The 115,343-nt window shown below is 70.1% G+C and carries 102 protein-coding genes (2 of these 102 cut by a window edge); 58 read left to right on the top strand and 44 right to left on the bottom strand.

All coding sequences use genetic code 11. The features are described 5' to 3' along the window. A protein-coding gene (locus OG205_RS13105) for a response regulator transcription factor (RefSeq protein ID WP_330276497.1) crosses the window boundary here: on the bottom strand, positions 1–48 show its 5' end (the start). It extends 618 nt beyond the left edge of the window; the window shows 48 of its 666 coding nt (coding positions 1–48); the start codon lies at positions 46–48; its stop codon lies beyond the left edge, outside the window. Next, positions 45–830: a sensor histidine kinase gene (locus OG205_RS13100; protein WP_330276496.1), complete on the bottom strand. Its 786-nt coding sequence runs from the start codon at positions 828–830 to the stop codon at positions 45–47. The genes OG205_RS13105 and OG205_RS13100 overlap by 4 nt, the downstream gene beginning before the upstream one ends. A 138-nt stretch (positions 831–968) precedes the next feature. Here OG205_RS13100 and OG205_RS13095 point away from each other — a divergent pair, with 138 nt between their 5' ends. The 3 genes from OG205_RS13095 to OG205_RS13085 are packed head-to-tail and all read left to right on the top strand — an operon-like array spanning position 969 to position 6,168. Beyond that, positions 969–1,661, top strand: coding sequence for an ABC transporter ATP-binding protein (locus OG205_RS13095; RefSeq protein WP_330276495.1), 693 nt, complete (start codon positions 969–971; stop codon positions 1,659–1,661). Then, positions 1,658–3,979, top strand: coding sequence for an ABC transporter permease (locus OG205_RS13090; RefSeq protein WP_330276494.1), 2,322 nt, complete (start codon positions 1,658–1,660; stop codon positions 3,977–3,979). Before OG205_RS13095 ends, OG205_RS13090 begins: the two co-directional genes overlap by 4 nt. Before the next feature lie 11 nt (positions 3,980–3,990). Beyond that, on the top strand, positions 3,991–6,168 hold the full coding sequence (locus tag OG205_RS13085; protein WP_330276493.1) for a penicillin acylase family protein: 2,178 nt from the start codon (positions 3,991–3,993) through the stop codon (positions 6,166–6,168). Here the strand turns inward: OG205_RS13085 and OG205_RS13080 are convergent. Then, positions 6,146–6,931, bottom strand: a complete 786-nt coding sequence (locus OG205_RS13080) for a crotonase/enoyl-CoA hydratase family protein (protein ID WP_330276492.1) — start codon at positions 6,929–6,931, stop codon at positions 6,146–6,148. The two genes, OG205_RS13085 and OG205_RS13080, sit on opposite strands and share 23 nt — an antisense overlap. A gap of 55 nt (positions 6,932–6,986) precedes the next feature. Between OG205_RS13080 and OG205_RS13075 the strand changes: the two genes are divergently transcribed. From OG205_RS13075 to OG205_RS13065, 3 genes are read left to right on the top strand one after another with little or no spacing between them, the layout of a single operon-like run. Next, entirely contained in the window at positions 6,987–7,586 is a 600-nt protein-coding gene (locus tag OG205_RS13075; RefSeq protein ID WP_319979547.1) for a sulfite oxidase-like oxidoreductase, read from the top strand. Next, positions 7,556–8,296: a ferredoxin reductase gene (locus OG205_RS13070; protein WP_330276491.1), complete on the top strand. Its 741-nt coding sequence runs from the start codon at positions 7,556–7,558 to the stop codon at positions 8,294–8,296. The genes OG205_RS13075 and OG205_RS13070 overlap by 31 nt, the downstream gene beginning before the upstream one ends. 13 nt (positions 8,297–8,309) lie before the next feature. Further along, on the top strand, positions 8,310–8,579 hold the full coding sequence (locus OG205_RS13065; protein WP_093601719.1) for a DUF6510 family protein: 270 nt from the start codon (positions 8,310–8,312) through the stop codon (positions 8,577–8,579). Positions 8,580–8,609: 30 nt separating this feature from the next. Here OG205_RS13065 and OG205_RS13060 read toward each other — a convergent pair whose 3' ends face one another. From OG205_RS13060 to OG205_RS13040, 5 genes are read right to left on the bottom strand one after another with little or no spacing between them, the layout of a single operon-like run. After that, entirely contained in the window at positions 8,610–11,444 is a 2,835-nt protein-coding gene (locus OG205_RS13060; RefSeq protein WP_330276490.1) for a carbohydrate-binding protein, read from the bottom strand. 35 nt (positions 11,445–11,479) lie between these two features. Continuing rightward, positions 11,480–12,343: a carbohydrate ABC transporter permease gene (locus tag OG205_RS13055; RefSeq protein WP_330276489.1), complete on the bottom strand. Its 864-nt coding sequence runs from the start codon at positions 12,341–12,343 to the stop codon at positions 11,480–11,482. Beyond that, positions 12,340–13,290, bottom strand: a complete 951-nt coding sequence (locus tag OG205_RS13050) for a carbohydrate ABC transporter permease (RefSeq protein ID WP_330276488.1) — start codon at positions 13,288–13,290, stop codon at positions 12,340–12,342. Before OG205_RS13050 ends, OG205_RS13055 begins: the two co-directional genes overlap by 4 nt. Then, entirely contained in the window at positions 13,287–14,642 is a 1,356-nt protein-coding gene (locus OG205_RS13045; protein WP_330276487.1) for an ABC transporter substrate-binding protein, read from the bottom strand. The genes OG205_RS13050 and OG205_RS13045 overlap by 4 nt, the downstream gene beginning before the upstream one ends. 19 nt (positions 14,643–14,661) lie before the next feature. After that, positions 14,662–16,272 (bottom strand): glycoside hydrolase family 13 protein, encoded by a 1,611-nt coding sequence (locus OG205_RS13040; protein ID WP_330276486.1) that lies wholly within the window; start codon positions 16,270–16,272, stop codon positions 14,662–14,664. A gap of 107 nt (positions 16,273–16,379) precedes the next feature. Here OG205_RS13040 and OG205_RS13035 point away from each other — a divergent pair, with 107 nt between their 5' ends. The 9 genes from OG205_RS13035 (at position 16,380) to OG205_RS12995 (ending at position 29,333) form a co-directional block, all read left to right on the top strand. Further along, positions 16,380–17,429, top strand: coding sequence for a LacI family DNA-binding transcriptional regulator (locus tag OG205_RS13035; protein WP_330276485.1), 1,050 nt, complete (start codon positions 16,380–16,382; stop codon positions 17,427–17,429). Positions 17,430–17,520: 91 nt separating this feature from the next. Next, a complete protein-coding gene (locus OG205_RS13030; protein WP_330276484.1) occupies positions 17,521–18,060 on the top strand; it encodes a (2Fe-2S)-binding protein in 540 nt (179 codons plus the stop codon). Beyond that, positions 18,057–19,037 carry an FAD binding domain-containing protein gene (locus OG205_RS13025; RefSeq protein ID WP_330276483.1) on the top strand — a complete coding sequence of 327 codons (981 nt, stop codon included), beginning with the start codon at positions 18,057–18,059 and terminating at the stop codon, positions 19,035–19,037. Before OG205_RS13030 ends, OG205_RS13025 begins: the two co-directional genes overlap by 4 nt. 4 nt (positions 19,038–19,041) lie before the next feature. After that, positions 19,042–21,129 (top strand): xanthine dehydrogenase family protein molybdopterin-binding subunit, encoded by a 2,088-nt coding sequence (locus OG205_RS13020; RefSeq protein ID WP_330276482.1) that lies wholly within the window; start codon positions 19,042–19,044, stop codon positions 21,127–21,129. Between the two features lie 2 nt (positions 21,130–21,131). Then, positions 21,132–22,082, top strand: coding sequence for an XdhC family protein (locus tag OG205_RS13015; protein WP_330276481.1), 951 nt, complete (start codon positions 21,132–21,134; stop codon positions 22,080–22,082). 8 nt (positions 22,083–22,090) lie between these two features. Beyond that, a complete protein-coding gene (locus OG205_RS13010; RefSeq protein ID WP_330276480.1) occupies positions 22,091–22,738 on the top strand; it encodes an HAD-IA family hydrolase in 648 nt (215 codons plus the stop codon). Between the two features lie 156 nt (positions 22,739–22,894). After that, positions 22,895–25,987 carry a PA14 domain-containing protein gene (locus tag OG205_RS13005; RefSeq protein ID WP_330276479.1) on the top strand — a complete coding sequence of 1,031 codons (3,093 nt, stop codon included), beginning with the start codon at positions 22,895–22,897 and terminating at the stop codon, positions 25,985–25,987. 39 nt (positions 25,988–26,026) lie between these two features. Then, a complete protein-coding gene (locus OG205_RS13000) occupies positions 26,027–27,040 on the top strand; it encodes a LacI family DNA-binding transcriptional regulator (RefSeq protein ID WP_330276478.1) in 1,014 nt (337 codons plus the stop codon). Positions 27,041–27,134: 94 nt separating this feature from the next. Next, positions 27,135–29,333, top strand: coding sequence for a discoidin domain-containing protein (locus OG205_RS12995; protein ID WP_330276477.1), 2,199 nt, complete (start codon positions 27,135–27,137; stop codon positions 29,331–29,333). On the opposite strand, the gene OG205_RS12990 is transcribed toward OG205_RS12995, so the two are convergent. Together OG205_RS12990 and OG205_RS12985 are read right to left on the bottom strand one after the other, a co-directional pair. After that, positions 29,324–29,809 carry a DUF305 domain-containing protein gene (locus OG205_RS12990; RefSeq protein ID WP_330276476.1) on the bottom strand — a complete coding sequence of 162 codons (486 nt, stop codon included), beginning with the start codon at positions 29,807–29,809 and terminating at the stop codon, positions 29,324–29,326. The genes OG205_RS12995 and OG205_RS12990 overlap by 10 nt on opposite strands. Positions 29,810–29,841: 32 nt before the next feature. Next, on the bottom strand, positions 29,842–30,744 hold the full coding sequence (locus OG205_RS12985; protein ID WP_330276475.1) for a DUF1996 domain-containing protein: 903 nt from the start codon (positions 30,742–30,744) through the stop codon (positions 29,842–29,844). A gap of 183 nt (positions 30,745–30,927) precedes the next feature. Here OG205_RS12985 and OG205_RS12980 point away from each other — a divergent pair, with 183 nt between their 5' ends. Further along, positions 30,928–33,036: a discoidin domain-containing protein gene (locus tag OG205_RS12980; protein WP_330276474.1), complete on the top strand. Its 2,109-nt coding sequence runs from the start codon at positions 30,928–30,930 to the stop codon at positions 33,034–33,036. 1 nt (position 33,037) lies between these two features. On the opposite strand, the gene OG205_RS12975 is transcribed toward OG205_RS12980, so the two are convergent. Together OG205_RS12975 and OG205_RS12970 are read right to left on the bottom strand one after the other, a co-directional pair. Next, positions 33,038–33,346 (bottom strand): hypothetical protein, encoded by a 309-nt coding sequence (locus OG205_RS12975; RefSeq protein WP_330276473.1) that lies wholly within the window; start codon positions 33,344–33,346, stop codon positions 33,038–33,040. Between the two features lie 4 nt (positions 33,347–33,350). Next, positions 33,351–34,367 carry a M12 family metallopeptidase gene (locus tag OG205_RS12970; RefSeq protein WP_330276472.1) on the bottom strand — a complete coding sequence of 339 codons (1,017 nt, stop codon included), beginning with the start codon at positions 34,365–34,367 and terminating at the stop codon, positions 33,351–33,353. Positions 34,368–34,536: 169 nt separating this feature from the next. Here OG205_RS12970 and OG205_RS12965 point away from each other — a divergent pair, with 169 nt between their 5' ends. Further along, positions 34,537–35,124, top strand: coding sequence for a GrpB family protein (locus tag OG205_RS12965; RefSeq protein WP_330276471.1), 588 nt, complete (start codon positions 34,537–34,539; stop codon positions 35,122–35,124). Here OG205_RS12965 and OG205_RS12960 read toward each other — a convergent pair. From OG205_RS12960 to OG205_RS12950, 3 genes are read right to left on the bottom strand one after another with little or no spacing between them, the layout of a single operon-like run. Next, a complete protein-coding gene (locus tag OG205_RS12960) occupies positions 35,078–36,175 on the bottom strand; it encodes a sensor histidine kinase (RefSeq protein WP_330276470.1) in 1,098 nt (365 codons plus the stop codon). The two genes, OG205_RS12965 and OG205_RS12960, sit on opposite strands and share 47 nt — an antisense overlap. Further along, on the bottom strand, positions 36,168–36,833 hold the full coding sequence (locus OG205_RS12955) for a response regulator transcription factor (protein WP_330276469.1): 666 nt from the start codon (positions 36,831–36,833) through the stop codon (positions 36,168–36,170). The genes OG205_RS12960 and OG205_RS12955 overlap by 8 nt, the downstream gene beginning before the upstream one ends. 38 nt (positions 36,834–36,871) lie before the next feature. Then, entirely contained in the window at positions 36,872–37,438 is a 567-nt protein-coding gene (locus OG205_RS12950) for a VanZ family protein (protein WP_330276468.1), read from the bottom strand. Between the two features lie 132 nt (positions 37,439–37,570). Between OG205_RS12950 and OG205_RS12945 the strand changes: the two genes are divergently transcribed. From OG205_RS12945 to OG205_RS12930, 4 genes are all read left to right on the top strand, one after another. Continuing rightward, the gene (locus OG205_RS12945; protein ID WP_330276467.1) at positions 37,571–38,593 is read left to right on the top strand and encodes a sensor histidine kinase; all 1,023 of its coding nucleotides are present in this window, start codon (positions 37,571–37,573) and stop codon (positions 38,591–38,593) included. Then, positions 38,586–39,641, top strand: a complete 1,056-nt coding sequence (locus tag OG205_RS12940; RefSeq protein WP_330276466.1) for a hypothetical protein — start codon at positions 38,586–38,588, stop codon at positions 39,639–39,641. Before OG205_RS12945 ends, OG205_RS12940 begins: the two co-directional genes overlap by 8 nt. Then, positions 39,626–40,270, top strand: coding sequence for a response regulator transcription factor (locus tag OG205_RS12935; protein WP_330276465.1), 645 nt, complete (start codon positions 39,626–39,628; stop codon positions 40,268–40,270). Before OG205_RS12940 ends, OG205_RS12935 begins: the two co-directional genes overlap by 16 nt. Positions 40,271–40,362: 92 nt before the next feature. Further along, a complete protein-coding gene (locus OG205_RS12930; RefSeq protein WP_330276464.1) occupies positions 40,363–40,992 on the top strand; it encodes a hypothetical protein in 630 nt (209 codons plus the stop codon). Between the two features lie 39 nt (positions 40,993–41,031). Here OG205_RS12930 and OG205_RS12925 read toward each other — a convergent pair whose 3' ends face one another. Both OG205_RS12925 and OG205_RS12920 read right to left on the bottom strand, forming a co-directional pair. Further along, complete coding sequence (locus OG205_RS12925) at positions 41,032–41,691, bottom strand: response regulator transcription factor (protein ID WP_330276463.1); 660 nt, start codon at positions 41,689–41,691, stop codon at positions 41,032–41,034. After that, positions 41,688–42,821, bottom strand: a complete 1,134-nt coding sequence (locus tag OG205_RS12920; protein ID WP_330276462.1) for a sensor histidine kinase — start codon at positions 42,819–42,821, stop codon at positions 41,688–41,690. The genes OG205_RS12925 and OG205_RS12920 overlap by 4 nt, the downstream gene beginning before the upstream one ends. Before the next feature lie 135 nt (positions 42,822–42,956). Between OG205_RS12920 and OG205_RS12915 the strand changes: the two genes are divergently transcribed. From OG205_RS12915 to OG205_RS12890, 6 genes are all read left to right on the top strand, one after another. Next, on the top strand, positions 42,957–44,291 hold the full coding sequence (locus OG205_RS12915; RefSeq protein WP_330276461.1) for a hypothetical protein: 1,335 nt from the start codon (positions 42,957–42,959) through the stop codon (positions 44,289–44,291). Continuing rightward, on the top strand, positions 44,288–44,674 hold the full coding sequence (locus tag OG205_RS12910) for a FixH family protein (protein ID WP_330276460.1): 387 nt from the start codon (positions 44,288–44,290) through the stop codon (positions 44,672–44,674). Before OG205_RS12915 ends, OG205_RS12910 begins: the two co-directional genes overlap by 4 nt. 11 nt (positions 44,675–44,685) lie before the next feature. Continuing rightward, positions 44,686–45,786 (top strand): hypothetical protein, encoded by a 1,101-nt coding sequence (locus OG205_RS12905; protein ID WP_330276459.1) that lies wholly within the window; start codon positions 44,686–44,688, stop codon positions 45,784–45,786. Beyond that, the gene (locus OG205_RS12900) at positions 45,779–46,297 is read left to right on the top strand and encodes a hypothetical protein (RefSeq protein ID WP_330276458.1); all 519 of its coding nucleotides are present in this window, start codon (positions 45,779–45,781) and stop codon (positions 46,295–46,297) included. The genes OG205_RS12905 and OG205_RS12900 overlap by 8 nt, the downstream gene beginning before the upstream one ends. A 111-nt stretch (positions 46,298–46,408) precedes the next feature. Continuing rightward, positions 46,409–47,374 (top strand): hypothetical protein, encoded by a 966-nt coding sequence (locus OG205_RS12895; protein WP_330276457.1) that lies wholly within the window; start codon positions 46,409–46,411, stop codon positions 47,372–47,374. Between the two features lie 9 nt (positions 47,375–47,383). Beyond that, positions 47,384–47,743 (top strand): sunset domain-containing protein, encoded by a 360-nt coding sequence (locus tag OG205_RS12890; RefSeq protein ID WP_330276456.1) that lies wholly within the window; start codon positions 47,384–47,386, stop codon positions 47,741–47,743. A 197-nt stretch (positions 47,744–47,940) separates the two neighbouring features. Here the strand turns inward: OG205_RS12890 and OG205_RS12885 are convergent, their stop codons facing one another. After that, a complete protein-coding gene (locus OG205_RS12885) occupies positions 47,941–48,804 on the bottom strand; it encodes an alpha/beta fold hydrolase (RefSeq protein ID WP_330276455.1) in 864 nt (287 codons plus the stop codon). Between the two features lie 53 nt (positions 48,805–48,857). On the opposite strand from OG205_RS12885, the gene OG205_RS12880 reads away from it, so the two are divergent. Then, the gene (locus OG205_RS12880; protein WP_330276454.1) at positions 48,858–51,680 is read left to right on the top strand and encodes a BTAD domain-containing putative transcriptional regulator; all 2,823 of its coding nucleotides are present in this window, start codon (positions 48,858–48,860) and stop codon (positions 51,678–51,680) included. Here OG205_RS12880 and OG205_RS12875 read toward each other — a convergent pair. Next, positions 51,669–52,439, bottom strand: coding sequence for an SDR family NAD(P)-dependent oxidoreductase (locus OG205_RS12875; RefSeq protein ID WP_330276453.1), 771 nt, complete (start codon positions 52,437–52,439; stop codon positions 51,669–51,671). The genes OG205_RS12880 and OG205_RS12875 overlap by 12 nt on opposite strands. A gap of 96 nt (positions 52,440–52,535) precedes the next feature. Between OG205_RS12875 and OG205_RS12870 the strand changes: the two genes are divergently transcribed. Next, positions 52,536–53,168 (top strand): TetR/AcrR family transcriptional regulator, encoded by a 633-nt coding sequence (locus tag OG205_RS12870; RefSeq protein ID WP_330276452.1) that lies wholly within the window; start codon positions 52,536–52,538, stop codon positions 53,166–53,168. On the opposite strand, the gene OG205_RS12865 is transcribed toward OG205_RS12870, so the two are convergent. The 5 genes from OG205_RS12865 to OG205_RS12845 are packed head-to-tail and all read right to left on the bottom strand — an operon-like array spanning position 53,137 to position 58,043. After that, positions 53,137–54,573 carry an acyl-CoA synthetase gene (locus tag OG205_RS12865; RefSeq protein WP_330276451.1) on the bottom strand — a complete coding sequence of 479 codons (1,437 nt, stop codon included), beginning with the start codon at positions 54,571–54,573 and terminating at the stop codon, positions 53,137–53,139. The two genes, OG205_RS12870 and OG205_RS12865, sit on opposite strands and share 32 nt — an antisense overlap. Beyond that, complete coding sequence (locus tag OG205_RS12860; RefSeq protein WP_330276450.1) at positions 54,512–55,828, bottom strand: MFS transporter; 1,317 nt, start codon at positions 55,826–55,828, stop codon at positions 54,512–54,514. Before OG205_RS12860 ends, OG205_RS12865 begins: the two co-directional genes overlap by 62 nt. A gap of 9 nt (positions 55,829–55,837) precedes the next feature. Beyond that, entirely contained in the window at positions 55,838–56,296 is a 459-nt protein-coding gene (locus OG205_RS12855; protein WP_330276449.1) for a MaoC family dehydratase, read from the bottom strand. Next, positions 56,293–57,168, bottom strand: a complete 876-nt coding sequence (locus OG205_RS12850) for an amidohydrolase family protein (protein WP_330276448.1) — start codon at positions 57,166–57,168, stop codon at positions 56,293–56,295. Before OG205_RS12850 ends, OG205_RS12855 begins: the two co-directional genes overlap by 4 nt. After that, positions 57,165–58,043, bottom strand: coding sequence for an SDR family NAD(P)-dependent oxidoreductase (locus tag OG205_RS12845; RefSeq protein ID WP_330276447.1), 879 nt, complete (start codon positions 58,041–58,043; stop codon positions 57,165–57,167). The genes OG205_RS12850 and OG205_RS12845 overlap by 4 nt, the downstream gene beginning before the upstream one ends. A gap of 91 nt (positions 58,044–58,134) precedes the next feature. On the opposite strand from OG205_RS12845, the gene OG205_RS12840 reads away from it, so the two are divergent. From OG205_RS12840 to OG205_RS12815, 6 genes are all read left to right on the top strand, one after another. Then, complete coding sequence (locus tag OG205_RS12840; RefSeq protein ID WP_330276446.1) at positions 58,135–58,926, top strand: PaaX family transcriptional regulator; 792 nt, start codon at positions 58,135–58,137, stop codon at positions 58,924–58,926. Between the two features lie 421 nt (positions 58,927–59,347). After that, positions 59,348–62,287: a M48 family metalloprotease gene (locus OG205_RS12835; RefSeq protein ID WP_330276445.1), complete on the top strand. Its 2,940-nt coding sequence runs from the start codon at positions 59,348–59,350 to the stop codon at positions 62,285–62,287. A 300-nt stretch (positions 62,288–62,587) separates the two neighbouring features. Continuing rightward, positions 62,588–63,286, top strand: coding sequence for a glycoside hydrolase family 11 protein (locus OG205_RS12830; protein WP_330276444.1), 699 nt, complete (start codon positions 62,588–62,590; stop codon positions 63,284–63,286). A 186-nt stretch (positions 63,287–63,472) separates the two neighbouring features. Continuing rightward, positions 63,473–64,027 carry an RNA polymerase sigma factor gene (locus OG205_RS12825; protein WP_330276443.1) on the top strand — a complete coding sequence of 185 codons (555 nt, stop codon included), beginning with the start codon at positions 63,473–63,475 and terminating at the stop codon, positions 64,025–64,027. Between the two features lie 29 nt (positions 64,028–64,056). Continuing rightward, positions 64,057–65,085 carry a hypothetical protein gene (locus tag OG205_RS12820; protein ID WP_330276442.1) on the top strand — a complete coding sequence of 343 codons (1,029 nt, stop codon included), beginning with the start codon at positions 64,057–64,059 and terminating at the stop codon, positions 65,083–65,085. Positions 65,086–65,333: 248 nt separating this feature from the next. Continuing rightward, entirely contained in the window at positions 65,334–67,262 is a 1,929-nt protein-coding gene (locus OG205_RS12815; protein WP_330276441.1) for a glycoside hydrolase family 44 protein, read from the top strand. A gap of 39 nt (positions 67,263–67,301) precedes the next feature. On the opposite strand, the gene OG205_RS12810 is transcribed toward OG205_RS12815, so the two are convergent. From OG205_RS12810 to OG205_RS12800, 3 genes are read right to left on the bottom strand one after another with little or no spacing between them, the layout of a single operon-like run. Continuing rightward, positions 67,302–68,153 carry a DUF1963 domain-containing protein gene (locus OG205_RS12810; RefSeq protein ID WP_330276440.1) on the bottom strand — a complete coding sequence of 284 codons (852 nt, stop codon included), beginning with the start codon at positions 68,151–68,153 and terminating at the stop codon, positions 67,302–67,304. Between the two features lie 33 nt (positions 68,154–68,186). Then, the gene (locus OG205_RS12805) at positions 68,187–69,641 is read right to left on the bottom strand and encodes a phytoene desaturase family protein (RefSeq protein WP_330276439.1); all 1,455 of its coding nucleotides are present in this window, start codon (positions 69,639–69,641) and stop codon (positions 68,187–68,189) included. Further along, a complete protein-coding gene (locus OG205_RS12800; protein ID WP_330276438.1) occupies positions 69,626–70,072 on the bottom strand; it encodes a hypothetical protein in 447 nt (148 codons plus the stop codon). The genes OG205_RS12805 and OG205_RS12800 overlap by 16 nt, the downstream gene beginning before the upstream one ends. A 161-nt stretch (positions 70,073–70,233) precedes the next feature. On the opposite strand from OG205_RS12800, the gene OG205_RS12795 reads away from it, so the two are divergent. From OG205_RS12795 to OG205_RS12785, 3 genes are read left to right on the top strand one after another with little or no spacing between them, the layout of a single operon-like run. Continuing rightward, complete coding sequence (locus OG205_RS12795; RefSeq protein ID WP_330276437.1) at positions 70,234–71,385, top strand: sensor histidine kinase; 1,152 nt, start codon at positions 70,234–70,236, stop codon at positions 71,383–71,385. Next, positions 71,382–72,023 carry a response regulator transcription factor gene (locus OG205_RS12790; RefSeq protein ID WP_330276436.1) on the top strand — a complete coding sequence of 214 codons (642 nt, stop codon included), beginning with the start codon at positions 71,382–71,384 and terminating at the stop codon, positions 72,021–72,023. Before OG205_RS12795 ends, OG205_RS12790 begins: the two co-directional genes overlap by 4 nt. 51 nt (positions 72,024–72,074) lie before the next feature. Continuing rightward, the gene (locus OG205_RS12785; RefSeq protein WP_330276435.1) at positions 72,075–73,097 is read left to right on the top strand and encodes an ADP-ribosylglycohydrolase family protein; all 1,023 of its coding nucleotides are present in this window, start codon (positions 72,075–72,077) and stop codon (positions 73,095–73,097) included. A gap of 279 nt (positions 73,098–73,376) precedes the next feature. Here OG205_RS12785 and OG205_RS12780 read toward each other — a convergent pair whose 3' ends face one another. Both OG205_RS12780 and OG205_RS12775 read right to left on the bottom strand, forming a co-directional pair. Continuing rightward, positions 73,377–74,198, bottom strand: a complete 822-nt coding sequence (locus OG205_RS12780; protein WP_330276434.1) for an SGNH/GDSL hydrolase family protein — start codon at positions 74,196–74,198, stop codon at positions 73,377–73,379. Then, complete coding sequence (locus tag OG205_RS12775; RefSeq protein WP_330276433.1) at positions 74,195–74,335, bottom strand: hypothetical protein; 141 nt, start codon at positions 74,333–74,335, stop codon at positions 74,195–74,197. The genes OG205_RS12780 and OG205_RS12775 overlap by 4 nt, the downstream gene beginning before the upstream one ends. An 85-nt stretch (positions 74,336–74,420) precedes the next feature. On the opposite strand from OG205_RS12775, the gene OG205_RS12770 reads away from it, so the two are divergent. Beyond that, entirely contained in the window at positions 74,421–75,014 is a 594-nt protein-coding gene (locus tag OG205_RS12770) for a PadR family transcriptional regulator (RefSeq protein ID WP_330276432.1), read from the top strand. A 144-nt stretch (positions 75,015–75,158) separates the two neighbouring features. On the opposite strand, the gene OG205_RS12765 is transcribed toward OG205_RS12770, so the two are convergent. The 3 genes from OG205_RS12765 to OG205_RS12755 form a co-directional block, all read right to left on the bottom strand. Next, a complete protein-coding gene (locus OG205_RS12765; protein ID WP_330276431.1) occupies positions 75,159–75,926 on the bottom strand; it encodes a hypothetical protein in 768 nt (255 codons plus the stop codon). Beyond that, positions 75,923–76,540 (bottom strand): RNA polymerase sigma factor, encoded by a 618-nt coding sequence (locus OG205_RS12760; RefSeq protein WP_330276430.1) that lies wholly within the window; start codon positions 76,538–76,540, stop codon positions 75,923–75,925. Before OG205_RS12760 ends, OG205_RS12765 begins: the two co-directional genes overlap by 4 nt. Before the next feature lie 132 nt (positions 76,541–76,672). Then, positions 76,673–77,068, bottom strand: a complete 396-nt coding sequence (locus OG205_RS12755; RefSeq protein WP_330278157.1) for a RidA family protein — start codon at positions 77,066–77,068, stop codon at positions 76,673–76,675. Positions 77,069–77,165: 97 nt separating this feature from the next. Between OG205_RS12755 and OG205_RS12750 the strand changes: the two genes are divergently transcribed. Together OG205_RS12750 and OG205_RS12745 are read left to right on the top strand one after the other, a co-directional pair. Next, entirely contained in the window at positions 77,166–78,149 is a 984-nt protein-coding gene (locus OG205_RS12750; protein WP_330276429.1) for a helix-turn-helix transcriptional regulator, read from the top strand. Beyond that, entirely contained in the window at positions 78,146–79,354 is a 1,209-nt protein-coding gene (locus OG205_RS12745) for an MFS transporter (protein WP_330276428.1), read from the top strand. Before OG205_RS12750 ends, OG205_RS12745 begins: the two co-directional genes overlap by 4 nt. Here OG205_RS12745 and OG205_RS12740 read toward each other — a convergent pair. The 3 genes from OG205_RS12740 to OG205_RS12730 form a co-directional block, all read right to left on the bottom strand. Then, entirely contained in the window at positions 79,351–80,634 is a 1,284-nt protein-coding gene (locus OG205_RS12740) for an ArsB/NhaD family transporter (protein ID WP_330276427.1), read from the bottom strand. The two genes, OG205_RS12745 and OG205_RS12740, sit on opposite strands and share 4 nt — an antisense overlap. Before the next feature lie 77 nt (positions 80,635–80,711). Further along, positions 80,712–81,218: a CBS domain-containing protein gene (locus tag OG205_RS12735; protein WP_330276426.1), complete on the bottom strand. Its 507-nt coding sequence runs from the start codon at positions 81,216–81,218 to the stop codon at positions 80,712–80,714. A 41-nt stretch (positions 81,219–81,259) separates the two neighbouring features. Further along, positions 81,260–81,424, bottom strand: coding sequence for a hypothetical protein (locus OG205_RS12730; RefSeq protein WP_330276425.1), 165 nt, complete (start codon positions 81,422–81,424; stop codon positions 81,260–81,262). A 171-nt stretch (positions 81,425–81,595) separates the two neighbouring features. Between OG205_RS12730 and OG205_RS12725 the strand changes: the two genes are divergently transcribed. The 4 genes from OG205_RS12725 to OG205_RS12710 all read left to right on the top strand — a co-directional run bounded on the left by OG205_RS12725 (position 81,596) and on the right by OG205_RS12710 (position 89,101). Next, positions 81,596–83,467, top strand: a complete 1,872-nt coding sequence (locus OG205_RS12725; protein WP_330276424.1) for an acyltransferase family protein — start codon at positions 81,596–81,598, stop codon at positions 83,465–83,467. A gap of 104 nt (positions 83,468–83,571) precedes the next feature. Continuing rightward, positions 83,572–87,144 (top strand): S8 family peptidase, encoded by a 3,573-nt coding sequence (locus tag OG205_RS12720; RefSeq protein WP_330276423.1) that lies wholly within the window; start codon positions 83,572–83,574, stop codon positions 87,142–87,144. 136 nt (positions 87,145–87,280) lie between these two features. Beyond that, entirely contained in the window at positions 87,281–88,240 is a 960-nt protein-coding gene (locus OG205_RS12715; protein ID WP_330276422.1) for an aldo/keto reductase, read from the top strand. 12 nt (positions 88,241–88,252) lie between these two features. Further along, a complete protein-coding gene (locus OG205_RS12710) occupies positions 88,253–89,101 on the top strand; it encodes a helix-turn-helix domain-containing protein (RefSeq protein ID WP_330276421.1) in 849 nt (282 codons plus the stop codon). Here OG205_RS12710 and OG205_RS12705 read toward each other — a convergent pair. Continuing rightward, positions 89,030–89,599 (bottom strand): TetR/AcrR family transcriptional regulator C-terminal domain-containing protein, encoded by a 570-nt coding sequence (locus tag OG205_RS12705; protein WP_330276420.1) that lies wholly within the window; start codon positions 89,597–89,599, stop codon positions 89,030–89,032. The two genes, OG205_RS12710 and OG205_RS12705, sit on opposite strands and share 72 nt — an antisense overlap. Before the next feature lie 55 nt (positions 89,600–89,654). On the opposite strand from OG205_RS12705, the gene OG205_RS12700 reads away from it, so the two are divergent. The 4 genes from OG205_RS12700 (at position 89,655) to OG205_RS12685 (ending at position 93,646) form a co-directional block, all read left to right on the top strand. Continuing rightward, a complete protein-coding gene (locus OG205_RS12700) occupies positions 89,655–90,905 on the top strand; it encodes an FAD-dependent monooxygenase (protein ID WP_330276419.1) in 1,251 nt (416 codons plus the stop codon). Between the two features lie 86 nt (positions 90,906–90,991). After that, the gene (locus OG205_RS12695; RefSeq protein WP_330276418.1) at positions 90,992–91,702 is read left to right on the top strand and encodes a hypothetical protein; all 711 of its coding nucleotides are present in this window, start codon (positions 90,992–90,994) and stop codon (positions 91,700–91,702) included. Further along, entirely contained in the window at positions 91,699–92,370 is a 672-nt protein-coding gene (locus OG205_RS12690; protein WP_330276417.1) for a DUF4166 domain-containing protein, read from the top strand. Before OG205_RS12695 ends, OG205_RS12690 begins: the two co-directional genes overlap by 4 nt. Before the next feature lie 112 nt (positions 92,371–92,482). Continuing rightward, positions 92,483–93,646, top strand: a complete 1,164-nt coding sequence (locus OG205_RS12685) for an LLM class flavin-dependent oxidoreductase (RefSeq protein ID WP_330276416.1) — start codon at positions 92,483–92,485, stop codon at positions 93,644–93,646. Between the two features lie 189 nt (positions 93,647–93,835). Here the strand turns inward: OG205_RS12685 and OG205_RS12680 are convergent, their stop codons facing one another. Both OG205_RS12680 and OG205_RS12675 read right to left on the bottom strand, forming a co-directional pair. Beyond that, positions 93,836–95,251, bottom strand: a complete 1,416-nt coding sequence (locus tag OG205_RS12680; RefSeq protein ID WP_330278156.1) for an ATP-binding protein — start codon at positions 95,249–95,251, stop codon at positions 93,836–93,838. Then, the gene (locus OG205_RS12675) at positions 95,251–96,918 is read right to left on the bottom strand and encodes an FAD-dependent oxidoreductase (RefSeq protein ID WP_330276415.1); all 1,668 of its coding nucleotides are present in this window, start codon (positions 96,916–96,918) and stop codon (positions 95,251–95,253) included. The genes OG205_RS12680 and OG205_RS12675 overlap by 1 nt, the downstream gene beginning before the upstream one ends. A 56-nt stretch (positions 96,919–96,974) precedes the next feature. Here OG205_RS12675 and OG205_RS12670 point away from each other — a divergent pair, with 56 nt between their 5' ends. Together OG205_RS12670 and OG205_RS12665 are read left to right on the top strand one after the other, a co-directional pair. Next, positions 96,975–97,238 carry a UBP-type zinc finger domain-containing protein gene (locus OG205_RS12670; protein WP_330276414.1) on the top strand — a complete coding sequence of 88 codons (264 nt, stop codon included), beginning with the start codon at positions 96,975–96,977 and terminating at the stop codon, positions 97,236–97,238. Between the two features lie 70 nt (positions 97,239–97,308). Beyond that, positions 97,309–98,856: a substrate-binding and VWA domain-containing protein gene (locus OG205_RS12665; protein ID WP_330276413.1), complete on the top strand. Its 1,548-nt coding sequence runs from the start codon at positions 97,309–97,311 to the stop codon at positions 98,854–98,856. A 19-nt stretch (positions 98,857–98,875) separates the two neighbouring features. Here OG205_RS12665 and OG205_RS12660 read toward each other — a convergent pair whose 3' ends face one another. Further along, positions 98,876–99,586 carry a class I SAM-dependent methyltransferase gene (locus OG205_RS12660; RefSeq protein WP_330276412.1) on the bottom strand — a complete coding sequence of 237 codons (711 nt, stop codon included), beginning with the start codon at positions 99,584–99,586 and terminating at the stop codon, positions 98,876–98,878. A gap of 75 nt (positions 99,587–99,661) precedes the next feature. Between OG205_RS12660 and OG205_RS12655 the strand changes: the two genes are divergently transcribed. Then, positions 99,662–103,714 carry an alpha-(1->3)-arabinofuranosyltransferase gene (locus OG205_RS12655; protein ID WP_330276411.1) on the top strand — a complete coding sequence of 1,351 codons (4,053 nt, stop codon included), beginning with the start codon at positions 99,662–99,664 and terminating at the stop codon, positions 103,712–103,714. Here OG205_RS12655 and OG205_RS12650 read toward each other — a convergent pair whose 3' ends face one another. Continuing rightward, on the bottom strand, positions 103,715–104,890 hold the full coding sequence (locus OG205_RS12650; RefSeq protein ID WP_330276410.1) for a polysaccharide biosynthesis protein: 1,176 nt from the start codon (positions 104,888–104,890) through the stop codon (positions 103,715–103,717). 103 nt (positions 104,891–104,993) lie between these two features. Between OG205_RS12650 and OG205_RS12645 the strand changes: the two genes are divergently transcribed. From OG205_RS12645 to OG205_RS12635, 3 genes are read left to right on the top strand one after another with little or no spacing between them, the layout of a single operon-like run. Beyond that, positions 104,994–106,598: a hypothetical protein gene (locus OG205_RS12645; protein ID WP_330276409.1), complete on the top strand. Its 1,605-nt coding sequence runs from the start codon at positions 104,994–104,996 to the stop codon at positions 106,596–106,598. 3 nt (positions 106,599–106,601) lie between these two features. Next, a complete protein-coding gene (locus OG205_RS12640; RefSeq protein ID WP_330276408.1) occupies positions 106,602–106,769 on the top strand; it encodes a hypothetical protein in 168 nt (55 codons plus the stop codon). Between the two features lie 4 nt (positions 106,770–106,773). Next, the gene (locus tag OG205_RS12635) at positions 106,774–107,796 is read left to right on the top strand and encodes a hypothetical protein (protein ID WP_330276407.1); all 1,023 of its coding nucleotides are present in this window, start codon (positions 106,774–106,776) and stop codon (positions 107,794–107,796) included. Here the strand turns inward: OG205_RS12635 and OG205_RS12630 are convergent. Continuing rightward, entirely contained in the window at positions 107,743–108,864 is a 1,122-nt protein-coding gene (locus tag OG205_RS12630; RefSeq protein WP_330276406.1) for a glycosyltransferase family 4 protein, read from the bottom strand. The two genes, OG205_RS12635 and OG205_RS12630, sit on opposite strands and share 54 nt — an antisense overlap. 138 nt (positions 108,865–109,002) lie before the next feature. On the opposite strand from OG205_RS12630, the gene OG205_RS12625 reads away from it, so the two are divergent. After that, the gene (locus tag OG205_RS12625; RefSeq protein ID WP_330276405.1) at positions 109,003–109,728 is read left to right on the top strand and encodes a class I SAM-dependent methyltransferase; all 726 of its coding nucleotides are present in this window, start codon (positions 109,003–109,005) and stop codon (positions 109,726–109,728) included. Here OG205_RS12625 and OG205_RS12620 read toward each other — a convergent pair. Continuing rightward, a complete protein-coding gene (locus tag OG205_RS12620) occupies positions 109,725–110,681 on the bottom strand; it encodes a DUF3068 domain-containing protein (protein WP_330276404.1) in 957 nt (318 codons plus the stop codon). The two genes, OG205_RS12625 and OG205_RS12620, sit on opposite strands and share 4 nt — an antisense overlap. 249 nt (positions 110,682–110,930) lie before the next feature. On the opposite strand from OG205_RS12620, the gene OG205_RS12615 reads away from it, so the two are divergent. Next, positions 110,931–112,058 (top strand): hypothetical protein, encoded by a 1,128-nt coding sequence (locus OG205_RS12615; RefSeq protein WP_330276403.1) that lies wholly within the window; start codon positions 110,931–110,933, stop codon positions 112,056–112,058. Here the strand turns inward: OG205_RS12615 and OG205_RS12610 are convergent. After that, entirely contained in the window at positions 112,043–113,158 is a 1,116-nt protein-coding gene (locus OG205_RS12610) for a DUF3068 domain-containing protein (protein WP_330276402.1), read from the bottom strand. The genes OG205_RS12615 and OG205_RS12610 overlap by 16 nt on opposite strands. 260 nt (positions 113,159–113,418) lie before the next feature. Here OG205_RS12610 and OG205_RS12605 point away from each other — a divergent pair, with 260 nt between their 5' ends. Next, positions 113,419–114,564, top strand: a complete 1,146-nt coding sequence (locus OG205_RS12605) for a hypothetical protein (RefSeq protein WP_330276401.1) — start codon at positions 113,419–113,421, stop codon at positions 114,562–114,564. A 69-nt stretch (positions 114,565–114,633) separates the two neighbouring features. On the opposite strand, the gene OG205_RS12600 is transcribed toward OG205_RS12605, so the two are convergent. Then, positions 114,634–115,343: the 3' portion of an ABC transporter ATP-binding protein gene (locus OG205_RS12600; RefSeq protein ID WP_330278155.1), read on the bottom strand. The gene runs 1,237 nt beyond the window's last position; only the last 710 of its 1,947 coding nucleotides appear in the window; the start codon falls outside the window, past its right edge — the gene reads right to left on this strand; it ends in the stop codon at positions 114,634–114,636.

Raw genomic sequence — 115,343 nt, 5'->3', positions numbered from 1 at the left:
GCGCACGAACGCCTGGTCGTCCGCGATCACCACGCGAGGCCCGGTCACGGCCGCTCGATCGGGATCTTGGCGCGGACGCGGAACCCGCCGCCGAGCCGCCTGCGCGCGTCCAGATCGCCGCCCAGCACCGCCACACGTTCCCGCAACCCGAGCAGCCCCCGTCCCTGACCGTCCTCAAAGGACATCGAATCGCCGGACAGCGTGCTGGGCCCGGAGTTGAGCACCTCGACCCGCAGGTGGTGCTCCGCGTACCGCACCGTCACCTCCGCCTTCCTGCCGTCGCCGTGCTTCAACGCGTTGGTCAGCGCCTCCTGCACGATCCGGTACGCCGTCAGGTCGACACCGGACGGCAACGGCCGCGGCTCGCCGGAGATGCGCACCTCCACCGGCAGCCCGGCGAAGCACATCCGGTCGACCAGCGAGCTCAACCGGCTCAGACCGGGTTGCGGCGCCAGCAGATCATCGTTGTCGGCGGACGGCGCGAGCAGCCCTAGCATGTGCCGCAGCTCGGTCATCGTGTCGCGGCCCGCGTTCTCCACGGCCAGCAACGCGTCGGTCGCCTCGGACGTCCCGGCGGTGAGCACCCGCCGCGCCGCCCCGGCCTGCACCACCATCACGCTCACGTTGTGGCTCACGATGTCGTGCAGTTCCCGTGCGATGCGGGCCCGTTCGGCGTCGACGGCGGTGCGGGCGGCGGTCTCCCGTTCCCGCTCCAGCAACCAGCCGCGTTCCTCCATCGCACGGGTGTACGCGCGCCTGGCCGCCACCAGCCGCACCGCGAAGTACGCGGCGGCCAGGCAGGCGACGACGGCCACCACCAGCTCCCACACCCCGTCACTGTCCCAGAGCGCCGATCACCCGCGCATCAAACCCCGGATGCAGTCACTACATCCCCAGGATGACCCCGCCCGCCGAGTTACCTCCCCGGACTGACGTCTCCGAACGCGCGGCTCAGCAAGATGGCCGCCATGCAGAACGCAGACGCCGTCGTCGAACTGACGAACGTGCGCAAGGAGTACAGCGACTCGACCGCCCTGGACGGGGTGTCCCTCGTCGTCCGCGCAGGGGAGGCCGTCGCGGTGATGGGGCCGTCCGGCAGCGGGAAGTCCACGCTGCTCAACATGATCGCCGGCCTCGACCGCCCGACGTCGGGCGGCGTGATCGTGCACGGTTCCGACCTCGGCGTGCTCAGCGAGACCGGCCTCGCCCTGTTCCGCCGGCGTGGCATCGGCATGATCTTCCAGTTCTTCAACCTGCTGGACGACCTGTCGGCGCTCGACAACGTCGCCCTCGCCGCCCAGCTCACCGGCATGAAAGCGAACCAGGCCCGCGCACGCGCCCTGGAGTTGTTCGGCGAGCTCGGCATCTCCAGCCGCAAGAACATCTACCCGGCGCAGCTCAGCGGCGGCGAACGGCAGCGCGTCGCGGTGGCGCGGGCGTTGATGAACCGCCCCGCCCTGCTGCTCGCCGACGAACCGACCGGCGCCCTCGACAGCAGGTCCGGCGAGCAGGTCATGGACCTGCTGCTCGACCTCAACCAGATCGGCCAGACCCTGCTGCTCGTCACCCACGACGAACGCCTCGCCACCCGCTGCGCCACCAGGGTGATCGAGGTCGTCGACGGCCGGATCGCCCGCGAGCACAGCATGGATCGGGCATGAGCGCGGTGTGGTCGGCGTCCTGGGCCGCGGTCCGGCGACGCAAGCTGCAGACGATCGTGATCGGTGTCGTGGTCTGCGCGGCGAGTGCGACGCTCGTGATGGCGCTCGGCCTGCTGGACGCGTCCGCCGCGCCGTTCGACCGGGCCTTCGCCACCCAGCAGGGCGCGCACCTGGCCGCGGCGTTCGACCCGGCGAAGGTGACCGAGGCCCAGCTGAGGCAGGCAGCGGGACAGACCGTGTCGGCGGGCCCGTTCCAGCAGGCCACTGTGGACACTTCGACCGGGGAGGTCTTCCTCGGCGCGCTCACCGTGGTGGGACGGGCCGAGCCCGGTGGCCAAGTCGATCGCGTTTCGGTGTGGCAGGGCAGGTGGGCCACCAACGCCGGTGAGATCGTCCTGAACCGCACGCCGGGATCCGTCGGCCGGATGGACGTCGGTTTCGAGCTGCGGCTGCCAGGACGTCCGGTGCTGAAGGTCGTCGGGTTCGCCCACTCGGTGACCGGATCCGCCGACGCGTGGGTGACTCCCGGGCAGATCGGGGCACTGCGACCGAACGCGCTGCAGATGCTCTACCGGTTCACGCAGGCCGGCACCGCCGCCCAGGTCGAGGCAGGACAGGCGGCGGTCACAGCGGGGCTACCGCAGGGCGCGCTGCTCGGCACGCTGTCGCACCTCACCGTCAAGGACAAGGCGACGTCCGAGCTCGGCGTGTTCATCCCGTTCCTGATGATCTTCGGGATTCTCGGGCTCGCCGTGGCGGTGCTGATCGTCGCCAACGTCGTGAGCGGCGCCGTCGTCGCGGGCCTGCGGCACATCGGGATGCTCAAGGCGATCGGCTTCACCCCGAACCAGGTCATGGCCGTGTACCTGGTGATGGTCTCGATCCCGGCGTTCGCGGGCTGCGCGCTCGGCACGGTCGCGGGCAACCTCGTCGCCAAACCGATCGTGCAGGACGCGGTCGAGGGCTTCGGCGTCGACGAACTGAGCTTCGCGCCGTGGGTGAACATCATCGCGGCGGTCGGCATGCCGTTGCTGGTGGCGTCGGCAGCCCTCGTTCCGGCACTGCGAGCGCGAAGGCTTCCGGCGGCGCGGGCGATCAGCGCGGGCATCACCGCGCACACCGGAAGGGCGTTGCGCGTTCAACGCTGGCTGGGCGGAACGCGGCTGCCGCGGTCGATCAGCCTCGGCCTCGGGATGCCGTTCGCCCGCACCGGCCGCAGCGCGCTGACGCTGGCCTCGGTCGTGCTCGGCGTCATGACCGTGACCCTCGCGGCCGGCGTGACGATGTCGATGACGGCCTACAACGACGCCGTCCGGCCCCACTTCACCGACCGCGTCGAGCTGATGGCCGGATCACCTCCGGGCATGCCCGGCGTTCGTCCGGAAGGTGTGGAGGCGCCGGCCGCGATGCTGGGTGACGCCGAGGACGAGTCGATGCTGCGCTCCTTGCCCGGCACGACAGCGGTTCTCGCCTCCACCCAGCTCGACGCCGAGGTCGCGGGCGGCACCCAGAAGGCCACGATCCTGTTCTACCGCGGGGACACCGCGACGCTCGGCCCGCGCGTGCTCACCGGGCACTGGCCCGACGGGCCGGGACAGGTCGTGGTGCCGTCGAGGTTCCTCAACCAGCGCGGGCTCGCCGTCGGCGACACGATCACCGTGCAGGCGCGGGGAAACCGGACGCAGGTGAAGATCGTCGGCGTCGTGCTGACGAACAACGCCGACGAGATCTTCGCCGACTGGTCCACTGTGGACCTCCTCGAACCCGATGCCCGTGCCGACACGTACCTGGTGCAGATGGCCGCCGGTACCGACCGCGCCACCTACACCGCCGCCGTGAAGGCCGGGGATTCGGGACTGCGCGTCCTTCCGCCGCGCGACGGCACGTCGTCGACCGCGGTGATCATCATCAGCGCCGCTCTGGTGCTGACGCTGGTGCTGGGCGCCGTCGCCGCACTCGGGGTGTTCAACACCGTGGTCCTCAACGCCCGTGAACGGCGCCGCGACCTCGGCATGCTCAAGTCGATCGGCATGACCCCGCGCCAGGTCACCGTGCTGCTCGTGACGTCCATGGGCGCGTTGGGCGTGCTGGGCGGACTGATCGGCGTGCCCGTCGGCATCGGCGTGCACCAGCTGGTCGTGCCCGCCATGGCCCACGCGGGCCAGGCCGACGCCGTCGACATCCTCATGAACGTCTACCACGCGCCGTTGCTCGCGCTGCTGGCCCTCACCGGCGTCGTCATCGCCGTGCTGGGCGCGGTCGTGCCGGCCAGGGGAGCGGCGCGTCTCTCGATCGCCACCGTCCTGCACAACGAATAGGGGGATCACGAATGCGCAGGTTCATCGCGTTATCGCTTGTGGCAGCAGGGGTTCTGGCCACGAGCCCACCCGCCGTCGCCGACAGCGGCACGGTGATCAGACGAACTTCCTACGGCATCCCGCACGTGCTCGCACACGACTACCGCGGCGTGGGCCAGGGACTCGGCTACGCGTTCGCCGAGGACAACGCCTGCGTCATGGCGGAGATCGTCGTGACGTTGTCCGCCGAACGCTCGCGCTGGTTCGGGCCTGACAACCTCGCCAGCGACCTCTACTACCAGCGCCTCAACCAGTCCGCGGTGGTCGAACGGCAGCTCGACCGTCCCTCGAAGCAGGCCAAGGACCTGGTGCGGGGGTACGTGGCCGGGTTCAACCGCTACCTGACCCAGAACGGCGCGCCCGAGGCGTGCAGGAACTGGGCACGGCCGATCACCGAGATCGACGTGTGGCGGCGCGTCCACCAGGTCGCCGGTCTCACCGGCAGCGAGGGCTTCCAGGAGCAACTCGTGTCGGCCCAGCCGCCCGGCACGGCGCTCGCGGCACCCGCGCGGGTGGAGAAGGAAAGACCCGCCAGCAACGGCATCGCGCTCGGCAAGCAGGCCACGGCAGCCGGAACCGGCATGGTGCTGGGCAACCCGCACTTCGACTGGGCCGACACCTGGCGCTTCTACCAGCACCACCTCACGATCCCCGGCGAGCTGAACGTCAGCGGCGCGGGCCTGTTCGGCGTGCCGGTGGTCAACATCGGCCACAACGACAGGCTCGGCTGGACCCACACGGCGTCCGAAGCGCAGACGATCACGCTCTCGAAGCTGACCCTCGTCCCCGGCGACCCGACCAGTTACCTCGTCGACGGCAAGGCACACCGCATGATCGCCGACCAGGTCACCGCCGACGGCACCACGAGAACCCTCTACCGCACCCCGGACGGCCCGGTGGTCGAGGACGACCGCGCGCTGCAGTGGACGGACACCACCGCGTTCGTGCTGCGCGACGCGAACCTGGGCAACCTGCAGATCATCGACCAGTGGCTGGCCATCGCCCGCGCCCGCAGTGTGCCCGACCTGCACCAGGCGCTCGTCCGCCACCAGGCGCTCCCGTGGGTCAACACACTCGCCTCGGACGCTACCGGCACCGCGTACTTCGGCGACGTCCAGGTCGTCCCGCACGTCACCGACGAGCAGCGCGCCCGGTGCGCCGCCGACGTGCCCATCGGCCTGGTGGTCCTCGACGGCAGCCGGTCGGACTGCGGCTGGGGCACCGATCCCGATGCCGTGACGCCGGGCAGGTTCGGCCCTCGTCAGCTGCCCACGCTGATCCGGCGTGACCACGTCAGCAACATGAACGACAGCGCGTGGCTGGCGAACCCCGCCGCACCGCTGACCGGCTACCCGTCCATCGTCGGCGACGTCGGCACCGAACGGTCCGCGCGCACCCGCGTGGGCCTGGACATGATCGGCACCAACACCTTCACACTGTCCACTCTGGAACAGGCGATGTTCGGCAACCGCAACCTCACCGCCGAGCAGGGCCGTGCCGCGGTCGTCGCGATGTGTCAGGCCAACCCGACCCTGCCCGCGAACGACGGCCGGCCCGTGGACGTCCGCGCGGCCTGCTCGGCCCTGGCCGGCTGGTCCGGCACCGGAGACACCGGCTCGGAAAGCCGGGGTGCCTACTTCTGGCGTTCGTTCGTCGCGCTGACCGGCCGTCCTGGGACGAACCTGTGGCAGGTGCCGTTCGACCCGGCCGACCCCGTCCACACCCCGCGCGGCATCAACGCGAGCGATCCCGGCGTCCAGCGGGCTTTCGCCGACACGGTCCGGCTGTTCGGAGACGCGGGTGTCGCGGTGGACGTGCCGCTCGACGCCGTCCAGCAGTACGAGGGCGTTCCGATCCACGGCTGCCGCGGCCCGGAAGGCTGCTTCAACGTCATCTCGGTGCCCGGCCCGCCCCGGCCGGGACTCACTCCGGAGATCTCGCACGGTTCCAGCTTCGTCATGGCGGTCGAGCTGACGAAGAACGGCCCGCGGATGAGCTCGATGCTGATCTACGGCCAGTCCGCTGATCCGGCTTCTCCGCACCACACCGACCAGGCGCGCCTCTACGCGAAGAAGCAGTGGGTGAAGGGCGAGTTCACCGAACGGGAGATCGCCCGCAACGCCGACCTCACCGTTCGTCACCTCCGCTGAACTTCCCGTGCCGTCCGGCGCCGCCCGCGAACCGGGCGGCGCCGGCCACTCCTTCCCGAGCCACGATCGGCACTCCGGCCGCCCCCTCCGCCCGCAATGCCTCGGCCAGCGGCAGATCGAGCCCGCCGTAGGTCGAGGCCCGATCGGCCAGCACGCACTCGAACGGGAACCCGGCGATCTGCTCGGCCAGCTCCAGCGCGGCAGCCACCGCCTGACCGGGCTCGACCACCCGGTTGGCCAGCCCGATCGCCAACGCCTCCTCGGCGTGCACCGGACGTCCGGTGAGGATCAGGTCCAACGCCCGCCCCAGCCCCACGATCCGTGGCGGCCGCACGGTGCCACCGTCGATCAACGGCACACCCCACCGCCGGCAGAACACCCCGAACACCGCGTCGCTCTCGACCACCCGCAGGTCGGCCAGCAGCGCGAGCTCCAGCCCGCCCGCCACGGCGTATCCGCTGACCGCCGCGATCACCGGCTTGCTCAGCTCCAGCCGGGTCGGCCCCATCGGGCCCGCGCCGCCACCGGAGGGGTCGAGCTCGTTGCGCCGGGCGGGATCGCCGACGACGCTCAGGTCCGCCCCCGCGCAGAACGTCCCGCCCTCGCCCGCGAGCACCGCGACCCGTTGCGAGGAATCTGCCTCGAACGCGAGGAACGCGTCCCGCAGCTCAGCGGCCATCGGGCCGTCGACCGCGTTGCGCCGCTCCGGGCGGTTCATCCGGATCAGCGTCGTGGTGCCGGTGATCTCCACCCTGACGTCCATGTGACCTCCGTGATCAGCAGTGGCGTTCGGCGCGCCGCTAGCGTCTACTGACACGATGCCAATCGTCTCTCCCGGTTTCACCGGGCGACGCCAGTCACCGGACGTGCAGCTGCCGCCCGGTCAGTACCTGGCAGAGGACTTCCCCGTTCTCACGGCGGGCCCGACGCCGCGAGTGACCACCGACCGCTGGCAGTTCACGATCAACACCGAGGCCGGTCAGCGCTACGACTGGTCGTGGCAGCAGCTGATGGACCTGCCCGCGGAGAAGATCACCAAGGACATCCACTGCGTCACCAAGTGGTCGAAGCTCGGCACCCGCTGGAAGGGCGTCTCGCTGGACGTCCTGCTGGAGGACGTCGAGACGGCGGCGGACTTCGCGCTCGTCCAGTCCTACGGCGGCTACACGACGAACCTGCCGCTGGAAGACCTGATCGACGGCCAGGCGTGGATCGCGTACCGCTACGACGACGACGAGCTCACGCCCGAGCACGGCGGCCCGGCGCGGCTGCTGGTGCCGCACCTGTACTTCTGGAAGTCGGCGAAGTGGGTCCGCGGGATCCAGTTGCTGCTCGAGGACGAACCCGGCTTCTGGGAAAGCGCGGGCTACCACGACTACGGAGACCCATGGCGCGAGCAGCGGTACCAGGGCGACTGACCTGGCGGGTGGCCTCGGTCGCCGAATCCACCGACATCACCAAGAGCGCGCGCAGCCTCGTGTTCGACGTGCCCGGCTGGCCCGGTCACCTGCCGGGGCAGCACGTCGACGTCCGGCTGACCGCCGAGGACGGCTACTCGGTGCAGCGCAGCTACTCGATCTCCTCCGCACCGGACGGGGAGCGGTTCGAGCTGAGCGTCCAGCGGGTCGCCGACGGCGAGGTGTCGCCGTACCTGTGCGACGTGCTCTCGCCCGGCGACCAGATCGAGCTGCGCGGTCCAGTCGGCGGCTGGTTCGTGTGGCGCGCCGCTGACCAGGCGCCGGTGACGCTCGTGGCGGGCGGATCGGGCATCGCGCCGTTGATGGCGATGATCCGCACGCGGGCCGCGGAAGGCAGCCGAGTGCCGTTCCGGCTGATCTACTCGGTGCGCACGCCCGAGGACGTCTACTACGCCGACGAACTGCGCCGGCGTGCCCGCGAGGACGCCGGCCTCGACGTGCACCTCGTGTACACCCGCCAAGCCCCGGAAGGCTCACCCGAGCCACCGAAACGCCTCGGACTGGCCACCTTGAACACCCACGCCTGGCCGGCCGACTTCACCCCGAACGTCTTCGTGTGCGGGCCGACCGGGTTCGTCGAGACGGTGTCCGACATCCTCGTGGCACTCGGCCACGACCCCCGCCGCGTCCGCACCGAACGCTTCGGCTGACAGGAGAGCACCGATGAGCGACGACCACGTCGACGGCAACGCGCTGGCGGGCGACCTGCGAGAGATCTTCGCGGTGGACCTGACGGTGGCGACCGGCCAGTGCTCCGGCTGCGGCTACCGCGGCTCGGTGGCGACCCTGCGCGTCTACCAGAACGCGCCGGGCATCGTCGCGCGCTGCCCGCACTGCGAGGAGGTCGTGCTGCGGCTGGTCCGGGGACGCGACCGCGCGTGGCTCGACCTGCGCGGCACGGTGAGCCTGGAGATCCCGCTGCCGTCCCCGTGAAGCGGGTTCGGGGACGGCAGCGGGATCGCGTCAGATACCGGAGTTGCCTCCCCCCAGCGTCAGCGCGAAGCCCTGGGCGTTGAGCAGCCCGCCGGAGGACGCACGGGTGACCTTGGTGCCGGAGATCGTGCCGCTACCGGCGGCCTGGATCTCGAAGCCCCACGTGGCACCGTCGATGGTGAGCCTGTCGAAGGTGATCGGGGTCATCGTCTTCTGCCAGCTCATCAGCACGCCCTGGTAGCTGCTGTCGGTGATGGTCAGATCGCTGATCACCACCGGCGTGCGGATCTCGTGGTCCGCCGTGTAGATCCACAGCGCGCCGATCGCCGAGTTCCAGTTCGGCTCGAAGCTGCCCGCGCGGAGCAGGGTGTTGCGGCGCACCGTCGTCGTGCCGCTGAACGGAACCGGCTGGTGCCAGGTGCTCACCGCGATGCCCGATCCCGAGGTGACGATGTCCGAGACGTGGTTGTCCTCGATGCGGTTGTCCGCGCCGCCGTAGACCGCGATGCCGTTCGCGCCCGCCGGTAACTGCACCGTGTTGTAGGTGAACGCGGTCCGGGTCACCGGTGCGCCCTCGGACCACATCGCGAGGCCGTCGTCACCGTTGTTGCGCGTGGTGGACTGGTCGATCCTGGTGTCGACGACATCGCCGTTCAGGTTCACGCCGTCCGCGAACGTGTTGCGCACGCGCAGGCCGACCGCGTACAGGCCGTTGGTGCCGTTGTCGCCCCAGAGCCCGACCTTGGTGTGCTCGATCCAGAGGTTCTGCAGCAGCGAGCCCGAGCCGAAGTTGCCTTCCAGCGCGGGATCGGAGCCGTTGTCCTCGCGCACCCGGACGTCGCCGAAGATCGCCAGGTCCGCGATCGTCACCTTGCCGGTGGCGAGGAAACCGCCCTTGGCGCCGGTCCCCTGGACGACCGAGTGCCACGGCCCGGCGCCGATGATCCGCACGTTGCCCGCGTTGATGCGCGACGAGATGCGGAACGTGCCCGCCGGAACCCACACCGGCCTGTTCTGGGCGGCGCCCTCCGCGATGGCCGCAGCGATGGCGGAGGTGGCGTCCGAGCCGTTGTTCGGGACGGCACCGTGCGAGGTGATCGACACGGCGTTCGCCGGTGCGGTCGCCGCCACGGGTACTGCCTCGGCCTCCACGAAGTCGAGCACGTAGGCCAGGCCGTTCGCGGTGTCCACCTGGAACTTCAGCTCGGTGCCCGCCGCCCAGTCGCCCAGGATCCTGGTCTCGTCGAAGAACCGGTGACCGCCGCCCAGCGCCGGGTTGTTGAAATACGGGTAGTCGCCGTACACCCAGCTGTACTCGGACGTCAGCGTGACGTCGCGCTGCTTGGTCCCGTTGGCGTACAACGAGATCGGTGCGCGCTGGCCGGTGCCGGCCGCGTTGTCCGGGATCGAGTAGCGCAGCACCAGGCCGTTCGCCGGTGCGGTGAGCTTCACGGTGAGGTGCTCGCCCGCGGCGTCGAGAACCACCGCCCTGCGGCCGCTGGCCTCGGACTGGATCTGCCGGTACGTGCGGCTCGCCGCGAGCACCGTGCCGTTCGTGGTGGCGGCTTCGGCCTCGTAGGTCGTGTACGGGACCGTGGCGCCGCGTGCGGCGAGTGAGCCTTCGCCGCTGGCCGAGATGCTGTCGATCGCGACGTCAGTGGCGGCAGTGCTGGTCAGGCCGACGGTGTTGACTCCCGCGCGCAGTGGCACCGTCGCCGTCGTGGTGCGCCACCCGCTGCCTGCGGTGAACGAGAGGGCGCCCGCGTCCCGGCCGTTGGCCGTCAACGCCAGCGTCGCGTTCGAGGTGCTCTGGAACCGCACGGTGATGGTCGCGTTCCCGGCGGTATCGGCTTTGATGGTCCGCACGACGCGCGCGCCGACCGTGCCGAATCCGGCGACGTAACCGGAACCCGCGTAGCCCGCGAGTCCTGTTTGGACGGAAGCACCGCCGGAGCGGAAGGCCGACTCGGCCTCACCCGGACCGGCCTGGACCGCGGTGCTGACGGTGAGGCTGTCGAGGTTCAGGTTGCCGGAGTCACCAGAGTCGAACGCCAGCGCGACGTCGTGCTGCCCCGCCGTCAGCGTGACCTGTTCGGTCGTGGTCGCCCAGGTGTCCCAGTTCGCCGTCGCAGGCAGGCTGATCTGCCGTTGTTTCGCGCCGTCGACGTACAGGGACAGGGTGCGGGCGGAGCCGGTGCCGTTCGCCAGCCGGATCGCGAGGTCGTGCTGACCCGCGGTCGCGGCGGTGACCCGGAACGTGGTGCGCGCGGTGCCGCGGTTCGCGTCGGTGTACCCGCCGACGAATCCGCCACCGGTGTGGCCGGGGTGGTCGGACTGGACGACCGCGCCGCCGCTGAGCGTCGCGTTCTCCGCCTCGTACGCGGGACCGGACTCGGTCACGGTGTTCGAGACTGCGAGGTGGTCGAGGTTCACGTTGCCGTTGTCCGCCGAGCTGAAGCTGTACGCGAAGGTGTGCGCACCCGCCGGTAGCTGGACCGCGGTTGAGGCCGAACTCCACGTGTCCCAGTTCGCCGTGGCGGGCAGGGTGATCTGGCGTGGACCGGCGCCGTCGACCCGCAGCGTCAGGGTGCGCGGCGAGCCGGTGCCGTTGGCGTACTTCACCGCGAGCGAGTAGGTGCCGGCGGCCGGTGCGGACCACGCGAACGACGTGGTGGCGGTGCCGCGGTTCGCATCGGTGAAGCCACCGGCGAATCCGGTGCCGCTGAAGCCGGTGTGATCGGTCTGGACGACCGCACCACCGCTCAGCGCGGCGTTCTCGGCCTCGAGACGGGTGGTGGCCGCGGTGGCCGTTGTGGGGAGAACTGTGGCTGACAGGGTGATCAGGGCGGTTGCGAGCGCGCGCAACCATGGCGACGTTGCCATGTGGGGGTTCCGTTCGTTCAGCCCTTCACCGCTCCGCTGAGCGCGCTGCCGTTGAGGAACAGGCGCTGGAAGACGAGGAAGAGCGCGACAGGGATGAGGGTCGAGATGGCGAGCGCGGCGAGGAACACGTCGAGCTCGACGAACCGCTGCAGTGCGGGCAGACGCACGGACAACGGCTGCACTGCCGGATCAGGCAGCACCAGCATCGGCCAGAGGAAGTCCTTCCACGACGCGATGACGGCGAACACCGACACCACTCCGAGGATCGGACGGGACATCGGCAGCACGATCGAGACGAACAGCCGCAACGGACCGGCCCCGTCCACGGTCGCGGCCTCGAACACCTCGCGGGGCAGACCGTCGAGGAACCGTTGCACCAGCAGGACGTTGAACGCGTTCGCGCCCGCCGGCAGCCACACCGCCCAGAAGCTGTTGATCAGCGACAGGTCGGTGATCGTGAGGTAGAGCGGCACGAGCAGCACCACCGACGGCACGAACAACGTCGCCAGCACCACCCCCGTGACGACCTTCCGATAGCGCGGCCGCAACACGGACAAGGCGAACCCTGCTGTCATCGCGACCAGCAACTGCACCGCCCACGCGCCGAACGCGAGCAGCACCGTGTTCAGAAAGTACTTGTCGATCTCCACCCGCGTCCACGCCGTGACGAGGTTCGCGAAGTCGAACCCGTTGGGCCACAACGCGAGCGGTGCTCGCAGGGTGTCCTGGGTCGGGGTGATCGCCGCCTTCGCGAGCCAGAGGACCGGGCCGAGGCCGATCAGCAGGAGGCCACCGAGCAGGAGGGTCTGCACGGTCCGGATGGTTCGCCGGACGGCCGGGATCTTGCGGTCGTGGGTGGAGAGGACTCCGCGGTCGGTCATGACGTGCTCCACGAACGCGTGAGGCGGAAGTACAGGGCGGACAGCAGGGCCAGCACGACGGCGAGCATCAGGCTGAGGGCGGTGGCGGCGCCGTAGTCGCCGCCCAGGCTGGAGGCGAAGGCGTAGTTGTAGATCAGCAGCAGGATGGTGGTGGTCTTGTTCGCCGGGCCGCCGCCGGTGAACAGGAACGGTTCCAGGAACACCTGGGCCGTGCCGACGATCTGCAGGATGAACGTGATCAGCAGGACTCCCCGCAACTGCGGCAGCGTCACGTGCCAGACCTTGTGCCACACCGAGGCGCCGTCGATCTCGGCGGCCTCGTAGAGCTCCGGCGGCACGCGGGTGAGGGCGGCCAGGTAGATGATGACCGTGCCGCCCATCGCCGCCCAGGTGGACTCCACGACGAGCGACACCATCGCGGTGCCGCCGTCCTGCAGCCACGCGACCGGCGCGATGCCCACCCAGCCGAGCACCGTGTTGAACAGGCCGTGCGGGCCCGCGTCGTAGAAGAACTTCCACAGCAGCACCGCCACCACCGGCGGGACCACCACGGGCAGGTAGGCGAGCGCGCTGTAGAGGCCGCGCAGCCTGCGCACCTCGTTCATCAGCACCGCCAGCACCAACGGCGCGGGGTAGCCGATGAGCAGCGCGAGGAACGCGAACCACAGGGTGTTGCGGACCGCCGTCCACAGCAGCGGGTCGTTCAGGACCGTCACGAAGTTGTCCAGGCCGACGAACTCCGGGGTGTCGACCAGGTTCGTCTGCTGCACCGACATCACGGCGGTCTGCAGGATCGGGATCCAGGAGAACACGCCGAACACCGCGAACATCGGCAGCAGGAACAGCAGGGCCGCGAGGCCACTGCGGCGACGTCGGCGACGGGGGTGCGCGGCAGGCCGTGCCGGGCGGGGTGGCGCGGCCTGCCGGGGAGAGACGGTGGTGGTCACTTGCGGTCCAGCAGCGCCTGCGCCTGGGACTCGGCCTGAGCGAGCAGTGCGGTCGCGTCGGCGTTCCGGTCGGTCAGCACGGCCTGCACCACCGGGTCGAGCAGCGCGTAGACCTGCTGGGTCGACCTCGTGGGCTCGGGAACCAGTGGCTGCGCGAACATCTTGTCGGTGTAGGGCTTCATCTGCTGCACCGGCACGTTGACGTACTGCGCGATCCACTGCTGGCGCTGGTCGTGCAGAGCGCGGTCGAACACCGGCAGCTCGGGCGAGCCTACCGCCTGCGCCGTCTCGGCCGTCGTCTTCGCGTCGGCCACGGCCTGGTCCTGCGCGGTGAGCTTCGACAGGTAGTAGAAGTCGATCCACTTCACGCCCGCGGACACCACCGCGGCGGACGACTTCGCGCGCACCACGGCGAGTGAGCCGCCGCCGAGCACGCCGGCGGTGCCCTTGTCCGCCAACGGAACCGTGGTGATGCCGTAGTCCTCGGCCTTCAAGGCGTTCTGCGCCTTGAGTGAGCCGTAGTTGCCGCCGCCCGAGACGTACATGCCGATGCGGCCCGCGGCGAAGTCCTGGTTGATCGTCGCCCAGTCGTACAGGAAGTTCGCGCCCATGCTGTTGTCCGTCCACCGCATGTCCTGCAGCTGCTTCAGCACGGCCCGCATCTCGTCCGTGTTCAGCGTGGACTTCGCGCTGTCACCCGAGAGCTGCTCGACCCGGCCGCCGAACGCGTAGTCGAGCGTGGCGAGGATCCAGCCGCCGGTGTTGCCCGCCGTCATCTGGGCGTAGCCGGCCTGGCCGGTGCGCTCGGCGATCTGCTTCGCGGCCGAGCGCACCTCCGCCCACGTGGTCGGCGGCTTGTCCGGGTCGAGCCCCGCCTGCGTGAACAGCGTGCGGTTGTAGTGCAGGGCCTGGCCATACGCGGCGATCGGCACGGCCTGCATGGCGCCGTCGGCCGCCTGGCCCGCCTTCGCCACCGACGCGTTGAACCCCTTGGCGTACGGCAGCTTCGCGACCTCGCCGCTGATGTCCGCGATCTGCCTGCGTTCGATGAGCCCGCGGCCGTCGGTGAACGGCGCGGTGAACACGGCGGGCAGCGTGCCGCCCGCGAGCTGGGCGGTGAACGTCGTCGCGTCCCACTTGTACTCCTGGGGCTGCACGTCCACGTCCGGATGCGCCTTCTCGAACTCGGCGACACGGGCGTTGAACGCGTCGACCGCGCCCTTCTCCAGACCGGGGTCGATCGCCACGGTCAGGGCGAGCCGGCCGCCCGACCCCTCCGGCTCACCACCGGCGCACCCGGTGACGGCGAGCGCCGTGGCCAGTACGGCGGCGCTGATTCTCGAGGACTTCATCGTCACTCCTTGCGGGCGGCTACCCGCGCAGCCAGGCGGCGGCGTCGGGGGAGAGGTGGCCGTCGCGCACTTCGGAGCTGGCGAGCAGCACGTCGGTGTGCGGCGGAAGGGGAACAGGGGTGGAGCCGAGATTCACGACGCAGACGAAGTCCGCGCCACGGCGGAACGCGAGCACGTCCTGGCCCGCGTCGAGCCAGGAGAACTCCGGATCGCGCGGCCGCAGCGACAGCAGGGCGCGGTACAGGCTCAGCATCGAGCCGGGATCGGTCTCCTGCCGCTGCACCGAGTAGGCGCCCCAGCCGGTGGGCTGGGGGAGCCACGGCGCCGGGACCGTCCCCTGTGGACTGAACCCGAACGCGCTGCCGGCCGCGGTCCACGGCAGCGGGACGCGGCACCCGTCCCTGCCGGGGTCGACCCCGTCGGAACGGAAGAACATCGGATCCTGCAGCACGTCCAGCGGCAGGTCCTCCACCTCGGGCAGACCGAGCTCGTCGCCCTGGTAGACGTACAGGGAGCCGGGCAACGCACCCGTCAGCAAGGCCGCCGCGCGTGCCCTGCGCGTGCCCCGGGACAGATCCGTCGCGATGCCGAACCTCCGCGCCTCGAACCCGAACGAGCTGTCCTGACGGCCGTAGCGGGTGGCGGGCCTGGTGACGTCGTGGTTCGCCAGCACCCACGTGGCGGGCGCGCCGACCGGCCGATGAGCGTCCAGTGTGGACTCGATCGAGGCACGCAGCTCGGCGGCGTCCCACGGGCGGGTCATGAAGTCGAAGTTGAACGCCGTGTGCATCTCGTCGGGACGCAGGTAGCGGGCGAACCGCTGCTGGTCCGCGAGCCAGACCTCGCCGATCAGCACCCTCGGCTCGGCGTAGGAGTCGGCGACCGCGCGCCACCGCCGGTAGATCTCGTGCACCTCGTCGCGGTCGACGAACGGATGGCCGGCCGCCTCGGCGACCTCGGGGAACCCGGGATCCTTGACCGGCATGGTCGCCGAGTCGATCCGGATGCCCGCCACCCCGCGGTCGAACCAGAAGCGCAGCACCGCCTCGTGCTCACGCCACACGTCCGGGTGGGTCCAGTTGAGGTCGGGCTGCTGCGGCGCGAACAGGTGCAGGTACCACTCGCCGGGCGTGCCGTCCGGGTTCACCGTGCGGGTCCACGTGCCGCCGGAGAAGCTCGACACCCAGTCGGTGGGCGGGAGTTCGCCGTGCTCGCCGCGGCCCGGCCGGAACCAGAAGCGCTCCCGCTCGGGTGAACCCGGCCCCGCCGCCAGCGCCGCCTGGAACCACGCGTGCTGGTCGGACACGTGGTTGGGCACCACGTCGACGATCGTGCGGATGCCGAGTCCGGCGGCCTCGGCGATGAGCCGCTCGGCCTCGGCGAGGTCGCCGAACGCCGGGTCGATCGCCCGGTAGTCCGCGACGTCGTAGCCGCCGTCCGCGAGCGGGGAGGCGTACCAGGGCGTGAACCAGAGCGCGTCCACACCGAGCGAGGCGAGATACGGCAAACGCGATCGCACGCCCGCGAGATCACCCACGCCGTCGCCGTCGCCGTCCGCGAAACTGCGCGGGTAAATCTGGTAGATCACCGCGTCCCGCCACCAGTCCGCGCTGTTCACGGGCCTGGTCACGGATGGTGCGACGGAAATGCCACTGCTCACGTCGACCCCGTTCTCGCTGGGAAGGTTGAAAGCAGGTTTAGCGCTCAACCTGAAATGACGGTAATGTGACCCGTGCCATGCTGTCAACCGAGCGGCAGCCGAGCGGGGAAGGCGGGAACGCGAGCGTGCGGGTCACGTTGAAGGACATCGCCCAGAAGGCGGGCGTCAGCATGATGACGGTCTCGAACGTCATCAACGGCAACAGCGCGAGGGTCTCACCGGCGACGATCGAGCGGATCCAGCGGATCGTCGTGGAGCTGGGGTACGTGCCGAGCCACTCCGCGCGCAGCCTCGCCGCGAAGTCGTCGCGGATGGTCGGCGTGCTGGTGCCGGCGGCCGACGAGGAGAGCCTCACGATCAGCCCGCACAACGTCGCGATCATCGGTCAGCTGGAACGAGAGCTGCGCAAGCGCGCCTACGACGTGCTGCTGCGCGGCATCGCCCGCCCCGGCGAGGTCGCGGAGGCGTTGCGGGCCTGGAACCTAGACGGGGCGCTGCTTCTGGGCTTCCTCGACGAGGAGATCGCCACGTTCACCGCGAGCTCGGCGGGCCGCACCCGGATCGTCGCGGTGGACAGCTACACGGACAACCCGGTGACCAGGGGCGTGCGCACCGACGACGTCACCGGAGGCCGGCTGGCCGCCGAGCACCTGCGGGCCCTCGGCCACGTCGACGTGGTCTTCGCCGGTCCGCGGTTCGCCGGTCAAGGCGTTGTGTGGCAACGCTTCCAAGGCTTCAAGGAGGCGCTCGGCGGCGACTGCGCGGTGGAGGCGGCCAACACCACCTACGACGACGGAGTCGCGCTGGGCCGTCGCCTGCGCACCGACCACCCGTCGGCCACGGCCGTGTTCGCCACCGCCGACATCCTCGCCATCGGCGTCGTCGCCGGGTTGCAGGAGACCGGGGCACGCGTGCCCGACGACGTCTCGGTGATGGGCTTCGACGACCTGGACCTGTGCCGGTACGTCCGCCCGACGCTGACCACGATCGCGCAGGACCTCCCGGCGAAGGCCGCGACGGCCGTGGCGATGCTGATCGGCGAGATCGAACGGGACGAGGAACCGCCGGGGCCCGCCACCCTGGACGTCCACCTGGTGGAAAGGGGGTCGACCGGCCCGGCCCGCTGAGGCGCGGGACGATCAGGCAAAACCGCGAGAGCATCGTTCACCTCCCGGCCGTCGTTCGCTGATTCGATCGGATCAGTCGAAGGGGAGGGCGATGACTGACGCCACTCGCAGCGAGATCTCGTTGAAGGTCAACGGAAAGACCCACCGCCTGACGGTCGACCACCGCAGGTCGTTGCTCGACGCGTTGCGCGAGGACACGAAGAACACCGGCCCGAAGAAGGGCTGCGACTTCGGCCAGTGCGGCGCGTGCACGGTGCTTTTGGACGGCAAACGCGTGGTGTCGTGCCTGACGCTCGCGGTCGCCGCCGACGGCGCCCAGGTCACCACGGTCGAAGGGCTCGCGGCGGACGACGAGCTGAGGCCGGTGCAGGAGGCGTTCCTGCGGCTCGACGGGTTCCAGTGCGGGTTCTGCACGCCGGGACAGCTCTGCTCGGCGATCGGTGTGCTCGCCGAACACCGCGCGGGCTGGCCGAGCGCGGTCACGGCCGACGTGTCGCCGGACCACGTGTGCGAGCTCGACGCCGACGAGGTGCGCGAGCGGATGAGCGGAAACCTCTGCCGGTGCGGGGCCTACCCGTCGATCGTGCGGGCCGTGCTCGACGCCGCCGAACGCGAAGAGGTGAAGCGGTGAAGGAGTTCGCCTACCGCCGCGCGACCGCCGTCCACGACGCGCTGACGTCGGTCGCCGAGGCCGGCACGAAGTTCCTGGGCGGCGGCACGAATCTCGTCGACCTGATGAAGCGCGGCGTCGAGACGCCTGCCCGGCTGATCGACGTGCGGGCGTTGCCGCTGGCCGGAATCAGCGAGGCCGCCAACGGTGACCTGGTCATCGGCGCGACGACGACCAACAGCGAGACCGCCGCGCATCCGGAGATCCGCCGTCGCTATCCGGCGCTGTCGCAGGCGGTGCTGGCCGGAGCGTCCGGGCAGCTGCGCAACATGGCGACCGTGGCGGGGAACCTTTTGCAGCGCACCAGATGTGCCTACTTCGCCGATCTCGCCTCGGCGTGCAACAAGCGCGTGCCGGGAAGTGGGTGCGCGGCGCTGGAGGGCGAGCACCACAACCACGCCGTTCTCGGCACGTCGCCGAGCTGCGTCGCGACGAACCCGTCGGACATGGCCGTGGCGCTGATGCTGTTCGACGCGGTCGTGCGGTACGAGACGCTGACCGGCCAGGGCGAGATCCCGATCGGTGAGTTCTTCCGGCCGGTCGGCGACACGCCGGACGTCGAGACCGCCCTGCCCGCCGGAGCGTTGATCACCTCGGTCACGTTGCCGCACAAGGAGAACAGCAGGTCGCGCTACCGCAAGGTCCGTGAGCGCGCGTCCTACGCCTTCGCGACGGTGTCGGTGGCAGCGGATCTGACCGTTCGGGAGGGCCGGGTGCACGAGGTCCGCATCGCACTCGGTGGCGTCGCCTCGCACCCGTGGCGGGCGAGGATCGCCGAGGAACGGCTGCTCGGCGGCCCGGCCACGCCCGAGATGTTCCGCGCCGCAGCCGTTGCCGAACTGGCCGCCGCGACCCCGTTGCCGCACAACGGCTACAAGGTGTCGCTCGCGCGCAACCTCGTCCAGGCCGTGCTGACCGACCTGACCCGAGCGGAGTGACACGATGACGACAACCCCCGAGGCGATCGGCTCGTCGTGGACCAGGGTCGAGGGCCAGGACAAGCTGCGCGGCCGTGCCCGCTACACCGCCGACATCCCGGTCGAGGGCATGGCACACGGCGCCCTGGTGACGGCCACGATCACCCGCGGCCGGATCACCGGCATCGACACCGCCGAAACCCTCGCGTCGCCCGGCGTGATCGGCGTCGTCGACCACCGCAACGCACCACGCCTCAACCCAGAGGCGGGGTCGCCGTTCTTCGGTCCGGACGGACAGTTCCTGCTGCTGCAGAACGACGAGATCGAGCACGGCGGCTGGCCGGTCGCGCTCGTCGTGGCGGAAACGCCGGAGCAGGCACGGGCGGGAGCCGAGCGGCTGCGGGTGTCCTATGTGGAGCAACCGCACGACATCGCCTTCTCGGCCGGCCATCCGTCGCTGCGGCCCGCGCTGACCTCGTTCGGCCCGGACGCCAACAAGGGTGATCTCGACGCCGAGCTGGCCCGGTCCGCCGTCACGGTGGACGAGCGGTACTTCACGCCGCCGGAGTCCGCCTGCGCGATGGAACCGCACGCGGCGACGGTCTGGCTGGAGGACGGCAAGATCCGCGCGTTCGACACGAACCAGGCCCCGTTCGGCACGGCGCAGATGCTGTCGGTGCTGTTCGACAGGCCGTTGACGGACGTGCGCGTCGAGGCCGAGCAGCTCGGCGGCGGGTTCGGCGGCAAGACGGGTGTGGGACCGCAGCTGATCCTGGCGACGATGGCCGCGATGGTCTTCCAACAGCCGGTCCGGGTCGCTCTGACCAGGGAAGAGGTGTTCCTGACGACGTCCGCGCGGGCCGCGACCGAGCAGCACGTGCGGCTCGGAGCCGAGCCCGACGGCCGGCTGCGCGCGATCGGGCACGAGGCCGCGTTCGAGCTGTCGGTGAAGGCCGAGTACATCGAGAACTGCGTGGAGATCGCCAAGGTCCTCTACGCCGCCGACGCGATCCGCACCCGGATCAACGTGGTGCCTCTGCACATCCTGCCGCCGAACTCGTTGCGCGCACCCGGTACCGCGCCCGGCTCGTTCGCGCTGGAGTCCGCGATGGACGAGCTGGCCGAACGCCTGCGGATCGACCCGCTCGACCTGCGCCGCCGCAACGAACCCGAGGTCGGCCCGGTGAGCGGGCATCCGTTCACCAGCCGTAACTTCCTCCGGTGCGTCGAGGAGGGCGCGCGGACGTTCGGCTGGGCCGGTCGTGACCACCGGCCTCGCCGGCGGCGCGAAGGCCACCTGCTGATCGGCACCGGGATGGCCGGAACCTCGTTCCTCACCACCGCGTTCCCGTCGTCGGCGACGATCACCGCGGAGCCGGACGGCACGTTCACCGTCGCGATCGCGGCGATGGACATCGGCACCGGCGCGCGCACGGCGTTGACCGCGATCTCCGCCGACGTGCTGCACGTAGACCGCGCGAAGATCCGGCTCAAGATCGGCGACAGCGCTCTGGGACCGGCCTGGGGCGCGGGCGGTTCGCTCGGCACGACGTCGTGGTCCTGGGCGATCTCGTCCGCGGCCAGGGAGTTGCTGACCGAGTTGGAGTCGAAGCCGCCGCTGCCGGTGTCGGTCACCTCGGACACGACCAACGAGATCTTCAGCCTGCCGCCGCGTGAACGGCACGCCTACAGCGCCATCTTCGCCGAGGTCGCGGTCGATCCCGCGACCGGGGAGGTGCGGGCGCGGAGGCTGGTCGGGCGGTTCGCGGTCGGCCGGGTGGTGAACCCGCTGATGGTGCGCAGCCAGCTGGTCGGCGGCATGATCATGGGGCTGTCCATGGCGTTGCACGAGCAGGTCGTGCGCGACGAGGTGACGGGCAGGCAGGTGAACGCGGACTTCGCCGGTTACCACTTCGCGGCGAACGCGGACGTGCCGTTCATCGACGCCGACGTCGTGGAGGATCACGAGCCCGACAACCCGCTGGGACTCAAAGGGCCCGGCGAGATCGGCACGGTGGCGGTCGCCGCGGCCGTCGCGAACGCCGTGTGGCACGCGACGGGCAGGCGTCAGCGCCGGCTGCCGATCACGCTCGACCGCGTGATCGAGGACTGACCGTGCTGCGCGAGGTGTGGCCGTTCGTGCTGGAGCAGAACGAGCCGGTGGTGCTCGCCCGGCTCGTCGATCGCGACGGACCGGGTGCGCGCCCGCTCGGTGCCACCATGGCGATCGCGGCGGACGGAACGTGGCGCGGGTCGGTGTCCGGCGGCTGCGTCGAGGGGATGGTGCTCGACGCGGCCCGGGCCGTGCTCGACGGCGAGGCACCCAGGGTCGCCGTCGTCGCGCCGGGCGCGCACCTCATGCCGTGGGAGGAAACCCCTGCCTGCGCTGGGGAACTGCGGGTGCTGCTCACGCACGTGCCGGACGATCCGGTGCGTTCGGCGATCACCTCGGCGATCACGAACGACCGGGCGCTGTCCGTGCGGATCGAGCTGACCCCGCCGTACGCGTGGTCGGTGGGAACCGCTCCCGGCGACGGCCCGGCGTTCGTCGAGGAGCTGCCGGGACGGAACACGCTCGTCCTGGTCGGCGCCACCGACCTCGCCGCGAGCGTGGCCGCGCTGGCGGAGTCGGTGCACCACAGGGTGGTCATCCTCGATCCCCGGCCCGGTCACGTCGCCTCGGGGGCGTTTCCGGTGTCCTGCGAGGTGATCCGCGCCTGGCCGGACGAGTGGATCACGTCGCTCGGGCCGGGAGACGCCGTGGTCGCGCTCACGCACGACCCGCGCATCGACGACCTGGCGATCCGTGCCGCGCTGAGCAGCGGGGCCGGGCACGTCGCCGCGCTGGGCAGCAGAGCCACGCACGCCCAGCGGCTGCGGCGGCTGGAGGGAGTGCCCGGCCTGGAACGGGTGTGCGGTCCGGCCGGACTCGACCTCGGTGGAGCGTCGCTCGCCGAGACCGCGCTGTCCATCCTCGCGGAGGTGGTGGCGGTGGGCAACGCGCGGTCCGGTCGGCGGCTGCGCGACGGCCGTGATTCGATCAGGGCGACGTTGCCGGCGTGGTGAGGAGAACGATGAACCTGGCCTGCCAGGCGGTGCTGTTCGACATGGACGGCGTGCTGACCGACTCGACGGTCTCAGCCGAACGTGCGTGGACGCAGTGGGCGCACGAGTTCGGCGTCGATCCGGAGCAGGTCCTGCGCGGCCTGCACGGCCGTCGTGCCACGGACACCGTCCGCATGCACGTGCCCGCCTCCGCGCACGCCGGCGCGTTGCGGCGGATCAACGAGATCGAGGTCGCCGACGCCGGCTCGACCGCCCCGATCCCCGGAGCCCGCGAGCTGGTGGACTCGCTGCCGGGGAACTGGGCCGTGGTCACGTCCGCTCCGCCCGAACTGCTCACGGTCCGGCTGGCCGCGGTGGGGATCCCGTTGCCGTCGGTGGTCATCAACGGCGACGACGTGACGCACGGCAAGCCCGACCCCGAGGGCTACCTGAAGGCGGCGGGCAAGCTCGGGTTGCCGATCGGTGAGTGCGTCGTCTTCGAGGACAGCGGCAACGGTGTCGCCGCGGGTCTCGCCGCCGAGGCCGCCTCCGTGGTCGGTGTCGGCGCGGAGGCGTTGCACACACCCGCGCCTGTCGTCGTGCCTGACCTGCGGGCCGTCCAGTGGACCGGTCGCGGTCTCAGGGTGACCGCCGCCCTCCGTCGTCCTTCGGCCTGAGCCGAACGACTGCGTCCCGCCTCGTAACTTCCCGGAAACTTGTCCGGTTTGACATGCCGGATACCTCCGAACGGCCGTAGCCCGGTTGTTGAATCGTGTGCGTTGATGTGTGGGAGCGCTCTTACAACGTTGTAAAAACGAAGGGGATCTTCGCTGATGAAGAAAGCCGCCCCCGTACTCGTCGCTCTGCTGCTGGCGTTGGGCATAGCGCCCGGACTGCCGTCCGCGAGTGCCGCCGAGCCCGTGCACGGCCTCAAGGGCGAGTACTTCAGCATGTCGGCACCGGGCGCGCGTGACTTCGCGACCCTGGGTGGCACCGTGCTGGACGCCGACATCAACCAGGGTGACCTGACCGGCGTCTTCGGGTTCCTCAACGGCCGCACCGAGCACACGACGGCCCGCTGGACCGGGCAGATCGCGGTGCCGCAGTCCGGCGACTACACGTTCCACGCCATCGGCGACAACGGTTTCCGGCTGCTGATCGACGACAAACCGGTGATCGACCACTGGGTGCCCGACTGGGATCGTGAGCAGACCAGTGCGCCGGTGACGCTCACCGCCGGGCGCCAGTACGCGTTCAAGCTGGAGATGTTCCAGGACGTCGGCGGCGCCAACATGTTCCTGCGCTGGTCGAGCCCGGCGATCGCCAAGCAGCTCGTGCCGGAGTCCGCGTTCACGCCGCCCGCGGGCTTCCAGGTCGTGCCGCGCACGGCCGAGGTCTCCAAGGACGGCCGCACCCTCACCGCGGACTTCGGTGGCCGCGTCACGGGCGTGAACGACCTCAAGGACCACCTGCGCATCGACGTGGACGCCACCCCGTTCCCGATCTCGCTCATCACCGCGAACCGCAACAAGGCCACGATCCGGCTGGGCGAGCGGGTGCTGAAGGGCCAGCGGGTCCGCGTCTACTACGACGGTGCCGGCGCGCTCGCGGTCGACGGCAAGAAGGTCGAGAGGACCGCCCGCTCGACCGGCAACGTCTCCACGGAACGGCTCAGGACGCCGTGGGGCGAGAAGGTCGACACGCGCAACCCGTTGCCGGAGTACCCGAGGCCGCAGCTGGAACGCGACAAGTGGCTCAACCTCAACGGGCCGTGGGAGTTCGCGGGCGCCAAGGCGGGCGAGCAGCCCGTGTTCGGCAAGAAGCTGCGCGAGAAGGTCGTCGTGCCTTACCCGATCGAGTCGCAGCTCTCCGGGCTCGAACGGCACGAGGACCACATGTTCTACCGCAGGACTGTGTCCGTGCCGCACGACTGGAAGATCGGCTCCGGGCAACGGCTGAAGCTCAACTTCGGCGCGGTCGACTACGAGGCCAAGGTCTGGGTGAACGGCAAGCTGGTCGCCGAGCACACCGGCGGCTACACGGCGTTCAGCGCGGACATCACCGACGCCCTCAAGCGCGGTGAGCAGGAGATCGTCGTCGCGGTCACCGACACCACCGGCCCGCACCAGCCCAAGGGCAAGCAGTCGCCCAACCCCAGCGGCATCTTCTACACGCCGTCGTCGGGCATCTGGCAGACCGTGTGGCTGGAACCGGTGGCCGACAAGGGGATCGACGAGATCAAGACGACCCCGGACCTCGCCACGAGCTCGCTGTCGGTCAACGTCAAGTCCGCCGGCACCGCCACCGTCACGGCCGTGGCCAGGGACGCCAAGGGCAAGCAGGTCGGCACGGTCACCGGACCGGCGAACTCCACCCTCAAGCTGCAGGTGCCGAACCCGCACCTGTGGACGCCGGACGACCCGTACCTCTACAAGCTCGACGTCACGCTCGGCAAGGACAAGGTCAAGAGCTACTTCGGCATGCGGTCCACCGGGATCGCGAACGTCGGTGGCACGCCGAAGCTGACCCTCAACGGCCAGCCGATCTTCAACCTGATGCAGCTGGACCAGGGCTTCTACCCGGACGGCCTGAACACGGCGCCGAGCGACGAGGCGCTGATCTTCGACCTGAAGGCGCAGAAGGACCTCGGCTTCAACGCGGTCCGCAAGCACATCAAGGCCGAACCCGCCCGCTGGTACTACCACGCGGACCGGCTCGGACTGCTGGTGTGGCAGGACTTCGTGTCCGTCGAGGACGGCAACGACGTGCAGGCGCAGCAGGCGTGGCTCAGCCAGGGCCGCGAGCTGATGGAGCAACTGCACAACTACCCGTCGATCTACGCCTGGATCGTGTTCAACGAGGGCTGGGGCGAGTGGGATCGCACGGTCACCGGCCAGATCACCGACGAGGTCAAGGCCGCGGACCCGAGCCGGATCGTCAACGCGCACAGCGGCGTGAACTGCTGCGCCTCCAAGGGTGACAGCGGCAAGGGCGACGTCATCGACCACCACGACTACAACAACACCGACCCGGCCCGTCCGGACGGCAAGCGCGTCGTGATGGACGGCGAGCACGGCGGCTTCACGCTGCGCACGCCGGGACACCAGTGGCCCGGTGCGCCGATCGCGATCTACAGCGGTGTGGCGGACAAGGCGGCGCTGACGGCGAAGTACGTCGACAACACCCGCACGTTCTACCTCGGCCAGGCACGCCAGGAGATGTCCGCGTCGGTCTACACGCAGGTCACCGACCTGGAAGGCGAGCTCAACGGGCTCTGGACCTACGACCGCAAGCGGATCAAGGTCGATCCGGGTCCGGTCCGCGAGATCAACCGGCGGGTCATCGAGGCCGGGGCGAACGCGGGCAAGCCGTACCCGTACGCGGGCAGCGGCGAGTGGAAGCTCAACGAGACCAAGGGCGCGACGGCCAAGGACTCGACCGGCAAGAACCCGCTGACGCTCAGCCCGTCCGGCGCCACCTGGAAGGACGGCGCGCTGGAGTTCCGCAACGGCTCGGCGGAGACCTACGGACCCGTCGTCGACACGACCAAGGACTACACGGTGTCGGCGAAGGTGCGGCTGAACGAGGTGCCGGGTGGCTACGCCTCCGCGGTGAGCCAGGACGGCCGGGAGCGGGAGAACCCCTTCTACCTCCAGTACGGCCAGGGCGCGTTCGCGTTCAGCACGCCGGGAGGCAACCGCGCCCGGTTCGAGACCACGCCGGAGATCGGCCGCTGGTACGAGCTCAAAGGAGAGAGGAAGGGCGGCGAGATCCGGCTCTACGTCGACGGCGCGCTGGTGGCCACGGCCCCGGCGGGACCGGCGATCGTGAGCACCGGCGCGCTCGCGGTGGGACGTGCCAAGTACAACGGCCAGAACGTCGACTACTGGCCTGGTGCGATCAAGGACGTCCGCGTCACCTCTTGATGTTGGGAGAACGCTCTCCGATCGTGGTACAACCGGTGCATGAGCAAGGTCGCACCCACGTTGGAGGACGTTGCCAGAATCGCGGGCGTGTCCCGCGCGACGGTGTCACGGGTCGTCAACGGCACGCGCAACGTCGATCCTGAACTCCAGGAGACGGTGCGCAACGCGATCGAGCAGACCGGGTACACGCCCAACCGCGTGGCCCGGTCTCTCGTCACCCGGCGCACCGGCACGGTCGCGCTGGTGATCTCCGGTGCGGGCGGGGGATCGGACGTGTTCACCGACCCGTTCTTCGGCCGGGTGACGGCGGGCGTGGTGGACTTCCTGCGCGGCCACAGCGTGCACCCGGTGCTCATGCTCGCCGACTCGGACCACGCGCGGACCGAGGTCGTCGAGTTCCTCAGACAGGGCAGCGCCGACGGCGCGCTGCTGGTGTCCACGCACCCCGCCGACCCGTTGCCCGCCCGGCTGCTGGAGGCCGGTGTCCCCTCGGTGCTCTACGCGCGCCCCGGCAGGCCGATGCCGGTCAGCTACGTCGACATGGACCACCGCGTGGGCGGCAGGCTCGCCGCGGACCACCTGGTGGCGGCGGGGCGGTACAACATCACCGCGATCTCCGGTCCGATGGACGTGCTCGCGAGCCAGGACAGGCACGCCGGCTTCCGCGACGCCATGGCCCGCCACGGTTTCCCGTACGTCCCGACGGTCGAGGGCGGCTTCACCGCCGAGAGCGGCGCGGCCGCGATGCACCGGCTCCTCGTCGAGTGTCCCGACCTCGACGCCGTGTTCGCCGCGAACGACCTGATGGCGCAGGCGGCCGTCGACGTGTTGCACGAGCACGGCCTGCGCGTTCCCGATGACGTCGCCGTGGTCGGGTTCGACGACAGCGCGCCCGCCCTCGCCTGCCGGCCGCAGCTCACCACGATCCGCCAGCCGGTCGAGCGGATCGCCGCGCAGATGGCCGACCTGTTGCTCGCGGACCTGGAAAAACCGGGACAACGGCCGAAATCCGTCATCTTCGAACCGGAACTCGTCGTACGGGCCTCTGCCTGATTGACCTGTTCGACACCCGGCGTTAACGTCCCTTGGGAGAGCGCTCTCACGCCCCTGTCCAAGGCTTTCAGCCCTTCCCCCGTCAGGCAGGATCATGGGCTCAACCCTGTCCAGGGCCGCCGCGTTCGCCGCTGCCGCTCTGTGTCTCGTGACAACGATCAGCGTTACCTCCCAAGCGGGTGCCGCCGCGTGCGGCACCTCCAACGTCGCCCTCAACCGTCCCGCGACCGCGTCCTCCACGGAGAACGGCGGCACCCCCGCCTCCGCCGCCGTCGACGGCAACGCCGGCACGCGGTGGTCCTCGCAGTTCTCCGACCCGCAGTGGCTCCAGGTCGACCTCGGTTCCAGTCAGCAGGTCTGCCGCGTCTCCCTGAGCTGGGAAGGCGCGTACGGCAAGGCGTTCCAGGTCCAGGTGACCGACAACGCCGCCGACGCCGGTTCGTGGCGCGACGTCCACTCGACCACGACCGGCACCGGTGGCACGCAGTCGGTCGACGTCACCGGCACCGGCCGCTACCTGCGCGTGCTGGGCACGCAGCGCGGCACCGGCTACGGCTACTCGTTGTGGGAGCTGGGCGTCTTCACCACCACGCCCGACACCCCCGGCGTCACGCCGACGGACCCACGCAACCCGGACTTCGGCCCGAACGTGTACGTCTACGGTCCGGGTTCGTCGCAGTCGGAGATGCAGTCACGGCTCGACTCCATCGCAGCGCAGATGAAGACCAACCAGTTCGGCCCGCAGCGGCACGCCGTGCTGTTCAAGCCCGGCAGTTACAACGCCGATGTGAACCTGCGCTTCTACACGCAGATCGTCGGTCTCGGGCTGATGCCGGACGACGTGAACATCAACGGTCACATCCGGGTCGAGGCCGACTGGCTGCAGCAGGGCGACGACCCGAACAACCTCGGCAACGCGACGCAGAACTTCTGGCGCGGCACCGAGAACCTCTCGGTCACGTTGCCTCCCAACCAGATCGAGCGCTGGGCGGTCTCGCAGGCCACCGCGTACCGGCGGATGCACCTGCGTGGTCAGGCGCACCTGTGGAACGGCTACGACGGCTGGGCCAGCGGTGGTCTGATCGTGGACAGCAAGATCGACGGCGTGACCGTCTCCGGTTCGCAGCAGCAGTTCCTGACCCGCAACAGCAACCTCGCCGGTGGCTGGTCGGGATCGGTGTGGAACATGGTGTTCGCGGGCACCCAGGGCGCACCGCCCAACAACTTCCCGAACCCGTCGCACACGACCGTGGACAACTCTCCGGTGACGCGCGAGAAGCCGTACCTGTACTTCGACAACTCCGGTGAGTACCGGGTCTTCCTGCCCGCGCTGCGCCAGAACTCCCGCGGCACGAGCTGGGAGAACGGCAACCCCGGCACGTCGGTGTCGCTCGCGGACTTCTTCATCGTCAAGCCCGGCACCTCGGCCGCGACGATCAACGCCGCGCTGGCGCAGGGCAAGCACCTGCTGCTCACACCGGGCATCCACCAGCTCGACGACACCATCCGGATCACCCGCCCGAACACCGTCGTGCTGGGCCTCGGCCTCGCGACCCTGACGCCGACCACCGGCAAGGCCGCGCTGACCACGTCCGATGTGGACGGTGTGAAGCTGGCCGGGTTCCTGGTCGACGCCGGGGTGCAGAACTCCCCGGTGCTGCTGGAGATCGGTGACTCCAGCGCCACCTCGCACGCGGCCAACCCGACCTCGCTGCACGACGTGTACCTGCGCGTCGGCGGGTCGCAGGCGGGCAAGGCGACGGTCAGCATGCGCGTCAACAGCCGCAACACGATCATCGACCACACCTGGGTGTGGCGGGCCGACCACGGCACGGGCGTCAGCTGGACGGCCAACCCCGGCCAGAACGGCGTGGTCGTCAACGGCGACAACGTGATCGCGTACGGGTTGTTCGTCGAGCACTACCAGCAGCACAACCTGGTGTGGAACGGCAACGGCGGCCGCGTCTACCTGTACCAGAACGAGCTGCCGTACGACCCGCCGAACCAGGCCGCGTGGATGAACGGGTCCAAGCGGGGCTGGGCCGGCTACAAGGTCGCTGATTCGGTGACCACGCACGACGCGTTCGGTGTGGGTGTGTACGCCTTCAACCAGGCCGATCCGAGCATCGTGACGGACAACGGTTTCGAGGCGCCGAACCGGTCGGGAGTCCGGTTCACGCACCTCGTGGCCGTGTCGCTGGGCGGCGTGGGCACGATCGCCAACGTCATCAACGGCACCGGCGGTCAGGCGGACCTGGCGAACCAGGTCCGGTACGTCGTGAACTACCCCTGACCGAGCCTGGTGAGCTGATTCCTGCGTGACGACTCGACGGACGCCGCGAACTCCTTGGTCGCGGCGTCCGTTCCGTTCTCCTGTTCACTGCGAGCGAGTTCGGCCGTCTGGTCGAGGTGCTCGTGCAGCTTCTTGGTGAGCGCGGAGGGATCCGTCCTGATGGCCAGCAGATCGGCCGCGGAGACCAGTCCCGGCATCTGGTGGCCAGCGTGCGGGTTGGTGTCCGGCAGCCCTGCCCGGTCACGCAGCTGCCGCAGGTGGACGAGCTCGTCCGCGTGCGATTCCTTGAGTTCCGCGGCGAACTGGGCGAGCGAGGGCGGGGCGACGTCGAGTGCCGGCAGGAGCTGTTCGTTCATCGGGATCATCAGCTGCACCCACGCGGTGTCCGTGGCGTTGAACGGGGACACCGGCGGCGCGGGCGGGGGAGCAGGCGCGGCACATCCCGCCAGCAGCAACGCGGAAACACCCCAGGGCACGCGCCGCCCTGGGGTGCATGAGGCGAGGAACCTCACCGCGGCAACCGGTAGTCCGGTCCTAGTGCGGCGCCTCGATTCGGCTTGTACAGGTCGAATCCGCGCGGGTCGCACTGCAGTCCGCCGTTGATGCAGTGGCGGACCAGCGCGGCCTGTGTGGGCGCGTCCCAGGCGTTCATGAAGTCGTAGTGCCAGGTGTACCCGCGACCACTGGAGAGTCGTACGCGGGACATGTCACCGGACACCGGGAACGCCATCTTGAACTCGATCATCGGCACCGCGACCGGGTGACTCGGCGGGCACACCAGCGTCGCACGGTCCGGATAGGCCATGTGCGACTTGTGGTCCGCGGAGTCGAGATCGCGGCCGTTCCAGCAACTCGGGGCCTGGTAACGGACGTTGAGCTGACTGCCGGGCGCGCAGTAGGCGGGGATGTCCCAGTTGTGGGAGCTGTCGCCGCACTCCCAGCCTTCGACCGCGCCGGGCGCGGTCCGGAACTGCTCCTGCGTCGCCGTGGGGCTGCCGACCACGAACCGCATGCCCGGCGGGAACGGCACGACGTCCTGGTACCGCAGGACGCCGGACTTGTAGTAGATCACCTGCGGGAAGTTCGGAGGGACGATCTGGTCGCCGTCGATGATCGACGGGAACCAGTACGCGGACTTGTCATCAGGGGTTTTGCAGTTGGTCTGACCTGCCTTGAGCGAGTCGTTGGTGCTGCTCGCCTTCGTGGACTGGTTGCCGAGGAACGTGTGCATGTGCGACGCGCCCGGCAGTCCCGGGAAGACGATGGGGTCGTCCGGGAGATGGGTCGTGACCGAGCAGTTCGCCTGGAACTCGTGGTGCGTGACCAGGTCATCGGCCTGAGCCGAGCCGGCCACGACCACGGCTGCCACCAGGGCAGCCGTCATCGTCAACGCGCTGAGTTTTCGGGACACCAATGTCCTCCTGCCGACGTGGGGAACCGGCTTGGGAGAGCGCTCTCCCAAACAGCGTCCCGCTAGCCCTCGCGAGGTGTCAAGACCGGTTCTTTTGACACTGCCGACGTCTGGTCGTAACGTTCGGCGGCAGGGTTGTGAGAGCGCTCTCCTCCTACATCCCTACCTGTGGCAGGAGGCGCGATGGTCCGCGTCCGCTCCATCTGCACGGTGATCGCCGTGCTCCTCGGCCTGGCAGTCCTACCGGCTCACGCCGCTCCCACCCTGCTCTCCCAGGGCAAACCCGCCCTCGCCTCGTCGGCCGAGAACGGCGGCACACCCGCGTCGGCCGCGGTCGACGGCAATGGCGACACCCGCTGGTCCAGCGAGTGGAGCGCCCCGCAGTGGCTGCGCGTCGACCTGGGCGCCTCGTCGGCGGTCAGCCGGGTCGAGCTCGACTGGGAGTCCGCGTACGCGACGGTGTTCGAGATCCAGGTCTCCGCCGACGGTGACGCGTGGCAGCCGATCCGTTCGGTGACCGGCGCGACCGGCGGCCGGCAGGGCTACGACGTGACCGGCACCGGTCGCTACGTCAGGGTGAACGCCACCCAGCGCGCCAACGGTTACGGCGTCTCGCTGTGGGAGTTCCGCGTCTACGGCACGCAAGGCGGTGTCGTACCGGGAACCGGTGTGCGCGTCACGGGCTCGCAGGGCAATTGGCAGCTCACGGTCGACGGCCAGCCGTGGGTCGTGAAGGGCCTGACCTGGGGCCCGCCCGCCGCGGATGCCGCGCGGTACATGCCGGAGCTGAAGTCCATGGGCGTCAACACCTTGCGCACCTGGGGCACGGACGCCTCGACCCGTCCGCTGCTCGACGCGGCCGCGGCCCAGGGTCTCCGCGTGATCAACGGCTTCTGGTTGCAGCCCGGTGGTGGTCCCGGCTCCGGTGGCTGCGTGAACTACGTGACGGACGCCCAGTACAAGGCGGACATGCTGGGGCAGATCCGCCAGTGGGTCACCACGTACAAGGACCACCCCGGCGTCCTGATGTGGAACGTCGGCAACGAGTCGATCCTCGGCCTGCAGAACTGCTACTCCGGCGCCGAACTGGAGACCCAGCGCGTCGAGTACGTGAAGTACGTCAACGAGGCGGCGCGGGCGATCCACGCGATCGACACGAACCACCCGGTGACGAACACGGACGCGTGGACCGGTGCGTGGGTGTACCTCAAGGCGCACGCACCCGACCTCGACCTCTACGCCGTCAACTCCTACGGCAACGTCTGCAAGGTGCGCCAGGACTGGATCTCCGGCGGCTACACCAAGCCGTACATCCTGACCGAGGCCGGCCCGGCAGGGGAGTGGGAGGTGCCGAACGACGCCAACGGCGTGCCCGCGGAACCGACCGACGTGCAGAAGCGCGACGGCTACACCCAGGCCTGGAACTGCATCGTCGGCCACACCGGCGTGGCCTTCGGCGGCACGCTCTTCCACTACGGCACGGAGTACGACTTCGGCGCGGTCTGGTTCAACCTCACGCCCGCTGGCAAGAAGCGCCTCTCGTTCTACTCGGTCCAACGGGCGTTCGGCGGCGCCACTCCCGCCAACACCCCGCCGGTGATCTCGTCGATGACCGTGCCGCAGACCGTCGCGGCGGGCGCACCGCTGACCATCGACGTCGCCGCGTCCGATCCGAACGGCGACGCGATCCAGTGGTCGGCCGCGTTCAACAGCAAGTACATCGACAACAGCGGAGGACTGGCGGGCGCTCCCGTCCAGGTGAACGGGAACCGGCTCACCGCCACCGCCCCGGACCGCCTGGGCGTGTGGAAGGTCTACGTGATGGCCGAGGACGGGCGCGGCAACATCGGCATCGAGACCCGGTCGGTGCGGGTCGTGGCGCCGCAGCCGTCCGGCGTGAACGTGGCCCAGGGCAAGCCGGTGACCGCCTCCTCGTACCAGCAGGTCGGCGACGGCGCGCCGTTCCCGCCGTCGAACGCGGTGGACGGCAACGGAACCTCGCGCTGGGCCACCGACTGGGCCGATCCGCAGTGGCTCAGGGTCGACCTCGGCGCGGTGACCACGTTCCAGCACGTGCAGCTGGTGTGGGAGGGCGCTTTCGGGCGTGCGTACGAGATCCAGGTGTCCGACGACGGCACCGACTTCCGTTCCGTCCACGGCACGACCACCGGCAACGGCGGAGTGGACTCGATCGACGTGACGGCGACCGGCCGCTACGTCCGGCTGCACGCCACCCAGCGGGGGACGGGCTGGGGTTATTCGCTGTACGAGTTCGGGATCTACCGGCGCTGATCTACACCTGCTCCACCCGCACGACCACGCCGTACGCCGGGCTGAAGGCGTTGGTGCTGAACAGATCGCCGTGACGAACGTGTCCGTCGCCGCTCACATCCACGTGGGCGGCGACGTTCAGCGCTTGTCCTTCTCCCTCGAGCTCGAACGGCAGGCGCTGCTCGGCGGTGTCGTCGCGGGAGAACTCGCTGACGTGCTCGGCTTTCGTGACCGCGGGCGCGTCGGCGAGGAGGACGTCGAGCAGCCGCACCCGCAGCACCGCCCGGCCGAACGCGGGCGTGCCCGCCGGGATCACGACGATGCCGTGCACCTGGTCAGTTCAGCACGGCGAAGCGGGCCTCGACGTCGACGGGGCCGCCGGTGAGGTTGCGGATCTCGATGAAGTACTTGAGCAGCCCACCGGACTGCCGGGTGACCTGCGTGGTCCACTCGATCTGCGCCGGGCCGTCGACGGCGGGCGCGGTCGGCACGACCGTCCACAGCACGTACCAGTGGGCGGGCCAGCTGTGGGTGAACCAGGTGCGCGTCGAGCCGGCCGCGACGGAGCCGGTGAACTGCACGCCCCGGAACACCGCGGCCGGTTCGAGGCCGCTGTACATCGCCCGCACGGCCGCGCAGTCGCCGGGACTGAGCCCCTCGCGCTGGCCGATCGCGACGTTCTGGGTCGGCGTGATCGTGTTGCGGCTCGTGTCGATCGCGAACGCCCGCGGCGGGTAATGCATGATCGAGTGGTAGTCGTACGGCCCGACGTCGTCTCCGTCGGTGATGTGCTGGTTGAAGTTGTGGGCGTTCTGCTGCTGGACGTTCGTGAAGTCGATCGTCACGAAGTTGTTGCGGTCCTCACGGCTCTGCTCGTGCCACAGGCCGACGCCGTGCCCGATTTCGTGAATGGTCGCGCCGGTCGGGCAGGTCGGTGCCAGGGTGATGTTCTGCTGGTTTCCACGCATGCCCACGGGAGAACTGCACCCACCACCGGGCTGGAAACGAATGAAATTCGTGTCTGTCGCGTTTCTCGGCACCAGACGAATGCGCGTGTTGCGTTCCCAGTGCGCGATGGCGTTGAGCACGCGGGCCTGGTCCGGCAGGGCCGGGTCGATCTCGAACGGCACCCGCCCGCCCGGCCAGCGGAACTGCTGACCTGGGATTACCACGCCCTCAAGGTGCAGCTCGCCGTCCTGCACGAGGGTGAGCACGATGTCGCCCTCGACCATCGGCTCGCCGTCGACCTCGGTGTACAGCACGGCTTTCGCGCCCTGGTTCTGCGTCTGGATCACGCCGGCTCTGAGTTCGGGGCCGACGCGGAACTGGCCGCTGCCACTCGATTCGGTCATCGTGTTCACTCCCGTCCACGCAGAAGACCACCAAGCCTGACCCCGGCCGCCCGGATCGCACAGGGCCGAAGGTCTCCGTCGTATTCGCGGAATTGATGGAGAGTTCAAAGTGGTGGTGTAACGGCAAAGCGGTGAAAGGCGACGACCATGTCGGGCCTAAGGTGGCCACATGTCTTCCGCTGTCATCGTCGAATACGACGCCGCCTGGCCTGTTCGCGCACGACAACTCCTCACCGACGTGCGTTCGGCGTTCGCGCCTCTGCCCGGAGCGGACGGCTTCGCCTACGAGCACATCGGCTCGACCGCCGTGCCGGGTCTCGGTGCAAAGCCGATCGTGGACCTGCAGGTGCGCATGCCCGATCTGCCGCCACTCGCAGACCTGACCGAACTCCTCGCGCCCACGCCGTTCGTTCCGGCCCACGGCGCGCGGCCGAACTCGCCCGGCGTGCACCGGGACGGCAGGAGGCCCGGCGACCAGGCGGAGGACGCCGCCTACGAGAAGCGCCTGTTCCACTCGCCGGTGGAGGGCGCCATCCTGCACGTCCGCCGCGCCGACTCGCCGTTCGCGCGGTTCGTCGTGGACTTCCGCGACTGGCTGCGGTGTCACCCCGAGCAGTCGCGGCGCTACGAGCAGATCAAGCGCAGGCTTGCCGACGAGCACGCGGGCGGGCAGGACTACGACGACTACACGCGCGCCAAGACGGCGTTCTTCACCGAGATCGGGCCGCGACTGCGTGACTGGGCAGCCGGATCGTGACGCGCAGGCCACCTTCCGGGCGGGGCGCGATGTCGAGTGCACCTTCGTGCGCGCGGACGACGCTGTGCACGATGGCGAGTCCCAGGCCGACGCCCGCGTGATCGTCGTCGCGGACGCGCTTGCCGCCGCGCTGGAACGGTTCGGTGAGCGTGGGCACCACGTCGGCCGCGAGCACGGGGCCTGTGTTCTCGACCCGCACGACGCACGCCTGGTGCTGCGGTTCGGTGTGGACGGTGATCGAGCCGCCGGTCGGGAGGTTGTGGACGATCGCGTTCTGGACGAGGTTCGTGATCACGCGCAGGAGCAGTTCCGCGGAACCGGTGGTGGTCGCCTTCCCGCCGGTGACGTCGAGCGTGATCCCGCGCCGTTCCGCCAGGGGGAGAAGGGTTTCGGCGGCCTCCTCGGCGATCAGGGAGAGATCGACGGGCTCCCGGCTGAACACGCCCCGGTCGCCGCGGCTGAGCAGCAGCAGGGCCTCGGTGAGGTCGATCGCGCGGCGGCTCGAGGTGTGCAGGCGGTCGAGGAACTCGGCGTCGACCAGCGTCGGGTCCTGGCGGGCGAGGTCGAGCAGGGACTGCGAGATCGCCAGCGGGGTCCGCAGTTCGTGCGAGGCGTTGGCGGCGAACCTGCGCTGCTCGGCGACGTGCGATTCGAGTTTGCCGAGCATGTCGTCGAAGACGTCGGAGAGTTCGCGGAACTCGTCCGCCTTGCCGGGCAGCCGGATCCGGTGCGACAGCGCCCCCTTCGCGGCCAGCCGGGCGGCGTCCGCGATCTTGTCGAGCGGCGAGAGCATGCGGCCGGCCAGGAGCCATCCGCCGAGCAGGCCGAACGCCACCAGGAACAGCATGGCGATGGCGGCGGCGCGGCCGAAGATGCGGGAGAGCAGGTAGCGGTTGGGGCTGGTGAAGAGCAGGCCCTTGTCGTTGTCGGGGAGGAAGCGCAGCAGGTACCACCAGGCCACCGCGATCAGGACGGCGCCGGCCACGACGACGATGCCCGCGTAGCTGAGGGTGAACTTCAGGCGGGCGCTGAGGCCGGGAGTCCTAGCCATCCGCGTCGATGCGGTAGCCGACGCCCGGCACGGTCGCGATGAGCCACGGTTCGCCGAGCCGCTTGCGCAGCGCCGAGACCGTGATGCGGACGGCGTTGGTGAACGGGTCGGCGTTCTCGTCCCAGGCCCGCTCCAGCAGTTCCTCGGCGCTGACGACCCCGCCCTGAGCGCCGACCAGCACCTCGAGCACCGCGAACTGCTTGCGGGTCAGCGCGACGTACTGCCCGTCGCGGAACACCTCACGCCGGAACGGGTCGAGCCGCAGGCCACCGATCTCGCTGACCGGCGGCCGTGCGTACGCGCGCCTGCGAGCGAGTGCCCGCAGCCGCAGCACCAGTTCCCGCAGCTCGAACGGCTTGGTGAGGTAGTCGTCGGCGCCGAGGCCGAACCCGGACGCCTTGTCGTCGATCCGGTCGGCCGCGGTGAGCATGAGGATCGGCATGCCGCTGCCGGACGCGACGATCCGCCGCGCGATCTCGTCCCCGGACGGACCGGGGATGTCGCGGTCGAGCACCGCGAGGTCGTAGGAGTTGACGCTCAGCAGCTCCAGGGCCGTGTCGCCGTCCCCGGCGATGTCCGCGGCGATCGCCTCCAGCCGCAGGCCGTCCCGGACGGCCTCGGCCAGGTAGGGCTCGTCCTCCACGATCAGCACGCGCATGTCGTCAGCCTAGGCAGCCGGATATGTCGCGCGCATGTTCACACCCCGACGAGCCGCAGGTCCGGCACCACCGCGGGCTTGGGACGCCACCGCCACCAGGACAGCAGCGAGGCCAGCGCCGCGCCGGCCGCGTTGAGCAGCACGTCGTCCACAGAGGACACCCGGTCCAGCCGCAGCACGAACTGCAGGATCTCCAGGAACGCGGAACACGCCGCCGCGAACGCCAGCACCCGCAACACCGACCGCAGACCCGCGAACCTCAGCGGAGCGAAGAACCCGAGCGCCGCGAACACCAGCATGTTGCCGACGATCTGGCCCGTGTCGCCGTGCGAGAGGAGGTCGAGGATGTCCGCGAACGGCACCAGGCTCAGCTTGCCCTCGACGCCCGGCTCCGCGCCCGGCAGCATGATGATCCAGACCCACGGCAGCGTCCCGTAGACGAGGCCGACCTCGGCGAACGAGTTCCGCCACGGCCGCGCGGCGCCCTTGGACCGCCGGTACAGCGCCAGGAGCAGCATCACGAGCACGGCCACCGGTAACCCCAGCACCGAGCCGAGCACGACCCCGGTCTCCGTACCGACCCACTCCTGCCAGGTGTTGAGCACGCCTCAACTCAAGCCGACCGGCTGTTGCGAGGGCGTACGCGTTTTTTGATACGCGGACGATAGGTGGACCACTCGGGCAGCGGGGGCTCTCCGCTGGGCCCGGCCGGGCGGTCCGGGAACGGCTCACGCAGAATGCCTGACGTGCTGGAGGCCAGGCTGCTTGCGACGGTGTCGCGTCTCGCGGGTCCCGTCCGCGGCGCCGGCGTCGTCCTGATCAGCCTGTTCGGCGCGTTCTCGCTGAACTCGCCGCTGGGCTGGGCCCTCTTCGCGCTGGTGGCGGTGAGCACGGTCGCCGACTTCCGGTTGCCGCGTGTGGCGTTGCCGGTGGCGTTCCTTCGCGTCGTCGTGCTGTCGGTGTTGCTGGGGGCTGATGCCGATCAGTGGGTGCTGACGGTGCTGACGACGACGTTGATCACGTGGCAGTGGCAGTGGCCGCTCAAGGTCACGGTGCCTGCGACGGCGGCGTTGCTCGCCGTGCAGGTGGTGACCACCGGGCCCGGTGTGCTGGTGCGGGCGGTGGTGGAGTCGGTGCTCGCGCGGCTGTCGTACGAGTTGTTGCGCCGGTCGAGCCGGAGAGTGGACCTGCTGCGCGAACGGGCCGCTGAGCAGCGGCGGGCGGCGGCGGTCGCCCTGGACCAGGGGCGGCGGGAGCGGGAGTACCTGGCGCTGTTGCACGACACGGCTGCCGCGACGTTCCTGATGGCCGCGCACGGCGGTGATCCGGTGGCGGTGGCCGCTCAGGCGCGCCGGGATCTGGTGGTGCTGGCCGAACGGGGGCACGGGCAGGGGACCGTGGACCTCGGGGCCGCGCTCGCCGCGGTGGCGCGGGACAGTTCCGTGCACGTGCGGGTGGAGGCCGAGGTCGTGCCGGTGCCGGCCGGGGTCGCGCTGGCGTTCGTGCGGGCCGTGCGCGAGTTGCTCACGAACGTCGAACGTCACGCGGGCACCACCAGCGCTGATCTCACGGTGGAGCGAGGCGCGCTCGTCGTCATCAGGGACGACGGCAAGGGGTTCGTCCCCGCGGAGGTGCCCGGACACCGGCGTGGCCTGCGCGGATCGGTGGTCGATCGGCTTGAGGCGGTGGGCGGGACCGCGGTGATCGAGTCGGTCGAGGGCCGCGGCACCACCGCACGGCTGAGGTGGCCCGATGACTGACCACGCGGTTCTCATCATCACGCGACGCGTGTTGCTCGTCGTTGTCGTGGCCATTCAGCTCGTCCTCACGCTGCCCCAGCTCGTCGGGTTCCCGCACGGCCCGGCGGCGTGGGTCGCGTACGTCCTGCTGACCTCGACACTGGGGATCGTCGCCGGGAACGTCGCGGCCGCTCGCCCGGAGCTTCCCGCGTGGCTGGCCGTCGCACCTCTCGCCGCGTCCGTGCTGGCGACGACCGCCCTGCCCGCCGGAGCGTCGTTCAACCCGCCCGACTGGGCGTTCGGGCTCGTCGGCTGGTACCTGCTGCTGGTGCTGGTCGAACGGCCGGTGGTGCTGCTGGCGGCCTTGAGCGCGCACATCGGCTTCAGCATCGCGTGGTTCGCGCACACCGGAACCGGCGACGTCGGCACCGCCGGAGTCGTGATCCTGAGCGGCACGAGTTTCCAGCTCGGCATCCTGGTGATCACGCGCGTGCTCCACCGGGACGCCCGCCTCGCCGCCGAGGCCGCCGCCGAGCACGACGCCGCCCGCACCCGCGAAGAGCTGGCCCGCCAACGGGAACAGGACCTGAAGGCCGGGTTCGAGGGCCAGCTGGGCGCGTTGCTACCGCTGCTCGCCGATCTGGCCGACGAGCAGGTGAGCGTGGCCGACCAGACGACCAGGCTGCGGTGCTCGGTGGCGGCCGTGCAGCTGCGCAGGCTGTTCGCGGAGAACGACGACGTGCCCGACCCGTTGCTGCACGAGCTGACCGCGTGTGTGGACGTCGCCGAACGGCGCGGTGTCGTCGTATCGCTCGCTGTGAGCGGCACGGCCACACCGGTTCCGACGGAGGTTCGTCGTGAACTGGTCGCCCCGATGGCCCAGGCACTTGCCGCCGCGAACGGACGTGCGAAGGTGAGTCTGCTGCGCACCGCCACCGAGGTGCGCGTGGCCGTCGTGGCGGACGCGCCGGAGACCCTGCCGGAGACCGGTACGACAGCCGCGGTCACCGTCGAGACGAGTGTCCACAGCGGACTGGTGAGGAGCGAGGCGAGATGGCGGACGGCGTGACGGCGGTCGTGGTCGACGACCATCCCGTGGTGCGCGCGGGAGTCGCGCACTGGCTGTCCACAGCGGACATCGAGCTCGTCGCGAGCGGCGAGGAACCCGGGGTGGCCTGGACCGGACCCGGTGCCGCGGCGGACGTCGTCGTGCTCGACCTGCACCTCACGGCAGGAGCCCCCGCCACGTCCGAACTGCGCAAGCTCGTCGAGGACGGTCGCAAGGTGATCGTCTACTCGATGCGCGACGACGACGAGATCGCGTTGCAGTGCCTGGAGATCGGCGCGCTCAGCTACCTGACCAAGGCCGAAGGCGCCGACCACCTCGTGCAGGCGGTGAAGGCGGCAGCCGCCGGCCAGTCGTACACGCCACCGGCACTCGCGGGCGCACTGGCGGGCGACCGGTCGGACACCAGGCCGGCCCTCTCCCCACGGGAGACCGAGGTCCTGGTCGAGTGGTTCCAGTCCGAGTCGAAGGAGTTCGTCGCGCAACGCCTGAACATCACGCTCAGCACGGTGAACTCCCACCTGGAGCGGATCAGGGTCAAGTACGCCGCCATCGGCAGGCAGGCCCCCACGAAGGCGGCGCTGGTGGCCAGGGCGATCCAGGACGGGCTGATCGGCCTCGACGACCTCTGAGCAGCCGTGTGGTGCGAACGACCGATACCGCCGCTCCGGCATCCGGCCTAACGTCCTGGGCACCCAGGTTCCGCAGTCCGAGGAGTCCCGCAGTGACGCACGCCCGTGGCCCCCTGTTCATCGCCGCCGCCGCGACGGCGGGCCTGCTCCTGTCGGCCTGCGGTTCCGAGACCACCGGTTCGGCGACGCCCGCCACCGACACGACGACGAGCACCGCCACGAGCACCAAGGAGACCAGCGCCTCGAAGGAGGTGCCCGCCGTCCCCGCCGGTGGGGACGTCACGGCTCCCGGCTCGAAGCTCAAGGTCGGCACCCGCGCGGTCATCCCCGTCGTCACCGGCGACAAGAGCGGCACCATCGCGATCACCGTCACGGCCATCGAGGCGGGCGCGAAAGAGGATCTGGCGAAGTTCGGCGACAAGGCCAAGAACATCACGCCGTTCTACCTGCGCGCCAAGGTCGAGAACCTCAGCGGCACCGACCTGAGCTTCACCTCGATCGGCCTGCGCGGCCTCGGTGAGGACGGCAAGGGCACCGGCGTGATCATCAGCGGTGACACCCCGAAGTGCGACTCGACCAGCGCGCCGAAGACGTTCAAGGAGTCCGGCGAGACGTACGAGACCTGCGTGCTGAGCGCGGCGCAGGACGGTCTGAAGGTCGCGGGGGCCGAATACAACCGCGGCGACGACTACGTCAAGTCGCCGGTCGTCTGGCAGAGCTGAACCGGCTGGCCCGCGGGGTGGACGAGGGGTCCCCGCGGCTCAGCGTCGGTTCTGCACCAGCCCGTTGATGTGCGCGTACGCCACGGCGTGCACCCGATCCCGCAACCCCAGCTTCGACAGCACCCGTGACACGTGCGTCTTCACCGTCTCGTCCCCGACGTGCAGGCGCGCGGCGATCTCGGCGTTGCTGCAGGCAGCCGCGACCAGGAGCAGCACCTCGCGTTCGCGTGTGGTGAGCAGAGCGAGCTCCGGCGGCGTCGGGGGAGGGGCGAGGCTGACGGCGAACCGCGCGATCAGCCGTTGCGTCACGGACGGGTCGATCAACGCGTCGCCGCGCGCCGCCACCCTGACCGCGGAGATCAGTTCCTCCGGCGGCAGTGACTTCAGCAGGAATCCGCTGGCCCCCGCCTTCAGAGCGCGATAGACGTACTCGTCGGTGTCGTACGTCGTGAGCAGCAGGACCTTCGTGCGGTTCGCGGGGTCGGCCAGGATCATCTCCGTCGCGCCGAGGCCGTCCAGCTTGGGCATGCGGATGTCGAGCACCGCCACGTCCGGACGCAGCCGCGCGACCTCGGCGACCGCCGCCCGCCCGTCCGCGACCTCCGCGACGCACCGGAGGTCGTCCTGCGTGTCGAAGATCGCGCGCATGCCGGAGCGCAGCATCGCGTGATCGTCGGCGAGCAGCACCGACAGGGTCATGACGCCTCCAAGGGGAACGTGACGACGGTGCGCCAGGTGCGGCCGTCCGGTTCGAACCCGGACCGGGTGGTGCCGGCGAACATGCCCGCGCGGTTGCGGATGCCGACCAGGCCCCTGCGCACCGATCCCGAGTCGTCACCGGGACCCGCGACGTTGCACGCGGCGACGGTCAGCGAGTCCGGCGCGTACTCCAGGGTCACCGTCACGCCGGACGCGTCACCGTGCCGCAGGGCGTTGGTCAGCATCTCCTGGATGATCCGGTAGACCGTGATGTCCAACGACTCCGGCACGTCCCGTTGCTGCCCGCGCACCTCCAGCCGGGCCGGTCTGCCCGCCGCGCGCACGCCGTCGAGGAGTTCGTCGAGGTTGTCGAGCCCCGGCTGCCGCGCGCCCTCGGACTTGTCGCCGTGCAGCAGGTCGAGCAGGTGCCGCAGGTCGACCATGGCCGCGCGACTGGACGTCTCGACCGCGCGCAACGAGTTCGTGAGCTTGGGATTGCCGTCCTGCAGGCCGAGGCGGGCGGCGCCGGCGTGCAGTCCGATCGCGCTCACGTGGTGGATGATCACGTCGTGCAGGTCGCGGGCTATCGCACCGCGCTCCTCGGTGATCGCCTTGGTGACAGCGGCTTTCGCGTCCTTCTCCGCCATCGCCGACCGCTTCTCCAGTTCGGCGAGGTACGCGCGGCGGGCCGTCGTGTAGCGGCCGACGAGCCACGGCAGCAACGCGCCCTTGCACGCCACGAGCACCGCCTGCAACGGGCCGTAGCCGCTGAGGGCCATGCAGGTCACGAGGCTGGCCGAGAGCAGTCCGAGCGAGGTGTACGCCGGTGTGCCGCGCAGCCACGCCCCTGCCCGGTACCCGGCGATCAGCAGGCCGGCGTCGTTGGCGTCGATCCCGTTGTTCATCGAGACGAGAACGATCACCGGGACGGCCGCCTGCGCCGCCGCCACCCACAACGACAGCCGGGCGGGACCGGCGAGCATGGCGTTCACGGCCAGCGTCAGGGTCAGCACGATCACGGTCTGGTGCAACGGTTCGCCGTCGAGCAGCACGAACCCGCCGTCCACGACCATGCAGACGGCCGCGACCAGCCACGACTGGTGCTTGAGGGGCAGCTTGATCAGATCCATCGAGCGCAATCCTGCCCGATGACGTCCCTGAGAACCTCCCGCTTCGCAGGGGTCGGAGATCCCCCGCGCGGGGGACCCGGTTTCCGTCTCGGCAGTGACGCGGTGAGGCGGGCATGATCGATACGTTCGGTCGCGATGAAACGACGTGGTGTGACCTTGCTGCTCGTGCTGGGGGCGATCCTGGGGATCGCGGCCCCCGCGCTGGCCGACGGCGTCCAGTCCGGCGCGGACGTCCACGTCGCGCAGAGCCTGGGCGACCGTGACCTGACGGTGATCATCCGGCGGGTCGCGGAGGTGCCGGGACCGGTGCACGTCGACGTCGTGACGCACGCGGGCACACCTGCCGGTGACGTCGCACTGACCTTGCGCGCGGCGGGCGCGCCGAGCAGCACCGCCAAGGTGGAACTCGGTGCCACGCCGGGGTTCTACTCCGGCGTTCTGCGGGTGGACCGGCCTGGACCGTGGGAGCTGGCGGTCGACGAGGCGACCATTCCGTTCGTCGTGCCCGCCCTCGTGCCGTCGCCGTGGGAGAACGCGACCTACGGCGGGTTCATCGCGGCCGGAGTGCTGTTGCTGGCGGCGTTGCTGTTCGCCGTGTTCGGCAGGCCCGCACTCGCGCTCGTGCCCACGGTGGGCATGGTCGCGGCTGTGGCCGTCGGCGTGACGGCGGCGTTGCTGGCACCGAGCATCCCGCCGGTCGCGGCGCCCGGCACCCAGCTGGACCCGACCTACGACAACGTCATGAACCCCTACGATCGAACGTCCATAGTGGACTTCTCGCGGCCGCCGGTGAACCTCGTCCCGAGCATGGACGGCAGCGACCTCGTGCTCGGCCTGACGGACGGCTCGTCCGGACGGCCCGTGGACGACCTGCTGGTGCACGACAGCGCGTTCATCCACCTCGTCGTGGTCTCGCCGTCCGGTCACCTCCGGCACCTGCACCCGGTCCGCACGGCGCCCGGCGAGTACCGCGCCCGGCTGCGCGATCCCGAACAGGGCACGCACGCCATCGCCGCCGAGATCGCGCGGCGTGGCGGGGGAGTTCAGCTACTTCGGTCCAATGTGGACGTTGCCGGATCTGCTGCCGTCCAGGCGAACGACGGGAAGACCGAGACGGCGATGGAGATCCGGGAGGCGGGCCGGCCGAGCACGATCACCGCCAAGTTCGGCGAGCGCGACCTGCAGCCGTGGCTGGGCATGCTCGGCCACATGATCGTCGTCGGCCCGGTCACCGACGCCGCTGTCGACGCGCCGATCTGGGCGCACGTGCACTCGATGATCCCGCCGGTGCCGGGCATGCCGGACAAGCCCGACGAGAGCGTCGCCGCCTACGGGCCGGACGTGCCGTTCACCTACTCGTTCCCCTTGCCGGGCAGGTACCTCGTGTGGATCCAGGTCGAACGGGACTACTCGATCGTCACCGTGCCCAAGATCGTCGACGTTCCCGCCGGGAAGGTGGCCTCGAAGTGAAGCGTTCAGCGACAGCCGTCCTGGCCGGGGTGATCGCGATCGTGGCCGCGCTGGTCGTGCTGTGGCCACGTGGCGTCGAGGCCCAGCCGCATCTCGCCGAGAGCGCCGGGCTCCGGTTCGAGCTCACGCCCACCAGCACCAGAACCGGCAGCAACACGTTCGACCTGCGGATCACCGACCGCTCGGGCAACGCCGCCGACGGCGACGTGACGGTCGAACCGGCCATGCCGCAGATGGGCCACGCGCTCGCCCCGATCACCGCGGCGCCGCAGGCTCCCGGCCAGTACCGGGTCGCGGGCGTCGACCTGCTCATGGCCGGCCAGTGGGAGATCACCTTGTCACTGCGCAGCGAGCGGGTCGTGATCCCGCTGCTGCTCACCTAGAAGGGGGAGATATGACCGCGAACATCGCGGCGACGGCAGCGTCGCCGGCGAGGACGGTCCCGAGGGGGCTGGTTCCGGCGAGCGTCGTGCTCGGCGGCACCCTGCTCTCGCTGATCGGACTGACCTGGGACATCCAGTGGCACTCCGACGTCGGGCCGGACACGTTCTTCACCATGCCGCACCTGTTCCTGTACGCGGGCAGCGCGATCTCGGGCCTGGCGAGCCTCGCCGTGGTTCTGCTGACGACCGCGAACGCCAAGCGCGACAAGGCGGTCGACCCGATGGTCGGCGGCCGCGCGGTCGGCGTCTTCGGCCGCACGTTCGAGGCACCCGTCGGCTACCTGGTCTCCGGCATCGGCGCGGCGCTGTTCCTGGTCTACGGACTGTGGGACCAGTGGTGGCACGGCCTGTACGGCTTCGACGCCGTGATCGACTCGCCGCCGCACATCGGCCTGCTGCTGTCGATCTCGATCACGATGGTCGGCGCGGTCATGATCTTCGCGGTCGCCAGGGACGAACGCTGGGGCACCTACGGCGTCGCCGGTGCCGCGGCCACGCTGCTCGCGTTCAGCATGGTGACCGTCCTCGGCCTGCGCGCGTTGCCCGGCGGACCCGTCAACACGGTCAACGCGGGCAGTGCGTTCTTCTCGGTGATGATCCTGTTCATGGGCGCGTACGTCCTGAAGCAGCGCGGCGGCGCGATCGCCGTCGGAGTGGTCGTCGCCGCACTTCAGGCCGTGTTCTGGTGGTTCTCGCCGTGGGCCACCGAGGTCTACGCGGACGCCACCGGACTGCCGTTGCGCGACTACGTCGACGGCATCCCCGGCCTGCCCAACATGATCCCGATGAGCCTGATCCTCGTCGCGGTCGCCGTGGAACTGCTGCGCGGGCTGCCCGCCTGGGTTCCCGGCGCGGTCGGCGGCCTGATCATCACGGGTCTCGCGCCCGTGCAGCGCATTCTCGTGTACGGCAGCAACTTCCCCGCGATCGAACGTTACGTGGCCACCGTCGTGGCGGGCGTGCTGCTCGGGGCCCTCGCCGGGATGCTCGGCAGGCGGTTCGGTCACATGCTCCGTCACCTCGCACCAGCAAAGGAAGAACGCAATGCGTAAGACGTTGCTGGGCCTCGCGGGCACGGTAGCCCTGCTGTTCGGACTGGCCGGTCCGGCGCTGGCGTTCGAGCCGGTGAACGTCGTGCACACCGAGAAGGTGCAGGCAGGGCCGTACGACCTGACCATCGGCTTCAGCACGTGGCCGGTGAAGGCCATGCAGTCGCTGGACTTCACGTTCGCGCCCGAGGACGGCATCACGGGCAAGAAGGGCACGCTGACCGTGCTCCACGAGGGCGTGGAGGCCGACGACGACCCGCTGGCACGTCACCCCCGCAAGCGGGAGGTGTGGGGCCTGGACATCTACGCCCTGCCCGAGCCCGGGACGTGGACGCTGCGGTTCGACGTCGACGGACCGGCCGGTGCCGGGACCGGCGAGCTGAAGAACCTCCAGGTGATGGAGCAGCCGGGCCCGCCGATGGGCCTGTCCTGGGCCGTCAGCACCATCCCGCTGTTCGGCCTGATCGCGTTGATCGTGATCGCCTGGCGGAGGACGAAGACCGCCGTGGAATAACGGTGCTGGATCAGGTGGCGGGCCCGGTTCCCGCCACCTGACCGGGTGAAGTTCGGTTCGAAAGGCTTGGGTGGCTGGCTTTTCGGTCGCGAGGTCCGGTACCCCTGCGCCGTGCGTTTGCCTCACGCGGTTTGGATTGGCGGGCTGTTGCTGCCCGCGTTGCTCGCCGCCACCGGCGTGGTCGTCTACGGCGGTGGCATCGAGCGGTCGCTGGACGCCGATGTGCGTTCGGCGCTCGGAAAGGCCGGCTACCACGGCGTTGTCGCCGTGGAGGGCCGAACCGTCGTGGTCAGCGAGGTCGCGCCGCGCTCGGTCGACGCCGTGCGCGCCGTGGTCTCCGACGTGTCCGGTGTCGGCACGGCCGAGGTGCGCCAGGCCGAACCGGCGCAGCTGTTCGTCGCGGTGCGCGGCACCGAGATCCTGGTCTCCGGCGCGGTCGCCGACGACGCGGAACGCGGTGCGCTCATCCAGGCCGTGCAGGTGGCCGACCACCGCGTCACGGCCGCGCTCCGGCTCGGCGGCCTGCTGCCGATCCCACCGGCCGTCGTCGGGCGGGTGGTCTCCGCCGCGTTGTCCGCCAAGGTCTCCGACGTGACCGCCACCGTCCACAACGGTCAGATCGCCATCGCCGCCCGCGTCCCCGACGAGGCCCGTGCCACCGCGGTCCGCGAAGCCGTCACCCAGGCGGCGAACGGCCTGCAGGTCACCGACCGCATCGAGGTCGGCTCGTCCGCGGCGGTCGGCGACCTGAACGTCGAAGCGCTGCACGACTCGATCTCCCGCCTGGTCAACGGCAACGGCGCGATCCGGTTCGTGCAGGGCACCACCGCCTACGAAGGCCACGGCACGGTGCTCATCCAACGAGTCGGCCGCATGCTTCTGGTCGCGCCGCGTGCCTCGATCACGCTGGTGGCACACGGCACCGACCAGGCGGTGGCCACGACGCGCGGCCAGATGGTGCGCGACGTGCTCGTGGGCCAGGGCGTGTCGCCCGCGCTGATCGCCATCGAGACCCGTCCCGCCCCCGGCGGCGAGTACGACCCGGTCACACGCCAGGTCGACGTCGTAGTCCGTTAGGAGTTCGCTGTGCTCTGGTTGTTCTCGCAGATGTTCCTGCTGTGCCTGGTGTCGTTCGCGGTCGGCTCGCTGGTGACGTGGCTGTCGGTGCGCGGCCGCCTGCAGCCCGAACGCCCGAAGACCCGCCTCGCCCTGCCCGCGCCCCGGCCGGCGGCCGAGCAGGTGGTGATCGCCGAGCAGCCGGTCGCCCCGAAGCCCGCGAAGCAGGAGTCGTTGCCGGTCAAGGGCAACTCGAAGACGATGGTCTACCACACGCCCGACTCGCCGTACTACCGGCGGACGAAGGGCGACATGACGTTCGTCTCCGAGGCCGAGGCCCTGTCGGCGGGCTACCGGATGTGGACCACCAAGGCCCGCGTCAAGGCGTGAGGCTCAGCTGAGCGGCCGGCGATGCGGCGCCGGGATCCAGCGCAACGCGGAGAACGACGTCAGCGGAGGCGTTGTCGAGCCAACGCCTCCGCGTTGTTCGTGTGACCGTCAAGAGTCGTTGACGTGCAGGACGTCCAGTCCGGCGGCCACTGGCGCCAGGGCTGCGGCTGGCTCACGCTTCCCTGATCCCTGCCGAACTATCGCGTGAGCAGGTCGCGAATCGCGGTCGCCACCACGTCCGGCGCCTCCTCGGCCATGAAGTGTCCACAAGAGACAGTGCGGTGGTCGAGGTCGGGTGCCCAGGCGCTCCACAGGCCGCGGGCGTCGAACCCGAGCGCAGCGCCCCAGTCCTGCTGCAGCACGGTGACCGGCATCTTCAACTGGGTTCCCGCCTCGCGGTCGGCGGTGTCGTGCTCGACGTCGATCGTCGCCGACGCCCGGTAGTCCGCGACGATCGACGTGACTGCCTCGCGGCTCGCCCGCAGGTACTCGGCGCGCACGTCCTCGGGGAACGGCTGCCCGCCCCAGATGTCGAGGAAGTGGCCGAAGAACGCGTCCGGGGTCGCGCTGATCATCTCTTCGGCGAGACCGGGAGGCTGGGCCATCAGGAACAGGTGGAACCCGACGACGGCGGACGTGCCGCGCATGACGTCCCACATGTCCAGCGTCGGCAGCACGTCGAGTGACGCGAGGTGCGTGACGTGCTGCGGGTGGTCGAGGCCGGTGCGGAACGCCACGAGCGCGCCCCGGTCGTGGCCGACGAGGGCGAACCGGTCGTGGCCGAGCGCCTGAGCGACCTTGACGACGTCGGCGGCCATCGTGCGCTTGGCGTAGGTGAGGCCGGTGTCGGCTGGCTTGTCGCTGTCGCCGTAGCCGCGCAGGTCAGGCATGATCACGGTGTGGTCGGCGGCCAGGCCGGCGGCGACGTGCCGCCACATGAGGTGGGTCTGCGGGAAGCCGTGCAACAGCACGACCGGGCTGCCCTGGCCGGTGGTGGCGACGTTGAGCTCGACGCCGTCGGAGACCTGAACGCGCTGGTGGTCGAATGCGGTGTGGTTCACGCACCCACTGTGCTGGTGCCCGATCAGCAACGAATCAGCGTTAGGGTCAGCGCGTGGTGACGTTCGGGGTGCTCGGCCCGCTGACCGCGGGATCCGCCCGCCTCGGTGGCCCGAAACAACGCGCCGTGCTGGCCCGCCTGCTGGTCGCCCGCCGCCGCGTCGTGCCGGTGCGCACGCTCGTCGCCGACCTGTGGGAGGACCCGCCGGACGGCGCCCTCGGCACGGTCCAGACGTTCGTCGGAGCCCTGCGCAAGGCTCTCGAACCCGATCGTCCACCCCGGACTCCGTCGTCTCTGCTGGTCACCGAGGGGGCGGGCTACGCGTTGCTCGCCGACGATGTCGACGCCTGGCGGTTCGAGGAGATGCTCGGTGGTGACCTGTCCGTGTTGGACGGTGCGCTGGCGTTGTGGCGCGGGCCCGCCTACGCCGAGTTCGCCGACGAGCACTGGGCACGGGCCGAGATCGACCGGCTGGAGGAACTGCGGCTGGTCGCGATCGAACGCCGTTGTGAAGCGGCACTCGCCCTCGGCCGTTCCGCCGGTGTCGTCGCGGACCTGCGTGCTCACCTGGCCGACCACCCGTGGCGGGAGAAGGCCTGGAGCCTGCTCGCGCTGGCGCTGTACCGCGAAGGCCGCCAGGGTGACGCGCTGGAGGCGGTCCGCGAGGCCCGGCACGCGCTCGTCGAGAACCTCGGCGTCGATCCCGGCGAGGAACTCCGCACGCTGGAGTCGGACATCCTGACCCAGTCCCCGCGCCTGCGGCCCCCACCCGTGTCGTCACTGGTGGGACGCGCCACCGAGCTGGCGTTGCTGGAGACCGCCGTCCCGGCAGCCGGTCTGGGGATCGCGCTGGTGACGGGCGAGGCCGGCGTGGGCAAGACCGCCCTCGCCACGGCGTTCGCCGAACTGCTGGCCGGCCGGGGCTGGAGGACGGTCTGGGCGCGCTGCCAGGAGGACGCGCCCGTGGCGTGGCCGTGGCAGCAGGTGGTCGAAGCGCTGGGGGAGGAACTCGGGGCCGCCGAACGGTTCCGGCTCCGCCTGGCGATCGTGTCCACTGTGGAATCGGCGGCTCCGGTGCTGGTCGTGCTGGACGACCTCCACCAGGCCGACGAGGAGACCCTCGCGGTGCTGACCGCGTTCACCGGTCGCGTGCTCTCCGGCCGGGTGCTGATCGTCGCGACCTCTCGTTCGGCGGTGCCGTCGGAGGCACTGGCGCGCGCCGAACCGGTCCGAGTGGAACTCGGCGGCCTGGACGAAGAGGCCGTCGCCGCGCTGGTGGGAGCACGGGACGCGCGCGTGATCCACCAGCGCACCGGTGGCAACCCCTTCTACGTCAAGGAACTCGGCCGGCTGGTCGCGTCGGGCGGAGACCTCGGCTCGGTGCCCGCCGGTGTGCGGGACGTGCTCCGGCATCGCCTCGCCGGGCTGCCGGCGCAGGCGCGGACCGTGCTGCACCAGGCCTCCGTGCTGGGCAGGGACGTCGAGGTGGACCTGCTGGCCGCGCTGGCGGGCCACGACGTGCTCGATGCTCTGGACCTGGTGATCGAGGCCGGTTTCGTCGTCGAGGTCGCACCCGGCCACGTCCGGTTCACACACGCGTTGGTGCGCGACACCCTGTACGAAGACGTGTCGCTGACCAGGCGCGCACGCTGGCACGCCGCTGTGGCGGAGGTGCTGCGACCCGGCGACGTCCAGACGCTCGCTCACCATTACGCCCTTGCGGGCACGCGGAGTCCTGCGGCGGTGACGGCGCTGGCCCGGGCCGCGGAGGGGAATCGAGCACCGCGTGAGGCGGTGCGGCTGTGGCGGGCGGCGCTCGTGGCGGCCGGTTCGGAGCCGCTCGACCTGCTGACCGGACTGGGCAGGGCGTTGGCGGTGAGCGGAGACCTGGAGGGGGCGCGGGAGCAGAGGTCGGCCGCGTTGCGGCTGGCCGAAGGTCCGGACGCGGTGGCCGAGGTGATCGGATCGTTCGACGTCCCCGGTATCTGGACCACCAACGACGACCCGGCCCACTCCGCCGAACTCGTCGCCGCCGCCGAACGCACCCTGCCCGCGTTCCCCGGCCCCACCGCCACCCGTGCCCGCCTGCTCGCGACCATCGCCATGGAGGACCGGGGCACCGGTGCCCGCCTCGGTGAAGCACGGGAGGCCGAGGCCACAGCTCATGCCCTCGGCGACCCCGAACTACTGGCGTTCGCGCTGAACGCCCGCTTCATGCACACCTTCCACCGCACCGGCCTGGCTCCGGAACGTGCCGCGATCGGCCGGGAACTCCTCGAGGTCGCGTCCGGCCGCCTGGTGACCCACGAGGTGCTGGGCCACCTGATCCTCGTCCAGGCCTGTTCCGCGCTGGCCGATTTCGGCACCGCCGACCGGCACGCGGCCGCGGCCGACGAACTGGCACAACGTCACGACCTGCCGCTGGTCGGCCTCTTCACCGACTGGTACGCGGCGTTGAAGCTCGCGGCAGCAGGGAAGACGGCCGAAGCCGACAGCGCGTATCGGGCCGCGGCCGGTCGCGTCAAGGGCACCGGCATGTGGGGCATGGAGCGCGGCCTCCTGCCGCTGGCCCTGCTCAGCCTGCACGGGCCGTCCACAGTGGACCTCGATGACGACTGGGGTCCGCACCTGGACTGGGTGCGCCCGCTGGCGTTGCCGCACGACGAGGCTTTGAAGGCCGCGCGTGCTCTTCCCGATGGACCGGCGGACCTGCTCACGGAGGTCCGTGCCTGCCTGCTGGCGATGGCGGCCGCCCGGCTGCGGGACGACGAACTCGCGGAGCGCGCGCATGCGCTGCTCCTGCCCGCCGAGAACGAGCTCGTGGCGGGTACCGGGCTGTTCACGTTCGGCCCGGTGACGGACTACCTAGGCGGCTAGTGCCGGTCCGAGCAGCAGGCCGCCGTCCAGCACGAACTCCGACCCGGTCGCGAACGCCGCCTCCGCCGACGCCAGGTACAGCACCAGCGCGGTGAACTCGCCGGGCTCGCCCAGCCGCGGCACGGCGAACGGCGCGGGGGAGTAGAGGTCGCCGATCGCGGGCTGACCGGCCGTGACCGGTTCGTTGATCAGCGGCGTCGACACCACACCGGGGTGGATCGAGTTCACCCTGATCCCGTCTCTGCCGAGCTCCAGTGCGGCGGTCTTGGTGAGTCCGCGCAATGCCCACTTGCTCGCGACGTACGGCGCGTAATACGGCGAACCCACGTTGCCCATGGTCGAGGCGATGTTCACGATCGACCCGCCGCCGGCCCTGCGCAGCGACGGCGCGACGTGCTTGATGCCGAGGAACTGCCCGGTCAGGTTCACCGCCATGGTCCGGTCCCAGACCTCGCGTGAGGTCTCCTCGATCAGTGCGGCCGCGTGCTGCGCGCCCGCGTTGTTCACCAGTACGGACACCGGCCCGAACCGACCCTCCGCGGCCTGGACCGCTGAGATCCACGCGTCCTCCTCGGTCACGTCGAGCCGCACGGCGAACGCCCGTGAGCCCAGTTCCTCCGCGACCTTCGAGCCCGCGTCCAGGTCCCGTGCGGCGATCAGGACCTGCGCGCCCTCGGCGTGGAAGCCCCGCACGTGGCTCGCGCCCATCCCGCTCGTCGCGCCGGTGACGAACACCGTCCTGCCGTCGAAGCGTCCCATCGTGTCCTCCAGTGGTGAGGTGAGTGACTCACCTCGGGACGGTAGGTGCGACCGGGATGGTGAGTCAAGTGACTCACCTCATGGCATACTGTGGGCGTGCCGACCTACCACGAACGCATGGCGGAGCAGAAGCGGACGGCGATCGTCGACGCGGCGACGGGGCTGTTCCTGGAGTCCGGCTACGACAAGACCTCACTCGCGCGCATCGCCGACGCGGCCGGGGTGTCGAAGGCGACGCTGTTCAAGCAGTTCCCGACGAAGGCCGAGCTGTTCGACGCGATCGTCACGGACTACTGGCGCACGGAGGAAGGCGCGCTCACCCCGCAGCCCGGTGACCCCGGCAAGGGCCTGACCGCGCTCGGCAACCGGTACGTGGCGCTGCTGACGCGGCCGGGCATGGTCGCGCTGTTCCGCATCGTCATCGCCGAGGCGCCGCGCTTCCCCGAACTCGGCCAGACCCAGTTCAAGCTCGGCAAACAGCCGTTCTTCGACGCGGTCCGCGACTACCTCGCCGCCGAGAACGAGGCCGGCACCCTGGACGTCGGGGACCCGATCCTGGCCGCCACCCAGTTCCTCGGCATGATCTCGAACTTCGCGTTCTGGCCCCGGATGCTGCTGATGAACTGGGCGCCCACCGAGAAGGCCATGGCCCACTCGGTGGACGAGGCGGTCCAGACGATCCTGGCCCGGCACGAGGTCACAGCGGCAACCGTCGCAACGCGGGCTTGAGGACCTTCCCGGACCCCGTACGCGGCAGTTCGGACACCACGTCGACGTGCACCGGGATCTTGTACTTCGCCAGGCGCGGCAACAGGAACTCCCGCAACCCCGCCGCGTCGACCACAGCGCCGTCACGAGGCCGCACGAACGCGCGGCCGACCTCGCCCCAGCGCTGGTCCGGCACCCCGACGACGGCGACCTCCACCACGTCCGGGTGCGAGGTGATCGCGTTCTCCACCTCGGCCGGATAGACGTTCTCGCCGCCGGAGATGTACATGTCCTTGAGCCGGTCCAGGACGTACAGGTGACCGTCGTCGAGCCGCCCGAGGTCGCCGGTGCGGAACCACCCGTCCTCGGTGAACGCGGCCTTGGTGGCGACCGGGTCGTTCCAGTAGCCCGGCGTGACGTTCGGTCCCTGCACCTCGATCTCGCCGGTGTCGGCCAGCCGCAGGTCCCCGAAGAAGACGCACGGTCCGGCCGAACCCGCCCGCCGCACGCTGTCGGAAGCCTCCAGGAACGTGGCGCCCGGAGCGGTCTCGGTGAGGCCGTAACCCTGGCAGAACACCAGGCCCCGGTCCTGATAGGCGTGGATCACCGCGTCCGGCACCGCCGCCCCGCCGCACAGCAGCACCCGCAACGACGACAGGTCCGCCGTCTGCCACTGCGGAGAGGACGCCAGGTCCGCGTACATCGTGGACACGCCGAACATCCACGTCACGCCGTGGGTCTCGATCAACGAGACGCACTCGGTGACGTCCCAGCCCGAGGTGATCACGCTGTGCCCACCCTTGATGAAGGTGGGCAGCAACGTCTGGGTGAGCGCGGCGACGTGGAAGAGCGGCGCGGTGATCAGCGCGACCTCGTCGGAGGCGATGTCGACGCCGATCATCAGGTTGAAGGTGTTCCACAACAGGTTGGCGTGGCTCAGAATCGCGCCTTTGGGCCTGCCCGTGGTGCCGGAGGTGTAGAGGATCAGAGCGGCGTCGTCGATGCCGACCGGCTCGTCCAGCGGTTCGTCGGAACCGCCGAGAAGCCAGTCCTCGTACGTGTCGAGTGACACCGCCCGTGGGTGCTCCACGACGTGGGAAGGCGCGTGCACCAGCACGTGCGCGCCGCAGTCGCCGAGCTGGTAGTTGATCTCCGCCGGGGAGAGGCGGAAGTTCAACGGCACGAAGATCGCGCCCAGCTGGTGCGTGGCGAACAGGGTCTCGGCGAACGACGGGTGGTTCGGGCCGAGGTACGCGACCCGATCACCATGCCGGACTCCGAGCTCCCGCAACCGCCACGCCAGCCGGGTCGTGCGGACGGCGACTTCCTCGTACGAGGTGGAGACTCCGTCGTAGGTCAGTGCTTCACGCTTCGGCGCCATGCGTGCGCGGCGGTGTGGCCAGCTGCCCAGCCCCGAGTTCCGCATTCCTGTCTCCTGTCAGGCTGGTCCGGTTGGTCTCCCGCAGGATCACCGTGCACACGACGGTGAGCAGGCAGAACGCCGCAAGGATGAACGGGATCGCGCCCGTGCCGGACGACCTCTGCACCTGGGCGAAGAGCAACGGCGCGAGCCCCGCGCCCAGGCCCGCGAGCTGGTAGCCGAGCGAGGCGCCGGTGTAGCGGCTGCCGGTGTTGAACAGCTCGCTGTACAGGGCGGCGAGCGGCCCGTACATCATCGGATGGATCACGGCCTGGCCGAGCACGAGAGCGAGGACCACGAATCCGTTGTCCACCAACGGGAACAGTGCGAACCCGAACGCCGCCATGAGCACGGCGCCGGCGAGCACGACGGGCCTGCGCCCGAACCTGTCCGACGCCGCCGACCAGCCGAGGATGCCGATCACCGCGAGCGCCGAGGACAACGTCAGCGCGTTGAGGATCGTCTGCCGGCTGTTACCCGCCTGAACGCCGTAGGCGAGTATGAAGGTCGTCAGGGTCGACTGCGCGACGAACGCGGAGAGGCCGACACCGATGCCGAGCAACAACGTGCGCGGGTGGTTGCGCAGCACGTCGAGCAACGGCATCGAGCCGGGCTTGCGCTCCGCCTTGAAGACCGGCGTCTCCTCGACCTTCATCCGCACGAACAGGCCGATGCCGAGCAGCACCAGGCTCAGCAGGAACGGCACGCGCCAGCCCCACTCGAGGAAGGCCTTCTCGCCGACCAGCGCCGCGGTGCCGGACAACGCGAGGGTCGACAGCACCATGCCGCACGGCGCGCCCGCGTTGGTGAAGCTCGCCCACAGCCCGCGCCGGGAGGTGGCGTGCTCGGCCGACATGAGCACCGCGCCGCCCCATTCGCCGCCGACGGAGATGCCCTGCACGACCCGCAGCAGGATCAGTCCGGCCGGAGCGAGCCAGCCGACCTGGCCGTAGGTGGGCAGCAGGCCGATCAGGAAGCTCGCCACACCCATCAGGCTCATGGTGAGCACGAGCATCTTCTTGCGCCCCAGCAGGTCCCCGTAGTGTCCGAAGAGGACTCCGCCGAGCGGGCGGGCGAGGTAGCCGGTGGCGAACGTGCCGAAGCTCGCGATCGTGCCGACCAATGGGTCCAGCGAGGAGAAGAAGACCTTGTTGAACACGACCGCGGAGGCCGTGGCGTAGAGCAGGAAGTCGTAGTACTCGATCACGCTGCCGAGGAAGCTCGACGCGACCGCACGGCGTAACTGCGTTGTTGTCGCCATGACTTCACCTCATGCGTAGTGGCGGTATACGGCACGTGCGACGCAAGCGGGCTTCGCGGAGCCCTCGATCTCGACGGTGAAGTCGACGGTGAGCTGCACGCCGTCGCCCGGCACGTCCTCGACCGACTCGACCCCGCCCAGCAGCCGGATCTTGGCCCCGACCGGCACCGGCGCGGGGAACCGCACCTTCTCCAGCCCGTAGTTCAGGCTCATCCGCACACCCGAGACCTCGAGCAGTTCGGTCATCAGCGGGATGAGCAGTGCCAGCGTCAGGTAGCCGTGCGCGATCGTGCCGCCGAACGGTCCGGTGGCGGCACGCTCCGGGTCTACGTGGATCCACTGGTGGTCGTCGGTGGCGGCGGCGAACGTGTCGACGCGGCCCTGGTCGATCTGCAGCCAGTCGGTGTGGCCGAGGCTCGTTCCCGCCAGGGCCTTGAGTTCGGCGATTCCTTGGACGGAGATGGTCACGCGTCCTCCTTGACGAGTCCGAGCAGGCGGGCTGCGTTGTGCTTGAGGATCTTGGGCCGGACCTCGTCGGAGATGTCGAGCTTGGCGAAGTCGGCGAGCCAGCGGTCCGGGGTGATCACGGGGTGGTCCGAACCGAACAGGACCTTGTCCTGCAGCAGGGTGTTGGCATAGCGGACGAGCTGCGGCGGGAAGTACTTCGGCGACCAGCCGGACAGGTCGATGTACACGAACGGTTTGTGCGTCGCCACCGCGAGCGCCTCGTCCTGCCACGGGAACGACGGGTGCGCGAGCACGATCCGCAGGTGCGGGAAGTCCACGGCGACGTCGTCCACGAGCATAGGGTTGGAGTGCTTGAGCCTGATGCCACCGCCGCCGGGCACGCCGGCGCCGATCCCGGTCTGTCCACTGTGGAACAGCGCGGGCACGCCCAGCTCCTCGATGACCTCGTACAGCGGGTACGCCATCCGGTCGTCGGGGGAGAAGTCCTGGAGGCTGGGGTGGAACTTGAAGCCCCGCACACCGTGCTCCTCCACCAGCCTCCGCGCCTCCCGGACGGCGGTGCGACCCTTCCACGGGTCGACGCTCGCGAACGGGATCAGCACGTCCGCGTGCTCGGCGCAGGACGCGGCGATCTCCTCGTTGGAGATGCGCGGGTGGCCGGTGGCGTGCTCCGCGTCGACCGTGAAGATCACCGCTGCCATCTTCCGCTCGCGGTAGATCTGGGCGGTCTCGGCGATCGTCGGCTGCCGGTGGGCGGCCTTGAAGTACTTGGCGGACGCCTCGATCAGCGTCGGGCTCAGCGAACTGTGGCCGTCGCTGGAGATCTCCGCGTGCGTGTGGACGTCGATGGCGGCCAGATCGTCGACATTCATGGCGCCACCGGCATCGGAACTCCGTAGGTCTCGGACTCGAACTCGCTGAACCGCTCGGCGATCGCGGCCGCGTTCCAGCCGCCGTCCGCGAACAGGACCTGTTTCTCGGCCGGGTGCGACCAGAGCGCGAGCCGGTCCCCGCCGATGCCGATCGCCTGTCCCGTCACGCCTTTCGCCGCGTCCGAGGCGAGGTAGACGATCAGGTCCGCGACGTCCTCGACGGTGCCCAGACCCTCGTCGCGCCGCACCCACTCCGGCAGCGGCGCGCCGGTCCGTTCCGACTCCTCGATCAACGGCGCGAACGCCGGAATCGTGCGGGTCATCTCGGTGGCCGCGACCGGGACGACCGCGTTGACGGCGATGTCCGACCGGGCGAGCTCCAACGCCCAGGTCCGTGCCATGGCCGCGATCCCGGCCTTGGCGGCGGAGTAGTTGGTCTGCCCGAAGTTGCCGCGCTGCCCGGCGGGCGACGAGATCAGCACGAGGCTGCCTCCGGTGCCCTGCTCGCGCATCCGCACCGCCGCCGCGCGGGCGCAGGTGAAGGTGCCGCGCAGGTGCACGTTGATGACCGCGTCGAAGTCGTCGTCGGTCATCTTCCACAGCACGCGATCGCGCAGGATGCCCGCGTTGGTGACCAGCACGTCGAGCCGTCCGAACTCCTCCACGGCGGCCGCGACGAGCAGGTCGGCCGTCTCGGCGGACCCGACCGGCGCGATCACCGCGCGGCCCCCGATGCTCGCGGCGAGCTCCTCGGCGGACTCGTCCACGTCGTTGACCACGACCTTGGCCCCGTTGCGCGCCAACGCTTCCGCGTAGGCCCGGCCCAGCCCGCGACCGGCGCCGGTGACGATCGCGACCTTTCCCGACAGCTCCATCAGGCGAGTCCTCTCCGTTGGGGTCGCGATCCAAAGTAGGGCATATTCATGACGCTCGTCTAGATGCTGCCCAACATGTATCGTGAGCAGCGTGACACCCCAGTCCTTGATGCTCAACTTCCTCGGTCTGTACGTGTTCGACCGCGGCATCGCGGTCTACTCGGGCAGCGTGATCGACGTGTTCGGGCGCGTGGACGTCTCGGAGGAGGCGGTGCGCTCGACGCTGACGCGCATGACCTCGCGGGGCCTGCTCACCAAGCACCGCAACGGCCGCAAGGTCTACTTCGGACTCACGGCGCGCGCGACGGACGTCCTGAGGGACGGTGAGCGCCGGATCTGGCAGCGCGGCGCGGTGAACCGGGACTGGGACGGCACCTGGACCCTGGTCGGCTTCTCGCTGCCGGAGGGCCGCCGCGGCGAACGGCACGACCTGCGCTCGCAGCTGCAGTGGGCCGGCTTCGGCCCGGTGCAGAACGGCCTGTGGATCGCGCCGGGCGCACGCGACGTGACCGCACTGGTCGAGGGGCTCGCGGAGAACGTCACCGTCTTCACCGCCCAGCACGCCAAACCGACCGAGGCGGCGGACCTGACGCGCCGCGCGTTCGACACGGCTGCCATCGCCGCCCGCTACCAGGACTTCCTGACGAAGTGGCGCGAACCGGACAGCTCGTTGCCCGACGACCTGGCCCGCCAGTTGCTGCTGCACGCCGACTGGCTCGACCTCGTGCGCCAGGACCCCCACCTGCCGGCCGAACTGCTCGCGGGCGACTGGCCCGCGATCGAGGCCGAGCAGCTGTTCCAGTCCCTGGCCACCCGCTACGTCGAGACGGCGACCCCGCTCGCGGCCGCCGCCATCGAGTCGATCGAGGTCGAAGCAAGCTAGTGGCGCGTCTCGGAACGTTGGCGAGGTAATCCACGCTCAGCAGGGCGCCTCGCGGCACCGTCCCCACGCCCCCATGCATCCAGTATGAGGACGTGGGGGCGGCGCCACGATGCACCCGTCTGACCGCGAATTCCCCCGGCAACGTTCCGAGCCACACCACTAGATCACAGCGCTGCTGAGTCTGAAGCGCTGACGAAAGTCGGTGGAGGCCGTCAGCGAATTCCACGAGGTCGATCGCCACCGTCCAATTAGGACTTTCATGCGACGTGGTCGGTGCGGGTCTGTTCGCTACGACAATCGAGTGAGAAGTGCACAAACACTCGCGCGTCCGAACGACAAGGAGAACCCTCGGCTGGGGCCGATCTTCGTCTGGGCGAGGAGGGATCGAGGTGCTGTCCTGGCCGCTTCGGGGAGGTCGGCGATGACCGGCGCGGAAGTCGAGAGCGGAAGCCAGGACGACACCGCGCACAGACCGGTGCCCCATCCGCACGATGTGCCCGCGGGGACGACGACGCGGTTCGCGCTGTTGATCGCAGTGGTCGCGGCCACGAGTTCGACCATGTTCATGCTCCTGCACCTGCTGGTGCCCGCGAACTCGGCCCGTCAGGTGGATGCCCAGAAGAGCTGCTTCGCCGAGGTGTCCGGTCTGCCGCCTCTGGCCGGCCCGGATGAAGTGCCGTTGCGCGCGGAGGCTGCCGCGCGCGTGATGCGGTGTCTCGCGCCTGTGTACCTCGACGAGGTGTCCTGGGCGGGGTACGGGCTGGTGCTTCTGTTCGGCTTGGCGGTGGTCCTGTACTGGCTGCAGCCGTGGTGGATCATTCGCCGGCGTCGGTTGGTGCCGATCTCCGCCGAGAACTGCCCGGAGTTGCTGGCGTATCTCGGTGAGTTGAGCCGGAAGGTCGGACTGGCTCGGCCCCCGGCGTGGCTGCTCGCGCCGTACAACGCCACGGTCGGCGGGCGGTCGTTCGGTCACGTCCGGCGCCGCCGGGTGCAGCTCGACGCGGGTCTGGTGATCTTGTACAGCACCGATCGGGCGGCGTTTCGCGCGGTGGTGCTGCACGAGCTGGCGCACCTGTGGAACCGGGACGTGGACAAGACCTACCTGACCATGGCGATCTGGCGGGCGTTCGTGGTCGTCGCCCTGATCCCCTTCGTGGGCGGCCTGCTGATCGCCATCCCGCTCGGCTGGTCCGTGACGGCGCTGACCGGCCACTGGACGGGGACGCTGGCCGTTCTCGGCTCACTGCTGGCGCTCACCGCACTGGTGTACCTGACCCGCAACGCGATCTTGCACGTCCGGGAGACGCACGCCGACGCGATCGCCGCCGTCCACGATGGACCAGATGGGGCACTCCGCGGCCTCGTCGGCCGGCTCCGGGCCCCGGCCGGCTCGTGGTGGCGGGCGTTGCTGAGCACGCATCCCGACCCCCGGCAGCGGCTGGCCGCCATCGACGACCCGGCCGTCCTGGCACGTCCCAGCCTGTGGGTGCTGGCCGGGGCCGGAATCGCCGCGGGCATGCTCGCCACCGATCTCGGCTTCGTGTTCGATTTCCTGTTCGTGACGACCGCCGCCTTCAGCCGGGGCCTGGCCGGTCTGGTGACCGCGCTGGTCCTCGGCGGGCTGCTGGCGGTCACGCTGTGGCAGGCCGCCGGCGACCCGGCGCGGCGGCTCCGGTGGACCTGGCTGCTGTGCCCGGCGGTGCTCGCTGCCGGATTCGTGCTCGGCGAGCATCTGTCGCTGTTCCACGCGAGCGTCAGATGGGACCAGCCAGGCGGCGGCCTGGGCGGAGGCGTGGCCGTCGTCCTCACCACGCTGCTGCTGGTGGTCGGCGGGGTGCTGCTGGCCGGATGGACGCTGTCTGTTCTTCGCCTGGCACTGACCCCGGGCACGCCGCGTCGCCGGTGGGCGCCGTTCGCGGTGGTGGCGGCCACTGGAGTCGTCGCCGCACCTTGGTTCGCCGCGTGGTTCGTCCTCCACGGCCTCGACCTCGCGCTGTGGACGCCGATCCTCGGATCCGTCCCCGGGACCAGCGCGGACATCGGCTGGTACCGCACCCTCGCCTGGTGGACCGACTTCACCTGGCTCCCGCTGCGGTACCTGGACGACAACCCGCTCACCCTGCCCGGCCTGACCCTGCTCTGGCTCGTCCCGATCGTCATCACACTCCGTCGCCGCGGAACCGGCACTCCGGCCGGGGAACCCGCCCTGCGTCTCGGCCGACCACTGACCACCGGACTCGGCGGTGGCATCGCCGTTGTGGTCATCGGTGTCGCCCTGTCCCACGTGGCCAAGTCCGCACTGCCGCTGAACGTTCGACAGGACACCACCTTCACGACCGGGACCACCTACTTCGGCTACGTGCAGCTGTGCACGTACATCACCTTGGCCGTGCTCGCGCAAGCCGTTGTCGCCGGCCTCGTCGCCGCTCGCGTCCGCCGGCACCGTCCCGCCCTCGTCGCGCTCGCGGTGTCCTTGACGGGAACACTCGCCGCCATCGGCTGGCTCGGTGTCCTGACGTTCAGCCGCTGCACGGACCTGTACGGAAACACGCCGACGAGATGCGTTCCGATGGTCGGCCTCACCGATCTCACCGGCCATCTGCACACGATCCTGATCAAGGGCTTGATCGTGGCGGTTCCTGGCGCGCTGCTCGGTGCCGCGGTCAGCACCCTGCGCCGACGACGCACTCACCCGGACGCCCCGGCCTCTGGGCCCGCCGGTGCCCGTGGCGTGCCCGTCGTGGTGATCGCTCTGCTGGCCGCGGTGATGATCGCCGCCCCTCTGCCAGGACTGCCAGGAGACTGGAACATCTGGACCGGCCACGTGAGCTCGTCCTCCGCTGGGCCCGACGACGAAGGCGACGCGAAGCCACCGCCGCAGACCACGCCCACCAGCGCCACCTCGGCAGGCCGCGACACCGACCCGCAAGAGACCACAGTGGACACATGTGTCGTCGGGACGTGGATCGAGACTGCCAACGAATCACACGTGAAGTCCCCAGGTGGGGTCGACGTGCGGTTCACCAGCGCCGGTCGGGTCCAGCGGTTCCGAGCGGACGGCGTGGCGGTTCTCGACTTCGGTACCGGAAACGTCACGACCGGAACGTTCAACGGGAAGACAATTCGATCAGTCAGCTCAGGAACGATCACCTTCAGGTACGACACCGGAGCCGGACAGATCCTGTACAGCAGCCCGATGGCCAGCGGAACCACCACGGTGACGCTTGACGGTGTGGTGCAGGAGACCCGTGCACTCGAGGCAAGCGTGGAGCCGGATCACTACGTCTGTCAGGGCGACGTCATGACGCAGACCGGCGCCTCGTTCACCATTCAGCTGGCCCGGACGAGCCACACCGGTTGAGTCCGATGCGACGGCATGGTCAGCTCAAAGGCTAAATCTTTAGCTCGATCCGTGAACATGAGTTCAGCTGTCGAACAATTCGATTGATTCGACTTGTTTGACGGACATAAAAGCAGCCTGGCTATAGCCGGCACGAGTTCGCCTCAACGTTTCGAAACTTCTCGGCAACCTTACGGAGTCGACTCGGCACTGCTAGTGTCCGAATCGACGGCGGCCGTCATCGTGATCAGCATTCACTCGCACGGGTCGCTTCGTGCTGCCCTGCCGCCGTACCAACCTCGATGACGAGGAGTACCGCATATGGCTAAAAGCAATTTCCGACCGTCGAGCCGCAAACACGGCCGTGTCGCACTGCTCGTCGGCGGCGCGTGCACCGCGCTGGTCATGGCGCTGACGCCCGTCGTGGCCAGCGCTGATGTCGGTGCCGCCGCGACGTGCTCGAGCCAGACGGGCAACAACGGCGGTTACTACTTTTCGTTCTGGACCGACGGCGGCGGCCGGGTCTGCATGGACTTCGGCTCCGGCGGCAACTACAGCACCTCGTGGAGCAATGTCGGCAACTTCGTCGGCGGCAAGGGCTGGAGCAACGGTTCGCGGCGGACGGTGAACTATTCCGGAAGCTTCAACCCGTCCGGCAACGCCTATCTGACCCTGTACGGGTGGACGTCGAACCCGCTGGTCGAGTACTACATCGTCGACAACTGGGGCAACTACCGGCCCACCGGCACCTACAAGGGCACGGTCACCACTGACGGCGGCACGTACGACATCTACCAGACGATGCGGTACAACGCGCCCTCCGTCGAAGGCAACAACAAGACCTTCCCGCAGTTCTGGAGCGTCCGGCAGCAAAGGCGGACCGGTGGATCCATCACCACCGGCAACCACTTCGACGCGTGGAGCCGCGCCAACATGCGGCTCGGCAACTTCAGCTACTACATGATCCTCGCGACCGAGGGATACCAGAGCAGCGGCAACTCCAACATCACGGTGAGGTGAGCGCCTGCTCCTGATCAGGTTCCCGGGCCGCCGGGAGTCGTGTCCCCCACGACTCCCGGCGGCCTCGTTCGTCCTGCAGCCAGCCGCTGAACAGCGAACTTCGTCATGGGGCGAAGCAACCTGAACGCTTTTGGCGCGCGTTGGCAAATACGGGGTGTAAGGGCGAAGCGAAACCCGAGGAGCTTCATGTCGTCAGACGCGGAACTGATCGGCAGATCGCTGCGCGGAGACACCAATGCCTTCGTGGAAGTGATCAGCCGCCACGAGACCGCGATCGGGAACTACCTCGCACGCCGAGTGGGGCGACAAGCAGCCGAGGACGTGCTCGGCGACGTGTGGGTCGCGGCTTACGAGTCCCGTGCGACCTACGACCGTTCGTATCCCGAAGCCAGGCCCTGGTTGTACGGCGTCGCGCTGAACAGGTTGCGACGGCACTGGCGGTCGGAACCGGCGGAGGAACCGGCGCCGGACCTGACCCGTGTGGCGAGCGACTGGGATCCCTGGCCGGCGGTGGACGCCCGCGTGGACACGCAGGCGTCACTGCGCAGCGCACTGGCCCGCCTCAAACCGGAGGAGCGGGAAGTGCTGGGCCTGGTCGCCTGGGAGGACCTGACCGTCGCGGAGGCCGGGCGTGTGCTCGACATCCCCGCGGGCACGGCCCGCCGCCTGTTGCACCAGGCGCGCAAGACGTTGCGTGAGACCCCCGAGGTGGCCGCGCTGCTGCAAGTCCCGACAACGTGAAAAGACACCCCATGGATGAAATGGATCTGATGAAGAATCTGCGTGAAGTGCCGTCTCCGGGGCCGGAGGCCTACGACCGTGCTCGCACGGCGTTGCACACGGCGATGACGGAACCCGTGGCCACGGTCGTGCGACCGAAGCGCTGGTTCTCCTGGCCCAAGGCCGGCGTCGCCGCGGTGGGCGCGGCGGCCGTCGCCACGGCCGTGGTGATGGGCACGACGGGCGGCACCGTCCCGACCGGCCCTGCGATCGAGGCGGCCCCGCAGGCGGTGGTGGAGTCACCGTTGGTGAAGCTGGCCTCCGAGGTCAAGGCCGCGGCCGCGCTGACGGGTGACTCGTCGCTGGTCATCGGCACGAAGACCGCGCCGGACGGCTCGCCGTACGTCTACTACACCGTCTACACCGACAAAGGTCAGGTCTTCAAGGGGGACTCGGCGAAGACCCTGGGGGCCTCGGCGGCGAAGAACGAGGACCAGGCTCGGCCGTTCGACGCGAAGGTGATGGCGGCGGCCCGCCTGGCCGCGAACGGCGACGTGGAGAAGGCCAGGGTCGCGATGGTCACCGCCGCAGGCAACGCCCTGGGACTCGGCCTGAGCCCCGCGGAGGCGGACAAGGCCTGGGCGGACGCGCAGGCGGAGATCGACAAGATGTTCCGCGAACACGGCAAGGAGGTGCTCCCCCCCAGGCCGCGTCCGACGGGCAAGGACCTGGAGAACCGCATCGACAACCACCTGTGGAGCAACGCCACGTACGCGCTGTTCGTCGGCGCCGCCAACGCCGAGATCCGCGCGGGTGTGCTGAAGCTGCTCGCCACCATCAAGGAGGCGACTGTCGGCGAGACCGACGTCGACGGCCAGCGCGCGCTGACCATCGGCGCGAGCCCCGACATCCTGGGCGGTGACGCTTCGGCGAAGCTGACCATCAACGCCGACAACGGCCTGCCCATCCGTGACGAGACCTTCCCGGCCGAGAACTCGCCGAACCCGTCGAAGTACGCGGTGGTGACCTACAAGTCGTCCCGCGTGAACCTCGCCGACGTGGCGGCGGGCAAGATCTGATCCTGCTGGAGCACGCACTGTCCTGGGAGGGCTTCGGTCCTCTCAGGACAGTGCTGTGCCCGGCTTCAGGCCACGCGACTCCGCGGCGGAGATGTCGATGATCGGGTGAACGCGTTCATCCGAATTCGGTCTTCGACTCGAACGCCGTCGATTCGACCTGTTCGCGCTTGACGCTTCGCGCGTTTCCCGCGACCGTCCTGTGGGCACATATCCACGCACTGGATCGGGCGGGGGCGTCTGTGGTCGGTATGCGGCAATGGCGGAAGGCGCGTTCGATCACGGCCACGGGCTCGGCGGCGTTGCTCGTGGCAGCGACGTTCACGGTCCAGACGGCCCTGGGCGCAGTGGCGGCCACCGGGCCCGAACTGTCGGTGGACGTGTCCGCCGCCCGGCACGCGATCAGTCCCGGCGTCTACGGCCTGAACGGCGGCGATCCGGCGTTCAACGCCGAGATCGGCCAGTCGGTGGCGCGCTGGGGCGGCAACGCGTCCAGCCGCTACAACTTCAAGAACCACACGTACAACACTGGTAGCGACTGGTACTTCGAGAACATCGTCGCCGACGAGCAGCACACCCTCGAGTGGATGGTCGGGTCCAACCTCGACCGCGGCATCAAACCGGTCGTCACCGTGCCCATGGTCGGCTGGGTGGCCAAGGACTCGCCGTCGTCGCACCCGTTCGCGTGCGGCTTCCCGGCGACCAGGTACCCGCGGCAGGACGGCTTCGACGAGTGGGACCCCAACTGCGGCAACGGTCTGCTCAACGGGGCGAACCTCGCCGGCGTGCCCGAGGACACCTCGGTCAGGGCCGACGCGGCGTTCGCCGGCGAGATGGTGGCGCACCTGGTGAGCAGGTTCGGCACCGCGGCGCAGGGTGGCGTGCCGATCTACGAGCTCGACAACGAGCCGGTGCTGTGGGCTCACACGCATCGTGACGTGCACCCCGAGCTGGTCTCGTACGACGAACTGGGGAGCAAGGGCACTGCGACCGCCGCGGCGATCAAGGCCGCCGACTCCAGCGCCGCGGTCCTCGGTCCGTCCGGCTGGGGGTACTGCGAGTGGGTCGCGTCCGGTGTGGACGGTTGCGGGCCCGGCGCCGACTCGGCCGCGCACGGCGGGCTGAACCTCTCGCAGTGGTACCTGAAGAACATGAAGGACTACAGCGATGCCCACGGGGGTAAGCGTTTCCTCGACTACTTCGACCAGCACTTCTACCCGCAGATCGGCGGCGGCAAGGACCCCGAGTCCAACGCGCTGCGGCTGCGGTCGACGAGGTCGTTGTGGGACCCCACCTATGTCGAGGAGTCCTGGATCGGCCCCGGCGGGGTCAACGCGCCGCCGCTGCAGTTCATCCGCACGATGAAGTCGTGGATCGACCAGTACAACCCCGGCACCAAGACCGCGATCACCGAGTACAACTGGGGCGCGCTGGACGACATCAACGGCGCGCTGACGCAGGCCGACGTCCTCGGCATCTTCGGACGTGAAGGCCTCGACCTCGCCACGATGTGGGGCGAGCCCAAGCCGACCGATCCGGGCGCGTACGCGTTCCGGATGTACCGCGACTACGACGGGGCGGGCAGCCGGTTCGGTGACGTCAGCGTGTCGGCGACGTCCGCCGACCAGGGCCGGCTCGCGGTGTACGCGGCACAGCGCTCGTCCGACGACGCGCTGACCGTCATGGTCGTCAACAAGACCGGCGAGGACCTGACGTCGCCGCTGTCGACGGCCGGGTTCGACGGAACCGCCGCGGCGCAACGGTTCACCTACGGCCCGGCGAACCTGGGCGGGATCGTGCGCGGCGCCGATCTCCCGGTGAGCGACGGTCGTGTCGACGCGACGTATCCGGCGAACTCCATCACGCTGCTGGTGCTGCCGCCCGCAGGGTGTGCGGCGAGTCTGCACGTCAACGGCGACTGGAGCACCGGACACGTCGCGACGGTGACCGTCACCAACGAGCGCCACACGCCGATGGCCGGGTGGCGGGTCAGCTGGACGTGGCCCGGCGGCCAGCAGGTCACGAACTCGTGGAGCACCAGCCTGAAGCAGGACGGCACCCGCGTGGTCGCCGCGGACGCCGGGTGGAACGGCTCCGTAGGTGCGGGTGGCAGCACCACGTTCGGGTTCCAGGCCGCCGGCAGAGCGGCCGCGCCGACGCTGACCTGCATTCCGACCTGAGACGCCGATCGATGACGTCTCCGGCCGGCGTGGCGGGACCTACTCGAGGAACTCCGTGACGGAGAAGACCTTGTCCAGCCGGCGGGCGGCGAGGTCTTCCCGGCGGATCAGGAAGCGTCCGACGTGGACGTAGTCCGCCCTGAACTGGGCGAGCGGCGTCCACTCCCGCATCACCTGCTGGAGTTCCTCCTCCACGCAGAACATCGCCTCGTCCGGCGTCATGCCGGCTTTCCGGTCCTTGATGTTCTTCCAGGCCATCTCGATCTCCGGCGTCGCGTACACGTTCTTGCCGGAGAGGGCGCCGATGTGCCCGGAGTAGCCGCCGAGACGGATCTCGCCCTGCCCGCTCTTCGGCCAGAGCCGGCCGACCAGGGCGACGAGTTCACTCCGGTGCGGCAGGTCCAGCACCTGCTGCCGCTGGTAGCCGGACAGCTCCTCCTCGTCCATGTCGACCCAATGCGGCAGTTCGGGCTGCACTGTGGCGAAGAGGTCGTAGCCACCGTCGACGGAGAGGCCGGACTCCGCCGGCACGTACACCACTCGCGCGTACCTCTGCGCGTCCTCTTCGGAGTCGGCCTCGACGGCCTCCTCGTGGTCGAGGAAGAAGAGCAACGAGCCGTCCGACGGCAGCGCGAGGTCGTCGATTCCGGGCAGTGCCGCACAATCGTAGGAGGCGACGAAGGGCAACTCCCAGGGGCCGCCCAACTGTCGCTCCACGTCTTCGGGGAGCCGGGGTCGCCCACCGCGTCGCCCGACCGGAGTGCCGTGGGGCTCGCCGCCCGACCAGATCTCGAACCGGAGGAGCTGGTCGAACTTGCCCACCTCGTCCTCCGGGATGCCCAGTTCGAGTGCGGAACGCCGGAAGTGCCCGTGAAAATCCATGGCGATCATGATCGCAGACCTGGCAGACGGGCGTAGTCGGCCCTAGCCGTGATGTCCTTGGCGCGCAATGGGATGCGCCTGTTTCGTCAAGTGGCGGAGAGCGCGACCGGCGGCGTGGTAACCGCTCATGCCGTGCACACCCGCTCCGGGTGGTGTGGCTGCGGAACACAGGTACACGCCGGGCAGTCCGGTGTCGTAGGGGTGCGGGGTCAGGCGGGGGCGGAACACCAGCTGGAACGGGTCGTTGGCCCCGGTGAGGATGTTGCCGCCGACGTAGTTCTGGTTGCCTCGCGCCAGATCGCCGGGACTCCTGGCGGAGAAGGCCACGACGTTCTCCGTGAAGCCGGGGGCGAAGCGCTCGATCTGGTCGATGATCGCCGTGGTGGCGTCGCCGGTGTGTCCGTGCGGGACATGGGCGTACGCCCACAAGGGATGCACGTCGCCCGCGGATCGGCTCGGATCGGCTAGGTACTGCTGTCCGACAAGGACGAACGGCGCGGTCGGCATCCGGCCCTGGTGGACGTCACGGGCCGTGCGGATCATCTCGTCCGGGTCGCCGCCGAGGTGCACGGTTCCCGCCGCGGTGCAATCGGTGTTGTGCCACGGCACTCCGCCGCGCACGGCGAAGTCGACCTTGAACGCGGCCGGGCCGTGGCGCCAGTGGCGGTAGGCCCGGTGCACGCGCTTCGGCAGTCTTCCTTCGAAGATCCTTGCGGCCGAAGCAGGAGCGGTGTCGAGCAGGACGACGTCCGCCTCCGGCAGGTCCGAAGTGGACTCCACCGGCCTGCCCGTCTCGGTCCTGCCGCCGAGGTCGTGCAGCAGCCCGGTCAACGCGTCCGTGATCGCCTGAGAGCCGCCTTCCGCGACCGGCCACCCGAACCGGTGTCCCGCCGCGATCAGCATCGCCGCGACGGAGGAGGTCATCGGCGCGCGCAGGTCGTGCATCACGTGAGCGGCGGCGCCGAGGAACAGGCTCTGCGTGGCCGGCGCGCGCCACACCCTCCGCATCAGCGCGGCGGGCGGCACCGCGCGCAACCCGAACCGAGCCAGGTGCAGTGGGTGCGACGGCCACCGCGTCAGAGGTCCCAGCAGATCATCGGCGGTGGTCTCGACGTGCGCGGCCAGTGGCCCGAAGACCTGCGACCACCGCTTCCCGTCATCCGCCGGGAGACCTGCCGCGGTCTCCTCCACCGAACCGCGCAGCACCGCGGACGTGCCGTCGTCCAGGGGATGAGCGAGCATCACCTCGGGATGCCGCCACCGCAGCCCGTACCGCTCCAGTCCCAACTCCCGCAGGTACGGCGAGAGCACCGCGGTCGGATGCACCGCCGAGCACTCGTCGTGCAACGTTCCGTCGACGAGCTTCTCGGTCGTCCGAGCGCCACCGCCCAGCCGGTCGGCGGCTTCGAGGACCGTCACGTCGACGCCGTGCTGGGCCAGCCGGACGGCCGCCGCCAGCCCGTTGGGGCCTGAACCGACGACTACCGCGTTCGGCACTGCACGGCCTGAGGATCGGCGAAGAGGTCACGTGCCTTCTCGCGGTCGTGGAGCACGAGCACTCCACAAAGGACTGTGTACAGCGCGGCCATGTACTTGACCGACGGGTAGTCGAACGCGAAGTCCATCAACGTGATGTTGAGCCCGACCACGAACAGCGCGCCCGCTCCGACGAACGTGGTGCGGCGGAACAGCAGCATGATCGCCGGAACCAGTTCGAACAGGCCGGTGATCCGGCCGTAGAAAGGCGAGTAGCCGTAGAACAGCCACACCAGGGAGGTGCCATCCACTGTGGACTTCGAGAGGTTGTCCCAGTCGCCGTAGTAGAACTGGCCACCGAACAGCTTGACGCACCCGTACATGGTGAAGATCGCCGCCATCAGCAGCCTGATGACGAGAATCGTCTTCGAGGGGGCTTTGTTCCAGATCATCCGCGGCTCCGGGGTCGTGTGGTCCTGCCGGCGCCTTCCATCGTCACCGTCACCGCACCCCGGCACATCCTGCTCGAAGTCCGTCTCCGCGGCCTGGAGAACGAGCCACCTCCTACCGCGGCAGGAGGTGGCTCGTCCGCGATCGACCTACCATCGTGGTCGTGACTTCCTGGAACGACGCGTGGCCGGCGCGGTGGGCGCCCAGGTTCGCGCCGCTGGCCCTGGTGGTCGCCTCGACGCTGTGGCTCGCGGTCCCGGCGCCGGACAGGGGCCTGACGGCGTGGATCGTCCCCGTGACGTCCGCGCTGGTGTTCGTCGCGGGCAGGTGGTCGCCGCTCCCCGTCTCGCTGGCGCAGAACGTGCTGGTGCTGGCCACGTTCCTCCTGGAGGCTCCCGGCCTCGGCCCGGCACAGGTCTGCGCGGCTCTCTCACTGGGCGAGCTGGCGATGCGGCGGTCGTGGCGGCCGCAACTGTTGATCGGCTGCGGATTCGCCCTCGCGGTGGACGCGATCTACCTCGCCTCGCAGGAGGACGACCGTCCGGCGGTCGTGGCGTTGCGGGTGGTGCTGGTCGTCGCCGTTCCCGTTCTCGCCGGAAGGCACCTGAGGTCGATGCGGGAGCTCGCGGCGCGGCAACGTGAGGAGAAGGCGTTGATCCTGCGCGTGCGGGACGCGGAGGTCTCGGCGGCGCGGGAGGCCGACCGGATCGCCGTCGCGCGGGAGTTGCACGACCTCGTCGCCCACCACGTGTCGTCGATGGTGCTGCGCTCTGCCGTGGCCCGCCATGCCGCGACCAGCCCCGAACAGCTCCGGGAAGTGCTCGACGACGTGCACGCGACCGGCTCGGCCGCGTTGCGGGACCTGAGGGAGCTGGTCACCGAACTCCGCGATCCCTCGGTTCCCTCTTCCGTCGGCGCGAGTCCCGCCTGCCTCGCCACGGCGGTGCGCCAGGCGGCCGGGAGGTGCGAACGCGCGGGCTTCGCGGTGCGCACCGACATCAGCGACACCGCCGAAGACCTGGACGCCTCACGTCGCCTCGTGGTGCTGCGGATCGTCCAGGAGTCGCTCACCAACGTCATGCGGCACGCCGAACCGGGCGCGGCCGTGCTGCTCAGCGTCCGCGGGTCGGCCGACGGCGTCGACGTCGAGATCAGCGACGCCGGGGGAGCACCACCTCCTACCGTCCCAGGCGGACACGGCATCACCGGGATGGCGGAGCGGGTCGAGCGGCTGGGAGGCTCCTTCCGCGCGGGCCCGACCGGCCAGGGCTGGGCCGTGCGCGCCCGCGTGCCCCGTCAGGAGCAGCCCGCGTGATCCGCCTCCTCATCGCCGACGACCAGCAACTGGTGCGCGCCGGCCTGCGCATGCTCTGCGAGAGCGCCCCGGACGTGCGGATCGTCGGCGAGGCGGCCGACGGCGCGGAGGCCGTGCGGGAAGCGGCGCGGTGCCGGCCGGACGTGATCCTGATGGACCTGCGCATGCCGGTCGTCGACGGCATCGCGGCGACCAGGAAGATCCTCGCCGGCAACCCCGAAGCGCGCGTCGTCGCACTGACCACTTTCGACGACGACGAACACCTGTACCCCGCGCTGGCCGCCGGTGCGCACGGATTCCTCGTGAAGGACTCCACCCCGGACGAACTGCTGGCGGCGATCCGGCGGGCGGACGCGGGAGAGCAACCTTTCAGCCCCGGTGTCCTGCGGCGGCTGGTGGGCAGGGTCGTCCGGGAGGAACGCGGCCCGGAACCTCCGACCGCGCTGCGCGGTCTGACACCGCGCGAACTCGACGTGCTCCTGCTCCTGGCCGAGGGGCTCGGCAACCACGACATCGCCGAGCGACTGCACGTGGGCGTGACGACGGTGAAGACGCACGTCGCCGCGCTCATGACGAAGACCGGTGCGGACAACCGCGTGCGGCTGGCCGTCCTCGCCCACTCGGCAGGGTTGCTGTGACCGGTGAAAACCCGGGAGCCGTCCGTGGCCGGCCACAGTACGGTCGGGACTGTGGACCGAATCGCGGGATCGTTGTACGGGTTGGCTTTCGGGGACGCACTCGGCCGGCCGACGGAATTCCTCACCGTTGCGGAGATCGACAGGAGGTTCGGTCCCGCCGGGCCGGATGATCTGGAGGGTGATCCCGCACTGGTCACCGATGACACGCAGATGGCGCTCGCAGTCGCGTGGGCGCTGCACGGCGTCGATCGCTACACCGCTGACGCACTCGAGCCGCGGTTGCGGAAGCAGTTCGTGGCTTGGGCGCACAGTCCGGAGAACAACCGTGCGCCTGGGATGACGTGTCTGCGCGCGTGCGGAGGACTGGCGGAGGGCGCGCCCTGGGTGGAGGCGACCATCGCGGGCTCCAAGGGATGTGGCGCGAACATGCGCGTGACCCCGGTGGGCCTGCTGCCCGGGCTCGACCTCGACGTGCTCGCCGGGGTGGCGCAACTGCAGGCCGCGATGACCCACGGCCATCCCACGGCGCTGGCGGCGTCCGAGCTCACCGCCTACGCGACGCGGCTGCTGGTCGACGGCTTCGAGCTGGCCCAGGTGCCCGCCGCGCTGCTGGCCCGCTGCGGTGAACGGCGCTCGATCTACCTGGAGGAGTGGCTGGGATCGCTGTGGCAGACGCCGGGGGCGACCACGCCCGCCGACTTCATCGCCCGCGGCTGGGACGAGTGTGCCGAGGTCCTCGAGCGGCTGGTGGCCGCCCTCGCCCGGCCTGACGACGGCCTGGACGCGTGCCTTGCCACCGGCGAGGGCTGGATCGCCGAGGAGGCGCTGGCGACCGGGCTGTACTGCGCGGTCCGGCACGCCGACGACCCGGTGCGGTGCCTGGTGCGGGCCGCTCGGACCAGCGGTGACTCCGACTCGATCGCCGCGCTCGCCGGAGCGTTCGCAGGCGCCGCACACGGTCTGGCCGCTTGGCCGGCGGACTGGGTCGCCCGCATCGAATACGCGGACCAGTTGGCCGCACTGACCTCCGGCGGCGCGACCACCGGCGCGAGCGGATGGCCTGGGCGAGGCTAGGTATCCGCGCGCCTTGGAGCCAACGGAGCCACGTCTTCCGCCTGATCCTCTGCTCGGGGTGGTCGGCGAGGTCGAGGAGGAACCGGGCGCGCAACAGCAGTTGGTTGAGCCGTCGCCGAAGGCGTGCGGTCTTGCTCTGGTCGGAGGCTTCTTCGTGGTGAGCAAGGTGAATCTCAAGCAAGCTGCTCCGTCGCGCGAGGCCGTCAGCGTGAAATGCCACGCCCGCCCGACCGGTCTCCGAGCGTGTGCCTCGGTGGAGTCACCGGCTCGACCGAGCAGTCAGCTCCGCAGTCCCTCGATGCGGTGGAGTTGAGGGTGTTTGGCCGTGCGCTGGTCCCCGGAAGACTGGCCGCGCAGGCGCCTGCCGAGCCAAGGGCCGAGAAAGGTAGCTGCCCAACGCAGTTCAGCGGTGGCGCGCCATTGCGTTGACGGCGGGATGGGCAACGGTGGTGGGGACTCGTTCCAGGAATCGTTGCTGCCCGGCACCTGCAGGGCGTGCGCGACCGCGGCGGCGATCAGTTGATGGCCCAAGGGGCTGCAGTGCAACCGATCCTCGCTCCAGAACCGACGGTCGGCGACGGAGGGGTGCCGAGCGATCTCCGCGACAGCGACTCCGTGCCGAGCGGCCGCGGCGCGGATCCGATCGTTGATGTCGAGGATCCGGGAGCGAACCGGTCGGGCGAGGGGGATGACCCTGGTGAGGTCGGGAAAGGTCACGGTCGCCACGCGGGCTCCGAAGTCGGTGAGTGCGGCGAACATCGCTTCCAGGTGATCGACCACCGTGGCGGGTTCGACTCGAAGCCGGAGCAGATCGTTGACTCCTGCGACAACGGTGGCCACGTCGGGACGCAGTGCGAGAGCCGGTCCCAGTTGCTCGGATCGGACTTCGCCCGCGCGGCGGCCACGGACGGCGAGGTTGGCGTACTGGAGATCGGGACTGTCGACGGCGAGGTGTTCGGCGAGCCGGTCAGCCCATCCCCGAAGGCCCACGATGTCGTCACCGTCACCGACGCCTTCCGTTTGGCTGTCGCCCAAGGCGACGTAGCGCAGGTACTTGCCGCTCCGAACGGGTTCCGGGACACCGTTCTCCCGCGGCCTCATCGGTTGGCCAGGGCCAAGCCGTCGATGACGACGACCAGGCCGGCACGTGCCGCGGTGCTGGTTCCCGCGGTGCCGTGGAACCGGATGGCGAGATCGCTGTCCCGCAGCGCGGTGCGGACCTGTTCAGTGACTGGCACGTCGTCCTCCTAGTCAGAATGATGACTAATCATAACCATGGGTATCATGAGCTTGCCCCCATGTCGACGATGAGGAGATGCGCCGATGAGCCTGCGGCATGCCGTGCTCGCGGCGTTGTTGTCCGGCGAGTACAGCGGCTACCAGTTGACCAAGGCATTCGACGTGGGTGTCGCCAACTTCTGGTACGCCCGACCACAACAGCTCTACCTGGAACTGTCCAAGCTCGAGAGCGACGGGTTGATCAGCGGCCGGGAGGTGGTCCAGCAATCCCGTCCCAACAAGCGGCTGTTCATGGTCACCGACGCCGGCCTCGCCGAACTGGAGCGCTTCGCCGCCGCCGTGAGCAAGCCGTCGTTCATCCGTGACGACCTGCTGGTCAAGGTCCAAGCCGTCGACCACGTCGACGTGGCACCGGTGATCGCGCAACTGGATCAACGAGCCGCGGCAGCCGCAGCCAAGGTAGAGATCCTCGACAAGATTCTGCGGCGTTTCCGCGGGGACCTCGACGAGGAGACCTACCTGCGCCACGGGTCTCCGATCGGGCCCTACTTGACGTGCTTGCGCGGCCGGCTGTTCGAACAGGAACACCACGACTGGTCCGTGCGGGCGGCCGCACTCCTGCGTGATCGGGCGACCCGGAACGGTGATCCGCCGCCTGTCTCGGATCAATCCCGGTAGCGCTGTCGACCAGCATCCGTTTCGAACCGCTGTGGCTGGGAGAGGTCCTGCTCGCGGGCTTCACGTCCACGACCGCGAAGATGGAGACGGTCAGGCACGTGCCGACCACAGCCGTCACTCTCCGCCCCCAGCGATGTCCGTCGTCTACCGAGTTGGCTGGCACAGCGGCCCTTCCACGACCTGACCTTCCTTGAGCGTGACCCGCAGCAGGTTGCTCGCCGCCGGCGGCGTGTCGGGGTAGACGGGTCTGCCGCACAACTCACCACGGTCGATGTGCACCGCGAACGTCCCGTTGCGCAGCATCGCGGGTGTGACGGTGTTGTCCTGCCGAACGACCGACACCGCGACCACGTCGTCGGTGGCGATCCCGAACTGGATGCTTCCGCCGTCGGGGAAGTTCCAGGCGTCGAAGTAGTCGAACGGGCGGGCAGCGGTGAGATTGGCGTAGCTGTGCCTGCCGCGACCCTCCATCTCGGGAACGTCAGGACCGGTGATGCCACCGGTCGTGCGGCCGGACACCAGGCAGACCGCCGCGGCCCTGTCCGTGCGGATGACCAGGTACTCCGACCACCCGTCGGTGACGTCGGCGTTGATCTTGACTCCCGGTTGCCAGCTCTTCGGGTCGGGTACGTCCACGCCGTCGGCGATGGTGGTGTTCACGCAGTCCTGTGCGAGTTGCACCTCGGCGGGATCGGCCGCGGGGGCCACGCGGCCGGGCGTGCCGGTCGGGCCGAACACCAGCACACCACCAGCGACGAGCACCCCCGCCGCCGCCGACAGCGGCACGGCGACCGATCGGCGACGCCTGCCGGTGAGGGTGGCCTCGACCTGGGGCCTGATCCGCTCCCAGAGGTGTTCCCGCAGGTCGTCGTGCATCGGTCGGTCGGCGGGCAGATCGACGTCGTTGTTCATCGCCGCTCCTCGGGGGTGGTGGCGTCCAGGGTGGTGTCGCGCAGCCGGCTGCGAGCGCGGGATATCCGCGAGCGGATGCTCGCTTCGGCCACGCCCAGCACGGCCGCGGCCGCCGCGGTGGACAGGCCGCCGATCAGGCACAACTCGACGGCCTCGCGTTCGGCCCTGGGCAGTTTGGCGACGGCGTCGAGCACCTCCCGCAGCCGGTGATCCGCGTCGACCTTGTCCGCCACGTCATCGGCGTGGTCCCGGGTGCTTCCACCTCGTGGGAGGCGGGCCAGCGCCGCCGCGAACCGCCCTCGTCCGCGGTGCTCCCGGCGCGCCAGGTTGCCGGTCACGGCGAACAACCACGGCCGTGCGCTGCGGTTCACCAGCGTCAGATCGCCCAGCCGACGGCACGCGGTGAGGAACGCGGCCGACGTCAGGTCCTCCGCCACCGACCAGGAGCCGGTCAACCGGTAGGCGTAGTTCCACACCGCGCCGGAGTGCCGGCGGAACAACTCCCCGAACGCGGCGACGTCACCGCTCGCGGCCTGCTCCCACAGTTCCTGGTCGTCGTCGGGGGACAGCCCTCGGGCATCCGCCGCACCGGCGTGCTCAGGCCCTGCCCGCATGGTCCGCTCCCGTTCTCGCTCCGCAGTGGTCCTCACACCTTGAAGTCCCCGCAGGCACCAACGGCGTTGCGTCTCGCCTCAAAAGGCCCTGAGCTGCCGTCGGCGCCGACCTGGCCGGCGCCGACGACGCGCCTACGCCACCGCCGTGCCCTCCAGCTCGATCATCAGGTCCGGGATCGCCAGCCGCGTCACGCCGAGCATCGTCGTGGGCGGCGCCACCCGCGCCTGGCCGAGTCGCGCCGCCAGCACGCCGTAGTGCTGGAACAGCAGGTCGACGTCGGTGGTGTAGACGGTGAGCCGCACGAGGTTCGCGAGCGTCATGCCCGCCTCGGCCAGCACTGCCTCCAGGTTGTCGAGGCTCAACGCCAGCTGCGCCGCCATGTCCCCGGCGTGCTCGGGCTTGCCGTCGCCGTTCATCGAGGTCTGGCCGGCGCAGAAGAGCGTCCGCGTCTGGCCGGTGACGACCTCGCCCTGGTGGTACCCCAGCTCCGCCGACCAGGGCCACGGGTTGATCGGCGTTCGTTCCACTGCCACAACAGCTCCATTCAGGATTCTCGGATGTCGCTGTGCAGCCTCGCAACCAATACACGACATCCTGTGTCGTGTATTCCCGTAGGGTTTTCGCATGCGCGCCGACCGGTTGGTCTCACTGGTCCTGCTGCTGCGCAGGCACGGTCAGCTGTCCGCGACGGCGCTGGCCCGCGAGCTGGAGGTCTCCACCCGGACGGTGCTGCGCGACATCGAGGCGCTCTCCGCGGCGGGCGTCCCGGTCTACGCCGAACGCGGCCGACACGGCGGTTTCGCGCTGCTGCCCGGTTTTCAGACCGAACTCACCGGCCTGAACCACGACGAGGCGCTCGCCCTGCTGGTCGCCGGTTCACGGCGTGGCGCCCAGGTGTTCGGGCTCGGTTCGGCCCTCGCCTCGGCCATGCTCAAGGTGGTCGACGCGCTGCCGGAGAGCTATCGGCAGACGGCGGCGGGCGCGGCGGAACGCCTGCTCATCGACCCGGAGACCGATCTGCTGTCGCGTCGCGCGGTCGAGGAGGAGCTGCCGGACACCGTGGTGGCGGAGGTCCGGCGCGCGGTGTTCGCGGGGCACCGGCTGCGAATCCACTACGAGGCGCACGAGAAGGCGCCTGAGTGGCGCACGGTCGACCCGATCGGCCTGGTCACCGTGCGGGAGCAGGGTTATCTGCTGGCCCAGAGGTCGGGGGAGGACCGCACGTACCGGTTGTCCCGGATCCTGGCCGCCGAGGAGCTGGACGAACCGGCGCGGCGCGCCGACCGGGTCGACCTGGACCGGGCCTGGCAGGAACGCAGTAAGCGGTTCCGGGCGGGTGATGACCAGGTCGCTGTGCTGGTGCGGGTGCGTCCGGCCCGGCGCGAGGAGCTGGTGGGGACCGCGCTGGCCGTTCTCGCCGAGGAGACCGAGGACGGGTGGCAGCGGATGGAGGTCACCTTTCAGGACTCCCGGCACGCCGAGTGGGCGGTGTGGCGGCTGTCAGTGGGAGCGGAAGTCCTTGAGCCGCAGTGGTTGCGTGCCGCGCTGAGGGAACGGGCGATGGCGGTAGCCGCTCGGTACGACGATGAGGTGGGGGAGCAGCGGTGAGTCCTGAGCGCGACTTCAGCCGGTACCTGAACGCACGCGTGCTGTCGGTCGTCGGCGCCGTGGTGTCGGCGGTGGCACTGCCCGTGCTCGTCTACCAGCTGACCGGCTCGGCGGGCTGGACGTCGGCCGTCACGGCGGCGGAGGCGTTGCCGTACCTGGTGTTCGGACTGCTGGCCGGTGCGCTCGCGGATCGGCTGGACCGCCGCGTGATGATGGTGGCGATGGACTTCACGGTCGCCGCCGTGCTGCTGAGCGTGCCGCTGGCCTGGCTGGCGGGCGGACTGACCGCGCCGCACGTCGTGGTGGTGGCGTTCGCGACGCAGACGGCGTTCGTGTTCTTCGACGCGGCCAACTTCGGGGCGCTGCCGGCGTTGGTGGGCAAGGAGAAGCTGACCACCGCCTACGCGAAGCTGTACGGGCGCACGACCGTGGTGGAGCTCGTCGTGCCAGGCGTGACGGGGCTGCTTGTGGCGATCGTCGCTCCGGCGGCGCTGCTGGCGGTGAACGCGCTGACGGCTGTGGGGTCGGCGTTGTTGTTGCGCGCGATCACCAGCAGCATGGCCAATCCACGGGCGGTGCGCGGCGCGGGCGAACTCGCCAACGACGTGCGCGAAGGGCTGCGGTTCCTGTGGCACGAACCGGTCATCCGGATCCTCACGCTCGTGGGCGCCACACACTCGGTCGCCAGTGGTGCGTGGATGGCGGTGCTCGTGCCGTTCGCCGACAAGGTGCTCGGCGTCGCACCGAAAGGGGACGCCCGGCTCGCCGTGTTGTTCACCTGCTGGGGTGTGGGCGCGGTGATCGCGTCCCGGTTGTTCCCGCGGGTGACGGCGCGCTGGGGCAACGCGAAGGTGTCGCTGGCCGCGCTACCGCTGTCCGTGCTCGGCGGAGTCCTCGTTCTCCTCAGCGGACATTGGCTCGTCCTCTGCGTGACCGCGACGTACTGGGGCATCACCGGCGCGCTCGTGGTGATCAACGGGATCACCTACCGGCAGCAGGTGTGCCCGGAGGAGTTGCAGTCGCGGGTGAACACGACGGCGCGGATGGTCGCCTGGGGTCTCGGCCAGCCCCTCGGTGCGGCACTGGCCGGAGTCCTGTCGGTCGCGCTGGGCGATCCACGGGCCGGGCTCGCCGCCGGTCTCGCGGTGCTGCTGGCAGGCGTCGTGACGGCCTGGGTGTCACCCGTGCTGCGACACGCTGCCTAGAAGTACCGCAGCCACACGTAACCCCAGGCCATCGCGGTGCTCACCAGCGTCACGACGATGCCGTAGCGGGTGAACTGCCAGAAGCTGATCTTGTGTCCGGCGCGGGCGGCGATGCCGAGCGCGACGACGTTGGCGCTGGCGGCGACCGCGGTGCCGTTGCCGCCGAAGTCCGCGCCGAGGGCGAACGACCACCACAGCGCACGGCCGGTCCCGGCGTCGGGGATCTCCGCCACCATGCCCTCTACGACCGGGGTCATCGTGGCCACGTAGGGGATGTTGTCGAAGAACGCGCCGAGCACGCTGGAACCGAACAACAACGCCGTGGCGGCCGCGAAGTAGTTGTCGTCGAAGGCCGAGACCGCCCAGGTACCAACGGTTTCGATGACGCCGGTGTGCACGAGTCCCGCCACCATCACGAACAGGCCCATGAAGAACGTGAGCGTCGGCCACTCGACCTCGGCCAGCACGTCGTTCACGTCGGCCCGCGTCACGAGCAGCATCACACCCGCGCCGACCAGGGCGACGATCGCGGGGTCGAGGTGCAGCACGGAGTGCAGGCCGAACCCGGCCACCACGCCCGCGAAGACGATCAGGCAGCGGCGCAGCATCGCGGGGTCGGTGATCGCCCGCCGTTCCTGCAACGCCATCACGGCCTCGACGTGCTCGGCGTTGTACTGGAACGACTTGCGGAACAGGACTTTCGTGAGCAGCACGAACACCACGAACACGACCGCGACGATCGGCGCCATGTGGACGAGGAAGTCGGTGAACGTGAGCCCGGCCCGGCTGCCGATGATGATGTTCGGCGGGTCGCCGATCAACGTCGCGGCGCCACCGATGTTGGACGCGAGCACCTCGGCGATCAGGTACGGCTGGGCGGCGATCCGCAGCCGGTTGCACACGACGATCGTGACCGGCGCGACGAGCATGATCGTGGTGACGTTGTCCAGGAACGGCGACGCGATCGCGGTGATGGCCATCAGCATCACCATCAGCCGGTACGGGCGGCCGCGGGCCTTCTTGGCGGCCCAGATGGCGAGGTAGTCGAACACGCCGGTCTGCTTGACGATCCCGACGATGATCATCATGCCGAACAGCAGGAAGATGACGTTCCAGTCGATGCCCGCGTGCTCGGAGTAGAACACCTCGGAGCCGGGGACCAGGCCGAACACGGCCATCAGCCCGGCCGCCACCAGCACGACCTTGACCTTGTTCGCCTTCTCGGTGGCGATGAAGAAGAACGCGACGAGGAAGATCGTCAGGGCTAGGGCGGCGCTCACGGATCTCCCAACGGGATGGGTGTCACCGCCGACGCGAGTTCAGCGCGCCGGCGGTGACGGGGACAGATGGCCCGGGTTCAGTCCTCGGCGGTGTAGACCGCGAGCGAGGTGATGAGACGGTCGAGGGTGATCGCGCCGACGAGCGCTCCGGCGTCGTCGACCACGGCGACGAGCGGGCTGTGCTGCCGGGCCATCAGCGCGGCGACCTCCAGCAGGGTCGCGTCGGCGCGGACGGTCGCGGGTTTGGCGCGCTGGTTCGGTGCCACGTCGCCGACGGTGCGGTCGCTCAGTTCCATCCAGAACTGGTCGGCGTAGCCCTCGTCGACGACGCGGGCGAGCGCGGGATCCTCCTGATAGGACTGGGGAACCGCGAGCCGCAGCACCTGAGTGCCTGGCAGCACCGTCCAGGGCCGGCCGCGGTCGTCGACCACGATCAGCCCCGGCAGCCGGTTGACCGCCATCACCCGCACCGCCTTGGTGATCGGGTCGTCGACCGTCACGGTCGGAACGTTGATGGCGATGTCGCGTGCCTGCATGGCATCAGCCCGTTCGGTGCGTCCGGCCAGTCGTCCCGCTGTGGACATGGTCGCCTCCCTTTCCGGTCAGGTGTGGTGGGCACACGTGGTCAGCGCTGGTGACCCAGACCGGTCAGACCCGCCACGATCAGCCCGGCGGCGACGAGAAGTGCGTGCGGCGCGGTGATCCCGGCGATCAACAGGGCCAGGGCGATCCCGAGCAGGACCCAGTTCAGCGGCCGTCGAGTGCGGGTGGGTCGGTCGGTGTGGACCATGGCGCCTCCCAGCAGCGGTCGGAGGTGTGTGCCACCAACGATTCCCGGTCGCCGCTCCTCTGACGATCCGTCCTGTCACTCAACTACCGGCCGTCAGGAGGGGTGGTGCGGGGCGAAGTTGGGTGTTGCCACGGATGTACTGGAACGCGTTCGGGCGTCAGCCTCGCAGGCGTGTCAGGAAGTGATCACAGTTCGCCACCGCGCGAGCGGACCTATCGTCCGGAACTGCAAGGCTTGCGCGCGGTCGCCGCACTGCTCGTGGTCGTCTACCACGTGTGGCTGGGCCGCGTTTCCGGTGGCGTCGACGTCTTCTTCCTGATCTCCGGGTTCCTGGTGACGGGACAGCTGGTGCGGGCCACCAGGCGCGGCCGGCTCGACCTGCGCGTGTTGTGGAGCAGGATGGCCAAGCGGCTGCTGCCCGCCGCGGTCGTGGTGCTCGGCGCGACGCTGGTGGCCGGGGCGGTGCTGCTGCCGGAGAACCGCTGGCCGCAGACCGTGCGCGAGGTGATCGCGTCCGCGCTGTTCCTGGAGAACTGGCAGCTGGCGTCGGATTCCACGGACTACTACGCCCAGCACGAGCAGGCGAGCGTCGTGCAGCACTTCTGGTCGTTGTCGATCCAGGGCCAGTTCTACCTCGTCTGGCCGTTGCTGGTCCTGGTGGTCACGCTGCTGCGCCGATCGCTTTTCCGTGTGTTGTCAGCGGTTTTCGTGCTTTCGCTCGGCTACTCGGTGTGGCTCACCGCCGTCGACCAGCCGCTGGCCTACTTCCACACGGCGACGCGGATCTGGGAGTTCGCCTTTGGCGGCTTGCTGGCGTTGGCCGTGTCACGCATCGACCTCGTGAGTCCTTTGAGGACTGTCCTGGGATGGGCAGGCCTGCTGGGACTCGTGGTCTGCGGGATCGTGCTGGACGTGGGCGCGGGATTCCCCGGATACCTGGCGTTGTGGCCCACGACGTGCGCCGCCGCGGTGATCGTCGCCGGAGCCACCGGTAGCAGGTTCGGCGCCGACCGCCTGCTGGCCGCCGAGCCGCTGCGGTACCTGGGCGACCTCAGCTACGCCCTCTACCTCTGGCACTGGCCGGTGCTGGTGGGCTGGCTCGTGCTCAGTGGCCGCACGGAGGTCGGCGTGCTCGACGGGGTGGCGATCATCGGAGCGTCACTCGTGCTCGCGGCGGTCACGCATCACCTGGTGGAGGAACCCATGCGCAGGTCTCGGTTCAGGGCACGCACGCTCACGGCTCTGCTGCTGATCCCGCTCTTGGTGGCGACGACGGTCCTGCAGCCGACGGGACCGCGTGAGGTGGCCGCGCAGATCCCGGCCACGGACTTCGCGGCGCTCGACGGCCAGCACTGCGCGAAATCTGTGCACAACCAGGAACTCGACATCTGTTATGGCCCGGTCGAAGGCACTCCCGCCAAACGCGTCGTGCTCGTCGGCGACTCCCACGTCCAGCAGTACCTCGCCGCGTTCGCGCCTATCGCGGAGCGGCGGAACTGGCAGCTGATCGCCATGCTCAAGGGCGCCTGCCCGTTCTCCACGAGGTCGGAGAAGGTGCCAGGCGACCAGTCCTGCGAGCGGTGGAACGAGAGCGCGGCGACCGAGATCATCGGTCTGCGCCCCGACTTCGTCTTCACGCTCGCCACCCGCAACGTCCAAGTAGGACTCACCGAGCAGACGCCGCCGGGGTTCGTCGACCGCTGGCGCCAGCTCGACGCCGAGCAGATCCCGGTGGTCGCGGTGCGCGACAACCCCCGCTACAGCTTCTCGGTGCTCGACTGCGTGCAGGTGCACGGTCCCGCGGCCCGCTGTGGCGCGCCTCGTGCCGACCTGCTCGCACCCGTTCCGCCGTACGCTCAGCTCGACGTGCCGGCCAACGTGTCGTTCCTCGACTTCAGCGACCACCTCTGCACCGAGGACCAGTGCCCGCCCGTCGTCGGCGACTTGCTGGTCAACTTCGACGACAACCACGTGAGCGCCACCTTCATGCGTTCGCTGTCGCCAGTCGTCGAACTGGCACTCGACGCCGTGACCGAGGCCTGACCGTGAAGATCCCGGTAGTTGTGAAGAGGTCATGAAGATCGCAGACGGGACGATTCGCGCGCCCTAGGTTCGGGGAACTGGCCATCCCTGCTCAAAGGAATCGCATGTACAGAAAACGAAGCGCGGCTCTCGCGGCCGCGCTCCTGCTCTCCGTCGCGGTCGCGAAACCCGCGGCGGCGAGCGGACCGCAGCCGCAGGCCGCGGGCACGCCCGGCATCGTCACGCTGATCACCGGCGACCAGGTCGTCGTCGACGGTGACCGCGTCTCGTCCGTGCGGATGGCGAAGGGACGCGAGCAGCTGCGTGCCTGGCGCTACCGGCTCGACGGCCACGACCACGTCGTGCCGCAGGACGCGGTCGCGGATCTGAAGGCCGGCAAGCTGGACAAGCGGCTGTTCGACGTCACCGGACTCGTCCAGCAGGGCTACGACGACCGCAACGAGCCCACCGTGCCGACGATCGTCACCGGCACCGCCGCCCTGACCGCGGGCGTGAACGCGGTCTACATCCCGAAGACCGAGGCTGCGGGACGGTGGCGCGAACGGGGATCGGCCCGGCTCGCGACGGAGAAGATCTGGCTCAACGGCCGAGTGCGGCCGACGCTCGACGAGAGCGTGAAGCAGATCGGTGCGCCGAAGGCGTGGCAGGCGGGGTTCCGCGGTGACGGCGTGAAGGTCGCCGTCCTCGACACCGGGTACGACACGGCGCATCCGGACCTCAAGTCCGTTGTGGACACTTCGGCGGACTTCACCGGCGAGGGCGTGCAGGACACCGACGGGCACGGCACCCACGTGGCGAGCACGATCGCGGGCACCGGCGCGGCCTCGCAGGGCCGCTACCAGGGCGTCGCGCCCGGCGCGAAGCTGCTGGTCGGCAAGGTGCTCGGCGAGTTCGGCGGCCGGGAGGACTGGGTCCTCAACGGCATGCGGTGGGCCGTCGAGCAGGGTGCCGACGTCGTCAACATGAGCCTGGGCGGCGGTGTCACCGACGGCACGGACCTGATGTCCCAGACGGTCAACGAGCTCTCGGCGTCCAGCGGCACGCTCTTCGTCATCGCGGCCGGCAACTACGGGTTGCGCGAGAGCGTGGGCAGCCCCGGTGCCGCCGATCGCGCGCTCACCGTGGCGAACGTGACCAAGCAGGACGAGCTCAACCTGACCTCCAGCCAGGGACCGCGGCTGGGCGACTTCGGGCTGAAGCCGGAGATCGCCGGACCGGGCACGGACATCGTGGCCGCGCGGGCGGCCGGGTTGCTGCCCGAGTACGCGGTGGGCGACAACTACGCGCAACTCTCCGGCACGTCGATGGCGTCGCCGCACGTCGCCGGTGCCGCCGCGATCCTCGCGCAGCGGCACCCGGACTGGACCGGTGAACAGATCAAGAACGCGTTGATCGGCTCGTCCCAGCGACTGCCGGGCATCTCCACGCTGGCCCAGGGCGCGGGCAGGCTCGACGTCGCTCGCGGTGTCGCGCAACAGGTCCGGGCCGAGGGCGTGGCCGGGTTCGGCACGGTGTGGGGCACCGCCGAGGCGACCCGCGAGATCACCTACGTCAACTCCGGCGGCAAGCCGGTCACCCTGGCTCTGGACTTGGAGGTCGACCGGAGGAACGTGCTCTCGGTGGCGAAGTCGGTGACCGTGCCGGCCGGTGGTTCGGCGTCGGTCAGGGTGACGGCGCGTCCCACGGCGCAACCGGCGGGCGAGCTCACCGGGGTGCTGCGGGCGCGTGCCGGTGACGTCGTGCTGACGACGCCGGTGACCGGGCAGTTCAACGGCGAGAAGCGGACGTTGACCGTGAAGGTCCCGCCGAGGTCCGGAGAGTCCTTCCAGTCCCTGGTGATCGTGCAGAACGAGCGCACCGGCCAGGCGTTCGGGGACTTCACGTCCACCGACTCGCTGAGCCTCACGGTGCCGGGCGGTCCTTACCGCGTGCTGGGGCTCATCGCGGAGCTGACCGGCGACAACACGTTGTTCGCCCAACGCGTGGAGGTCGCCGGGGACACGACGGTCGACGCGAACACCAAGGCGGGCAGGCCGATCACGGTCGGGGTGGACGACCCGGATGCGCGGCCGCAGTTCGGTGGCGGGTTCGGGCTCCTGTCCGACCCCGACGAGTCCGGCCCGCTGGAGTCCGCGGGCATCCTGCGCGGCGGCGGCGTGCCGAGGGAGGGCGCACGGCTGTACAGCGTCGCCGGTCCGAACGTCCGCGGTCTGTCGCTGACGAACCTCAGCTACTGGAACCACCCGTGGGCGCTCACGGCGCTGAGCGGGGCTGGAGGGTTCGAGCTCGGCGAGACGTACTTCCCGTGGACCACCGACTTCACCGGCGGCTACACCGGCCGGCTGGTCGGCGTCGGCGAGGCTGATCGCGCGTCGATCGAGGCGGCCGACGTCTCCGGCGCCATCGCGGTGATCGCGCCGAAGAACTGGCACGACCCGGTGTACCCGCCGGGCGAGCAGTTGATGAGCGGCGTGGAGTTGTTGAAGCAGAAGGGCGCGCGGGCCGTGCTCTCCTACTTCAACCCGACCATCGACTCGGGTTCGGCGGCCGAACCCGCGCTGCCCACCGGCTTGATCTTCGACTCCGCGCAACTGCGTCGCGTGCAGGACCTGATGGCGGAGCGGACCGTGGAAGCCACGATGTCCGTGCGTGCCAACAGTCCTGTGTCGTACTTCCTCGGCCAGGAGGTCAAGGGACTGCCCGGCGGGTACGGCTTCAAGTTCGCGAAGGCCGGTCTCGGCCGGATCGAGCGCAGGCTGATCGACACCATGCCGGCGGGCACCTACCGGTTCGGTGCCGCGTCGTGGACCGTCGGGCCGATGCGCGCGGGAGCGGACGTCGAGTCGAAGTGGCCGCAGCGCCGCACCGACTACATCTCACCCGCCGCCGCGGTGCAGCTGTTCGACGCGGGCGCGTTCCTGCCGGACGGCAGCCAGCCGTACTCGGAGATCACGCTCCCGGTTTCGGTGAAGGCGGGGGAGAAGCGGACGTCCCGCGTCTTCGCCGCACCGTTCGGGCCGGAGCTGACCACGCTGCCGATCGCGCGGGCGGACGCCAAGCCGCTGCCGTGGGCGTACCGGTCGCGTGACCGGATCAGCCTGATGATCCCGATGTTCTCCGACAGCGATCCCGGCACGGTCAGCTACTTCGACCCGTCGCACACCGGCACCACCGTGCTGTCGAAGAACGGCAAGGAGATCGGCCGCGGCAACGACCGTCCGGCGCTGGGCACGTTCGACGTGCCGTCCGGCCCCGGCTGGTTCACGCTGGCCGCCGAGGCCGTGCGACCGACCGGCAACCTCACTCCCGCACTGTCCACGAAGGTGCGTTCGGAGTGGCGGTTCCACGCGCGGTCAGGCACGGACGAGCGGGCGGCGTTGCCGTTGCTCGACATCCGGTACGCGCTGGACCTCGACGACCACAACACCGCGCACGGTCCAGTGCGCGGCACGGTGTCGGTCGCGCACCAGCCCGGTGCCCCCTCGGCGAACGTGCGGTCGATCGGGGTGGAGGTGTCCTTCGACGACGGTGTGACCTGGCAGCGCGTCAAGGTCTCCGGCGGCAAGCTGGAGATTCCGGCCGGAACGACGGGCTTCGCGTCGTTGCGCGCCACGGCCGCCGACGTCCTGGGCAACTCGGTGACGGAGACGATCACCAGGGCCTACGCGGTGAAGTAGGGCCGTGGGGGTGCCCTGCTCGGGGGCAGGGCACCCCTCCGCGGAAGGTAGGTCTGGCAGTACCAGGAAATCGCGGGCCTGCCACATTCCGCCGTGCCGGGCGAGGCTGAGGACACCACGAAGAAGGGTGTGTCCGATGCAGCAACGGGTTCTCGGCCGGCAGGGACTGAAGGTGTCGGCGATCGGTTACGGCGCCATGGGGATCAACCTCGCGTACGGTGCCAGCGACGAGCAGGGCGGCACCGAGGCGATCCAGCGCGCCTACGACCTGGGCGTCACGTTGTTCGACACCGCCGAGATGTACGGCTGGGGCGACAACGAGAAGGTCGTCGGCCGTGCGCTGAAGTCCGTGCGCGACGACGTCGTGATCGCGACGAAGTTCGGCTTCACCCACGACTACGGCACCGACAGCAGGCCTGAGCACGTCCGCGAGGTCGTCGAGAACAGCCTTCGGTTCCTCGGCGTCGACACGATCGACCTCCTCTACCAGCACCGCGTCGACCCCTCGGTGCCCATCGAGGACGTCGCGGGCACTGTGAAGGAGTTCGTGGACGCGGGCAAGGTGAAGTACTTCGGGCTGTGCGAGACCGGGCCTCAGACGATCCGCCGCGCGCACGCCGTCTTGCCGGTGTCCGTGCTGCAGACCGAGTACTCGCTGTTCGAACGGGACGCCGAGCAGGTGTTCCCGGTGCTGGCCGAGCTCGGCATCGGGTTCGTGCCGTACTCGCCGCTGGGGCGCGGGTTCCTGACGGGCACCGCGCGGCCGAGCTCGTCCTACGACGAGACGGACATCCGCTCGACCGATCCGCGCTGGCAGCCGGGCAACTTCGAGAAGAACGTCGAGGCCACGAGGCAACTCGCCGTGCTGGCCGCGGACAAGGGCGCCACCATCGCGCAGCTCGCGCTGGCGTGGCACCTCGCGCAGGACGAGCACATCGTGCCGATTCCCGGCACGCGCAGCGCGAAGCGGGTCGAGGAGAACGTCGGCGCGGCGTCCCTCGTCCTGAGCGCCGCGGATCTGGCCGCGATCGCCGAGATCCTGCCGAACGGCGGGTTCGGTGCGCGTTTCGCGGGTGAAGTGCCCGTCTGGGAGTGAAATGCTGTGCGGGTGGACGGTGAGATCGGCAGTTTCCTGACCGCACGCCGGGCACGGGTGGCACCGGAGGACCGAGGTCTGGCCTCCGGCACCCGCCGCCGGGTGCCCGGTCTGCGGCGCGAGGAGGTCGCGCTGCTGGCCGGGGTGAGCGTGGACTACTACGTCCGGCTCGAACAGGGCCGTGCCGAATCGCCGTCCGACGCCGTGCTCGGCGCGCTGGCACGGGTGCTCGGCCTCGACGCGGTGGCGTACGACCACCTGCTGCGCCTGGCCCGTCCGCACCGTCCCGCAGTCCTTACACCGCAACGGGTCCGGCCGGGCGCTCGGGCGTTGCTCGACGCGATGCACGGGATTCCCGCGATCCTCGTGGGACGCTGGCAGGAGATCCTCCACGCGAACCGGCTCGGCGAAGCGGTGCTGCCCCGGCACCACCCCGGACCGGGCCGCAACGCCGCTCGTCACGTGTTCCTCGCCGCCGACGCGCGGGACTACTACGCCGACTGGGACGTGGTCGCCGCCGACACGGTCTCCGTGCTGCGGCAGGAAAGCAGCCGCTATCCCGGTGATCCCGTCCTGGCCGCGCTCGTTGCCGAGCTCACCGCCGCGAGTCGTGAGTTCGCGCGGCTGTGCTCGTTGCACGACGTGCAGGTCAAGACCGACGGCCTGATCCGGCTCAACACCTCAGCCGGCCCGCTGAGCCTGAGCTACGAGTACCTGCTGGCCGACGGGGGCGCCGAGGTGATCGTCACGTACCTGCCCGCCGACCGCGCCACTGCGGACGCGCTGATCTCACTGGGCCAGCAGCTTGGCGATCCCGAACTCGAACCGGGCGTCGAACGACTCCTCGGCGAGGAAAGGTAGAACGCGCTCCAGCGCAGGTCGTGCTCCGACGGTGAGATCGACCGAACCGTGGGCCAGCGCCTGTTCCTCCTGCGCCAGGCCGAAGATGAAGTAGATGACGCTCCAGCACGTCCACGCGGCGTCCCGGGCGGACATCCCGCCGTCCAGCAGCGCGGCGACGAGCGCCTCCGCCGTGTCCAAAGTGGCCGGTTCCGCGGCGTAGGTGCCCGCCACGACGGCGGCACCGTCGCGGTGCGCCAGCAGCGCCCGCCGATAGCGGCGCGCGATCTCGGCGGCCCGCTCACGCCAGTCCTCCGGCAGGCCGTCGAGGGAGACGCCGGCGACGATCGCGTCGGCCATCAGCTCTTCGAGCCGCGCCTTGGTCTTGACGTGCCAGAGGACGGTGTTCATCCGCACGTCGAGCTTCTGCGCGATGGCACGCATCGACACCGCGTCGGCGCCGCGCTCGTCGAGGATCTCCAGCGCGGTCCGCACCACGTCCGCTTGACTCTTGGTCACTGACCTAGTCTACTCGACCGCGAAGCATTGGTCAGTGACCAAGAGGGAGTGAGTCATGTACGACGTCGTCATCGTGGGCGCGGGGCCGACCGGGCTCTGGCTGGCCGGAGAGCTGCGGCTGGGAGGGGCCTCCGTGGTGGTGCTGGAAACGCGGCTGGAACGGGACTCGAACTCCAAGGCGCTCACGATCCACCCCCGCACGATCGAGATCCTCGACTGCCGGGGAGTGGCGGAGCCGTTCCTGGAGGAGGGCATCCGCATCCCGAACGGGCACTTCGGCGGGCTGTCCGACCGCATGGACTTCTCGGTGCTGGACACGCCGTACCCGTTCACGCTGGCGTTGCCCCAGGCCCGCACCGAGGAACTGCTCGAACAGCGCGCCGTCGGCATGGGCGCGACGGTGAGGCGGGGTTGCCGGGTGACCGGCCTGACCCCGGAAGGTGTCGAACTGGCTGATGGCGAGGTCGTCGCCGGACGTCACGTGGTCGGCTGCGACGGCACCCGCAGCGTCGTGCGGGAGGCGGCGGGCATCGACTTCCCCGGCGCCGACGCCACGACCTGGGGCTGGCTGGGCGACGTCGTCCTGGACGACCCGCCCGCGCGTGGGTTCGCGAGCGTCACCGGCCCCGACGGCGGCCTGATGGTCGTGCCGCTGCCCGGTGGCGTGCATCGCGTCGTCGGCGGGGATCCCGCCTCGAATCAGCCTGAGTGGCCTGGTGAGCTGACGCTCGACGAGCTGCGTGCCACGGTCAAGGCGATCGCGGGCACCGACTTCGGCATGCGTGACCCGAAGTGGTTGTCGCGCTTCGGCAACGCCACCCGCCAGGCCGCCGCCTACCGCTCCGGCACCGTCCTGCTGGCGGGCGACGCCGCCCACATGCACTTCCCGACCGGCGGCGTCGGCATGAACGTCGGCATCCAGGACGCGCACAACCTCGGCTGGAAGCTCGCTGCCGTCGTCACCGGTCGCGCGGACCCCGCGTTGCTCGACACCTACCACTCCGAACGTCATCCGGTGGGCGCCGACCTGCTCCGCCACACGAGGGCGCAGACCGCCCTGATGACGGCGTACTCAGCCGAGGGGCAGGCGTTGCGCGCGGTCGTCAGCGGGCTGATCGCGTCCGCGCCGGACATGTCCCAGCAGCTCGCCGAACGACTGTCCGGGCTCGACGTCGCCTACGCCACCGGCAGGCGTGTGCGCGACCAGCGGCTACCGGGCGGCGACAGGCTCTTCGAGCGGCTGCGCGGCGGCGGCCACGTGGAGACCGAGGCCGGCCTCGTGCGGCCGGACGGGCATCTCGCCTAGCCGTACCTGGTCACCACCTGTTTGAGCATCTGCTCAAATCTGGTTATCCTGCTGTTTGAGCAGATGCTCAAACAGCAGGGGGTCACATGGCGCGACGACGAACGCTCTACGTGGAGACGGTGATCAGGACCGACCTCGACGACCTGTGGCGGCAGACGCAGGAACCGCGTCTGCACCAACGGTGGGACCTCCGGTTCACCTGGATCGACTACCTGCCGAAGGCGGAACCGGACGCGGCGCAGCGTTTCCGGTACGCCGTCCGCGTCCTGCCCGGACTGACGGTGGACGGGACCGGCATCAGCGTCGGTGAACGCACGAAGCCCGACGGCTCGCGGACGTCGGCGTTGCGGTTCAGCTCGGCGCATCCGCTGTCCCTGATCCGCAGCGGGTCCGGCTACTGGCGGTACGTGCCGACCAGCGCGGGGATCCGGTTCCTCACCGGGTACGACTACCAGCCCGGCTGGGGCCGGCTGGGCGCGCTGGCCGATCGCCCGTTCCGTCTCCTGCTGGGGTGGGGGACGGCGTGGTCGTTCGATCGGCTTCGGCTGTGGCTGGAGCGCGGCGTACCACCGGAGGTGTCGCTTCGGCGAGCGCTGCTGGACGCGGGAACGCGGCTCGCCGTCTGCGCCGTCGCCTGGTGGGCCGCCCCGGTCGTGCTCGCCGCGGCCGTCACGCTCGCTGCCCTGCTGGCCCCGCCGTCGCCGTCCACGCCGGCTGCCAGGAGGTGCCGGCGCACTCCACCGGACCGCCGTTCGTCGACGGCACCGTCCACCCTGTCCACTTTGGAGCTTCCATGACGTCGATCTTCCAGCGCGCCCTCGGCGACGACTTCGACCGCCTGCACCCGCAGCTGCAACGCCGATTCGGCTTCGCCAGCGCGGACGGCGTGGCCTGCGTCGGCACGGGCACGATGGACCGGGTGTGGCACGGTCGCGGTTTCACCCGGCCGTTCCTCTGGCTCGGGGCCAAGCGCCACATCCTCCTGCCGGGCCACGGCCGCGACATCCCGTTCACCATCGAGAACTACCCCTACCTCGACTCGCTCGGCAGGGAGACGGTGACGTTCGTCCGCACCTTCGACTTCGACCGGCCCCGGCGCTGGGACGCCACGATGATCTACAGCCGCGAGCGGGATTCCGTCGTGGACTACCTGGGCACGCACCAGCACGTCTCCGTCGACCTGCACCTGTCCGTCGACGAACGCGGTGGGCTCCTGATCCGCAGCGGGGAGCAGCGCTTCCACGAGGGCCCGCTGCACTTCCGCATTCCCGGTCTGGTGACCGGTACCGCGGAGGTCCGCGAGTCCTACGACGACGAGCTGGGCCGATTCCGCATCAACGTCGAGGTCACCAACCACCGGTTCGGACCGCTCTTCGGCTATCACGGCACCTTCACCTGCGCCTACCCCGAAGTCGATCGCGTGCCGGACGCGGTCAGGCCGGTGCGGGAGCAGACAAGGGTCTGAGCGGCGCGCTGCCGGACTGCTCCGTTCGGGGATTTTGTATTGGCCGCGTAACGACCCGATCGCTCACAGAGACATCAGCCTTGGTGTCCGCGCGAGGTGAGGGTGTGTGCCGATGAAGATCGATCTGTTCAACGAGATCCAGAACCCCGGCCCTGCCACGGAGCAGTTCCGCTTCCGCCAGGCCCTCGACCAGGCCCGCCTCGCCGACGAGCTCGGCTACGGCTGCTGGTGGCAGGTCGAGCACCACGGAGCGGGCGAGTTCAGCCTGTCCTCCGCGCCCGAGCTGATGCTCGCCGCCCTGTCCCAGCAGACCTCCCGCATCCGCCTGGGCCACGCCGCCGTGCTGGCACCCGGCCGCTTCAACCACCCGATCCGCGTCGCCGAACGCGCCGCCACCCTCGACCACCTCAGCGGCGGCCGCGTCGAACTCGGCCTCACCCGCTCCACCATCCCCGAGTGGAACCTCTTCGGCGTCGAGCCCGCCGACGCGCGCGCCCAGACCGCCGAGGCGTTCGAGATGGTGCCGAAGATGTGGACCACCGACCACTTCTCCCACTCCGGCGCGCACTACGACGTCTCCGACGTCTCGATCGTCCCCAAGCCCCTGCAGAGCCCGCACCCGCCGCTGTGGCAGGCCGCCGCCTCCCCGACGTCCTTCGAGGAGGCCGGCCGCCGAGGCGTCGGCGTGCTCGGCACGACGATCTGGGAGTCCATCGACCGGGTCGCCCGCATGATCGACCTCTACCGCGCGGCCGCCGCCGAGTGCACCTCGCCGGTCGGCTCGTTCGTCAACAACCAGGTCGCCTACTTCACGTTCGTGCACTGCGCCGAGACCGACGAACAGGCCATGCGCAACGGGGCAGCGGCCGCCGCGGCCTGGTACACGGTGACAGCGCTGCGCTTCTTCAACGCCGCAGCCGAGTTCGCCGCGACCATGCAACGCCACCAGGACATCCTCTCGGCCGGCGACGGCGGCCTCACCGGCGAGTTCCTGCGCGCCGAGCTGGACGCCGTCCCTACGGACGCGCAGCTCGTGATCGGCCGGATCATCCAGGGCGAGGACGTGCCGGAGGACGAGCTGTTCGAGGTGCTCTCGGCGCAGCAGTCGCTGATCGTCGGCAGCCCGGACACGTGCCGCAAGAAGCTGCAGGCGTACGCGGACCTCGGGATCGACCGGCTGATGTGCCTGCAGCAGATCGGTCCGATCGGGGCGGACGAGGTGATGACGAGCATCAGGCTGATCGGGGAGCTGATCCCGGAGTTCGACCGGTCCTGACCTGGTCATCCAGGTGTCCTCGCTCGTCGCCCGTCGAGGCGGCGAGCGGAGGCCATCTGGGTGGTTCCCTTGTGTCGTCTGTAGCTGAGGTGTGGGCAGAACGATGTCTTGACTGCCACAGCGCACCTGCGGATCGGGGACCGCGGGAGAGGGCCTCGTCGATGCCAGGTCGCGGCACGGCCCTCCGGATCACCTACGTCCCGTAGCTTCCAAGGGCAGCAGGACCTGGAACCGCGTGTCGCCCGGCTCCGACTCCACGCGGATCGCGCCGTGGTGCTTGTTGACCACGATCCGCCACGAGATCTCCAGCCCGAGCCCGGTGCCCTCCCCGACCGGCTTGGTGGTGAAGAACGGTTCGAAGATCCGCCTCTTGACCTCCGCCGGGATTCCCGGGCCGGTGTCGCCGATCTCCACGACGAGGTGCTTGTCCTGCCTGAAGGTCCGCACGCTCAACGTTCCCGAACCGGCCATCGCGCTCAGGGCGTTGTCGATCATGTTCGTCCACACCTGGTTGAGCTCGCCGGCGTACGCGGGGATGTGCGGGAGCGTCCGGTCGTAGTCCTTGACCACCTGGACGTCCCCGAGCTTGCCGCCGAACATGACCAGGGTGGAGTCGAGCAGTTCGTGCACGTCGACCACCTGGAACGGCGCGCGGTCCATCTGCGAGTACTGCTTGGCCGCACCGACCAAAGTGGACACTCTGGTGGTGGCGTCCTCGATCTCGTTCATCAGCATCTCGGTCTCGACCGTGTACCTGAGCCAGTGCACGGCGGATCCGGTGACGGCCGCCGGGCACGCTGTGAGCGAGTTCTCCAGCCACTCGACGTCCAGCCCGGCGGCGACGAGGACGGGTGCGACGTCCCAGCCGCCGCTGATGCCGTGGTCGTCGAGCCAGTCGGCGACCTCGTCCTCGGCGTCGCTGGCCTGCAACGGGCTGAGCTTCGGTGCCTTGGCGACCTGTTCGACCGCCTTCTCCTGAAGTTTCACCAGGGAGGGCAGCGTGGCCGGGTCGATCGCTCCCTGCGACAGGAGGGCGAGTTTGTGCCGCATGCCCGCGACCCGTTCGCGGAGTGCCGCTGTCGCTCGCACGGCGGCCGCGGCCGGGTTGTTGAGCTCGTGGGTGAGGCCTGCGGACAGTGCTCCGAGCGCGGTGAGCCGTTCGTGCTGGCCCACCGTCGCCTGGGTGTTCCGCATGCCCCAGAACAGGCCCTCCAGCAGGTGCATCGCCATCGGGAACCACGCGCGGACCATCGGCCCGAACTCGTCGGCGTCGAACTGCAGCATCGACGTGGCGGTGATCGACTCGACGGTCATCTGGTAGGTCGGCTGGTCGAGCTCCAGGTAGGCCTGGGTGGCACCGAAGTACGAGCCGCGCAGGTCGCTGCGGCTCACCTCGATCCGCTGGCCGCCGATGGTGCGGCACAGGGCGACCGTGCCTTCGAGCAGCACGAAGAAACACGTCGCCGGCTCGCCCTCGGTGAGCACGGGCGTGCCTGCCTCGCGGGTCTCGACGTGGCCGTGGTCGGCCAGCCAGTCCAGCTGTTCCTGGTCGAGCTTCTCGAACAGGAACAGTTCGCGCAGCTCAGCCGCGGTGAGCCTCTCCATCACGACCTCTCCAGGTAACGGTGGACCAGCGTGACCGCCATGGCGCCCTCGCCGACCGCGGACGCGACCCGTTTCACCGAGTCCGCCCGGACGTCGCCCGCGACGAACACGCCGGGCACGTTCGTCTCCAGGTGGTACGGCGCCCGCTCGAGGTCCCAGCCGGACGGTGAGCCGCCGAGGTCGGGGCCGGCGAGCAGGAACCCGTGCTCGTCGCGTTCCAGTGTGCCGTCCAGCCAGTCCGTGCGCGGGGCGGCGCCGATGAACGCGAACAACCAGCCCGCCGGAACGATCGTCGTCTCGCCGGTCTTGTTGTGCAGCAACGTCAACGTCTCGAGGTGATCGTCACCCGTGCCGCCGCAGACCTCGGTGTGCGTGCGCACCTCCACGTTCGGGATCGCCGCGAGCTGGTCGATCAGGTACCGCGACATCGACGACTCCAGCGAGTCGCCCCTCACCAGGATCACCACCTTCCGCGCGTGCCCGGAGAAGTAGACGGCCGCCTGGCCAGCGGAGTTCGCCCCGCCGACCAGGTAGACGTCCTGACCGGCGCAGTTCGGGCCCTCGGTGGTCGAGGCGCCGTAGTACACGCCCCGTCCGGTCAGATCGCCGAGTCCGGGCGCGTCGAGCAACCGGTACGAGACGCCGGTGGCGAGGATGACGGTGTGGGCCGCGAGTTCGGTGCCGTCGCCGAACCGCACGACGCGCGCGGCTCCCCGGCGCTCCAGGGCGACGACGTCGCGGGTGGTGAGCAGCTCGACGCCGAACTTGACCGCCTGTCTGCGGGCCCGTTCGGTCAGCTGCCCGCCGGACACCCCGTCGGGGAAGCCCAGGTAGTTCTCGATGCGACTGCTGGTGCCGGCCTGGCCACCCGTCGCGATCCGTTCGACCAGGACGGTCCGCAGTCCCTCCGACCCTCCGTACACCGCGGCGCCGAGTCCCGCGGGTCCGCCGCCCACGACGATCAGGTCGTAGAACTCGGCCGAGGGCTGGGTGCTCAGGCCCACCTCGGCGGCGAGCTCCGCGTCCGACGGGTCGACCAGCGCGGTGCCCTGGGCCGTGACCACGACCGGCAGCGTCGTCCCGTCCTGATGCGCGGCGGTGAGCAGACAGCGGGCCTCCGGCTCGTCGAGCGCGTGCCAGCGGAAGGGAACGTTGTTGCGTGCCAGGAAGTCACGCACGTCGTAGGAACGCGGCGACCAGCGGTGCCCGATCACCCGCACCCGCTGCGGTGGCTGCCGGTCGCTCACCGCCCAGGCGCGCAGCTGCTCGTCGAGCACCGGGTAGAGGTTCTGCTCCGGCGGGTCCCACGGCTTGAGCAGGTAGTGGTCGAGGTCCACGACGTTGATCGCCTGGATCGCGGCGTCGGTGTCGGCGTACGCCGTGAGCAGCACCCGGCGCGCCTGGGGGAACACGTCCATCGCCTGCTCGAGGAACTCGATGCCGCTCATCTGCGGCATCCGGTAGTCCGCGAGCAACGCCGCGACCTCCTCGCCGCGCAGCTTGATCTCGTGCAGGGCCTCGAGCGCCTGGGAGCCGGACTCCGCTCGCACGATGCGGTAGTGCTCGCCGTACATCCGGCGCAGGTCGCGCGCCACCGCCCGCGACACGGCCGGGTCGTCGTCCACCGTGAGAATCGAGGGCCGCGCGACGCGGTCGGCAGTCGTCATGTGCCCAGTCAAACACCAGAACTTGTCGATGACAGCAATCGAGGTACCGTCGTGCCGTGACCACCACCTGCGAGCACGTCGCCGAGCTGGGCCCGGAGCCCACTCCTTCCACTGTGGAGGGCTGCGAGGACTGCCTGGCCGCCGGCGGCAGGTGGGTGCACCTGCGCCTGTGCCTCGGCTGCGGCAAGGTCGCCTGCTGCGACTCCTCGCCCGCCAAGCACGCCTCGAAGCACTTCGCCGACGAGGGACACCCGATCATGCGTTCGTTCGAGCCGGGGGAGACCTGGCGCTGGTGCTTCGTGGACAACACGCTCGTGTGATCTTCTTCGTGCGGAAACCGGAACCAGCGAGTTCTGGTGGTGCCCGGGCCGGTTGTCTAAGGTGTCCGCCATGGTGCGACCACGGCGGGTGACGGCGCCTGTCGTCGGGCTTTCGGTGCTGCTCGTGTTGTCCGTCGTCGCCTGGATCGGCGGCGACGTGGTCATCGACCGGCTCAACGCGACCCGCTGCACGGATCCGGCGACGGTTCTCGTCACCGCGGCGCCCGCGGTCGCTCCGGCTCTGAGCGAGGTCGCGGACGCGCTGGACGCGACGGACGAGTGCTATCGCGTCGAGGTGAAGGCCGAGCCCGCGCGCGAGACGATGACGCGGCTCGTCGCCGGGGAGGTGTCGCCCTCGGTCTGGGTGCCCGAGTCCACGATGTGGCTGCGGCAGGCACGGGACTCCGGTGCGTGGCGGGTGCCCGAGTCGGGCATCTCCGTGGGGCGGTCGCCGGTCGTGCTCGCGGTCAAGGACTCCGTGAAGGCCAGGAACTGGCGGGAGCTGATCGGGCCCGGCGCCACCTCGGTCGCCGGTATCGCGGATCCGGCCAGGGACCCGGCCAGCCTGTCGGCGTTGCTCGCGTTGCGCGGGTTCGCGTCGGCGGAGAAGGACCCCGCGGCCGCGACGGTCGCCGCCATCAGGCCCGTGTCCGGTGACTACGCCGAGCGGGCCGAGGATCTGTTCACCCGTCCGCTGGACGTGTTTCCGACGTCCGAGCAGGCACTGGAGCGGCACAACTCCACTCCCGGCGCCACGCGACTGACGGCGGTCGCCCCGGAGAATCCGGTGCCGCCGCTGGACTTCCCCTACGTCGTGCTGCCCGACGCGGGCGAGGCGCAGCGGGCGGGAGCGGAGAAGTTCCTGGCGCGGCTGCGGTCGGGGACCGGCTTCGACCGGTTCGGCCTGCGTGCGCCCGACGACAAGATCGCCGGTCCGGAGCAGGGATTCGTGGACGAGACGCTGCGCCTCTGGAGCGGTCTCACGCTGACCGCGCGAGTGCTGGGCGTCCTGGACGTGTCGGGCTCGATGAACCAGATCGTCCCCCGGACCGGGACCACGCGGATGGCGCTGGCCGTCGGGGCGGCCGAACGCGGCCTGGGCCTGTTCAAGCCCGGCACGCAGATCGGCCTGTGGAAGTTCTCCACCAGGCTGGACGGCGACAAGGACTACAAGCAGATCATCCCGTTCGCGTCGGTCAAGGACCACCTCGCGAGCGGCCAGGCCATCGCGGCGGTCCGGGCGACGCGGGCGACCGCGAACGGGGCCACGGGCCTCTACGACACCACCCTGGCCGCCTACCAGGAGGCCAGGAGGACCTGGGAGCTCGGGCGGATCAACATCGTCGCCATCATGACCGACGGCCGCAACGAGGACCCCGACTCGATCGGTCAGCGCCAGCTGCTGGACGAACTGGCCAAGCTGCAGGACAAGCGCAGGCCGTTGCCCGTCATCGCGATCGGCATGGGCCCGGACGTTGACGTCGACGAACTGACGAGGATCGCCGAGGCGACCGGCGGCAAGGCCTTCACCACCGCCGATCCCGCCGGCATCAGCGACATCTTCGCGCAGGCGCTGAGCACGATGCTCTGCCAGCCGCCCGCCTGCCGTCCCCAGTAGGGCGCCCCGGCAGACGACCTCAGTACGGGTCGTACGGACTGTCGTGGCCGAACAGCCGCGCGACCCGCCGCAGCCGCAGGCGGAGCAGAACCTTGATCCCCACGTTGCGGAGGAACCAGGGCATCTCGGCGAGCACGCGCCTGCGATCGGCCCAGTCCGGCTGCGTCAAACGGAAGCGCGCGAGGGAGCCCGCCCGGTCCACGTACACGTATCGCTTGCCGCACAGCACCTTCGCGATGATCCCGCAGGTGACCCCGATGGACGAGAACGCGTCGTGGACCAGGATCTCGCCGCCGGGAACGAGGTTCTCCGACCACAGCATGTCGTCGGTGTAGGTCCAGTAGTCGTGCTTGCCGTCGATGTACAGCAGGTCGATGCGCTCGTCCCACTCCCGGCGCAGCACGGTGCTGTACGACGCTTCGAGCCGCACGACATCGGTCAAGCCCGCACGGGCCAGGTTCTTCTCGAAGCGGACGCGGGTGGGCGTGCCGCCGAAGAGCTTGCCCTCGACGAACGGGTCGACGGCGACCACTGCGGCCCCGACCGAACGCGCCGCGATGCCCAGCACGGTGGTGGATCGTCCCTGGTGGCTGCCGATCTCGACGATCCGCGCGCCGGGACCGAGCCGCAGCACGGCCTGCCACAACATCGTCGCCTGGTCGACGGTCAACCACCCTGGAACCTGGTCGCCCAGCTCCCACGCCTGCTCGAACGCTGTCGGAGAAGTCATCGCCACCTGCCTGAGTGCTCCCCAGAACCGTCGTGGGGGCCCAAGATAGCGACAGTCGCCCGCGAGCACTACCCGGTGGTAACTTCCTGCGCCATCAAGAACCTGAAGATCGCACACCGGAACCCGACGACGTGGGTGCTCCTCGCACTCACGGTGCTGTCGTTCGCGCAACGCTTCGGAACGGCCACGTTCGACACCAAGCTCGACCTGGCCGTCAACCCCGTCGGCTTCCTGGGCAGGGCGCTGCACCTGTGGAATCCCGCCGCCACGGCCGGCGAGCTGCAGAACCAGGCGTACGGCTACTTCTTCCCGATGGGGCCGTTCTTCGCGACCGGCCAGATCCTGGGCATTCCCGCGTGGGTCACCCAACGGCTCTGGTGCGCGCTCCTGCTCTGCCTCGCGTTCTACGGGGTGCTGCGGCTGGCCCGCGCGCTCGGCATCGGCCACGAGCCGACGAGGTACGCCGGTGCGCTGGCCTACGCGCTGGCCCCTCGGGTGCTGACCGAGATCGGGCCGTTGTCCGCGGAAATGCTGCCCGCCGTCATGTTGCCGTGGGTGCTGCTGCCGCTGGTGCTGGCCGACCGGATCGGGTCGCCGCGCCGGGCCGCCGCCCTGTCGGCGCTCGCGGTGCTGGGGATGGGCGGCGTCAACGGCGCGATGGTCGTGATGGCGCTGGTGCTCCCGGGGATCTGGCTGCTGACGCGCACGTGGAACCGCGCGCACGTGAAGCTGGTGCTGTGGTGGGCCGGCTGCGTCATCGCGGTCGCGCTGTGGTGGATCTTCCCGCTGCTGCTGCTCGGCCGGTACAGCCTGCCGTTCCTCGACTACATCGAGTCGGCGGCGAACACCACCGCGCCCATGTCGCTGTTCCAGGTGCTGCGCGGGACGAACCAGTGGGTCGCGTACGTGCTCCAGGGCGAACCGTGGTGGCCCAACGGGTTCCTCCTGGTCGACAACCCTGCGCTGATGGCCGGCACCGCGCTGGTGGCGCTGATCGGCGTCGTCGGACTGGCCAGGCTCGGACTGCCGGAACGCCGTTTCCTGGTGCTGGGCACGCTGGCGGGGCTGACGCTGCTGACCGTCGGGTACGTCGGATCGCTCGACTCGCCGCTCGCCGAGGTGGTGCGCGGAGCACTGGACGGACCGCTCGCACCCCTGCGCAACGTGCACAAGTTCGAGCCGGTGCTGCGGCTGTGCCTGGTCCTCGGGTTCGTCCACGGGCTGCACCTGTCCCGGCCGACCGGGCTGCGGGCCGCTCCCGAGCACTGGCGGCGACGGGTGCGCACCGGCGTCGCACTCCTGCTGATCGCGGTCGTCGCGGCACCCGTGTGGCTGCTGACCCTGCGGCCCGGCCAGGGGTGGTCGGACGTGCCGGGCCACTGGCGCGAGGCGGCGGGATGGCTCGCGGAACAGGACGGCAGGGCGAGGACGTTGTTGTTGCCCGCCACGGGTTTCGGCCAGTACACCTGGGGCAGGACCGTGGACGAGCCGATGCAGGCGCTCGCGGAGGCCCCGTGGGCGGTGCGCAACCAGGTGCCGCTCGGCTCCGAAGGCAACACCCGGTACATGGACGCCGTCTACGACTCGCTCGCGGACGGGCGCGGCTCGGCAGGACTGGCGGACTTCCTCGCACGCGGGGGATACCGGTTCCTGCTGCTGCGCAACGACATCGCGCGGGAACCGACGGGCTCGCCGCCGCTCACCGTGCTGCGGCAGGCGCTCCAGGGATCACCCGGCATCGAACGCGTCGCCCAGTTCGGCCCCGAGGTCCGGATGAGCGACCAGCGGCTCGTCAGCTCGGTCGACGCCGCCGCGGGCGGGCACGCACTGGAGATCTTCGAGGTGAAGCGGGCGGTCCCCGTCGTCACCGCGGTGAACGAGGCCGACGTGCCGACCGTGAGCGGCGGGCCGGAGTCGTTGCTGCCGTTGCTGTCCCAGGGACTGATCAAGGCGGACCAGCCCGCGGTCCTCGCGGGCGACGCGGAGGGGCGGACCGGGGAACTGCTCGTCACCGACGGCCTCCGGCGCAAGGAACGCAACGTCGGCAGGGTGACCGACAACCTCAGCCAGACGATGTCCGCGGGCGAGAGGTCACGGCAGGGGCGCGTCGCGCTGGACGTGTCGCCGTTCCAGGACGTCAAGCACCAGACCGTCGCCGAATACCGCGGCATCCGTGCCGTGCGGGCCTCCACGTCGACCGCGTACGCCGACGCGGCGGGGGCGATCGACCCGGCGAACTCGCCGTTCGCCGCGGTGGACGGCGACGGCGGGTCCGCGTGGCACTCGTCGAGCTTCACCGGGCCGGTCGGGCAATGGCTGGAGATCGACCTCGACACCCCGCGCTCGGTCGGTGAGGTGACGCTCGACCTGGTCGACGACCTGCGGGTGGGCTGGGCGGTCACCCGGATCAGGCTCACCACGGACGCGGGGGAGAGCGTGCACGACGTCCCGTCCGGCGGCGGCCCGCACGCCTACCCCGTGCCCCCCGGTCTCACGGGCAGCGTGCGCGTCACGGTCCTCGGTGTCGCCGCCGACCGGCAGGACGGCAACGTCGGCATCAAGGAACTGAGCGTGCCGGGCATGACCGCTCAGAGGGCGCTGCGCGCGCCGCGCGACCAGGACGCGGCCAGGCCCGGCTTCTCGTTCACCCGAGGCAGTCAGTCGCGGCCGGCCTGCTACCGGACCGACGGCACGGTGCGGTGCGACTCCTCGCTGTCCCGGTTCGGCGAGGAGATCAACGGTCTCACGCGGCTGTTCCGCACCTCGGCCGCCGGGAAGTTCGTGGTGAACGCCACCGTCGTGCCTTCCGCCGGCGCGAAGAACCCGGTGACACCGGAGGGCCTGACGGTCACGGGGACGACCTCGCTCGCCGGCGACGTCGCGGCGAGCCCGCTGTCCGCTGTGGACGGTGATCTGGGCACGTCGTGGGTGCCGGACGTGACGGACCTGCGGCCGACGCTGACGGTGGCGTGGAAGGGGAAACGGACCCTCTCGGAGTTCCGGATCGAGGGGGCCCGGGGAGCCAGAACGCCCGTCGAGCTGGAAGTGCGCACCGACGCGGGCACCGAGGTCGTGCGCGTCGGCTCGGACGGTCTGGTCACGATCAAACCGGCGGACACCGAGAAGCTCGAACTCGTCGTGCGCGAGTCAGGCGGCGCGGGGCCCGCTGAGATCGGTGAGCTCCGGGTGCCCGCGCTCGACGGCGTGCTGAAGCCGGTGCCCGCGACGACACCGTTCACGGTGCCGTGCGGCAGCGGCCCGGTCGTCGACATCGACGGGAAGAAGATCAGCAGTTCGGTGTCCGGCGTGCTCGGTGACGTCATGGCCAACCGCCCGTTGAAGGCGGTGCTGTGCGACGACGACCTGGCGACCGCCCTGGAACTGCCCGCCGGCGACCACGTGCTGACCACGTCGCGATCCGACTCGTTCGTCGTGCAGGACGTCTCCGTGACCCACGTCGAACTCCCGAAACCCGTTGCGACGCATCGGGAAGTCACCATCGGCGCCTGGGACGCCACCGAACGGGAGGTCACCGTCGCGCCGGGAGCCCGCGCACTGCTCGTGGTGTCCGAGAACGTCAACGACGGCTGGACGGCGACGCTGAACGGGCAGGTGCTGGAGAAGGTCCGCGTCGACGGCTGGCAACAGGCGTACGTCCTGCCCGAGGGCGACGGAGGCGTGGTCGCGCTGGAGTTCGGCCCGGACTCCCGGTACCGGACGGGCCTGCTGGCCGGTGCGCTGGGAGTGCTGGCGGTCCTCCTGCTCGCCGCGGTCCCGGTCCGGAGGCGAGTGGAGTTCGTGGCACCGTCGCGGAGTCGCTGGCTGATGGTCGCGATGCTCGTGCTGCTGGCCGTTCTCGGCGGCATGCTGCCGATCGTGGCGGTGATCGCGTGCCTGCTGGCGCGGGAGTTCTGGGCGGCGGCGCCGAAGGTGATCGCGGTGAGCGGGGTCGCGCTCGGATCGGGTGTCGCGGTGCTCGGCCGGATCCTCGGTCACGGGCAGGAGTGGGCCTACGTCCCGCTCGTCCAGGCGGCGTTGCTGGTGGCGGTCTCGGCGGTGGTCGCGGCCGCGTTCGGCCCGTTCGGGAAGCGCCCTGAACCCGCAGCGCCTGACACCGCCGTGCCGTGATCAGGCCCGCCTGGCTCCGCGGGTCTCGATGACCGTGCCCGCGACCACCAGTCCCGCCGTCGCGAGCAGCGCACCGGTCACGACCTGACCGACGGAGCCGTTGAGCCACAGGGTGATCAGCGCGACCTCGGCGGCGACCGCGATCCACACCGCGACGGTGGAGCGCCGGTCGCCGCTCGCGATCCGGGAGAACAGCAGCAGCTGCACCAGCGCCAGGCAGGAACCCACGAGAGCGAACTGCCACAACGGAATGGCCTCGCCGTGGTAGCGCGCGCCACCGATCAGCGACACGCCCAGCGGTCCGAACAGGACACAGCCCACGATCACGAACGCGTCGAGACCCGCGCACACCGCCAACGCCTTCGGCAGCATGCGGCGCCGGTCGCCGGCGTCGGCCATGCGAGGCAACACGAGCACGCCCACCGCCTGCGGCAGCCAGTAGGCGATCTTCGTGACGACCGCTCCCACGGCGTAGCCGCCCGCCTGGTCCGCGAGCTGGTGCCGGGCCAGCACGAGGTCGAGGTTCACCAGCAGCACCAGCGCCAGCATGGCCTGGGACGCGTGCATCACCTCGGCTCCACCGGCGGGCCGCGCCGGGCGAGGTGCGCCGCACAGCCGCCACCCGGTCAGCACGACCAGGAACGAGCCGATGGCCGTCCCCGCCAGCACAGAGGTCGACGAGGGGGACAACCACAGCCCGATCACCCCGCCGCCGACCTTGCCGAGCCCTTCGAGCGACACCAGCAGCGCCAGCGCGCCGAACCGGTGCGTTCCCTGCAGAAGACCGTGCAGGACACCGAGAACCGTGAGCGGGGCCAGCGACAGCGCCAGCCACACCACCGGCCACGGGCCGTCGAGGTGCAGCAGGTGGGCGAGCAGCGGCACGAGGGCCAGGGTCAGCACCGTCATGCCCGCGCTCACGCTCAGGCCCAGTCCGAACAGGGGGCGCGGGCCGAGGCTCGTGACGCGCAGGGCGGCGACGGTCTGCAGGCTCATCGCGGGCACCACGCCGATGACCACGAGCGCGAGCAGCGCGCTGAGCTCGCCGAAGATCGCGGGTGCGAGAGCCCGTGCGGCCGCGATGGTCAGCACGTAGCTCGCGGCGTTGGCGCCCAGCAGCGCGCCCGTGATCAGCAGGGCGTCCAGGCGGGTGGTGGTCGTCGCCGGAGCGGACACGCGGGATCCTTCCGGTGGCCGGGTCTGCCGCAGTACTACCCGCGAGTACTACTGGCCGGTAGTTTCGGCGACTGTAGCCCCGGCGCGACCGGAGAGGGAGCAAGTGCGGCCGAACGGACTGAAGCTCTACGCCACGTGCGCGCTGCTGGCGCTGGCCGCGCTCGCTCCTGTGCTGTGGCCGGGCTACGTCCTCGTCTACGACATGGTGTTCACGCCGGAGCAACCGCTGAACGCGGCGGCGTTCGGGCTCGGCGACGCGCTGCCGCGGGCGGTGCCGGTCGATGCCGTGGTGGCGTTGGTGACCCAGGTCGTCCCCGGTCAGGTGGTGCAGAAGCTCGCACTGCTCGCGATCGTCTTCGCCGGTGCTCTGGGTGCCGGGCTGTTGGTGCCGACGGAGAAGACCGGCGTGCGGATCGTCGCCGCCGTGGCGTACTCGTGGAACGCCTACGTCGCCGAACGTCTCTTCATCGGCCACTGGACGCTGCTGCTGGGATACGCGGCGCTGCCGTGGGTCGCGATGGCAGGGCTCAAGTTGCGCGCCGGCGAACAGCACGCGTGGACCCGGCTCGTGCTCGCGAGCCTGCCCGCCGTGCTCTCGGCACCGGGCGGCGTCCTCGCGCTGGGCACGGCGCTGGCCACCGCCGGACGTCGCAAGGCGTGGCAGGTCCTGGCGATCGGTGTCGTCCTGAACTCGCCGTGGTGGGTGCCCTCGCTGCTGCACGACGGACTGTCCGACCCGGCCGGCGTCGAGGCGTTCAGCGCGCGCGGGGAGAACTGGGGCGGGCCGGTGCTCAGCGTGCTGGGGCTGGGCGGGATCTGGAACGCCGAGGTCGTCCCCGTGAGCCGGGCCAATCCGATGCTTCCTGTGCTCACCGTGCTGCTCCTGGGAGCGGCGGTCCTCGGTCTGCGCGAGCTGTCGAAACGCCTGCCCGTGTGGCCGCTGGCGGGACTGGGCGTGCTCGGTGCGGTGCTGGCCCTGCTCGCGGTGCTGCCGGGTGGCGTGGCGGTGCTGGAGACGTTGATCGAGCACGTGCCCGGAGCCGGGTTGTTGCGCGACAGCCAGAAGTGGGTGGCATGGCTCGCGCTGCCGTTCGCGATCGGGCTCGCGGTCGCGGTGGAACGACTGCGCTCCCGGCTGCTCGTGGCCGTGCTGCTGCTGGGGTTGCTGCCGGACCTGGCCTGGGGCGGGTTCGGGCGCCTCGAACCGGTCGGCTACCCGGCGGACTGGGCCGCGGTGCGGGAGAAGCTCGTCGACCAGCCTGGCGACGTGGCGGTGTACCCGCTGTCGGCGTTCCGCCGGTTCGACTGGAACGACGGGCGCACCCAGCTCGACCCGGCGCCGCGCTATCTGCCCGGCACGACCGTCGTGGACGACTCGCTGTCGGTCGGCGGGAAGGTCGTGGCGGGGGAGGACCCGCGGGCGGCACGGCTGCGCGGCGGTGATCTGAGCGGCATCGGCTGGGTGCTGGTCGAGCACGGGACGCCCGGCCGGGTGGACGAGAACCTGCTGGCACGGCTGGAGAAGGTCCACGACGGGCCCGAACTGGCGCTCTACCGGGTACCTGGAGCAGTGCCCGATGAACCGAACGGCCCACCCGTTGCACCCGTTGTGCTGGCCTGGGTCGCGGCTGGGTCACTGATCGGCGCGAGCCTGTTGTGGAGACGGTTACCGGTCGGTAGATTCGCGGCACCCCGACATGAGGAGTAAGACGTGGAACTGGTTTCGGTGCTGGTCGCGATCGTCGCCGGGGCCGCGCTCGCAGGCGGGGTCGGCGTGGTCGTCGTAGCGCAGAACAGCCCCGACAAGGTGGTCGAGCAGCGGATCGAGGAAGGCAAGAAGGCCGAGGAGCCCGTGGTCCTCGACTACGGCTCCCGCTGACCGGGTGACCGTGGCCTTCTCCGGGGACCCGGCGGCCTCCTGGAGCATTCTGCTCGAAGCGAGTCTGCGTGAGGCGCCGGATCCCTCGGTGGTGGCCGCGCGGATGTCCCGTGCCTGCACGGAGTTCCCGAACCTCGGTCCCGCCGCGGTCGTGCTCCGTCCGTCCGACTGGGACGGTGCGCGGGCCGAGTTCGCCGACGGTCATTACCGCGTGGGCGATCCGCTGGTCCGGGTCGCGCTCGCCGGCGACTCGCTGATGATCGCCGCGCACCACGGCGCGGTCGACGGGCTCGGTCTGCTGGCGTTGCTCGGCGTCGCACTCGGTGAGTCCGTGCACAGCTCCGCGACCGGTGTGGCGCTGCGAAGCCCTGACCGGCCCTATCTCCTGAGCGCGCTCGATCGGGTGCGCGAGGCCGTGTGGACGCCTCCCACTCGCATCCAGTCCTCCTTGCGCGGCAACGAGTTCGGTGACCATCTCGTGTCCCGCGCGCTGCCCGCCGTGAAGCTGGGCAGCGCCAGGCTCACCTCCGCCGCGCTGGACGCGACCAGGAAGTGGAACGGCGCCCGTGGTGCCGCGCACGGCCGCGTCGTTGCCGCGATCGGTGCTTCCTGGCGCGGTGGCGCGGATCCGCGTCCCGAGGCGGACAGCGCGTTGCTGAGACTGCGCCTGCCGGCCGGGGCCACCGAGGACGACGTGCGCGCGCTGCTGACGGCGGCGGCGCCGGAGGCGGGCTTCCCCAGCGCGCACAACCCGTTGGCGCAGTGGGGGATGCGGCTGCTGGCCTCCCGGCTCGGCAGCACGTTCCTGGTGTCGAACCTCGGCGTCGTCAAGGCGAACGTCCGCGCCCTGCGCTTCTACCCCGCGGCGAGCGGCCGGTCGGGCGTCGCGTTCGGCGTGGTGACGACAGGGGAGATCACCACGGTCACGGTGCGCTTGCGGCGCAAGGACTTCGACGCGGCCGCCGCCGCGGGACTACTCGACCTGCTGTGCGACGCGGTGCTCACCGGCCGCGAGGCGCGGAGGTAGCCGCAGGGCGCTGTGCACGGCGCCTTCGAAAGCGTCGAGGCTCTCCTCCCAGCTGAACTGCTGGGCACGTTCCCTGCCCGCCGCGCCCATCGCCTTGCGCAACGGCTGGTCCCGCAACAACGTCTCCGTGTGCTGGACGAAGTCGTCGAAGTCCTCGGCGAGCAGACCCGTCCGGTGCTCGACGATCGCCTCGGCCACGCCGCCCGCCGACCGGTAGGCGATCGTGGGCACGCCGTGCGAGGCGGCCTCCATGATCACGATGCCCCAGCCCTCCTTGACCGACGGGCACACGTGCAGCCACGCCCCGGCGAGGATCTCGTGCTTGGCCTGCTCGTCGACCCAGCCGTGGATGACGACGCTGTCCTGGACCCCGCGGTCGATCGCGTGCTGCCGGAGCACGTCCTTCCACGGGCCCTCGCCGACGAGTTCCAGCCGCAGGTCCGGCCACTTCGGACGGAGCCGCGCCACGAGGTCGATCGCGTGCTCCAGCCGCTTGTGCGGGACCAGCCTGGACACCGCGACGAGGACCGGGGCCTCGGTGCGCCGCGCGGTGACGGCGGGAGGTGCGTCCAGCCCGTTCGGCACGACCACCGTGCGACGGAGCTCGACCCCGAGCCCGCCCAGTTCGTCCCGCGTCACGTTGGAAACGGTGATGTAGCGGCACTTGCGGTACAGCCTCGGCGCGAGCCACGACTCGATCCACCAGCCGATCCGGCCGAAGAACGGGCCCAGCGCGCTGTGCCACTGCTCGCGGTGCACGTGGTGCACCAGCACCAGGACGGGACAGCGCGCCACCAGGCGGCTGAAGAAGGGCATGCCGTTCTGCACGTCCACGATCACGTCCGCGTCGGAGCGCAGGATCGCGAGCAGGGCATGCAGGTAGACCGTGAACTTGTTGCCGCGCCTGCGGAAGCGGACGCCCGCCACCCAGTCGCCGGAGGGGGCGCGGTCGTGGCCGGCACACTGGATCGAGACCCGGTAGCCGAGCCGGGCCAGGCCCTCGGCGATGCGCTCGACGTAGCGTTCGGAACCGCCGCCCTCGGGGTGTCTGGTGTCGCGCCAATTCACCAGCAGAATGCTCGGCCGGTAATCAGGGCCACGCGACATCTGCCTCTCCCGATGCTAGGTTACTGCCAGGTAGCCATCGTAGACTGAATGCGGGAGATAGCAATGGTCGAGATCGGTTCAGTTTCGGCCCCTGAAAAGTTGCGAAAGCCAACTTTCAGCCGTTCTGTTCGGCTTTTTCGCGCATTCCTGAAAGAGCAGTCCGACCCCGACCACTTCTATCGGATCCTGGCGGACGACTCGGTGGCCCAGGTGTCGTCGTACGTGTCCCTGAAGGGCTCGGTCGTGCTCGACGTCGGCGGTGGACCCGGCTACTTCGCCGAGGCGTTCCGCGGCGCCGGCGCCCGGTACGTGGGTCTGGACCCGGACGTCGGCGAGCTGTCCGCCCGCGGTGAACCCGATCCCGGCATGATCCGCGCGAGCGGCACGGCGCTGCCGTTCCGCGACGCCTCGGTGGACGTCTGCTACTCGTCCAACGTCCTGGAGCACGTCGACGACCCGTGGCTGATGCTCGCCGAGATGGTGCGTGTGACCAGGCCTGGAGGCACTGTCTTCATGTCCTACACGCCGTGGTACTCGCCCTGGGGCGGGCACGAGACCGCGCCGTGGCACTTCCTCGGCGGCCACTACGCGCGCCGCCGCTACGAGCGCCGCAACGGCAAACCGCCGAAGAACTCGTTCGGCACTTCCCTGTTCCCGGTGAGCGTCGGGGCGGTCCGGCGGTGGGCTCACCGCCAGACCGTCGCCGACGTGATCGAGACGTTCCCCCGGTACCACCCGTGGTGGGCGAAGTGGATCACCCGCGTCCCGGGGGTCCGGGAGATCGCCTCGTGGAACTTCGTGATCGTGCTCAGGCGACGCGCCTAGGCGACGTGCCTGGCCCGTCGTCCGAGTGCGCCGAGAAGAATTCCGCCGAGCAGTAGGACCAGGCCGACGGAAAGCAGGACGACGGGTCCGGTGCTGCTGATCAGAGTCAATTTTCCGCGCGCTTCCGAGGCGCGGTCCACCGATTCTTTGACGGTTTTCTCGTTGAAGGTCAGGGTGGCGTCGAGCAGCACCGTTCCTTCTTTTCCGTCCGGCCCGAACAGCGCTTGCCGCTGGTGTTCCGAACCCTTGACGATGATGCCGGTGACCGGCTCGACCCACATGGTGCGGGTGTTCTCGTAGCGGCGCTCCGCCTTGACCGACGCGGCGGTGCTGTTCACCAGCGTGCCCGGCACGTCCTGGTCGCGGAACTTGGTCGACGGGATCTTCTGGACGAACTTGTAGACCTCGAGCCCGCCGACCTCGTCCGTGCCCTCGTAGCGCGCGGTCGTCGCCTTGCGCAGGGTGGTGTCGAAGTACTCGTAGTCCTGGGCCTGGGTGTCGAACGGGAACTTGTAGTTGAGTCCCTCCTGGTGCACCGCCTTGTCGGCGGCGGTGGGGTCGCCCTCGGCGTCGGTCACGTACTGCTGGGTGCACTCCTGGAGGGCCATGTTCGTCCGCCGGTCGAGGCACACCCGGTGCTTCACCGCGGAGACGAGCTGGTTCTCGGAGTCGGTGACGACCAGACCCTGGTCCCACACCATCACGTCACCGTCGACCTTGGCCTCCGGCCGGGTCAGGTTGCTCTCGACCTTGCGGGTGGCGGTCAGCCGGGCATCCTTGACTACGAGTTCCTTGGGGTAGAAGACCTTCGCCGCGCCTTCGGCGACGGATTCCGTCTTCTGGTCGAGCGGCACGACTGCGAGCTCGGGGTACACGTAGAAGCGCAGGACTGCTCCGAGCGCCAGCGAGAAGATGCCCAGTCCTACCAGCACGAGGCTCGCAACACGTCGCACTCGTCCTCCTTCTGGGTGTGTTCCGATGATGAGAGGGACGTCACAGTGGCGTGGAACCTACCGGACAGTAACCTCTGCGCAACCCCTCGACCGGGGTGACTCAGGTCATCTTGATCGGTCCGCGTGGAGAAAGAAGCTACTCGGCCGCCGAACCGCAGAGCCGTTCGGCGGAACCCCTGCTGGCCAACGGGTAGCGGCTGAAGGAACCAGCTCCTTACTCATCGGCGACGATGCCGGAGGAAGAGACACGTGGAAGAAACCCCTGTGTGCTATCCGGGAGCAGTTGAGCAGGCCCGGCTGCTCGCCCGCGGTGCGACGACCGCGGCAGAACTCCTTGCGATGACCGAACATCGGCTGAACTCGTCGCGGCACGTTTTCACAGATGTCGATTTGGCGGCCGCCCGGCGCAGTGCGGAGGAGGCCGATCGGCGGTTGGCCGACGGTGCGAGCGGGGGTCTGCTCGGCCTGCCGTTCGCCGTCGAGGATTCCCTGCCCCGTTCGGTGTTCGACGTGCTGGCCGCGGCGGGGGCCGTCGTGATCGGGAGAACGTCGGGAGCCGAGCTTCATCGCAACCCGTCGCCCGGCGTCCCCGCCACGGCGCTCGATCCCAAGGTCTCGGGCACGGCCGTCGCCGTCGCCACCGGTGTGGTGGCCGCGGTGCTGGCACGCCGTGCGCCCGGTGCCGGAGGAGTGCCCGCGGGCGGCGCGGGCGTGGTGGGCTTCGAGACCTCCGGCGGACGCGGTGTGGTGGCGAGGACCGTGGCCGACGTGGCGCACGTCGTGCGGGCGATCGGCTGGGCGGCCGAACCCGCGAACCGTCCACTGAGGATCGGTGTGTCGCTGCGCGGTCTCGCCATGTCGTCCCGCACCCGTCCACCCATGCGCCGGGCCGTCGAGGACGTCGCCGCGCTGTTGTCGTTGCACGTCGGCGAAGTGGTCGACCACGATCCGCACCTCGCCAGCGAGTCCAGGTTCCTGCTGGCGCCGCACCTGGCCGCCGGACCTCGTGAGCTGGACCTGCTCGACCGTTTCGTGCCCCGGCCGTTCCGGGGCATCTGCCGGTCGATGCGGGCGGCGGAGCGGGTGATGGTGAACCACATGTTCGCGGGCGTCGACGTGCTGGTGACGCCGGGGCACACCGGCCCTGCCGAGACGATGTCGCTGCCCGGCGGGGTGCTGGTGCGCAACGGCGCCACCTCTCCGTTCTCCCCGCTCTGGAGGGTCAGCGGCTACCCGGCCGTGTCCGTGTGCGCGGACACGGACGCCGACGGGAACCCGTTGCCGGTGACCTTGATCGCGGTGCCGAGAGCGGAGGGTCAACTGCTCGCGGTCGCCGAGATCATCGAGGAGGGACGACGCGCTCATCGGAGGCCGTAGTCGACGTTCGAGGACGACACCACGTTCTTGAGGTCGAGCGAGTCGTCCGGGTCGCTGGCGTCGGTGACGCCATAGGTGATCGCGCCGGCCAGGCACGCACCGATCACCAGCGCCAGCGCCCCGGCGACGAGACCGCGCCGCCACACGAGCAACAGGACCAGTCCGATCGCGACCAGTGCGGCACCGGCGACCCACAGGACGACGGGAAGAGCGGTGATGACGAACAGCTTCGGCAGGTTCTGCCGGACCTGGTCCACGTTCGCGGTGACCGAGGCGTTCGTCAGCCGCAGTTCTCCGGCGAACACAGGGGTTCCCTCGCCCTCGTCCTGGGTGCTGGTGCGCAACTCCTGCCGGATGTCCTCCCGGACCGAGAGCACCGCGCCGGTCGTGGGCTCGACCAGCAACGTGCGGCTGACGCCGTAGTACTGGGTGACGTCCACGGACGGCTCAGGGCTGCCGACCAGTGAACCGGGTACCGCGAACCGGTCGAGCGCCGTCTGCGGGATCGTGTGCGTGAACCGGTACACGTCGAGTCCCTGCAACAGCTGCTCTCCGGCGAAGTGGATGTCGACCGGGCGCTTGAGAACCGTGTCGTACCAACGGTGATCACGTTGCTCGGTGTCGAACGGGAACACGAAGTTGAGGCCGGGCTGCAGCAGTTGAGGGCCTTCGGCGGTGACCCGCTTGCCCCGTTCGGTCTCGTAGAACTCCCCGTGGCAGGGCGCGACCGCCTCGCCGGTGCGGCGGTCGAGGCAGATCTTGCGCACCTCGGCGCTGAGCACGAGCTTGTCCGAGTCCTCCTTGACGATCGTCGCCCGCTTCCACACGGTGACGTCGCCGTTCTCCTTGACCTCCGGCGCGGCGAGATCACCCTCGACGTGCGTGGTCGCCGTGAGACGGAGGTTGTGGCGTACTTCCGGCATTCCGCCGCCGGGCGGGTACACGACGGCGGTGACTCCTTCTCCTTCGGAGATCGTGACGGAGTCGATGTCGTGCTGAAGCTTGGCGAGCAGGGGATAGGTGTGCAACTGCAGCACCAATCCGGCTGCTACCGCGAAGGCACCGAGTCCGAGCAGGGCGACGACGACTGCGGTTCGCACAGGTCCTCACAAGGGATCGGGTGGCAGGGAGGGCGTTCCGTGAGGCGCGATTTCCGGTAACCGTGCGTTCAGTTCTACCTGGTCCGTGAGCTAGATCACAAGGGCATACCTGAATCCCATTCGGGTTACCTGGTCGCGGCGGGTGGGTCACGATCACCGCTCAACCTGGTCAAGGTGGCGCGAACTCCTAGCAGGCGGCCGTGCGTCCTGAATGATCGGCCGCGCACAGTCCTGTTCAGGTCCAAGAGCTTGGGGGACTTATGAGAGTTCGCAGATGCCTGGCCTTAGCCTTCTCGGTCGCGGTGGCCGTCGGCGCCGCCGTGCCCGCCGCGGCCGCCGCGGCCGCGGAACCGGCGTGGCGCCTGGTCCCGATCCCGCAGAGCAAGGCGACGAGCAATCTCTGGGACGTCGCCGCCGTCGACACCAGGAACGCCTGGGCGGTCGGCTTCGAGGGCTACCACCCGGATCAGCAGTACACGACCGGCGAGCCGATGATGCTGCGGTGGAACGGGATCAGGTGGTACCGGACGTCTCTCCCGGCCGTGCAGGGGCGGGTGTCCTTCCAGCGCGTCGCCGCGTCGTCCGCCACGGACGTCTGGGTCACGGGCGCACCGTGGTCGCCGGACGGCAACGTCACGCTGGTGTGGCGCTACAACGCCGGGACGTGGACCGAGGTGCCGTACCCGCCGGGTGCCACCCCCGGCACGCTGTCGATCCGGGATCTGTCCGTTGTGGACGGACGTGCGTGGCTGGTGGGTCATCACGGCAACGTCCCGGTGTTCCACGAGTGGACCGGCAGCTCCTGGCAGGAACACCAGCCCCCCGCCGAATGCGTGACGGGCGGTGGCTTCGTGAACTTCTGCATCATCAACGCCGTCAAGGCCTTTGCGCCGGACGACGTGTGGGCCGCGGGCAACGGCATGTGGAACGGCTACTCGGGGCCGTTGCTGTTCCACTGGAACGGCACGGCCTGGCGAACCGTCCAGACAGGACTGAACCAGCAGCAGCTCACCATGCAGGCGCTGGACGGTACGTCCTCCCGTGACATGTGGGCGGTGGGCGACGGTGGAGGCATGGGGTCGGGCAACGTGGTCTTGCGGGGAGACGGCACCACCTGGCAGACCGTCAGCGGGCTGGACACGCCTGCGACCCGGAGCCTCGCGGTGGGGGCGAACGGCGTCCCGTGGGTCGTCGGCCAGTTCCCGCAGGCGTCCTTCAGCTCCCACGGCCCGGCCGGCTGGACCACCACTCCGGCGCCCGCGCCGCCGGGTTCGTTCGGCACGAACTACAACGCCATCGCCGCCGTGCCCGGCACGAACAGGATGATCGCCGTGGGCTACGCCGACCTGCCGGGCACGAACCCCCTCCGCCTGCAGGCGGTGATCGCCGACTACGCGTTCCGCTGAGCCCGGCGTGCGGCCGTCCGCTCCGCCGGACGGCCGCACCCTGGCCAGGGGTGCGGCCGCGAAGGTGGATCAGCTGGGCACTTCGTCCAGGTATGCCTGCGCCTGCAGCGTGAACAGCTCGGCGTACCCGGCCTTGGTCGCCATCAGTTCCTCGTGCGTCCCGTACTCGGCGACCTTCCCGTGCTCCAGCAACAGGATCCGCTCCGCCTGCCGCACGGTCGAGAACCGGTGCGAGATGTAGAGCGTCGTCCGGCCCTCCGACAGTTCCCGCAGTCGCGAGAACAGGTCGTGCTCGGCCCGCGCGTCCAGCGCCGACGTCGGCTCGTCGAGCACCAGGATCGGCGCCTCCCGCTGGAACGCCCTGGCCAGCGCGATCTTCTGCCACTCACCGCCCGACAGGCTGACGCCCTGGTCGAACCAGCGCCCGAGAGGGCTGTCGTAGCCCTGGGGCAGCCGTTCGATCCGCTCGTCCGCGCCGGCGCGGCGGGCCGAGTTCTCGATGTGCGGCCGGTCCTCCAGCCGGGTCAGGTCGCCGAGGCCGATGTTCTCGGCGGCAGTGCCCTGGTACGTCACGTAGTCCTGGAACATCGCGCTGATCCGCGTGCGCAGTGCGACGGGGTCGTACTCGCGGATGTCGACGCCGTCGAGCAGGATGCGGCCGCCGGTCGGGTCGTAGAGCCGGCAGAGCAGCTTGAACAACGTCGACTTGCCCGCGCCGTTGCGCCCCACCACCGCCACCGTCTCGCCGGGCCGGATCTCGAAGCTGACGGCGTCCAGCG

Source organism: Lentzea sp. NBC_00516 (assembly GCF_036346835.1).
Classification (GTDB): Bacteria; Actinomycetota; Actinomycetes; order Mycobacteriales; family Pseudonocardiaceae; genus Lentzea; species Lentzea sokolovensis.
The sequence above is the reverse complement of the archived record's forward strand: the minus strand, read 5'-3'. Positions and strand labels throughout refer to the sequence as shown.

Excerpts from the sequence above, each read along its gene's own strand:
- OG205_RS12965 (WP_330276471.1), top strand. The coding sequence starts at position 34,537 with ATGTCTTCCGCTGTCATCGTCGAATACGACGCCGCCTGGCCTGTTCGC.
- OG205_RS12920 (WP_330276462.1), bottom strand. The coding sequence starts at position 42,821 with ATGGATCTGATCAAGCTGCCCCTCAAGCACCAGTCGTGGCTGGTCGCG.
- OG205_RS12905 (WP_330276459.1), top strand. The coding sequence starts at position 44,686 with ATGACCGCGAACATCGCGGCGACGGCAGCGTCGCCGGCGAGGACGGTC.
- OG205_RS12945 (WP_330276467.1), top strand. The coding sequence starts at position 37,571 with ATGCCTGACGTGCTGGAGGCCAGGCTGCTTGCGACGGTGTCGCGTCTC.
- OG205_RS12835 (WP_330276445.1), top strand. The coding sequence starts at position 59,348 with ATGACCGGCGCGGAAGTCGAGAGCGGAAGCCAGGACGACACCGCGCAC.
- OG205_RS12940 (WP_330276466.1), top strand. The coding sequence starts at position 38,586 with ATGACTGACCACGCGGTTCTCATCATCACGCGACGCGTGTTGCTCGTC.
- OG205_RS12685 (WP_330276416.1), top strand. The coding sequence starts at position 92,483 with ATGAAGATCGATCTGTTCAACGAGATCCAGAACCCCGGCCCTGCCACG.
- OG205_RS12935 (WP_330276465.1), top strand. The coding sequence starts at position 39,626 with ATGGCGGACGGCGTGACGGCGGTCGTGGTCGACGACCATCCCGTGGTG.
- OG205_RS12815 (WP_330276441.1), top strand. The coding sequence starts at position 65,334 with ATGCGGCAATGGCGGAAGGCGCGTTCGATCACGGCCACGGGCTCGGCG.
- OG205_RS12750 (WP_330276429.1), top strand. The coding sequence starts at position 77,166 with ATGCGCGCCGACCGGTTGGTCTCACTGGTCCTGCTGCTGCGCAGGCAC.
- OG205_RS12830 (WP_330276444.1), top strand. The coding sequence starts at position 62,588 with ATGGCTAAAAGCAATTTCCGACCGTCGAGCCGCAAACACGGCCGTGTC.
- OG205_RS12605 (WP_330276401.1), top strand. The coding sequence starts at position 113,419 with ATGAGAGTTCGCAGATGCCTGGCCTTAGCCTTCTCGGTCGCGGTGGCC.
- OG205_RS12780 (WP_330276434.1), bottom strand. The coding sequence starts at position 74,198 with ATGAGGCCGCGGGAGAACGGTGTCCCGGAACCCGTTCGGAGCGGCAAG.
- OG205_RS12960 (WP_330276470.1), bottom strand. The coding sequence starts at position 36,175 with ATGGCTAGGACTCCCGGCCTCAGCGCCCGCCTGAAGTTCACCCTCAGC.
- OG205_RS12865 (WP_330276451.1), bottom strand. The coding sequence starts at position 54,573 with ATGCGGAACTCGGGGCTGGGCAGCTGGCCACACCGCCGCGCACGCATG.
- OG205_RS12715 (WP_330276422.1), top strand. The coding sequence starts at position 87,281 with ATGCAGCAACGGGTTCTCGGCCGGCAGGGACTGAAGGTGTCGGCGATC.
- OG205_RS12850 (WP_330276448.1), bottom strand. The coding sequence starts at position 57,168 with ATGAATGTCGACGATCTGGCCGCCATCGACGTCCACACGCACGCGGAG.
- OG205_RS12765 (WP_330276431.1), bottom strand. The coding sequence starts at position 75,926 with ATGAACAACGACGTCGATCTGCCCGCCGACCGACCGATGCACGACGAC.
- OG205_RS13035 (WP_330276485.1), top strand. The coding sequence starts at position 16,380 with ATGCTGTCAACCGAGCGGCAGCCGAGCGGGGAAGGCGGGAACGCGAGC.
- OG205_RS12700 (WP_330276419.1), top strand. The coding sequence starts at position 89,655 with ATGTACGACGTCGTCATCGTGGGCGCGGGGCCGACCGGGCTCTGGCTG.
- OG205_RS13020 (WP_330276482.1), top strand. The coding sequence starts at position 19,042 with ATGACGACAACCCCCGAGGCGATCGGCTCGTCGTGGACCAGGGTCGAG.
- OG205_RS13000 (WP_330276478.1), top strand. The coding sequence starts at position 26,027 with ATGAGCAAGGTCGCACCCACGTTGGAGGACGTTGCCAGAATCGCGGGC.
- OG205_RS12730 (WP_330276425.1), bottom strand. The coding sequence starts at position 81,424 with ATGGTCCACACCGACCGACCCACCCGCACTCGACGGCCGCTGAACTGG.
- OG205_RS13055 (WP_330276489.1), bottom strand. The coding sequence starts at position 12,343 with ATGACCGACCGCGGAGTCCTCTCCACCCACGACCGCAAGATCCCGGCC.
- OG205_RS12970 (WP_330276472.1), bottom strand. The coding sequence starts at position 34,367 with ATGACCGAATCGAGTGGCAGCGGCCAGTTCCGCGTCGGCCCCGAACTC.
- OG205_RS13085 (WP_330276493.1), top strand. The coding sequence starts at position 3,991 with ATGCGCAGGTTCATCGCGTTATCGCTTGTGGCAGCAGGGGTTCTGGCC.
- OG205_RS12900 (WP_330276458.1), top strand. The coding sequence starts at position 45,779 with ATGCGTAAGACGTTGCTGGGCCTCGCGGGCACGGTAGCCCTGCTGTTC.
- OG205_RS12860 (WP_330276450.1), bottom strand. The coding sequence starts at position 55,828 with ATGGCGACAACAACGCAGTTACGCCGTGCGGTCGCGTCGAGCTTCCTC.
- OG205_RS13005 (WP_330276479.1), top strand. The coding sequence starts at position 22,895 with ATGAAGAAAGCCGCCCCCGTACTCGTCGCTCTGCTGCTGGCGTTGGGC.
- OG205_RS12825 (WP_330276443.1), top strand. The coding sequence starts at position 63,473 with ATGTCGTCAGACGCGGAACTGATCGGCAGATCGCTGCGCGGAGACACC.
- OG205_RS12845 (WP_330276447.1), bottom strand. The coding sequence starts at position 58,043 with ATGGAGCTGTCGGGAAAGGTCGCGATCGTCACCGGCGCCGGTCGCGGG.
- OG205_RS12695 (WP_330276418.1), top strand. The coding sequence starts at position 90,992 with ATGGCGCGACGACGAACGCTCTACGTGGAGACGGTGATCAGGACCGAC.
- OG205_RS13095 (WP_330276495.1), top strand. The coding sequence starts at position 969 with ATGCAGAACGCAGACGCCGTCGTCGAACTGACGAACGTGCGCAAGGAG.
- OG205_RS12915 (WP_330276461.1), top strand. The coding sequence starts at position 42,957 with ATGAAACGACGTGGTGTGACCTTGCTGCTCGTGCTGGGGGCGATCCTG.
- OG205_RS12690 (WP_330276417.1), top strand. The coding sequence starts at position 91,699 with ATGACGTCGATCTTCCAGCGCGCCCTCGGCGACGACTTCGACCGCCTG.
- OG205_RS12770 (WP_330276432.1), top strand. The coding sequence starts at position 74,421 with ATGAGCCTGCGGCATGCCGTGCTCGCGGCGTTGTTGTCCGGCGAGTAC.
- OG205_RS12875 (WP_330276453.1), bottom strand. The coding sequence starts at position 52,439 with ATGGGACGCTTCGACGGCAGGACGGTGTTCGTCACCGGCGCGACGAGC.
- OG205_RS13075 (WP_319979547.1), top strand. The coding sequence starts at position 6,987 with ATGCCAATCGTCTCTCCCGGTTTCACCGGGCGACGCCAGTCACCGGAC.
- OG205_RS12925 (WP_330276463.1), bottom strand. The coding sequence starts at position 41,691 with ATGACCCTGTCGGTGCTGCTCGCCGACGATCACGCGATGCTGCGCTCC.
- OG205_RS13080 (WP_330276492.1), bottom strand. The coding sequence starts at position 6,931 with ATGGACGTCAGGGTGGAGATCACCGGCACCACGACGCTGATCCGGATG.
- OG205_RS12820 (WP_330276442.1), top strand. The coding sequence starts at position 64,057 with ATGAAGAATCTGCGTGAAGTGCCGTCTCCGGGGCCGGAGGCCTACGAC.
- OG205_RS13090 (WP_330276494.1), top strand. The coding sequence starts at position 1,658 with ATGAGCGCGGTGTGGTCGGCGTCCTGGGCCGCGGTCCGGCGACGCAAG.
- OG205_RS12665 (WP_330276413.1), top strand. The coding sequence starts at position 97,309 with ATGGTGCGACCACGGCGGGTGACGGCGCCTGTCGTCGGGCTTTCGGTG.
- OG205_RS12675 (WP_330276415.1), bottom strand. The coding sequence starts at position 96,918 with ATGACGACTGCCGACCGCGTCGCGCGGCCCTCGATTCTCACGGTGGAC.
- OG205_RS12980 (WP_330276474.1), top strand. The coding sequence starts at position 30,928 with ATGGTCCGCGTCCGCTCCATCTGCACGGTGATCGCCGTGCTCCTCGGC.
- OG205_RS12810 (WP_330276440.1), bottom strand. The coding sequence starts at position 68,153 with ATGATCGCCATGGATTTTCACGGGCACTTCCGGCGTTCCGCACTCGAA.
- OG205_RS12995 (WP_330276477.1), top strand. The coding sequence starts at position 27,135 with ATGGGCTCAACCCTGTCCAGGGCCGCCGCGTTCGCCGCTGCCGCTCTG.
- OG205_RS13065 (WP_093601719.1), top strand. The coding sequence starts at position 8,310 with ATGAGCGACGACCACGTCGACGGCAACGCGCTGGCGGGCGACCTGCGA.
- OG205_RS13030 (WP_330276484.1), top strand. The coding sequence starts at position 17,521 with ATGACTGACGCCACTCGCAGCGAGATCTCGTTGAAGGTCAACGGAAAG.
- OG205_RS12955 (WP_330276469.1), bottom strand. The coding sequence starts at position 36,833 with ATGCGCGTGCTGATCGTGGAGGACGAGCCCTACCTGGCCGAGGCCGTC.
- OG205_RS12720 (WP_330276423.1), top strand. The coding sequence starts at position 83,572 with ATGTACAGAAAACGAAGCGCGGCTCTCGCGGCCGCGCTCCTGCTCTCC.
- OG205_RS12760 (WP_330276430.1), bottom strand. The coding sequence starts at position 76,540 with ATGCGGGCAGGGCCTGAGCACGCCGGTGCGGCGGATGCCCGAGGGCTG.
- OG205_RS13010 (WP_330276480.1), top strand. The coding sequence starts at position 22,091 with ATGAACCTGGCCTGCCAGGCGGTGCTGTTCGACATGGACGGCGTGCTG.
- OG205_RS13045 (WP_330276487.1), bottom strand. The coding sequence starts at position 14,642 with ATGAAGTCCTCGAGAATCAGCGCCGCCGTACTGGCCACGGCGCTCGCC.
- OG205_RS12800 (WP_330276438.1), bottom strand. The coding sequence starts at position 70,072 with ATGATCTGGAACAAAGCCCCCTCGAAGACGATTCTCGTCATCAGGCTG.
- OG205_RS12660 (WP_330276412.1), bottom strand. The coding sequence starts at position 99,586 with ATGACTTCTCCGACAGCGTTCGAGCAGGCGTGGGAGCTGGGCGACCAG.
- OG205_RS13070 (WP_330276491.1), top strand. The coding sequence starts at position 7,556 with ATGGCGCGAGCAGCGGTACCAGGGCGACTGACCTGGCGGGTGGCCTCG.
- OG205_RS12735 (WP_330276426.1), bottom strand. The coding sequence starts at position 81,218 with ATGTCCACAGCGGGACGACTGGCCGGACGCACCGAACGGGCTGATGCC.
- OG205_RS12680 (WP_330278156.1), bottom strand. The coding sequence starts at position 95,251 with ATGGAGAGGCTCACCGCGGCTGAGCTGCGCGAACTGTTCCTGTTCGAG.